The sequence below is a fragment of the Mesorhizobium sp. ZC-5 genome, assembly GCF_025753855.1.
Lineage (GTDB): Bacteria > Pseudomonadota > Alphaproteobacteria > Rhizobiales > Rhizobiaceae > Neomesorhizobium.
Genome location: NZ_JAOWPT010000004.1, coordinates 57051 through 172393, shown reverse-complemented (window position 1 = coordinate 172393; position 115343 = coordinate 57051). Strand labels below are relative to the sequence as shown.

At 63.1% G+C, this 115343-nt stretch carries 107 protein-coding genes (2 of these 107 cut by a window edge); 65 read left to right on the top strand and 42 right to left on the bottom strand.

Going from position 1 to position 115343, the window contains the following annotated elements; genetic code table 11:
- Positions 1-237 carry the 5' portion of a TonB-dependent hemoglobin/transferrin/lactoferrin family receptor gene (locus OHD58_RS13015; protein ID WP_263803782.1) on the bottom strand. It extends 1905 nt beyond the left edge of the window, so the window shows 237 of its 2142 coding nt (coding positions 1-237); it begins with the start codon at positions 235-237; its stop codon lies off the left edge, out of view.
- A 292-nt stretch (positions 238-529) separates the two neighbouring features.
- Here OHD58_RS13015 and hemP point away from each other — a divergent pair, with 292 nt between their 5' ends.
- The 6 genes from hemP to maiA (OHD58_RS12985) all read left to right on the top strand — a co-directional run bounded on the left by hemP (position 530) and on the right by maiA (OHD58_RS12985) (position 5354).
- Positions 530-739 (top strand): hemin uptake protein HemP, encoded by a 210-nt coding sequence (gene hemP, locus OHD58_RS13010; protein WP_412177209.1) that lies wholly within the window; start codon positions 530-532, stop codon positions 737-739.
- Between the two features lie 9 nt (positions 740-748).
- The gene (locus OHD58_RS13005) at positions 749-1810 is read left to right on the top strand and encodes a hemin-degrading factor (protein ID WP_263803781.1); all 1062 of its coding nucleotides are present in this window, start codon (positions 749-751) and stop codon (positions 1808-1810) included.
- A gap of 8 nt (positions 1811-1818) precedes the next feature.
- On the top strand, positions 1819-2715 hold the full coding sequence (locus OHD58_RS13000) for a heme/hemin ABC transporter substrate-binding protein (RefSeq protein ID WP_263803780.1): 897 nt from the start codon (positions 1819-1821) through the stop codon (positions 2713-2715).
- 6 nt (positions 2716-2721) lie between these two features.
- Complete coding sequence (locus OHD58_RS12995; protein WP_263803779.1) at positions 2722-3822, top strand: FecCD family ABC transporter permease; 1101 nt, start codon at positions 2722-2724, stop codon at positions 3820-3822.
- Between the two features lie 10 nt (positions 3823-3832).
- On the top strand, positions 3833-4624 hold the full coding sequence (locus tag OHD58_RS12990) for a heme ABC transporter ATP-binding protein (RefSeq protein WP_263803778.1): 792 nt from the start codon (positions 3833-3835) through the stop codon (positions 4622-4624).
- A 97-nt stretch (positions 4625-4721) separates the two neighbouring features.
- Entirely contained in the window at positions 4722-5354 is a 633-nt protein-coding gene (maiA, locus tag OHD58_RS12985) for a maleylacetoacetate isomerase (protein WP_263803777.1), read from the top strand.
- Between the two features lie 39 nt (positions 5355-5393).
- Here the strand turns inward: maiA (OHD58_RS12985) and rirA are convergent, their stop codons facing one another.
- Positions 5394-5855, bottom strand: a complete 462-nt coding sequence (rirA, locus tag OHD58_RS12980) for an iron-responsive transcriptional regulator RirA (RefSeq protein WP_263803775.1) — start codon at positions 5853-5855, stop codon at positions 5394-5396.
- A gap of 172 nt (positions 5856-6027) precedes the next feature.
- On the bottom strand, positions 6028-6741 hold the full coding sequence (locus tag OHD58_RS12975; RefSeq protein ID WP_263803774.1) for a DNA helicase: 714 nt from the start codon (positions 6739-6741) through the stop codon (positions 6028-6030).
- Between the two features lie 457 nt (positions 6742-7198).
- Here OHD58_RS12975 and OHD58_RS12970 point away from each other — a divergent pair, with 457 nt between their 5' ends.
- The 4 genes from OHD58_RS12970 to OHD58_RS12955 are packed head-to-tail and all read left to right on the top strand — an operon-like array spanning position 7199 to position 9872.
- On the top strand, positions 7199-7606 hold the full coding sequence (locus OHD58_RS12970) for a DUF1254 domain-containing protein (protein WP_263803773.1): 408 nt from the start codon (positions 7199-7201) through the stop codon (positions 7604-7606).
- Between the two features lie 11 nt (positions 7607-7617).
- Positions 7618-7923 (top strand): hypothetical protein, encoded by a 306-nt coding sequence (locus tag OHD58_RS12965; RefSeq protein WP_263803772.1) that lies wholly within the window; start codon positions 7618-7620, stop codon positions 7921-7923.
- The gene (locus tag OHD58_RS12960) at positions 7856-8455 is read left to right on the top strand and encodes a DUF1214 domain-containing protein (RefSeq protein ID WP_263803771.1); all 600 of its coding nucleotides are present in this window, start codon (positions 7856-7858) and stop codon (positions 8453-8455) included. Before OHD58_RS12965 ends, OHD58_RS12960 begins: the two co-directional genes overlap by 68 nt.
- Before the next feature lie 10 nt (positions 8456-8465).
- Entirely contained in the window at positions 8466-9872 is a 1407-nt protein-coding gene (locus OHD58_RS12955; protein ID WP_263803770.1) for a DUF1254 domain-containing protein, read from the top strand.
- A gap of 91 nt (positions 9873-9963) precedes the next feature.
- Here OHD58_RS12955 and OHD58_RS12950 read toward each other — a convergent pair whose 3' ends face one another.
- Complete coding sequence (locus tag OHD58_RS12950) at positions 9964-11268, bottom strand: metal-dependent hydrolase family protein (protein ID WP_263804213.1); 1305 nt, start codon at positions 11266-11268, stop codon at positions 9964-9966.
- Positions 11269-11606: 338 nt separating this feature from the next.
- On the opposite strand from OHD58_RS12950, the gene OHD58_RS12945 reads away from it, so the two are divergent.
- The 3 genes from OHD58_RS12945 (at position 11607) to OHD58_RS12935 (ending at position 13994) form a co-directional block, all read left to right on the top strand.
- Positions 11607-12560 (top strand): phosphoribosylaminoimidazolesuccinocarboxamide synthase, encoded by a 954-nt coding sequence (locus tag OHD58_RS12945; protein ID WP_263803768.1) that lies wholly within the window; start codon positions 11607-11609, stop codon positions 12558-12560.
- A gap of 155 nt (positions 12561-12715) precedes the next feature.
- Positions 12716-13234, top strand: a complete 519-nt coding sequence (locus OHD58_RS12940) for a hypothetical protein (protein ID WP_263803767.1) — start codon at positions 12716-12718, stop codon at positions 13232-13234.
- A 73-nt stretch (positions 13235-13307) separates the two neighbouring features.
- Entirely contained in the window at positions 13308-13994 is a 687-nt protein-coding gene (locus OHD58_RS12935; RefSeq protein ID WP_263804212.1) for a tetratricopeptide repeat protein, read from the top strand.
- Positions 13995-14070: 76 nt separating this feature from the next.
- On the opposite strand, the gene OHD58_RS12930 is transcribed toward OHD58_RS12935, so the two are convergent.
- Complete coding sequence (locus OHD58_RS12930; RefSeq protein WP_263803766.1) at positions 14071-14877, bottom strand: glutaminyl-peptide cyclotransferase; 807 nt, start codon at positions 14875-14877, stop codon at positions 14071-14073.
- A 180-nt stretch (positions 14878-15057) separates the two neighbouring features.
- On the opposite strand from OHD58_RS12930, the gene OHD58_RS12925 reads away from it, so the two are divergent.
- Together OHD58_RS12925 and OHD58_RS12920 are read left to right on the top strand one after the other, a co-directional pair.
- Complete coding sequence (locus OHD58_RS12925) at positions 15058-18279, top strand: bifunctional cytochrome P450/NADPH--P450 reductase (RefSeq protein WP_263803765.1); 3222 nt, start codon at positions 15058-15060, stop codon at positions 18277-18279.
- A gap of 128 nt (positions 18280-18407) precedes the next feature.
- Entirely contained in the window at positions 18408-18959 is a 552-nt protein-coding gene (locus OHD58_RS12920; protein ID WP_263803764.1) for a GNAT family N-acetyltransferase, read from the top strand.
- Positions 18960-19044: 85 nt separating this feature from the next.
- Here the strand turns inward: OHD58_RS12920 and OHD58_RS12915 are convergent, their stop codons facing one another.
- A complete protein-coding gene (locus OHD58_RS12915) occupies positions 19045-19524 on the bottom strand; it encodes a phasin family protein (protein ID WP_263803763.1) in 480 nt (159 codons plus the stop codon).
- A gap of 284 nt (positions 19525-19808) precedes the next feature.
- Between OHD58_RS12915 and OHD58_RS12910 the strand changes: the two genes are divergently transcribed.
- Positions 19809-21113, top strand: coding sequence for a DUF445 domain-containing protein (locus OHD58_RS12910; protein WP_263803762.1), 1305 nt, complete (start codon positions 19809-19811; stop codon positions 21111-21113).
- A gap of 69 nt (positions 21114-21182) precedes the next feature.
- The gene (locus OHD58_RS12905) at positions 21183-21614 is read left to right on the top strand and encodes a phasin family protein (protein WP_263803761.1); all 432 of its coding nucleotides are present in this window, start codon (positions 21183-21185) and stop codon (positions 21612-21614) included.
- 6 nt (positions 21615-21620) lie between these two features.
- Here OHD58_RS12905 and OHD58_RS12900 read toward each other — a convergent pair whose 3' ends face one another.
- Together OHD58_RS12900 and OHD58_RS12895 are read right to left on the bottom strand one after the other, a co-directional pair.
- Complete coding sequence (locus OHD58_RS12900; protein WP_263803760.1) at positions 21621-22391, bottom strand: esterase/lipase family protein; 771 nt, start codon at positions 22389-22391, stop codon at positions 21621-21623.
- A 119-nt stretch (positions 22392-22510) separates the two neighbouring features.
- Positions 22511-23932, bottom strand: coding sequence for a WS/DGAT/MGAT family O-acyltransferase (locus OHD58_RS12895; RefSeq protein WP_263803758.1), 1422 nt, complete (start codon positions 23930-23932; stop codon positions 22511-22513).
- A 287-nt stretch (positions 23933-24219) separates the two neighbouring features.
- Here OHD58_RS12895 and OHD58_RS12890 point away from each other — a divergent pair, with 287 nt between their 5' ends.
- Complete coding sequence (locus tag OHD58_RS12890; RefSeq protein ID WP_263804211.1) at positions 24220-24693, top strand: VOC family protein; 474 nt, start codon at positions 24220-24222, stop codon at positions 24691-24693.
- Positions 24694-24793: 100 nt separating this feature from the next.
- Here the strand turns inward: OHD58_RS12890 and OHD58_RS12885 are convergent, their stop codons facing one another.
- From OHD58_RS12885 to OHD58_RS12875, 3 genes are all read right to left on the bottom strand, one after another.
- On the bottom strand, positions 24794-25000 hold the full coding sequence (locus tag OHD58_RS12885; RefSeq protein WP_263803757.1) for a TOBE domain-containing protein: 207 nt from the start codon (positions 24998-25000) through the stop codon (positions 24794-24796).
- A 38-nt stretch (positions 25001-25038) separates the two neighbouring features.
- The gene (locus OHD58_RS12880; RefSeq protein WP_263803756.1) at positions 25039-25515 is read right to left on the bottom strand and encodes a hypothetical protein; all 477 of its coding nucleotides are present in this window, start codon (positions 25513-25515) and stop codon (positions 25039-25041) included.
- 116 nt (positions 25516-25631) lie between these two features.
- Entirely contained in the window at positions 25632-26087 is a 456-nt protein-coding gene (locus tag OHD58_RS12875) for an SRPBCC family protein (RefSeq protein ID WP_263803755.1), read from the bottom strand.
- Between the two features lie 298 nt (positions 26088-26385).
- Between OHD58_RS12875 and OHD58_RS12870 the strand changes: the two genes are divergently transcribed.
- The 6 genes from OHD58_RS12870 (at position 26386) to OHD58_RS12845 (ending at position 32965) form a co-directional block, all read left to right on the top strand.
- Positions 26386-28086 (top strand): long-chain-fatty-acid--CoA ligase, encoded by a 1701-nt coding sequence (locus OHD58_RS12870; RefSeq protein WP_263803754.1) that lies wholly within the window; start codon positions 26386-26388, stop codon positions 28084-28086.
- Positions 28087-28117: 31 nt separating this feature from the next.
- Positions 28118-28585, top strand: coding sequence for a MaoC family dehydratase (locus OHD58_RS12865; protein WP_263803753.1), 468 nt, complete (start codon positions 28118-28120; stop codon positions 28583-28585).
- 17 nt (positions 28586-28602) lie between these two features.
- Positions 28603-30309, top strand: coding sequence for an alpha/beta fold hydrolase (locus OHD58_RS12860; RefSeq protein ID WP_263803752.1), 1707 nt, complete (start codon positions 28603-28605; stop codon positions 30307-30309).
- A 31-nt stretch (positions 30310-30340) separates the two neighbouring features.
- Positions 30341-31177, top strand: a complete 837-nt coding sequence (phaZ, locus tag OHD58_RS12855; protein WP_263803750.1) for a poly(3-hydroxyalkanoate) depolymerase — start codon at positions 30341-30343, stop codon at positions 31175-31177.
- A gap of 65 nt (positions 31178-31242) precedes the next feature.
- Positions 31243-32676: a sodium:proton antiporter gene (locus OHD58_RS12850; protein WP_263803749.1), complete on the top strand. Its 1434-nt coding sequence runs from the start codon at positions 31243-31245 to the stop codon at positions 32674-32676.
- A gap of 34 nt (positions 32677-32710) precedes the next feature.
- Positions 32711-32965, top strand: a complete 255-nt coding sequence (locus OHD58_RS12845) for an AbrB/MazE/SpoVT family DNA-binding domain-containing protein (protein WP_263803748.1) — start codon at positions 32711-32713, stop codon at positions 32963-32965.
- Here the strand turns inward: OHD58_RS12845 and OHD58_RS12840 are convergent.
- Both OHD58_RS12840 and OHD58_RS12835 read right to left on the bottom strand, forming a co-directional pair.
- On the bottom strand, positions 32962-33738 hold the full coding sequence (locus OHD58_RS12840; protein WP_263803747.1) for an esterase family protein: 777 nt from the start codon (positions 33736-33738) through the stop codon (positions 32962-32964). The two genes, OHD58_RS12845 and OHD58_RS12840, sit on opposite strands and share 4 nt — an antisense overlap.
- Positions 33739-33743: 5 nt before the next feature.
- Positions 33744-34910 carry an ATP-grasp domain-containing protein gene (locus OHD58_RS12835; protein ID WP_263803745.1) on the bottom strand — a complete coding sequence of 389 codons (1167 nt, stop codon included), beginning with the start codon at positions 34908-34910 and terminating at the stop codon, positions 33744-33746.
- 146 nt (positions 34911-35056) lie between these two features.
- Between OHD58_RS12835 and OHD58_RS12830 the strand changes: the two genes are divergently transcribed.
- The gene (locus OHD58_RS12830) at positions 35057-35329 is read left to right on the top strand and encodes a hypothetical protein (protein WP_263803744.1); all 273 of its coding nucleotides are present in this window, start codon (positions 35057-35059) and stop codon (positions 35327-35329) included.
- Positions 35330-35500: 171 nt separating this feature from the next.
- On the opposite strand, the gene maiA (OHD58_RS12825) is transcribed toward OHD58_RS12830, so the two are convergent.
- From maiA (OHD58_RS12825) to OHD58_RS12805, 5 genes are all read right to left on the bottom strand, one after another.
- Positions 35501-36151, bottom strand: a complete 651-nt coding sequence (gene maiA / locus OHD58_RS12825) for a maleylacetoacetate isomerase (protein WP_263803743.1) — start codon at positions 36149-36151, stop codon at positions 35501-35503.
- An 8-nt stretch (positions 36152-36159) separates the two neighbouring features.
- Entirely contained in the window at positions 36160-36600 is a 441-nt protein-coding gene (gene soxR / locus OHD58_RS12820; RefSeq protein ID WP_412177208.1) for a redox-sensitive transcriptional activator SoxR, read from the bottom strand.
- A gap of 197 nt (positions 36601-36797) precedes the next feature.
- The gene (locus tag OHD58_RS12815) at positions 36798-37211 is read right to left on the bottom strand and encodes a cupin domain-containing protein (RefSeq protein ID WP_263803741.1); all 414 of its coding nucleotides are present in this window, start codon (positions 37209-37211) and stop codon (positions 36798-36800) included.
- Between the two features lie 17 nt (positions 37212-37228).
- Entirely contained in the window at positions 37229-38083 is an 855-nt protein-coding gene (locus tag OHD58_RS12810; RefSeq protein WP_263803740.1) for a phosphoenolpyruvate hydrolase family protein, read from the bottom strand.
- Positions 38084-38093: 10 nt separating this feature from the next.
- Entirely contained in the window at positions 38094-39287 is a 1194-nt protein-coding gene (locus tag OHD58_RS12805; protein WP_263803739.1) for a Tm-1-like ATP-binding domain-containing protein, read from the bottom strand.
- 113 nt (positions 39288-39400) lie between these two features.
- On the opposite strand from OHD58_RS12805, the gene OHD58_RS12800 reads away from it, so the two are divergent.
- From OHD58_RS12800 to OHD58_RS12765, 8 genes are all read left to right on the top strand, one after another.
- Positions 39401-40039 (top strand): TetR/AcrR family transcriptional regulator, encoded by a 639-nt coding sequence (locus tag OHD58_RS12800; protein WP_263804210.1) that lies wholly within the window; start codon positions 39401-39403, stop codon positions 40037-40039.
- 375 nt (positions 40040-40414) lie between these two features.
- Positions 40415-41725: an extracellular solute-binding protein gene (locus OHD58_RS12795; RefSeq protein WP_263803738.1), complete on the top strand. Its 1311-nt coding sequence runs from the start codon at positions 40415-40417 to the stop codon at positions 41723-41725.
- 69 nt (positions 41726-41794) lie between these two features.
- Positions 41795-42700: a carbohydrate ABC transporter permease gene (locus OHD58_RS12790; RefSeq protein WP_263803737.1), complete on the top strand. Its 906-nt coding sequence runs from the start codon at positions 41795-41797 to the stop codon at positions 42698-42700.
- Between the two features lies 1 nt (position 42701).
- Positions 42702-43661 carry a carbohydrate ABC transporter permease gene (locus tag OHD58_RS12785; RefSeq protein ID WP_263803736.1) on the top strand — a complete coding sequence of 320 codons (960 nt, stop codon included), beginning with the start codon at positions 42702-42704 and terminating at the stop codon, positions 43659-43661.
- A complete protein-coding gene (locus OHD58_RS12780) occupies positions 43658-43900 on the top strand; it encodes a hypothetical protein (protein WP_263803735.1) in 243 nt (80 codons plus the stop codon). Before OHD58_RS12785 ends, OHD58_RS12780 begins: the two co-directional genes overlap by 4 nt.
- The gene (locus tag OHD58_RS12775) at positions 43897-45006 is read left to right on the top strand and encodes an ABC transporter ATP-binding protein (RefSeq protein ID WP_263803734.1); all 1110 of its coding nucleotides are present in this window, start codon (positions 43897-43899) and stop codon (positions 45004-45006) included. Before OHD58_RS12780 ends, OHD58_RS12775 begins: the two co-directional genes overlap by 4 nt.
- Before the next feature lie 235 nt (positions 45007-45241).
- On the top strand, positions 45242-46318 hold the full coding sequence (locus tag OHD58_RS12770; RefSeq protein ID WP_263803733.1) for an ABC transporter ATP-binding protein: 1077 nt from the start codon (positions 45242-45244) through the stop codon (positions 46316-46318).
- A 254-nt stretch (positions 46319-46572) separates the two neighbouring features.
- Positions 46573-48990, top strand: a complete 2418-nt coding sequence (locus OHD58_RS12765; protein WP_263803732.1) for an EAL domain-containing protein — start codon at positions 46573-46575, stop codon at positions 48988-48990.
- A 35-nt stretch (positions 48991-49025) separates the two neighbouring features.
- On the opposite strand, the gene OHD58_RS12760 is transcribed toward OHD58_RS12765, so the two are convergent.
- Positions 49026-49775 (bottom strand): DUF4336 domain-containing protein, encoded by a 750-nt coding sequence (locus OHD58_RS12760; protein ID WP_263803731.1) that lies wholly within the window; start codon positions 49773-49775, stop codon positions 49026-49028.
- A gap of 71 nt (positions 49776-49846) precedes the next feature.
- Between OHD58_RS12760 and OHD58_RS12755 the strand changes: the two genes are divergently transcribed.
- A complete protein-coding gene (locus OHD58_RS12755; protein WP_263803730.1) occupies positions 49847-51145 on the top strand; it encodes an amidase in 1299 nt (432 codons plus the stop codon).
- Positions 51146-51152: 7 nt separating this feature from the next.
- Here OHD58_RS12755 and OHD58_RS12750 read toward each other — a convergent pair whose 3' ends face one another.
- The 5 genes from OHD58_RS12750 to OHD58_RS12730 form a co-directional block, all read right to left on the bottom strand.
- Complete coding sequence (locus tag OHD58_RS12750; RefSeq protein WP_263803729.1) at positions 51153-51539, bottom strand: hypothetical protein; 387 nt, start codon at positions 51537-51539, stop codon at positions 51153-51155.
- Between the two features lie 42 nt (positions 51540-51581).
- Positions 51582-52571 (bottom strand): hydroxyacid dehydrogenase, encoded by a 990-nt coding sequence (locus OHD58_RS12745; protein WP_263803728.1) that lies wholly within the window; start codon positions 52569-52571, stop codon positions 51582-51584.
- Positions 52564-53277: a FadR/GntR family transcriptional regulator gene (locus OHD58_RS12740; protein WP_263803727.1), complete on the bottom strand. Its 714-nt coding sequence runs from the start codon at positions 53275-53277 to the stop codon at positions 52564-52566. Before OHD58_RS12740 ends, OHD58_RS12745 begins: the two co-directional genes overlap by 8 nt.
- Positions 53274-54446, bottom strand: coding sequence for a mandelate racemase/muconate lactonizing enzyme family protein (locus OHD58_RS12735; RefSeq protein WP_263803726.1), 1173 nt, complete (start codon positions 54444-54446; stop codon positions 53274-53276). The genes OHD58_RS12740 and OHD58_RS12735 overlap by 4 nt, the downstream gene beginning before the upstream one ends.
- Before the next feature lie 68 nt (positions 54447-54514).
- Entirely contained in the window at positions 54515-55402 is an 888-nt protein-coding gene (locus OHD58_RS12730; protein ID WP_263803725.1) for a sugar phosphate isomerase/epimerase family protein, read from the bottom strand.
- Between the two features lie 611 nt (positions 55403-56013).
- On the opposite strand from OHD58_RS12730, the gene OHD58_RS12725 reads away from it, so the two are divergent.
- Positions 56014-56697 carry a response regulator gene (locus tag OHD58_RS12725; RefSeq protein ID WP_263803724.1) on the top strand — a complete coding sequence of 228 codons (684 nt, stop codon included), beginning with the start codon at positions 56014-56016 and terminating at the stop codon, positions 56695-56697.
- Between the two features lie 102 nt (positions 56698-56799).
- Here the strand turns inward: OHD58_RS12725 and OHD58_RS12720 are convergent, their stop codons facing one another.
- Together OHD58_RS12720 and OHD58_RS12715 are read right to left on the bottom strand one after the other, a co-directional pair.
- The gene (locus OHD58_RS12720) at positions 56800-58137 is read right to left on the bottom strand and encodes a hybrid sensor histidine kinase/response regulator (protein WP_263803723.1); all 1338 of its coding nucleotides are present in this window, start codon (positions 58135-58137) and stop codon (positions 56800-56802) included.
- 12 nt (positions 58138-58149) lie between these two features.
- A complete protein-coding gene (locus OHD58_RS12715; protein WP_263803721.1) occupies positions 58150-59337 on the bottom strand; it encodes an FIST signal transduction protein in 1188 nt (395 codons plus the stop codon).
- A 257-nt stretch (positions 59338-59594) separates the two neighbouring features.
- Here OHD58_RS12715 and OHD58_RS12710 point away from each other — a divergent pair, with 257 nt between their 5' ends.
- The 3 genes from OHD58_RS12710 to OHD58_RS12700 all read left to right on the top strand — a co-directional run bounded on the left by OHD58_RS12710 (position 59595) and on the right by OHD58_RS12700 (position 63376).
- Positions 59595-60095: a (2Fe-2S)-binding protein gene (locus tag OHD58_RS12710; protein WP_263803720.1), complete on the top strand. Its 501-nt coding sequence runs from the start codon at positions 59595-59597 to the stop codon at positions 60093-60095.
- A gap of 116 nt (positions 60096-60211) precedes the next feature.
- Positions 60212-62566, top strand: a complete 2355-nt coding sequence (locus tag OHD58_RS12705; RefSeq protein WP_263803719.1) for a xanthine dehydrogenase family protein molybdopterin-binding subunit — start codon at positions 60212-60214, stop codon at positions 62564-62566.
- 12 nt (positions 62567-62578) lie between these two features.
- A complete protein-coding gene (locus OHD58_RS12700) occupies positions 62579-63376 on the top strand; it encodes an FAD binding domain-containing protein (protein WP_263803718.1) in 798 nt (265 codons plus the stop codon).
- Between the two features lie 90 nt (positions 63377-63466).
- Here the strand turns inward: OHD58_RS12700 and OHD58_RS12695 are convergent, their stop codons facing one another.
- The 5 genes from OHD58_RS12695 to OHD58_RS12675 form a co-directional block, all read right to left on the bottom strand.
- Positions 63467-64276 (bottom strand): SDR family NAD(P)-dependent oxidoreductase, encoded by an 810-nt coding sequence (locus OHD58_RS12695; protein ID WP_263803717.1) that lies wholly within the window; start codon positions 64274-64276, stop codon positions 63467-63469.
- A 51-nt stretch (positions 64277-64327) separates the two neighbouring features.
- Positions 64328-65401: a hypothetical protein gene (locus tag OHD58_RS12690; RefSeq protein ID WP_263803716.1), complete on the bottom strand. Its 1074-nt coding sequence runs from the start codon at positions 65399-65401 to the stop codon at positions 64328-64330.
- 11 nt (positions 65402-65412) lie between these two features.
- Positions 65413-65895, bottom strand: a complete 483-nt coding sequence (locus OHD58_RS12685) for an SRPBCC domain-containing protein (protein ID WP_263803715.1) — start codon at positions 65893-65895, stop codon at positions 65413-65415.
- A complete protein-coding gene (locus tag OHD58_RS12680; protein ID WP_263803714.1) occupies positions 65879-66226 on the bottom strand; it encodes an ArsR/SmtB family transcription factor in 348 nt (115 codons plus the stop codon). Before OHD58_RS12680 ends, OHD58_RS12685 begins: the two co-directional genes overlap by 17 nt.
- A 668-nt stretch (positions 66227-66894) precedes the next feature.
- Positions 66895-67665 (bottom strand): copper homeostasis protein CutC, encoded by a 771-nt coding sequence (locus OHD58_RS12675; protein WP_263803713.1) that lies wholly within the window; start codon positions 67663-67665, stop codon positions 66895-66897.
- Positions 67666-67854: 189 nt separating this feature from the next.
- Between OHD58_RS12675 and OHD58_RS12670 the strand changes: the two genes are divergently transcribed.
- Positions 67855-69498, top strand: coding sequence for an MFS transporter (locus tag OHD58_RS12670; protein ID WP_263803712.1), 1644 nt, complete (start codon positions 67855-67857; stop codon positions 69496-69498).
- A gap of 32 nt (positions 69499-69530) precedes the next feature.
- Here OHD58_RS12670 and OHD58_RS12665 read toward each other — a convergent pair whose 3' ends face one another.
- Positions 69531-70436: an alpha/beta hydrolase family protein gene (locus OHD58_RS12665; protein WP_263803710.1), complete on the bottom strand. Its 906-nt coding sequence runs from the start codon at positions 70434-70436 to the stop codon at positions 69531-69533.
- A 180-nt stretch (positions 70437-70616) separates the two neighbouring features.
- On the opposite strand from OHD58_RS12665, the gene OHD58_RS12660 reads away from it, so the two are divergent.
- Positions 70617-71660 carry an ABC transporter ATP-binding protein gene (locus OHD58_RS12660; protein WP_263803708.1) on the top strand — a complete coding sequence of 348 codons (1044 nt, stop codon included), beginning with the start codon at positions 70617-70619 and terminating at the stop codon, positions 71658-71660.
- A gap of 14 nt (positions 71661-71674) precedes the next feature.
- Here the strand turns inward: OHD58_RS12660 and OHD58_RS12655 are convergent, their stop codons facing one another.
- From OHD58_RS12655 to OHD58_RS12620, 8 genes are all read right to left on the bottom strand, one after another.
- On the bottom strand, positions 71675-73384 hold the full coding sequence (locus tag OHD58_RS12655) for an ABC transporter permease (RefSeq protein WP_263803707.1): 1710 nt from the start codon (positions 73382-73384) through the stop codon (positions 71675-71677).
- A 60-nt stretch (positions 73385-73444) separates the two neighbouring features.
- Positions 73445-74419, bottom strand: coding sequence for an ABC transporter substrate-binding protein (locus OHD58_RS12650; RefSeq protein ID WP_263803706.1), 975 nt, complete (start codon positions 74417-74419; stop codon positions 73445-73447).
- A 180-nt stretch (positions 74420-74599) separates the two neighbouring features.
- The gene (locus tag OHD58_RS12645) at positions 74600-75739 is read right to left on the bottom strand and encodes an NADH:flavin oxidoreductase/NADH oxidase (protein ID WP_263803705.1); all 1140 of its coding nucleotides are present in this window, start codon (positions 75737-75739) and stop codon (positions 74600-74602) included.
- A gap of 46 nt (positions 75740-75785) precedes the next feature.
- Positions 75786-76910: a mandelate racemase/muconate lactonizing enzyme family protein gene (locus tag OHD58_RS12640; protein ID WP_263803704.1), complete on the bottom strand. Its 1125-nt coding sequence runs from the start codon at positions 76908-76910 to the stop codon at positions 75786-75788.
- 144 nt (positions 76911-77054) lie between these two features.
- Complete coding sequence (locus OHD58_RS12635) at positions 77055-78269, bottom strand: MFS transporter (RefSeq protein WP_263803703.1); 1215 nt, start codon at positions 78267-78269, stop codon at positions 77055-77057.
- Positions 78270-78284: 15 nt separating this feature from the next.
- A complete protein-coding gene (locus tag OHD58_RS12630; protein ID WP_263803702.1) occupies positions 78285-79634 on the bottom strand; it encodes an MFS transporter in 1350 nt (449 codons plus the stop codon).
- Positions 79635-79741: 107 nt separating this feature from the next.
- Complete coding sequence (locus OHD58_RS12625) at positions 79742-81154, bottom strand: MmgE/PrpD family protein (RefSeq protein WP_263803701.1); 1413 nt, start codon at positions 81152-81154, stop codon at positions 79742-79744.
- A 2-nt stretch (positions 81155-81156) separates the two neighbouring features.
- Positions 81157-82401 carry a methylaspartate ammonia-lyase gene (locus tag OHD58_RS12620; RefSeq protein ID WP_263803700.1) on the bottom strand — a complete coding sequence of 415 codons (1245 nt, stop codon included), beginning with the start codon at positions 82399-82401 and terminating at the stop codon, positions 81157-81159.
- A gap of 231 nt (positions 82402-82632) precedes the next feature.
- Here OHD58_RS12620 and OHD58_RS12615 point away from each other — a divergent pair, with 231 nt between their 5' ends.
- The 12 genes from OHD58_RS12615 to OHD58_RS12560 all read left to right on the top strand — a co-directional run bounded on the left by OHD58_RS12615 (position 82633) and on the right by OHD58_RS12560 (position 97321).
- Complete coding sequence (locus tag OHD58_RS12615) at positions 82633-84330, top strand: thiamine pyrophosphate-requiring protein (RefSeq protein ID WP_263803699.1); 1698 nt, start codon at positions 82633-82635, stop codon at positions 84328-84330.
- 22 nt (positions 84331-84352) lie between these two features.
- Positions 84353-85783, top strand: a complete 1431-nt coding sequence (locus OHD58_RS12610) for an aldehyde dehydrogenase family protein (protein WP_263803698.1) — start codon at positions 84353-84355, stop codon at positions 85781-85783.
- Positions 85784-86055: 272 nt separating this feature from the next.
- Positions 86056-86721: an NADPH-dependent F420 reductase gene (npdG, locus tag OHD58_RS12605; RefSeq protein ID WP_263803697.1), complete on the top strand. Its 666-nt coding sequence runs from the start codon at positions 86056-86058 to the stop codon at positions 86719-86721.
- A 5-nt stretch (positions 86722-86726) separates the two neighbouring features.
- Entirely contained in the window at positions 86727-87503 is a 777-nt protein-coding gene (cofE, locus tag OHD58_RS12600) for a coenzyme F420-0:L-glutamate ligase (RefSeq protein ID WP_263803696.1), read from the top strand.
- Positions 87500-88495, top strand: a complete 996-nt coding sequence (gene cofD, locus OHD58_RS12595) for a 2-phospho-L-lactate transferase (RefSeq protein ID WP_263803695.1) — start codon at positions 87500-87502, stop codon at positions 88493-88495. The genes cofE and cofD overlap by 4 nt, the downstream gene beginning before the upstream one ends.
- Positions 88492-89193: a 2-phospho-L-lactate guanylyltransferase gene (gene cofC, locus OHD58_RS12590; RefSeq protein ID WP_263803694.1), complete on the top strand. Its 702-nt coding sequence runs from the start codon at positions 88492-88494 to the stop codon at positions 89191-89193. The genes cofD and cofC overlap by 4 nt, the downstream gene beginning before the upstream one ends.
- Positions 89190-91613 carry a 5-amino-6-(D-ribitylamino)uracil--L-tyrosine 4-hydroxyphenyl transferase CofH gene (gene cofH, locus OHD58_RS12585; RefSeq protein WP_263803693.1) on the top strand — a complete coding sequence of 808 codons (2424 nt, stop codon included), beginning with the start codon at positions 89190-89192 and terminating at the stop codon, positions 91611-91613. The genes cofC and cofH overlap by 4 nt, the downstream gene beginning before the upstream one ends.
- Positions 91614-91741: 128 nt before the next feature.
- On the top strand, positions 91742-93238 hold the full coding sequence (locus OHD58_RS12580) for a pyridoxal-phosphate dependent enzyme (protein WP_263803692.1): 1497 nt from the start codon (positions 91742-91744) through the stop codon (positions 93236-93238).
- Between the two features lie 36 nt (positions 93239-93274).
- The gene (locus OHD58_RS12575; protein ID WP_263803691.1) at positions 93275-94240 is read left to right on the top strand and encodes a CoA transferase subunit A; all 966 of its coding nucleotides are present in this window, start codon (positions 93275-93277) and stop codon (positions 94238-94240) included.
- Positions 94233-95003, top strand: coding sequence for a CoA-transferase subunit beta (locus OHD58_RS12570; protein ID WP_263803690.1), 771 nt, complete (start codon positions 94233-94235; stop codon positions 95001-95003). The genes OHD58_RS12575 and OHD58_RS12570 overlap by 8 nt, the downstream gene beginning before the upstream one ends.
- A 23-nt stretch (positions 95004-95026) precedes the next feature.
- On the top strand, positions 95027-95986 hold the full coding sequence (locus OHD58_RS12565; protein ID WP_263803689.1) for an LLM class flavin-dependent oxidoreductase: 960 nt from the start codon (positions 95027-95029) through the stop codon (positions 95984-95986).
- Between the two features lie 51 nt (positions 95987-96037).
- The gene (locus tag OHD58_RS12560; protein WP_263803688.1) at positions 96038-97321 is read left to right on the top strand and encodes an ArgE/DapE family deacylase; all 1284 of its coding nucleotides are present in this window, start codon (positions 96038-96040) and stop codon (positions 97319-97321) included.
- 97 nt (positions 97322-97418) lie between these two features.
- Here OHD58_RS12560 and OHD58_RS12555 read toward each other — a convergent pair whose 3' ends face one another.
- The gene (locus tag OHD58_RS12555) at positions 97419-98186 is read right to left on the bottom strand and encodes a GntR family transcriptional regulator (RefSeq protein WP_318528253.1); all 768 of its coding nucleotides are present in this window, start codon (positions 98184-98186) and stop codon (positions 97419-97421) included.
- A 460-nt stretch (positions 98187-98646) separates the two neighbouring features.
- Here OHD58_RS12555 and OHD58_RS12550 point away from each other — a divergent pair, with 460 nt between their 5' ends.
- Genes OHD58_RS12550 through OHD58_RS12540 form a run of 3 tightly spaced genes read left to right on the top strand, consistent with a single transcriptional unit; the run spans position 98647 to position 103051 of the window.
- Entirely contained in the window at positions 98647-101001 is a 2355-nt protein-coding gene (locus tag OHD58_RS12550) for a xanthine dehydrogenase family protein molybdopterin-binding subunit (protein ID WP_263803686.1), read from the top strand.
- Positions 100998-101825, top strand: coding sequence for an FAD binding domain-containing protein (locus OHD58_RS12545; RefSeq protein WP_263803685.1), 828 nt, complete (start codon positions 100998-101000; stop codon positions 101823-101825). The genes OHD58_RS12550 and OHD58_RS12545 overlap by 4 nt, the downstream gene beginning before the upstream one ends.
- A gap of 2 nt (positions 101826-101827) precedes the next feature.
- Positions 101828-103051, top strand: coding sequence for a xanthine dehydrogenase family Fe-S subunit (locus OHD58_RS12540; RefSeq protein ID WP_263803684.1), 1224 nt, complete (start codon positions 101828-101830; stop codon positions 103049-103051).
- Between the two features lie 64 nt (positions 103052-103115).
- Here OHD58_RS12540 and OHD58_RS12535 read toward each other — a convergent pair whose 3' ends face one another.
- Complete coding sequence (locus OHD58_RS12535) at positions 103116-103871, bottom strand: enoyl-CoA hydratase/isomerase family protein (protein WP_263803683.1); 756 nt, start codon at positions 103869-103871, stop codon at positions 103116-103118.
- A gap of 196 nt (positions 103872-104067) precedes the next feature.
- Between OHD58_RS12535 and OHD58_RS12530 the strand changes: the two genes are divergently transcribed.
- The 10 genes from OHD58_RS12530 to OHD58_RS12485 all read left to right on the top strand — a co-directional run.
- Positions 104068-104847 carry an enoyl-CoA hydratase/isomerase family protein gene (locus tag OHD58_RS12530; RefSeq protein ID WP_263803682.1) on the top strand — a complete coding sequence of 260 codons (780 nt, stop codon included), beginning with the start codon at positions 104068-104070 and terminating at the stop codon, positions 104845-104847.
- A 157-nt stretch (positions 104848-105004) separates the two neighbouring features.
- Positions 105005-107152 (top strand): acetate--CoA ligase family protein, encoded by a 2148-nt coding sequence (locus OHD58_RS12525; protein ID WP_263803681.1) that lies wholly within the window; start codon positions 105005-105007, stop codon positions 107150-107152.
- A 125-nt stretch (positions 107153-107277) separates the two neighbouring features.
- On the top strand, positions 107278-108240 hold the full coding sequence (locus OHD58_RS12520; RefSeq protein ID WP_263804209.1) for an ABC transporter ATP-binding protein: 963 nt from the start codon (positions 107278-107280) through the stop codon (positions 108238-108240).
- Entirely contained in the window at positions 108237-109340 is a 1104-nt protein-coding gene (locus tag OHD58_RS12515) for an ABC transporter ATP-binding protein (RefSeq protein WP_263803680.1), read from the top strand. The genes OHD58_RS12520 and OHD58_RS12515 overlap by 4 nt, the downstream gene beginning before the upstream one ends.
- 223 nt (positions 109341-109563) lie before the next feature.
- Positions 109564-111066 (top strand): ABC transporter substrate-binding protein, encoded by a 1503-nt coding sequence (locus OHD58_RS12510; RefSeq protein ID WP_263803679.1) that lies wholly within the window; start codon positions 109564-109566, stop codon positions 111064-111066.
- 63 nt (positions 111067-111129) lie between these two features.
- Positions 111130-112086, top strand: a complete 957-nt coding sequence (locus tag OHD58_RS12505) for an ABC transporter permease (RefSeq protein WP_263803678.1) — start codon at positions 111130-111132, stop codon at positions 112084-112086.
- Entirely contained in the window at positions 112079-112960 is an 882-nt protein-coding gene (locus tag OHD58_RS12500) for an ABC transporter permease (protein WP_263803677.1), read from the top strand. The genes OHD58_RS12505 and OHD58_RS12500 overlap by 8 nt, the downstream gene beginning before the upstream one ends.
- A 72-nt stretch (positions 112961-113032) precedes the next feature.
- Entirely contained in the window at positions 113033-113935 is a 903-nt protein-coding gene (locus tag OHD58_RS12495; protein WP_263803676.1) for an amidohydrolase family protein, read from the top strand.
- Positions 113936-114274: 339 nt separating this feature from the next.
- On the top strand, positions 114275-115159 hold the full coding sequence (locus tag OHD58_RS12490; protein WP_263803675.1) for an AraC family transcriptional regulator: 885 nt from the start codon (positions 114275-114277) through the stop codon (positions 115157-115159).
- Between the two features lie 177 nt (positions 115160-115336).
- Positions 115337-115343, top strand: partial view of a sugar ABC transporter substrate-binding protein gene (locus OHD58_RS12485; protein WP_263803674.1) — the 5' portion only. Its footprint extends 1067 nt past the window's final position; the window shows 7 of its 1074 coding nt (coding positions 1-7); its start codon is at positions 115337-115339; its stop codon lies off the right edge, out of view.

The window sequence follows — 115343 nt, the reverse complement described above, 5'->3', positions numbered from 1 at the left end:
GTCGATCTGTTCCTGGTCGACCTGGCTGGTCGAGGCAAGGCTTTCGATCGAGGTTTCGCCGGTGCGGCTGACTACAAGCACGCGGTCGAGAAGCGTGGTGCCGGCGCTGTCCTGCGCCAGTGTTTCGCCCTGTGCCTGTCCTTCGGCGGGGGGCGCGCCGGCGGCTGGCTGCGTGGTTTCCTGCGCCTGCGCAGGCATGCCGAAAACAGCGAGCGCCGCTACTCCGGCCAAAAGCATGGGCCTTGTTCGAAAGGCAGGCGATTGCCTGCCTTCAGCCCGAGATACACCCCACTCCGTCTGCCTAGAATCGACAGGCCCCATTCCCGTTCTCCACAAAATTGCTGCTGGATGCGGGCTGGCGATCTCGCTGGCTGGCATTTCCGTCGTTCGTTGCCTAAAATCTTGACTCGAATACTCCGGTATTGCACTCCCTATTAAACCTGATAATTAGTGTCAAGAATTCAGTTTGGGATTCACGAAAACCGCCCAGCAAGCTGATGCAAGCCCCGCGCAAAAAGGGACCAGTCACGTGAACAGCCACAACCCATTGTACTTCCCGCACAACACCCGCCGTCCGGCTCCGGCGATCGAAAACAGGACCCCGATGATGCGGGCGCCGATGCGCGTGCTGACCAGCCAGTCCCTGTTCGTCGGCGAGCACGAGATCGGCATCGAGCATCACGGTGCGCTCTACCGGCTGAAGATCACCCGGCAGGGCAAGCTGATACTGAACAAGTAGGGGACTGAAATGACTGCATTGGTGAAACCCGCGCCGAGCGAGATCATAAAGGCGCGCGCCGAAAACCCGAAGATGCGCGAGCGCGACCTGGCCGCGCAACTCGGCATTTCGGAAGCGGAATTCGTTGCCGCTTTCGTCGGCGAAGGCGTCACCTGCATCGAGCCGCGCGTCAACGACGTATTGAACGGGCTGGAGGCGGTCGGCGAAGTGATGGCGCTGACGCGCAACGAAAGCGCCGTGCACGAAAAGATCGGCATCTACGACAAGGTCGTCACCGGCAACCACAACGCGATGGTGCTGGGCGAGCAGATCGACCTGCGCATCTTCCCCAAGATCTGGGCGCATGGCTTCGCGGTCGAAAAGCGCGACGGCGACGGGGTCAGGCACAGCCTGCAGTTCTTCGACGAGACCGGCGAAGCGGTGCACAAGGTGCATCTGAGGCCGGCGTCCAATCTTTACGCCTATCAGAAGCTCGTCGCAGAGCTGGTCTCGGCGGACCAGTCGCAATCGGTACGGACGGTGCCGCTCGCAACGGCCAACGACGACAACGCGCCGGAAGACACCGCCAATATCGACGATTTGCGCGACCGCTGGAGCCGGCTCACCGACGTCCACCAGTTCTTCGGCATGCTGAAGGCGCTGAAGCTCAGCCGCCACGAGGCGATCCGCATGGTCGGCCAGGATTACGCCTGGCCGCTCGACGTCGACGCGCTGACCGCGATGTTCAATCACGCGGTGCAGGACCAGATCCCGATCATGTGCTTCGTCGGCAACCGCGGCTGCATCCAGATCCATTCCGGACCGATCCAGAACGTCAAGCCGATGGGGCCGTGGATCAATATTTTCGACGAGACGTTCCATCTGCATCTCAGGCTCGACCACATCCAGGAACTGTGGGCGGTGCGCAAGCCGACCAAGGACGGCCACGTCACCTCGCTCGAGGCTTACGATGCCGACCGCAAGATGATCATCCAGTTCTTCGGCAAGCGGCACGAAGGCCAGGACGAGCGCGGCGACTGGCGCTTCCTCGCCGAGAACCTGCCGCGCGTTCCCCGCTCTACGGCGGCCTAGGAGTGGAGATGCGTTTGTTTTCGTCGTTCAAGGCGCTTGTCGCCGGTGCCGCCCTGGCTTTCGCCTTCGCTGCTTCTCCTGCCCTTTCGGAAGAAACGACAGCGGCCTTGCCGGATGCCGCACGCGTCGTCGCGATCGGCGGCTCGGTGACCGAGATCGTCTATGCGCTGGGCCTCGAAAAGCGGCTGGTGGCGCGCGATTCGACCAGCGTCTATCCGCAGGCGGTGTTTCAGCTGCCTGACGTCGGCTACATGCGGCAGCTGTCGCCGGAAGGCGTGCTTTCGGTGAACCCCGATGCGATCATCGCGCTCGAAGGCAGCGGCCCGCGCGAGACGGTCGATGTCCTGAAGAAGGCCAGCGTGCCTTTCGTCATGGTGCCGGAAAAGTTCGACCGTGACGGCATTATCGAAAAGATCAAGGTTGTCGGGCATGCGCTGGGCGACGAGGGCAAGGCCGCCGAACTCGCCAGGAGCGTCGAGGCCGATATCGACGCTGCCGAGGCGCTGACCGCCAGGATCACCGAGCGCAAGCGGGTGCTGTTCATTCTCAGCATGCAGGGGGGGAAGATCCTTGCTTCGGGGACCGACACCGCCGCGGACGGCATCATCGCCATGGCGGGCGCGGTGAATGTCGTCAGCGACTATTCCGGCTACAAGCAGCTTTCCGACGAGGCAATCATCGATGCCAAGCCCGACGTCATCCTGATGATGGATCGCGGGGGCGACGACCATGCCGCCACCGGCAACGATCTCTTCGCGCATCCGGCGATCGCGTCGACGCCGGCCGGCCAGGCCAAGAAGCTGATCCGCATGGATGGCGCCTATCTGCTCGGCTTCGGCCCGCGCACCGCCGCCGCGATCCGCGATCTGTCCGCCGCGCTCTACGGCGACGCGGTGCAGAACTGACACATCATGGTCGATCGATCCGCCGACGGCGCGCTGGTCATGGCTGCGCGCCGCAATCCTGATGGTGATCGCAGCGGCAGGGCGCGGCTGGCGATCCTGCTGCTTTGCCTGCTGCTTGCAGCAACTGTGCTGATCAGCCTCGCCTACGGCGCGTCCGACGCGTCGGCCACCGCCGTCCTGTCGGACTGGCTGTTCCAGGCACCCGGCGACGCGCTTTCCGCGCGCGACCGCCTCATCGTCTACGACATCCGCCTGCCGCGCGTCGTGCTCGGTGTGCTGATCGGAGCTGCGCTCGCGGTATCCGGCGCCGTCATGCAGGGCCTGTTCCGCAACCCGCTCGCCGATCCCGGTCTCGTCGGCGTCTCCAGCGGCGCCAGCCTGGGGGCGGTTTCGGTGATCGTGCTCGGCGCCACCTCGCTCGCACCGTTCACCGCGATGCTCGGCATCTACGCACTGCCGGTCGCGGCCTTCGGCGGCGGGCTGGCAGTCACACTGGTTCTCTACCGGGTGTCGACGCGGCGCGGGCAGACCTCGGTCGCGACCATGCTGCTTGCCGGCATCGCGCTCGGCGCGATGGCGATGGCCTTCACCGGCCTGCTGGTCTTCATGGCCGACGACCGCCAGTTGCGCGACCTGACTTTCTGGCAGCTAGGCTCGCTGGCCGGCGCCACCTGGGGCAAGATCGCCACCGCCGGGCCGATCATCATGGCGTCGCTGGCGGCGGCACCGTTCCTGGCGCGCGGCCTCAACGCCCTGGCGCTGGGCGAGGCTTCGGCCAGCCATCTCGGCATTCCGGTGCAGCGCTTCAAATATGTGGCGATCGTTGCCGTTTCGGCGTCGGTCGGCGCGTCGGTGGCGGTCAGCGGCGGCATCGGTTTCGTCGGCATCGTGGTGCCGCATCTGCTGCGCCTGGTGATCGGACCCGACAACCGCTATCTGCTGCCGGCTTCGGCGCTACTCGGCGCCAGCCTGCTCTTGCTCGCCGATGCCGTCAGCCGCACCATCGTGGCGCCGGCGGAACTGCCGATCGGCATCGTCACCGCCGCGGTCGGCGCGCCGTTCTTCCTGTGGATCCTGCTGCGCAAGCGCGGGCTGATCGATCTCTAGGGGCAAGAAAATGATCGAAGCACGCGACGTCTCGGTGTCCATCGGCGGCAAGCGCATCGTCCAGAACGTCGATTTCGAGATGCGGCCGGGCGAACTCGCGGCGATCGTCGGCCCCAACGGTTCCGGCAAGACGACTTTCCTGCGCGCGCTGGCGGGCGACCTGCCGCACAGCGGTTCGATCACGATGAACGGCTGCGGGATTTCGCAGATGAAGCCGTGGGAATCGGCGGCGCTGCGGGCCGTGCTGCCGCAGCAGACGGCGCTGTCGTTTCCGTTCACGGTGCGCGAGATCGTCAAGCTCGGCATGCTCAACGGCCGTTCGGGCGTGCTGGCGGGCGAGACGGAGCGGCTGCCCGACCGCGCACTGGCACGCGTCGACCTCGACGGTTTCGCCGGCCGTTTCTACCAGGAGCTTTCCGGCGGCGAGCAGCAGCGCGTGCAGCTTGCCCGCGTGCTCTGCCAGGTGTGGGCGCCGGTGCTGGAAGGCGCGCCGCGCTATCTCTTCCTCGACGAGCCAGTGTCCAGCCTCGACATCAAGCATCAGCTCATCATCATGAACATCGCCCGCGATTTCGCCAGGCGGGGAGGGTGCGTTGTCGCCATCCTGCACGACCTCAACCTGACCGCCATGTACGCCGATCGCATCCACGTCATGCACCACGGGCGGCTTGCCGCCGCCGGCTCGCCGCAGGAAGTGCTCAGTGACGACCTGATCGCGCGGGTGTTCGAGTGCAAGCTGAAGGTCGGCGTGCTGCCGGCCGCAAACATCCCCTTCGTGCTGCCGCAGTCGGCGGGGATTTAGACGGCGAGTCGCAACCCAGCTTCAGTTTGAACCTGTTGCGGACGCATCCCTTGGCGGGCAATCTGGCGTTTCAGGAGCGGAAGAAGCGAATTGAGTTATGCGTTTGTTGTCGCGATGGCAGAATTCGGCAGGCGAACGTGTCCGGATCGCGCTGCGGCTGAAGAACTTGCAGTTCACCTATGTGCCGGTGAGTTCTCTTGCTCCGGGGGAATATAATAGCCTGAATCCTCAAGGCTTGCTGCCTGCATTGGATGTTGGCGGGCGCATCATCGCCCAGTCGTCCGCCATCCTCGATTATCTCGAAGAGACTTACCCCGAGCCGAGCTTGTTGCCGTCCGAGCCAATCACGCGGGCGCAGGCCCGGGCGTTCGGAGCGCTTATCGCATCCGAGATGCACGCGATAACGGTTCAGCGCGTGAGGCGCTTCCTGCAAGACGAGCTTGCGGTCGACGAGACGGGCGTCACCCGGTGGGTGCGAAACTGGATGGCGCTCGGATTTGAAGCGCTCGAAGCGACGTTGGCCCAACGCACGAGCCAATGGCCGTTCTGTTTTGGCGATGAACCGGGATGGGCGGATTTGCATCTTGTCCCGCAAATGAGCACCGCGCGCCGCCTCGGTTGCGAGCTTGCCGCCTATCCCTTGCTGCTGGCCGTGGAGGATCGCTGCAATCGGCTCGATGCCTTCCGCTTGTCGCAGCCCGAGGCGCAACCGGACTTTCTCGTTCCGTGATATTGGTCCCGGCGTGACCCGTTTCCCGGTCTTGCCCGTTCAACTCGCCAGGGCAGGCCGGTCCAGCAGGTCGATGCCGAGCAGGGCGCGCACGTTGGGCCGCGCCTTGACCAGATCGGCGATCGAATAACGCTCGAGCACGCCGAAAAAGGCGTTGAGCGCTTCGCGCAGCGCCGAGTTCAGCGCGCAGCTGTCGACCAGCGGGCATTCGGTCGCGTCGTTCTCGAAGCACTCCGCCATGGCGAAGTTTTCCTCGGTGACACGCACGACATCGAACAGATTGATGTCCGCTGCGGGCTTGCCGAGCCTGACGCCGCCATTACGGCCGCGCACCGTCTCGACGAGGCCATGCTCGACCAGCGGCTGCAGGATCTTGAACAGGAAGAGTTCGGACACCGTGTAGGCGGCGGCGATTTCAGGGATGCGGCTCAGCCGTCCCTCATTCGCCGCGCAGTACATCAGAATCCGGATCGCATAGTTGGTTTGGCGGGTAAGCCGCATCGCTCGTCCTCGGAGTCGCAGGTTGAAAACGAATATGGACTACAGTTTAGAATTATTCCAGATCGGAAATGCATAAGTTGAAAGAAAAAGTCAACTTAATTGAGGCGCAGGAAGCGGCGCTATCGCTTCCCACGCCGTTTTTGGCGCGTCGGCGCGGATTTTCGCTTGATCGTCAGCCTGCCGCCCGGAACCGCACCTCGCCCTGGTTCAGGAAGCAGGTCTTGTTGAACAGCGTCAGGTCCAGCGGGTTCGGCAACCGGACATCCCTGATATCGGGACATGGTTTCGCCGACGGATCGTAGGACCGATCGATCTGCGAGATGAAGACCATGATCAGCCCGCGTTCACGCGCAAATGATTTCAGCATGCCGATCTGGATTGCCAGTTCCGGGTTCTCCCGCCGCTGGTCGAGCAATTGCAGATAGTCGACGACGACCAGCGTGCCGCGAGGCGCCGATGCCAGCGTCTTGGCGATATATTCCGCGCTGATGACGTCGGAATTGTCGAATTCGAACAGGTGGTCGAATTGCGCCAGATCCACGCAGAGATCGCGGAACCGGTCCCGAAGGTCCTTTTCGGTGTATTCCAGCGTAAAGAACACACTGCAATTGCTGGACTTCATCGCCTCCACGGCAAGTTCGAGGCTCATCAAGGTCTTGCCCTGGCCCGGCCTTGCCCCTACCAGCACGAGGTCGCCGGGAGACAGCCGCGCAAACAGCTTGGCGGCCGGCGCCGCGGCGGATGCCCTGGCCACGAGCGCGCTCCAACCGCTCACGCCCTCCTTGAAGGCAAGGCGGTCAAGCGCTTGATGCAACGGAATATTCTCCTGACGGGACAGGAGCCTGGCTTGGCGCTTCAGATGATAGATCGGCGCGGATAGCTTCATCGAAAAACCTCCTATTGCGAGCAGGTACCGCAGTCCCTCCTTGTGCGTGATGCTCGAACAGTTGGCTCGACGATCAAAACGGCCCTGTATGAAAGATACTTTCCCGGCGGAGGGGGGAGGCATGGGCTGCGCCAGAATCAGATCATACCCCAAACCTCGCCGATGGAAAATTGTCTGGGGCCGGCGCCATCCGACGAAATCTGCCGTCGCCATTTAGGTGGAATGCAGTCATCGCCAGCAGCCTTGCACGAGCGCTTCGCGCCTCGTCTGGATAATCATATGTCCGGAAGCGTCAGATTTTCGGTGCGCTTAATCAATGTCATTACTGCCAGGTGCTTCGTCTCTACCGTTCGTCCGCGTAGTATGCTTAGAATATTCGGCGAGGTGTGCCGTTTGGCGAATTGAAGGCTTTGCGGTTCTACTTGCAGTGGTTTGTCCTGACTCGGAGGCCAGTCCAGTGTCCGCACAGCAACAGCTCAGTGATCAAGACATCAGTGATTCCTATATCTACCTGCTCGGGCGCCTTCTGATCACCAGGCAGCAGCAGCTCGATTTCCAGGAAGGTTTCAAATGGAACGAACTGGTCCATCGCAAACCGGGCGAGGTCGATTGGCCTAACCCCAATCTCGACGTCGCCTACTCCGAGGCATGGGTCGCGGCCGACGAATCGAGTTGCACGATCGTCACCGTGCCCAAGGTCGAGGGCCGCTACTATACGGTCCATTTCCTCAACGGCTGGGGCGAGACCATCGCCAACATCAACGAGCGCCTGTTCCGAAGCGGCCGTTCGGCGACTTCGCAATATGCCTCAGGGGCACGAACGTCGCGGTCCCCACGGGAGCAACCCGCATCGATCTACCCGTGAAATATTCCCGTGTGCTTGCGCGCATCGAGCTCGGCTCCGATCCCGACGCGGCAATAGCCTTGCAACATCAGTTCAAGTTCCGCGCGACGGGCACGCCGAAGCTGCCGGAAATTCCCAAGACACCGATATTCGAACTGGAATCGCTGCCGGGCGTCGAAGCGTTCGACGCCGCCGGGATCGCGCTCGATAGCGAGGTGGATCTCAGCGTCGGGCTGGAGCCGCTGGGTGACAAAGCCCGCGCCATCGCGAATGCCATCAAGGATCCGGCGGAGCGGGGCGCGCGTCGATCAGGTGATCCGCAGCCACGCCTTCGCTGATATCGGTAAGGCCAGCGCGCGCATCGGCCACGGCACCGTGCAGAATGGCTGGGCGCGTCCCGGTGTGGTTGGAGAATATGGCCTCGATTATCTGGCGCGCATGATGGTCAACAACGGCGGCATCTGGGCCAACATCAAGCCGGAAGTCCTCTATTATCGGGGAAGTGTGGATCAGGCCGGCGCGGACCTCTCGAGTGACAACGTCTATACGCTGACGTTCCCCAAGGATGGGCTGCCCGCCCAGTACGCGACGTTCTTCTGGTCGGTGATCGCCGTGGACAGCCATCGCTTTCGCGTGCTGCCCAATCCGCTCAACAAATATCTGATCAACAACCAGTCCGGGGTGCAATACAATCCGGACGGCTCGCTTACGCTTTACTTCGCCGATCAGAAGCCGGCCGACGCGCCCGACGCCAACTGGCTGCCGACGCCGAAAGGGCAGAAGTATCGCCTCACGTTCCGGTTCTACCGGCCGACCGAAGGCGTCGCGAACGGCACCTATTATCCGCCCGCCTTGATCAAGACGAAGTAGGGGAAGCTCGATGGACAATCCGCAACCCCTGCCGCCTTCGCCGAACTGGGCCGCCGCGATGCCCTCCGGGCCGGATGCGCGCGTGAAGATCACCGAGGCTTACGCCGCCCACGTCGCGCGCGACGCCTTCTTCTGGGCTTGGCCGCTGGTAAACATGTACAACCGGCGTCTCGCGTTCTCGAAGATGAAGGAACACAGGTACGTCGGTCCTTTGCTCGAAGCGCCGCTCAACTCGCTCACCATGCTCACGGACTATGTCAATCCGGAGGAGCGCAACGTCGCCTGTCCCAACCAGGATGTCGTCTACGGCCTCGGTCTGCTCGCGCTGGATGTTTCCCCTGTCGTCATTCAGGTGCCGGATTTCGGCGATCGGTTCTGGGTCTACCAGATCGTCGATCTGCGCACCGACAGCTTCGCCCAGCTTGGCAAGATGCACGGCAGCACTCCCGGCTTCTACCTGCTGGCCGGTCCGGATTGGCAGGGCGAGGTGCCAAAGGGAATCACCAGGGTTTTTCGCGCATCGAGCAACACGGGTCTTGCCGCGCCACGCATCGCGCAGGACGACACGCCGGAAGACAAGCAGGCAATTCAGGATGTCCTGACCGGCATCGTGATGTATCCGCTCGCCGACTATGACGGTCAGATGAAACGCATCGACTGGAGCAAGCTGCCCAAGGTCCCCGGCGCTCCGCCCGGCGAAGAGGAAACGCGGTGGGTGTTTCCCGACAAGTTCTTCGACGAGTTGCCGGCGGTGTTGGCCGACGCACCGCCGCTGCCCGGCGAAGAAGCCCGCTACGCGCAGGTGCTCGCGGTGCTCGCCGCCGCCAAGGATAATCCGAAAATGAAGCAGGCGATGGTCGACGCGGCCAAAGATGCGGAAGAGAAGCTCGTGAATCCGCTGTTCCAGTTCCGCAACTATGGCCAGCAGTTGCCCCACCATTGGAGTACGATCTCCAACGAATCCGCGTTTGGGGTCGACTATTTCACGAGGACGGCTGTTGCGAAGTCGAACATCCTGGTCAATTCACCCGACGAGACGAAGTACTTCTACCAGGACCGCGATGCCTCGGGCGCACGGCTGAACAGCGCGAACCGCTACACGGTGACGTTCGCGAAGGATCAGACGCCGCCCGTGAACGGCTTCTGGTCGCTCTCGATCTACAACGAGCACCATTTCTTCATTGCCAACCCGATCAACCGCTTCTCCGTCGGCACGAAGAACAAGGATTTGAAGCTCGCCGATGATGGTTCGCTCACCATCACAGTGCAGGCCGTAGAGCCGACCGATCCGGTCCAGCGCGCCAACTGGCTGCCTGCGCCGAAAGGCGATTTTTCGCTCTACGTCCGTGCCTACTGGCCGAAACCGGCGGTCATGGACGGCTCATGGGTGCCGCCAGCCGTCGAGAGGGCGAACTAGCCTGCGAGCGGGCTCCAACCGCTCGCGCCTTCTTTGAAGGCAAGGCTGTCAAGCGCCCGATGCGGGGGCAGGGGCGTCGACAAGATGTGCGTTACTTCGCCACCGTGTTCTTGTAGATTTTGCCGTCCTTCATGATGATCTTGAAGTTGTTGGCAGGATCGGCGACCAGGTCGAGATTTTCCAGCGGATTGCCTTCGACGAGCAGGAGGTCGGCAAGCGCGCCTTCCTCGACGACGCCGAGCTTTCCCGGATAGGGGTTGCGCTTGCCGGAAAGCGCCAGCAACTCGGCATTGGTCCCGGTCGCCATGGCAAGTGCCTCGGCCGGCGTGTACCAGCGGCTGAGCGAGGCCAGGATCGCCCCTTGTTGGGTGGCCAGCGCACGCGAGAACAGGATATCGGTGCCCCAGGTCGTATTGATCTTGTACTTCTTCGCCAGCCTGTATGTCCTGTCGATACCGGGCCACACCTCGTCCGCCTTGGCCCGCTCGACCGAACCCTCCGGGAGGTTCGTCCTCATCGCTTCGTGAAGCGGCTGCAAGCCAAGCCAGATGCCTTTGTCCGCGATCAGCTTGGCGTCTTCCTCGCTCATCAGGAAGCCGTGCTCGATATTCTTCACACCGGCCTCAATGGCCATTTCGATCGCTTCCGGTGTGAAGGCATGCGCGGCGACGTAGGTGCCCCAGTTCTCGGCGATTTCGACCGCCGCCCGCAACTCGGGCAAGGTGAAGGTGGTGACATCGAGCGGGCTGTGGGGCGACGACACGCCGCCGCCAGCCGTCACCTTCAGCAGCACAGCCCCCTGCATGAACTGCTCGCGGGCGCGCAGACGCACCTCGTCGGGGCTGTCCACGACTATGCTGCCGCCGGTCCTTTCCATGGGGGTGAACAGGCCGCCGACCCTGCGCGGCAGGTCGCTGGGCTCGCGGAAATCCCCATGTCCGCTGGTCACGGTCATCATCGCGCCGGACGGATAGATGCGCGGCCCCTCGATGATGCCCCGGTCGATCGCGCGCTTGAGGCCGAACGCCGGCCCGCCCACGTCGCGAACGGTGGTGAAGCCGCGCATCAGCGTATCGGTCGCCTCGTCGCCTGCCGCGAGATTGGCGAAGCCGATGTCGCTCATCGCCTCTGCCGGGGTGGTAGCAATCAGCATCGCGTGCCAGTGCGCGTCGATCAGCCCCGGCATCAGCGTCCGCCCGTTGCCGGCGATGCGCTCTGCGCCCGCGGCGTCGATGGGGTCTGTCGAGATGCGCTCGATCACATTGCCCTTGACCAGCACGTTCGACGGCGCCGAGAGCGCATCTCCTTTTCCGTCGAAGACGCGGACGTTTTCGAAAAGGATGTCGTCGGCGCTGGCAGTCGCGCAAAATCCGAGCACGAGAGCCGCCGCAAGCAACTGCCTGCCCGAGAGCAGTGTTACGAAAGTTGTGCGGACAAGGGAGAAGGTGGCTGCGGCGTGGGATGCGGCATGCTTGCCCGTCTCCCTCTGTTCGAAACACTTGAGATACACGGGGATTCTCCAGCTTCAGGATTGAGCGGTCGGGAGCGCGGGGAAACTTTAGCGTCCGCGTCCTCCGGGGGTCAAGTCGCGCCCTTACCGCAAGTTTGAAACGCGTGGCTTGCACCCCGATGAAAGCTTTGCGCGGTCTTCAATGGTCCATCCCGCTTGACCCAAAGGTTCCCGCCGCTCTAAGCCGTCGTGGACGACAAGCGCCGGCGAAAGATGAGGCCCATATGAGAACCCCGCGCGTTCTTTCAGACGCCTTCATCCCCGAACTGCCGAACCACTACAAAGGGAAGGTCCGGGAAAATTACGATCTGCCGGACGGCCGCCGCATCATCATCGCCACCGATCGCCTGAGTGCCTTCGACGTCATCTTGACCGCAATCCCCTTCAAGGGAGAGCTTCTGACCCAGACGGCGCGCTACTGGTTCGAAGAGACCGGCGACATCTGCCCGAATCATGTGCTCGACTATCCCGACCCCAATGTCGTCGTCGGCACCCGGCTCGACATTCTGCCGGTCGAAATCGTCGTTCGCGGCTATCTCGCCGGCAGCACCAACACATCGGTCCTGTCGAAATACAGGGCCGGCGAACGCGATATGTACGGCATTCGCCTGCCGGACGGACTTCGCAACAACGAGAAGCTTCCCGAAGCGATCATCACGCCGACCAGCAAGGCTCTCGATGGTGGCCATGACGAGCCGTTGTCCCGAAACGAGATCCTCGCACAGGGGCTGCTGACGGAAGCACAATGGGACATCGTCTCCCGCCATGCGCTGTCGCTCTTCGCCCGCGGCCAGGCGCGCGCCGCCGAACGGGGATTGATCCTCGCCGACACAAAATACGAGTTCGGCACGGATAGAGACGGGACGATTGTCCTTGCCGATGAAATCCATACGCCCGACAGCAGCCGCTACTGGCTCGCGGAAAGCTACGAGGAGCGTTTCAGCAAAGGCGAGCCGCCGCACAGCTTCGACAAGGATTTCATCCGTTCCTGGGTAACGGCGCGCTGCGATCCGTACAAGGAACGGATTCCGGAAATCCCGGACGAGCTCATCGAACAGACGTCGCGGGTCTATACACAAGCCTACGAAACCATCACCGGGAAAACTTTCGTTGCCGATCTTTCCGGCGCTACCGTGCTGGACCGCATCAGGAAGAATCTGGAACCCTATTTCCGGTAACGCTTGTGCGGCTGGCCGGAACAACGCGTGGCGACCGCCATGCTCGGTCCGAGTTCTCCGCCGATCGATGACGCAGGCGCATATGAAGGGACGCTGTGAAAGCTGCCGACGATGGGGTATCTTGTAATGGTCCAACAACTCTGGAGTGCACCACGATGGTCCGACTCCTGTTCTTGCTGGCTGTCTCGGTCCATGCGGCAGGCGCGAATGCGCAGACGCCGGAAGAGGCCGTGGCGCTGGCTGCTTACGGGCTTGAGGACGGCCTCATAACCGGAAGCCTGTGCGGAGAGATTCACGCGCCTACGGTGACACCCGGCTCTCCGGCAAAATACAGATTCGACTGCGGCCACGGAGACTGGTTTGAAACTGCCATCCGCCAGATCGACGGCTGTAAGTTCGAGACATCCACCACCATGAACGGCAAAGAGCCGGACAGGCGCGACATGCTGGACTTTTCAAAGTTCCGCGGGCTGTTGCCGCCACGCGGGGATGCCACGAAGATGGGTCACTTCTTCGATGCCAGCCCTGATTTCTGTACGTCTTCCGACGGGAAGAGCTGCATGATCGAATTCATCTCCATGGGTTCCGGTGAATGCTGTGTCCTGTCAGGCCAGGTCCCCCGCGAGCGTATCGCATCCGCATTGTCACTCATCTCCAACAATTGCGGGCAATAGCCGGCCAGGTCTTGGAGTATTTCATATGGCGTCCCTAGGTCCGTTAGCTGTCGCGGGAATGCTTTTGGCCAGCGTGTCGTGCCCGACTTCGGCGTTCGCTCAAAGTGCTCGCGACGAATGCGCCCGGGAATCCGGCGACAAGGCTATAGCCGCTTGCGACAGTGCCATCGAGGCGAACCCGAACGATGCGGAAGCGTTTTATTATCGCGGCTTCGAGTGGGGAAGAACGGGCAACCCCGACAAAGCGATTGCGGATTTCGACGAAGCCATCAGATTGAACCCGAAAGACGCAAAAACTTACCTTGCCCGCGGTTTCACGCGGGCTGGAAAGGGCGATTACGACGCGGCCATTGCCGATTTCAACGAAGCCGTCAGATTGAACCCGAACGACGCGGAAGCTTACATTGTCCGTGGTTTCGCGTGGGTTGGAATGGGCGACCACGACAAAGCCATTGCAGATTACAGCGAAGCCATCCGGCTGGACGCAAAACACGCCGGCGCTTACCTCAATCGTGGGATCGCGTGGGGAAAAAAGGACGACCACGACCGAGCGATTGCGGATTACAGCGAATCCATCCGATTGGCGCCGGAAGACGCTACGGCCTACTATAATCGCGGGATGGCATCGGAGCAGAAGGGGGACTTTCAGCCGGCCCTGAAAGATTACCAACGCTTTGCCGAACTCAACCCCTCGGATCCCGACGCTCCTGTAGCGATCGCGCGCGTCAAGGCCGCGCTGGAAAAATCCGCACCAAAGTGAAGCTGAGCCCAACCATATCCAATGGCGCTGACTCCCTGAAACAGGAATGAATGCAGCAGGCCGAACTGAGCAAGGCCTACTTCGGCTCGTTGAATCGCCCGACATAGATCATCGGCCAGCGTTTGCCGGTGATGTAGAATTCTCCTGTCGCCGGATCGCGGGCGATGCCGTTCAGCACGTTTTCGTAACTGGCGGCGATGGCGTCCGCTTCGCCGGGCGTGATGATATCGCGCAATGGTGACATGTCGGCGGTAGCCTCGACGCAGCCGCTGTCGGGGTCGACGCGCACGATCCAGTCGGTCGTATAGATGTTGCCGTAAAGCTTGCCGTCGACATATTCGAGTTCGTTGAGGGCGGTCGGCGGCACGCCTCCCGCGCTGCGCAGCGGAACCTCGCGCGTGATCTCGAACGTCTTCGGGTCAGCATAACGCAGCAAACCCTCGCCGTCGGTGAACAGCAGGTTCTTGCCGTCGCTGGCCAGGCCCCAGCCGCCATGCGGGTTTTCCATGCGGCGCAACTCCCTGCCGTCGAGGTCGTAGACGAAAACCACATTTTCGAGCCAGGTCAGCTGGAAAACCTGGTTGTCGAGGACCGTCAGTCCTTCGCCGAACACCGAGGTGCCGAGGTCGGCGAGCACTGTCACCTGGCCGTCGAGGCCGATGGTGTTGAGCCGTGTCTCGCCCTCGGTGCGGCCGGTGCTCTCGTAGAGCTTGCCGTCACGGAACTCGAGGCCCTGCGTATAGCCGGTCGCGCTGCGGGTGATTTTTTTCTCGACGGTGAAGGTGAGCGCTTTCGGCGCCGGGCATTCGGCGGCCAGCGCGTTGGCGACCGGCAAAAGGGCCAGCCCGAACCCCAGGACGATCCGATGGGTGAAAAAAGCCATGCCGTCTCTTGGCACGGGAATGTGGCGCCTTCAACGGCGGGAAGTGCGGACATCCCTCAACTTCCGCAACGTCATTGGCGCGGTCCATCCGAACGACCGCGCTCTGCTTGCCTTTCCGGCAAATCTCGCGATTAATCGGGGAAATACCGGCTTTGACCGGAGAATATGGGGAGCATGCTCATGGCGCCGGCAAACGCGCTTCATCCCATTCCCAACCCGGCCGGCAAGCCGCTGATCGGTAACATGCTCACCGTCGACAGCGACGCGCCGCTGCAGAGCCTGATGCAGCTGACCCGCGAGCACGGGCCGATCTTCTGGCTGAACATGATGGGCACGCCGCTGGTGGTCGTCTCCGGCGCAGACCTCGTCGAGGAAATCTGCGACGAGAGCCGCTTCGACAAGGCGGTGCGCGGCTCGCTGAGGCGCATCCGGGCGCTCGCCGGCGACGGGCTGTTCACCGGCGACACGCAGGAGCCGAACTGGGGCAAGGCGCACAACATCCTTTTGCCGACATTCGCGCAGCGCGCCATGGCCGGCTACCTGCCGCTGATGTACGACATTGCCGAACAGCTCTGCACCAAGTGGGAGCGGCTCAACGCCGACGACGAGGTCGATGTCGTGCATGACATGACGGCACTGGCGCTCGACACGATCGGCATCTGCGGGTTCGACTACCGCTTCAACTCCTTCTACCGGCGCGACTATCATCCCTTCATCGACGCGCTGACCCGCACGCTGGAAACCTGCATGGTGCAGCGCGGGCTGCCGTTCGAGAAGGTGATCCTGACCAGGCGGCTCGCCCAGCTGAAAGAGGACGTCGCCTTCATGAACAAGCTGGTCGACGACATCATCCGCGAACGGCGGCGTGGCGGTGGCGGCCAGAGCCAGAAGGATCTTTTGAACTTCATGCTGGCCGGCGTCGACAAGGTGACCGGCGAAAGCCTGTCCGACGAGAACATCCGCTACCAGATCAACACCTTCCTGATCGCCGGCCACGAGACGACGTCGGGACTACTCTCCTTCACGCTCTACTTCCTGGTCAACAATCCGGACGTGCTGGCCAGGGCTTATGAGGAGGTCGACCGCGTGCTCGGCAATGATCTTGCCGTGCAGCCGACCATCCAGAAGGTCAACCAGCTCACCTATGTCCAACAGATCCTCAACGAGGCGCTCAGGCTCTACCCGACGGCGCCGGCGATCGGCCTCTACCCCTACAAGGACGAGGTGATCGGCGGGCAGTACAAGATCAGGAAGGGAACCTTCGTCACGCTTCTGACGCTGATGCTGCACCGCGACCCGTCGGTATGGGGGCCGGAGCCTGAAAAGTTCAACCCGGACAATTTTTCGCGCGAAGCCGAGGCTTTGCGCCCGCCCAACGCCTTCAAGCCATGGGGCAACGGCCAGCGCGCCTGCATCGGCCGGCAGTTCGCCATGCAGGAAGCGACCATGGTGCTCGGCATGATCCTGCAGCGCTTCCAGATGTTCGACCACAAGAAATACCAGCTCAGGATCAAGGAGACGCTGTCGATCAAGCCGGACGGCTTCACCATCAAGGTCAAGCCACGGCCGGGGCGTACGCGCAGCGCCGTGGTGCCGGGGGCAGGACTCGCCAGCCAGAACGACAACCGGGCCGAGACGGAAGTGACGCGGCGGCCGAGCCACGGCACCAGGGCGACGATCCTCTACGGCTCCAATCTCGGCACCACCGAGGAACTGGCGCGGACCATCGCCAACTCGGCCGAGCTCAACGGTTTCGACACGAAACTGGCCGACCTCGATTCCCATGCCGGCAATCTGCCGACCGAGGGCGCCGTCATCATCGCCAGTGCTTCCTACAACGGCGCGCCGCCTGACAACGCGGCGAAGTTCGTCAAATGGCTGGATGAGGCCAAGCCGGGCGATGCGGCGAACGTCAACTATCTCGTCTTCGGCTGCGGCAACCGCGACTGGGCATCGACCTTCCAGGCGACGCCGCGCTATCTCGACGAGCGCATGGAAGCGCTGGGCGGCCGCCGCATCATGCCGCGCGGCGAGGCCGATGCGCGCGAGGATCTCGACGGCCATTTCCAGGACTGGTTCGACAGACTGTGGCCGCAGGTCGGCGAAGCGCTGAAGCTCGACATCGACTTTTCCGACCAGGCTAAGGCCGAGCCGCTTTATGACGTCGAGATCGTCTCCGGCGCGCCGGTGAACCCCGCCATCGGCCTGTCCGGCGCCAGGCCGATGCAGATCGTCGCCAATCGCGAATTGCAGGATATCGCCGCCTCCGGCCGCTCGACCCGCCATATCGAGGTGGCGCTGCCGGAAGGCCAGACCTACCGGCCGGGCGATCATCTCTGCGTCGTGCCGGTCAACAGCAAGGCGCTGGTCGAGCGCGTCGAAAAACGCTTCGGTTTCGCGCCCGACGCGCAGATCAGGCTGCGCACGACGGGAGGCCGCCATGCGCCGTTCCCGGTCGACGGGCCGCTGTCGGTGCGCCACATCCTGTCCGACTATGTCGAGCTGCAGCATGTGGCGACGCGCAAGCAGATCCAGACGATGGCCGAGCACACCCGCTGCCCGGTAACAAAACCAAAACTGGAAAGGCTGGCCGGCGAGGCGTCGAACGGTGTCGACGCCTACAAGTCGGAGGTTTTCGCCAGGCGCAAATCCGTGCTCGATCTGCTTGAAGAATTCCCGGCCTGCGAACTGCCGTTCGGGCTCTATCTCGAAATGCTGCCGCTGCTCAGCCCCCGCTATTATTCGATCTCGTCGTCGCCGAACGCCGAACCCGGCCGCTGCGCCGTCACCGTCGGCGTCGTCGAGGGCGCGGCGCGCTCCGGAAACGGCGTCTACAAGGGCGTCTGCTCCACCCATCTGGTCGACTGCGGCGAGGGCAGCATCGTGCACGCCTCGATCAAGGAGACCAAGGCCGGTTTCCGGCTGCCGGACGATCCGCAAAAACCGATCGTTATGATCGGCCCCGGCACCGGGCTGGCGCCGTTCCGCGCCTTCCTGCAGGAACGCGCCTTGCTCGCGGCTGCCGGCAAAAAACTCGGGGCCGCGATGCTGTTCTTCGGCTGCCGCCACCCCGACCAGGACTTTTTGTACCGCAAGGAACTGGAAGAGATGGCGGCCAAGGGGCTTGTCGAACTGCATGTCGCCTTTTCGCGCCATGATGGCGAAAAGACCTATGTGCAGGACCTTCTGCGCAGGAACCGTAGCCGCGTGTGGGAACTCATCGAGGCCGGCGCGCATGTCTATGTCTGCGGCGACGGCTCGCGCATGGAGCCCGACGTCAAACGCGCGCTGGCGACGCTCTATGCCGAGGAAAAGGATACCGATCCGGCGTTGGCGGACGCCTGGATCGAGCAGATGAGCCGCGACAATCGTTATGTGCTGGATGTGTGGGCGGGGAATTGAACCCGTCTTATCGCGTCCGCAAGCTTACCTTACGTTGACGTAAAGGTCTTGCAATTGATGTTGCGGCGCACAATATTAGCGCTGTCGAGAGTCGAGCGACTCGGGGAGGAACCCACGAGGAGTGCGACATGCAAAAGATTGCATCCCATGCCATCGCGCCCGCGGGCACGATAAGGCAACTCAGGCCTTCCGATCTGCCGCTGTTTCGCGACCACCTTCTGAGGCTGGACGCGGAAAGCCGTCGTGATCGCTTCAACGGCATCACCGACGACGCGTTCGTCGCCAGCTACGCCAATCGCTGCTTTTCCGACGGCACCACCGTGATCGGTTATGTCGAGGAGGGCAGGGTGCTGGGCGCCGCCGAACTGCATGAGCGGCCCGAAGACCCCATTGCGACCGGCGAGATCGCTTTCAGCGTCGAACGCGGATTGCAGCATCGCGGCATCGGCAGCCGGCTGTTCGAGCGACTTATCGTCAACGCGCTCGGGCTCGGCTACACGCGGCTCCTGGTCACCACTCACCATGAGAACCAGGCGATGAAGGCGCTGGCGCGCAAGTTTGGCGCCGAACTGGTCTTCGAGGCTGGCGAGACGATGGGCGTCATCGATCTGGCGCCGGTCGTCGTATCGCTGTCGCTCGGCCTCGGCCACGCCAGCATTTCCGGCATCGGCGCCGCGTAAGGCGGGCTTCCGATTTCAGTTGATTGCAGAAACGAAAAAGGCCCGCTTGCGCGGGCCTTTGCGTCGTACCGGTTCCAAAGAAAACTCAGGCGGCCTTCTGGCCATAGAGCTTGGAAAACTCAGCCTGGGCGTTCTTCGCGCCTTCGGTTACGACGGACTTGGCAGTGTCGGCCGCGTCGCGGACGCGGTCGAAATTGGCACGGGCGTTCTCGCGAACGAAATCGGCCTGGATCTGGACGGCTTCATTGATCGACTGCGCGCCGGCAACCTTCTCGACGGTCGAGAGGGCGTGCTGGACATTGGCGAGCGTCGCATCGAGCAGGCCGCGGGTGAAGTTGGCGTAGCCGCCGACAAACGAGGTGGCGAACTTCTCGACGGTGCTGGTGGCGTTGGCCGCACCGGTATGAACGGTCTCGGCGCGGTCCTTGGCGCTGGAGGCGGTGCGCTTCACGAAATCGCGAGCGGCGGCCGGAACTTCGAGCTTGCCCTGGACATTTTCAATGGCCTTCTGGACCGAGGCGAAATAGGTCGATTCAGCGGCGGGGGTCTTTGCGGTCTTGGTCATTTTTCCATCCTCATCGGAGCTATGGTTGGCCCCGTTCGTCATCGACCCGGGGAATGGCCGTCATATAGTCAGGTCTATTGTGCAGTGCAATATAGAATTTTGGTGCGACGCAATATTTTTGACAAAGCCTTGAAATTATTGCGTGAAAACTTTCATCCGGCGTAGAAAATCGGACTAGAAAGCACCATTTCCGCGGAGCAGGCCTGTCATCGGCGCTTTCCAAGCGCCGCGCAAAGCCGCTATTTGAGAAGTGCCATCCGCCTCGAACAGGACGTATCCCGTCTATGTCATCAAGCGATCTTCACACATCGTCCGGTCTTGCAGCGGGCCATGCCGCCGACGAGGCCGAAAAACTCGCCGCACTGCGCCGGACCAAGGCCGTTGCAACCTTCATGCTGGTCCTCTGTGTCGCGATCTTCGCGGCGGCCAAGTCGCTGGAACACCGCTGGCCGCTGCTCGGCTTCGTTGCCGCCTTTGCCGAGGCCGCGACCATCGGCGGCATCGCCGACTGGTACGCGGTGGTGGCGCTGTTCAAGCGGCCGCTCGGCCTGCCGATCCCGCATACAGCTATCATCCCGGAAAACCAGAACCGCATCGCCGACAATCTCGGCCGCTTCATCGAAGTCAATTTCCTCGCCGAGCAGCCGATCCGCAAGAAACTCAACGAGGTCGATTTCGCCGCGCTGGTCGCCGACTGGCTCTCCGATCCCGAGCGCGCCGCCGGCTTGTCGCGTTTCGTCGCCCGGCTGGTGCCGCAGACGCTGTCGGCGATCGAAAACTCCGGCCTGCGCGGTTTCATCACCAGCCGCATGCTGGAGCAGGTCGAGAAGATGCCGGTGGCGCCGCTCGCCGCCGAACTTCTCTCCGCCTTTACCGACGACCGCCGTCATCAGAAGCTGTTCGACGAATTCACCAAGGTGGTGGGAAAATTCCTGAGCGACGACGATGCGCTGGCGGCGATGCGCGACAAGATCAGGGATGAACTGCCGTCGCTGTTCAAGCTGTTCCGCGCCGACGCCTATCTGTTGAAGAAGATCGTCGCTTCGGCCGGCTCGCTGCTGGAAGAGGTGCGCAAGGACCCGGAGCACCCGATGCGGGCCGAGTTCGACCGCTTCGTCATGAAATTCATCGACCGGCTGAAGAATTCGCGCGACTACGCCCGCCGTGCCGAGAAGATGAAGCGCGACCTCATCCAGCGCCCGGAAGTGCGCGAACTGGCGCAGGACATGTGGGAAAGCATGCGCAGCTTCCTCGAGCAGGACGCCAAATCGGAAAAGTCGATGATCCGCGAGCATCTTGCCGGCATGTTCGTCGAGGTCGGCCGGCATCTTTCGACCGATCCGCAGATCCGCGCCGACATGAACCAGGGTTTTGTCGTCGCACTGGCCTCCTTCGTCGAAAGCCAGAAGAGCGGCGTGTCGAAGTTCATCGCCGACCAGGTCAAGGGCTGGGACCTCGGCCAGCTGACGCGGCTGATCGAGATCAATGTCGGGCGCGACCTGCAATATATCCGCTTCAACGGCATGATCATCGGTGGGCTGGCAGGTCTCGTGCTTTACACCGCCGAACTGCTTCTGATGACGAATTGAAGGCCGGTTGCATTTCTCTTAAGCTCATCATCCACCCGCGCGCCGGGGTGCAACAACAGGGAGAAGGTCATGGCCAAGAAACCGGAATCCGAGTCTTTCATGGACGTCTTCACCAGGTTCGGCCAGGACCTGAAGATGCCGAACGTCGACATCGAAAAGATCATGGCGCACCACCGCAAGAACCTCGAGGCGCTGGAGAAATCGGCGCGCGCCTCGGCTGCCGGCGCCACGTCGCTGATGGCCAAGCAGCGCGAGATCCTGCAGGACACGCTGCACGAGATCACCGAGATGGCGCAGAATTTCCGCACCCCCGGCGGTCCGCAGGACATGGTGGCGAAGCAGGCGGATTTTGCCCGCAAGAGCTTTGAGGCGGCGGTCAAGAACGCCGGCGAGGTGGCCGAGATCGTCAAGAAATCGGGCACGGAATCGATCGATATCCTGCGCGAGCGCATCCGCGAGACGATGGACGAGATCCGCGAAGGCTACGAGAACCGCAAATAGGCGTGGTCAAGCCCGCTTCGGGTCGGGGTAAAACAGCGCCTTGAAACCACTGCGGTCGAATTTTTTCCACTGGCCTTCCGGCTGCGCCAGGCGGTCGGCGACGGCGTAGACCACGGCGGGGTGATGGCCAAGCCCGCAATGGCTCGCCTCCACCTCGATGCTCTCGGTGTGGGGCAGGTCGTTCTCCACGCAGTTCTGCCAGGCACAGATGCCGTCGCTGCGGCTGAAGATCGCCGTGGTCGGCACCGGCGGCGAATCCGAGATGGCGCCGCCCATATGGCGCTCGCGGTCGTCGACCTTGTGGCCGGAAGTGAATTCGTAGAGCTTCCAGGCATTGGTGGCGCGCGGGTCGCCGTTGAACGGGCTGCCCAGCGTGATCACGCCGCGCACCTCGTCCGGCAGCATCTTCGCCAACTGCCGCGCATAGATGCCGCCGAGGCTCCAGCCGACGAGGCTCACCTTGCGGCCGTGCTTGTCGGCGAGTTTTTTCACCCGGTCGAGCATCTTCTGCTCGAAGCCCGGCAGCGGGCCGTAGTTGCGGCCGAGCGCCCAGCCATAGGTGGCGTAGCCGCGGCCCTTGAGGAAGCTGCGCAGCGGCACCGTCGAGCGGTCGCTGGTCACCAGCCCGGGCAGCACCAGCACCGGGTGGCCGTCGCCGCGCGGGGCAAGGGCGGTCAGCAGCGGCAGCGAGGCGACGAAGCCGCCGAGTTCCGGGAAAGCCCTGAGTTCCAGCGCGAAAAGCAGCCGGGAAGGGGGCTTCATGGCATGGGCGTTCATTGCGCCTCCTGACGGTGACCGATCAATCGAGTCCCTGATGACAATATAGGGGCACGGCTAACGAAATATGCAAGTGCCGCTGGGGAAGCACTTCTCTTTTGGAAGAAGGTGAACCCGCGTCACCCCGCCGGCGCCGGTTTCGCCAGCGCCTGCTTCAAATCCTCCAGTGCCGGTTCGAACAGGTCGGCGAGCGCTTGCGGGTCGGGTACGGCGCGGCGGTCGGCGGTGATGGCGAAGTTTAGCTTGTCCTGGTAGCTCTGCACGGTGATGTTGAGCGCGATGCCGTGCACCGGGATCGACACCGGATACATCGCAAGAATCTTCGCGCCGGCGCAGTAGAGCGGGAAGGGCGGTCCCGGCACGTTGGAGATGGTCAGGTTGGTGGTCGACGGCATCAGGTCGGCAAGCCCCGTGCGGCCATAGAACTGCGCCAGTCCCGGCAAAAGAATCGGCGCGCCGAGCAGCGAAAAATCCTTCGGCGACACGTCCTTCACCGTTCCGGCCAGCGATTTCGAATCGTTGGCCGTCTTCTGGATCGACTTCAGCCGCTCCAGCGGGTCCTCGATCTGCGTGGCGATCGGGCAGAGCATACCGAACACCTGGTTGGAAGCATCTGCATTGCCCGGCTCGCGCAGCGAGATCGGCACGAAGGCGATCAGCGGGTTCTTCGGCAGCGCCTTGCGCTCCTGCAGGTAGGGCCGCAGCGCGCCGGCGCAGATCGCCATCACCACGTCGTTGATCTTCGTGCCGGTCGCCTTGCTCACCAGCTTGGCATCGGTCAGCGACAGAGCGCGCGCCGCGTAGGAACGCTGGCTGGTGATGGTGACGTTGAACGGGGTTTTCGGCGCCAGCACATCGGGAATTCCGGGGATGTCCGGGCCGCCTTTCGGCGGCGCCAGCATGTCGGTCAGCGTGCCCAGCACCTGCGGTATCGCCTGCATGACGTTGAGTTGCTGGCGGATGACGTTCTGCACCGCGTCGTTGATGCCGAGGATGGCGCGCTCCTCGATCGACGGTTTGCGTGCCTTCTTCTTCGGCTCCGGCGGCTTCACTGTCCGCGGAACCGGCGACATGTCGTAGAGCGCCGCCGCGATCGCCATGCCGGCGCCACCGTCGACAGCTGCGTGATGCACCTTCGAATAGATCGCGACATTGCCGTCGTCGAGCCCGTCGATGACGGTGAACTGCCACAGCGGCCGGGTGCGGTCGAGCGGCACCGAATGCAGGTCGCCGACCAGGTCCTCGAGCTGCCGCCATGTGCCCCGACCGGGCAGCGTGGCGCGGCGCAGGTGATAGTCGAAGTCGAGTTCGCCGGCGTCGACCCACAGCGGGTGATCGAGTTCCAGCACGGTCCGCGCCAGCTTCTTTTCGAAGATCGGCGCCAGGTGCATGCGGGTGAGGAAGAATTCCTTGAAGTGCTCGAAGAAGGAACCGGAAAAATCCGCCGGCGGCTCGTAGAGCGTCAACCCGGCGACATGCATCGGCGTTTCCGGCGTCTCCATGTAGAGGAACGTCGCGTCGATGCCGCCGAGCTGTTTCATGGCGTTCCTCCCTGACCGCACCGGTCGCGGGCTTGGCTGGGGCCGCCCGTCTTTTCCGCGATCATTCGCCGAATTGTCGGCAAAGGCAAGGCGGTCGAACGGGATCGGGCGTCAGCTTTCGACCTTGAGCGGAGAATGACATTGAGGTTAGCTGCGCCAGGCAATCGCCGGGGCGGAATGCTTGAGGGGTGGCGAAAAGCGGCTGGCGACCTAGTTCGGAAAGGTGCGGGCCGGGCTAACACCGAAATCTGGCTTCAAGCGAAAAGGAAGACGCGATGGCGAAGAATATTGCAAAGAACACGATTTGCCTCTGGTACGACAAGGACGCCGAGGCTGCCGCCCGCTTCTACGCCGAGACATTTCCCGACAGCGCGGTCAGCGCCGTCCACCATGCGCCCAGTGACAACCCTTCCGGCAAGAAGGGCGACGTCTTGACGGTCGACTTCACGGTTGTGGGCATTCCTTGTCTCGGCCTCAACGGCGGGCCTGTGTTCAAGCACAACGAAGCCTTCTCGTTCCAGATTGCCACCGACGATCAGGAGGAGACCGACCGCTACTGGAACGCCATCGTCGGCAACGGCGGCAAGGAGAGCGACTGCGGCTGGTGCAAGGACAGATGGGGCGTCTCCTGGCAGATCACGCCGCGCGCACTGACTGACGCAATGGCGGCCGGCGGCGCCGAAGCCAAGCGCGCCTTCGATGCCATGATGAAAATGCAGAAGATCGACGTTGCCGCGATCGAGGCGGCGCGGCGCGGCTGACGCGGCCAAATAGCCGCTGAGCGTCCATTCGCCATTCCCTGGCGGTCATCCTGGCCGCCAGGCCGAAGCTTGCTCTCCCGAACCGCTGGGAGACAGGCCGTCAGTCGATAGCCACCATCACGTCCGAAGCCTTGATGATGGCATAGGCTGGCTGGCCCTTGGCGAGGTTGAGATCGGCGACCGCTTCATTGGTGATGGACGCCGTCACGACGGTACCGCCAATATCGATCTTCACATGCGACGTGGTGGCGCCCTTCACCACCTCGACGACGGTGCCCTTGAGCTGGTTGCGTGCACTGATTTTCATGTCATTTCCCGCTTGATTGCCGACCGGCTTGCTCCGGCCTAGCGTAGTTCGATCTTCGTGATGTCGTGGATCGCGCGTGCGCCGCGCTTGTCGCCAGGCACGACTATGCGCCAACCGCCCTCCAGCGGTTTTCCGTCGACCTCGGTCGCCAGGATCAGAGGCGTGTTACCGAACTCGGGATGGATCTCTCCGATGGAAAAGGCGATCTGATACCCGTCCTTTGCGCTGACGAGAAAGGTTTTCTCGAGCTCGCCATTGTGCTCGAGGCCGTCAAACGCCTTGTTCGCCTGCAGGACATCCCAGAACAGAACGCCCTTGTAGTGGCCACTGGATGGCCCTTTCGACGTCTGGAAGGTGACGTCGCGTTCCGCCACCGGCAGCCCGGACAGGGATTGCGGCGAGAGATGGATCGCCTGTGTGCCAATTCCAACGATTTCGATCGTTGTCTCTTCTGCGCGGGCAATCGTGGCTGTTGCCAGCATGACAACGACGATCAGCAGGTAGCGTAGCAACATAGACGGCCTCCGTTATATTTCATCTGATATTACGGAGTGCCGCTCACAAATCAACGGTCATACGACGTCCAATGCGAACATCGGGTGTTCGGCGCCGGTGCTTCCGATCGTTCGGCCTAACCACTCGTCTCGCTGACGCGTGCGTCCGGTGCATGATCCAGGACCAGATTGGGCTCGATGCCGTGTTCAAGGTAGAATTTCATGGCTGCCAGGAGGTTTGTGAAGCCCTCCGTGGAGTTTATCGCTTCGTCGACCCCACCGGAAAAGCCCCAGTTTCTGACCGTGACGAAGGTTTGGCCGTCGCCTTTGGTCTCAAACGTCCACTCGACGAGACTTGGGTTTTCAGGTCCGTTCCACTCGATCAGGATTCGCTTGTTCTGTTCGATGTTCTTTACGACGGCGATTGTGTGTACGCCGTACATCTCCCAGTCCCATCGAATCTTTTTGCCTGCCTCCAGTGGCGCGGCACCCTTGGAGAACCAGAAATGGGAGGTGATCGCAGGATCGATCAGCGATTGGAAGACTTCCGTGACGGGCTTGCGGATCATCATTTGTGCCTTGGCGACTGGCATCCGAATTCCTTTCCTTCACGATTTGCGGCCTGCGTGTTGAATACATATCGATGAGGAATGTTCCGTTGCGCTGCGGGACTGCATCTGCCGGACCTGGCCGAGTCACCGTCCAGCTGGGGCGGACGTTCCTGCTCCCATCTTCGGCGCATCTGCCAAGCGCAATCGAATTCTCCTGCTTCCGCAGCGTCACCGCGTCCGCCGCTCATTAAGCCCCTTCGCCGGCTTCTCTCCGCTTCCCAAGCCTTCGGCGCGCGTCTAGATTGAAAAGAAACGTCGTGGCCAATGGGAGAGAGACGCTATGCAGCGTTCATGGCTTGCGCAGTATCCGGCCGGTGTTCCGGCGGAGGTCAACGTCGACCAGTATCCATCCGTGGTCGCGCTGATCGAGGAAAGTTTCCAGAAATACAGAAACAACAAGGCTTATGTCCTGATGGACAAGGCCCTGACCTATGGCGACATCGACCGGCTGTCGCGCGATCTTGCCGCCTACCTGCAAGGGCTCGGCCTGAAGAAAGGCGACCGGGTCGCCATCATGATGCCGAACGTGCTGCAGTATCCGGTGGCTGTCGCCGCGGTGATGCGGGCCGGCTTCATCGTCGTCAACGTCAATCCGCTCTACACGCCGCGCGAACTCGAGCACCAGCTCAAGGATTCCGGCACGCAGGCGATCATCATCCTGGAGAATTTCGCCACCACGCTGGAACAGGTGATCAAGGAAACGCCGGTCAAGCATGTCATCGTCGCCAGTGTCGGCGACCTGCTCGGTTTTCCGAAGGGCGCCATCGTCAATATGGTCATCCGAAAGGTCAAGAAGGCGGTGCCGGCCTACCAGCTGCCCGGTGCGGTGAAGTTCAACGCGGCGGTTGCCGCCGGCCGCGGCAAGCCGCTCGACAAGCCGGAAATCACGCCCGACGACGTGGCGGTGCTGCAATACACCGGAGGCACCACCGGCGTCTCCAAGGGCGCGACGCTGCTCCACCGCACCATCATCGCCAATCTGCTCGCCTCCGAGGCGTGGACGCTGCCGGGACTGAAGCGCAAAGCCATTTCCGGCCAGCTCACCTTCATCTGCGCGCTGCCGCTCTATCACGTCTATGCCTTCATCAGCTGCGGGCTGCTCGCCATGCGCACCGGCGGCGTCAACATCCTGATACCCAATCCGCGCGACATTCCCGGCACCGTCAAGGAAATCGCCAAGTACAAGTTCCACGTCATGCCGGGCGTCAACACGCTGTTCAACGCGCTCGCCAACAATCCCGAATTCGCCAAGCTCGACTTCTCGCAACTGCGCATCGCCAATGGCGGCGGCATGGCGGTGCAGGAGGCGGTGGCGAAGAAGTGGCTCGCCGTCACCGGCTGCCCGATCGTCGAGGGCTACGGCCTGTCGGAAACCTCCTCCGGCATCACCTGCAACCCGACCGACAACGACGCCTACACCGGCACGATCGGCCTGCCGCTTCCCAATGTCGATATCCGTCTGCTGGATGACGACGGCAACGACGTGCCGCTCGGCGAACGCGGCGAGATCGCCATCAAGGGACCGCAGGTCATGTCCGGCTACTGGCAGCGCCCCGACGAGACCGAAAAGGCGATGACGCCCGACGGCTATTTCAAGTCCGGCGACATTGGAGTTATGGACGAGCGCGGCTACATCAGGATCGTCGACCGCAAGAAGGACATGATCCTGGTCTCGGGCTTCAATGTCTATCCCAACGAGATCGAAGGCGTCGCCGCCATGCATCCCGGTGTCATGGAATGCGCCGTCGTCGGCGTGCCCGACAAGAATTCCGGCGAGGCGGTGATGATGTTCATCGTCAGGAAAGACCCGACGCTGACCAGGGACGAGCTTTCCGAATTCTGCATGGAAAACCTGACCGGCTACAAGAAGCCGAAATACATCGAGTTCCGCGACGATCTTCCGCGCACCAATGTCGGAAAGATCCTGCGCCGCGAGTTGCGCGACGAGGCGGTGAGGAACATGACGAAACCCGCCGCCTGACGGCCGCCCGCAAACCGACAAGGAACCCTGAATGAGCGAAACACTGACTTACGAAGCGCTGGCCGGCATGGCGGGCAAGGAACTCGGCGTTTCGTCCTGGGTGACCGTCGACCAGCCGATGATCGACCAGTTCGCCGAATGCACCCGCGACAGGCAGTGGATCCATATCGACGTCGAGCGGGCCAAGCGCGAGAGCCCGTTCCGCGCACCGGTGGCGCATGGCTACCTGACGCTCTCGCTGATCGCCGCGATGAGCTATGAGGTTGGCGCGCTGCCGCAGGGCACCGCCGCCGCCTTTAACTACGGTCTCGAGAAGGTGCGCTTCATCGCGCCGGTGCGCGTCGGTTCGAAGGTCAGGCTGCGCTCGACGCTGGTGTCGTTCGACGACAAGGGCGGCGGCCAATACCTGATGAAGTCCAGCAATGTCGTCGAGATCGACGGCGAGGAAAAGCCGGCGCTGATCGCCGAGACGCTGGCGATGCTGGTCAAGGCCAGGTAGGCGGAAGCGAGGACCGGATGGCAAAGAAGCCCGGAGCGGAAAAGACGCTGGCCGACGAGATCGCCGAGGATGCCAGCCAGAACACGCTGGCGCTCAATCCGCTGGTCGGCCTGCGCACCGAAGACCTGATGAAGGCCGCCGGCACGGTGATGAAGGCGATGGCCAGCCAGCCGCAGGCGCTCGCCCAGCAGTGGATGGGGTTTGCCACCGAGTTCGGCAAGATCGTCACTGGCCAGTCGGAGATCGAGGCGGATCCCAAGGACCGCCGCTTCGCCGACCCGGCCTGGAAGACCAGCGGCCTGCACAAGGGCCTCATGCAATCCTACGTCGCCTGGGGCAAGGCGGTGACCGAACTCGTCGCCCGGACCGATCTGCCGGAGCCGGATGCTGCGCGGGCAAGGCTCGTCACCTCGATCTTCGTCGACGCGATGGCGCCGTCCAACAATCCGCTGCTCAACCCGACCGCGCTGAAGACGATGGTCGACAGCGGCGGCAAGAGTTCGGTGGCGGGACTGAAGAATTTCTTCGACGACATGACGAAGAACGGCGGCCTGCCGTCATCGGTCGACGTGTCGAAATTCAAGGTCGGCGAAAACCTCGCCAACACGCCGGGCACGGTGGTTTTCCGCAACGAGGTGCTGGAACTGATCCACTACACCGCCAGCACCGACAAGGTTTTCCAGCGGCCGCTGCTCATCGTGCCGCCGCAGATCAACAAGTACTATTCGGTCGACTTGGCGCCCGAGAAGAGCATGATCCGCTTCCTGCTCGCCAACGGCATCCAGCCTTACTGCGTCTCGTGGCGCAACCCGACGCCGGAGCAGCGCGACTGGGGCCTCGACACCTACATTGCGGCCCTCGACGAAGCCTGCGACGCGGCGCGCGACATCACCGGCGCCGACACCGTCAACATCATGGGCTCGTGCTCGGGCGGCATCACGCTGTCGACCTACGTCGCCTGGCTTGCCGGCCAGAACCTGAAGAAGATCAACGCCGTCATCCTCGCCGTCTGCGTCCTCGACACGATGGCTGCGACCGACAACGATTTCGCCGCCCTGGTGACGCCGGAATCGATCATGGCGGCCAAGCAGATGTCCAAGGCGCGCGGCATCCTCGACGGCCACGAGATGGCGAAGATGTTCGCCTGGATGCGGCCCAACGATTTGATCTGGAACTACTGGGTCAACAACTACCTGCTCGGCAACAAGCCGCCGGCCTTCGACGTGCTCTACTGGAACGCCGACACCACGCGGCTGCCGGCGCGGCTGCACGGCGATTTCCTCGACCTGATCTTCACCAATCCGTTCATGAATGCGGGCAAGATGTCGATCCACGGCGTGCCGATCGACATGAAGAAGGTGAAACACGAAACCTATGTGATCGCCGGCACCACCGACCACATCACGCCCTGGAAGGCGGTCTACCAGACGGCTCGCATCTATGGCGACAAGACCACCTTCATCCTCTCGAATTCCGGTCATCTGCAGAGCCTCTTGAACCCGCCCGGCAATCCCAAGGCCTGGTACGTGAAGGGCACGACCAAGGTAAAGGACGCCGACGCGTGGACGCAGACCGCCGAGAAGAAGGAAGGCAGCTGGTGGCTCGACTGGGCCGACTTCCTGAAAAAGCATTCGGGCGACGAGATCGACGCGCCGAAGGCGCCGGGCAACAAGAAATACAAGGCGCTGGGTGCGGCGCCGGGTACCTATATATTCGAGGCGTGAGTCGATCAGGATCAGCAGGCGGGGTGGGATAGTGGCGACAGCAGCGAAGAAGAAGCCTGCCGGCGGCTCCATGGAGATCAAGGTCTTCGACGTCGACGGGCAGCTGTTGCGCGTCGGCATCAAGCATGGGTCGCCCAAAAATCCGCCGCTGATGATGTTCAACGGCATCGGGGCCAATCTGGAGCTCGCCGAGCCGTTCATGGCCGAGCTGAAAGAAACCGGCGGCATCATCTTCGACGTGCCGGGCGTCGGCGGCTCTCCAGCTCCTGCCTTCCCCTATCGTCCGTCGACGCTGGCGCGGCTGGCCAAGCGGCTCGCCGAAATTCTCGGCCACGACACCGTCGACATCTCAGGCGTTTCCTGGGGCGGCGGGCTGGCGCAGCAATTCGCGTTTCAGTACCCGGCGGTGTGCCGCAAGCTGATCCTCGCCGCGACGTCGCCCGGCGCCATCATGGTGCCTGGAGCCCCGAATGTGCTGGCCAAGATGGCGAGCCCGCGCCGCTACACCGATCCCGGCTACATGCGCTCGATCGCCGCCGAGATTTACGGCGGCGAATTCCGCAAGGACCCGACGCTGATCGGCCGGCATGCCGCGGCGATGAAGGGGGCGACGCAATTCGGCTACATGCTGCAGCTGTTCGCGATGACCGGCTGGACGAGCCTGCCGTGGCTCTGGCTCTTACGCCAGCCGACGCTCATCATGGCCGGCACCGACGACCCGCTGGTGCCGCTTGCCAACGCGAAGATGCTGAAGGCGTTGATCCCCAACTCCCGCCTCGAACTGATCGACGACGGCCACATGTTTTTGGTCACCAAGCCGAAACTTTGCGCCGAGATGATCGAAGGGTTTTTGCGGGAAGGAGAGTAGCACCGACCCTCGACACATCGGTCCTCCTGTGCCAGTTGGCTATGGAAACAGCACGTGGGGGACTCATGCTCTTTCCAAGCAGCGCGGCGAAGGCTGCCGCCATCACCCTTCTGGCAATCCTGACCGCATCGCCGGCCTTCGCCGCCGAGGCGCACGACCTGCCGGGCGCTGCCATGTCGTTGTGGTGGGCGCTGCCGTTCGCCGGCCTTTTGCTGTCGATCGCCACGGGGCCGCTGCTCTACGCTCATTTCTGGGAACATCACTACGGCAAGATTGCCGCCGTGTGGGCGGCACTGGTCGTCGTGCCGATGGCGCTTTCCTTCGGGTTCGGCACGGCGCTGACGTCGGTGCTGCACACGGTGCTGCTCGAATACCTCTCCTTCATCATCCTCCTGTTCGCGCTGTTCACCATTTCGGGCGGCATTCTCGTCGCCGGCAACATCCACGGCACGCCGGCGGTGAACGCGCTCCTGCTGCTCATCGGCGCTTGCCTTGCCTCGGTGGTCGGCACCACCGGCGCCTCGATGATCATGATCCGGCCGGTGATCCGCGCCAACGACAACCGGCCGTTCAATGCACATGTGGTCGTCTTCTTCATCTTCCTGGTGTCCAACATCGGCGGCGCGCTCACCCCACTGGGCGACCCGCCGCTGTTCGTCGGCTTCCTGCGCGGCGTCGATTTTTTCTGGACGACGCAGCACCTTCTCACCGAGACGCTGTTCGTCGGCGCCGTCGTGCTTGCCGTCTTCTTCGCGCTCGACCTCTGGTTCCACAACCGCGAAGGCGGCCAGCCGAAGATCAAGGACCCGACGCCGGATTCGAAGATACGCATTCGCGGCCTGCCCAACCTGCCGCTGCTTGGCGGTGTCATCGGCGCCATCCTGCTGTCGGCGACGTGGAAGCCGGGCGTCGTCTTTGACGTCCATGGCGTGCATGTCGAATTGCAGAACGTCGTGCGCGACGTCATCATCGTGGCGCTGGCGCTGGTTTCGCTCGCCATCTCGCGCAAGGAATACCGGCGCGCCAACGGCTTTAACTGGGGGCCGATCCTCGAAGTGGCGAAGCTGTTCGCAGCGATCTTCATCTGCATCATCCCGGTGATCGCCATCCTGAAGGCCGGCATGGACGGCGCGCTGTCGCCGCTGGTGGCGCTGGTCACCGGGGCGGATGGCGCCCCCAATAATCTCGCCTATTTCTGGATGACGGGCGCTCTGTCGTCGTTCCTCGACAATGCGCCGACCTATCTGGTCTTCTTCGAACTCGCCGGCGGCGACCCGCAGCACCTGATGACCACGCTTGCCACGACACTGGCGGCGATCTCGACAGGTGCCGTGTTCATGGGCGCCAACACCTATATCGGCAACGCGCCCAACTTCATGGTCTACGCGATCGCCCGCGAAAGCGGCGTCGCGATGCCGAGCTTCTTCGGTTACATGCTCTGGTCCGGCGCGGTGCTGATCCCGACTTTCGTCGTCGCGGGGTGGCTGTTCTTCGGTTAGAGTCTCTCGAATGGGGAGATCGCGCTCGAAAACGATGAACAGACTGAGGGTCGACGCAAAAGGACAGATCATTCTGCCAGAGGATTTGCTGCGGCACCTTGGTATCAAGCCAGGCCAGCAAATCGACGTCGACATGCTGCCCGACGGGCGGATCGGCATTCAAGCGGCACCGTCCGGAACGATCGACGGCTTCATCGGATTGCTCGCAGGTAAGACGGAAGCAGCAGCCACGATCGAAGAAATCCAGGATGCGATTTCCGATTCCTGGGCTGGCAGGATTGATGTCTAAGCCACGCGGTTCTGCAAATCATCGTCAATCCAGCGCGTCATGAAATAGACGAGCTGCTTGTGCCACCACGGCCAGTCGTGGTCGACATCGCCGCCCCAGTAATCCACCCAGGCGGGAATCTTCTTGTCACGCAGGATTTCTTCCAGCGCGCGGGTATCCTCCAGCATGCGCTCTTCCCAGCGCCCCTGGCCGCAGCAGAAGATCAGCCGCTGCGCCTTGAGTTCGGCAAGCGCCTTCTTGTCGGTCAGCCCCGGCAGGTAGTCGAGCGGCGAGTTGAAGAAGATCTGGCCGTCGAGGGCTTGTCCGAAAAAATCCCTGGTCGAATAGACACCGGACAGGGCTATGACCCCGGCGGTCAGTTGCGGATTGCGGAAGACGAAGTTCGAGGCATGAAACGCGCCCATCGAGCAGCCGGCGAACAGCGGCTTCAGCTTGCGGCGGTTGTTGGATTTTTCGGAAACGCGCAACAGTTCCGGCAGGGCTTCGTCGCGCACGTAGCGGAAAAAGGCCTCGTGACGCTCGATGCGTGCTTCGAGGCTGTCACCCTTGGCGAAGAATGTCTCGCTGTCGATGCCGTCGAGCGTCCAGACCTGGATGCGGCCGGTGTCGATGAATTCCCCCAAAGCCGCCACCGCGCCGGAATCCTCGAACTGGTAAAACCGTCCCTGCGAGGTGGGAAACACCACGACAGGGCGGCCGGCATAGCCGTAGCGCTTGAATTCCATGTCGCGGCCGAGGTGGCTGCTTGGCTCCTTGTGGTAGGAAATCTCCATCGCGCTCACGCCTCCTCGGCGTGAATGAAGTCGACCGCCGCCCGCAACGCCTTCGGGTCGGTCGAGCGCATCTGGTAAGCGTAGTTTCCCATGGCCTTGCTGAACACGTCCTCGATTGGCTGATGGCGCACGATCTTGTCGCCGTGCGCGGCTAGCACGGCCTCGTGGTCGTGGGAATAGCGGATATGGCGCTTGCGGCTGGCATAGGCGGTGAAATATTTCCCGTCATAAGGCCCGCCATCGGCGTCTTTGACCACCATGTTCGCCCATTCGGCATAGATGTCGATGTCGTAGGTATAGTTGATGGCGTCGGTCATCCAGGCGCCGGGCGGCCGCATGTTCACCTCCAGCGCGATGATGCGGTCGTCGCTGGTCTGGAACAGCTCGATGTGGAAGAACCGCTCGCGCACGTCGAAGGCCTTCAGGATCTTGCGCCCGGCTTCCTCGATCGCTGGCTCCACCGTTGGTCGGCAGACATAGCTCATGTGATGGTCGCGGTTGACGACGTCCATGACGCTCTGGTCGTAGCGGTGGCTGGCGGCGAAGATGACCTTGCCGTCGCGGTTGACGAGCCCGTCATAGGTTACCACCAGCCCATCGACGAACCGCTCCATGACGAAGGTGACGTCGGGCTCCCGCTCCTTGAGATATGTGTCCAGTTCCTTGCGGTTCTCGATCTTGTAGGTGTTGCTGGCGCCGGAGCCGCTGTCCGGCTTGACGACGACCGGAAAGCCAACACGCCGGATAAAGGTCAGCGCGCCGGCGCGGTCGGAGCATTTGCGCTGCGGGATCGTCTCGACGCCACTCTTGCGGAAGAAAGCGCGCATGCGCGACTTGCGCTTCAGGTTCTTCACGAAATCGAGCTTGGTGCCATAAATATTGAAGTCGGTGCGGATGTTGGCCTCGAGCTCCAGCCAGTGCTCGTTGAGCGATTCGAAACGATCGATGCGGCCCCATTTGTGGATGAAATGGCCTATCGCGCGGTAGACCGGCTCGTACTCCTCCATGTCGGCGACGCGGTAATATTCCGACAGCGCGTTCTTCAGCCTGGGTTCCAGCGCCTCGTAGGGCACGTCGCCGATGCCGAGGACGGTGGCGCCGGCCTTTTTCAGCCGGTCGCAGAAATCGGCGCCGTAGGCTGGAAAATGCGGGGAGAAGAACACGAAATTCATCGCAGGCACCCCTCGGAGCCGATGTGGCTTGCCCGGAGTTTGGCGCATTTGCAAAGAGCAGGGAAGGGGAGGCCGGCATCCGGCATCGGAACCTTGCCGCCTCCTGCGCCGTTACTCTTCCGACACTTTCATTCGAGGACATGACAATGTTCGAGCTGCTCAACGCATTGCTCGGCCAAAGGTCCGGGCACGACTGGGAACGTTCCGCCACCGGAGAACTGGTGCGCGTGACCGACAACAAGCGACTGATCGTCTACAAGCATAGGTTCGACGGCGGTTATCGTTATTGCATCCAGGACAATCGTTATGACTTTCGCGATTCCGTCTATTCCGAGCGCGGCTTCGTCAGCGAGGACATGGCGAAGGAGGCCTGCGAACGCGCGTTTTATGGCGCCCGTTCCGAACGCTTCGCCGCCTGATCGATGCTTGAACCGTTGGGAAGCGAAATGAGCGATCCGACCGAGCCAAATCCAGTCCCGCCGAAACCGCAACCGTTCCCGCGGCCGACCCCGACGCCAGTGCCGGATCAGGCGCCGCCGGTGCCACCCGGGCCGAATCCCAATCCCAGGCCGGTCATTTGAGGCAAGCGCCTACTCCGCGTCGGGCTGGTTGGCCGGAGCGGCCCTCCGGAACGCGGGCAGTTCCAGGCAGGCGGCATTGATGCGCGAAATCACCGGATAGGGCGTCATGTCGAGGTTGAAGCGCTGGTTGTTGGCCACTTGCGCGACCAGGCAGATGTCGGCGATCCCTGGTCTGTCGCCATGGCAGAACATACCGGTGTCGGGACTGGAAGCGAGAATCTTCTCAAGCGGTTCGAAGGTTTCGTTGACCCAATGGCGGAACCAGTTGGCGATGTCCTCGTCGCCGGCGCCGTAGAGCGTACGCAGCGAGGTGAGGACCCTCAGGTTGTTCACCGGGTGGATGTCGCAGGCGATCATCTGCGCCAGCATCCGCACGCGGGCGCGGCCCAGCGCGTCGGCCGGCAGCAGCGGCGGCTCCGGCACCGTCTCGTCGAGGAATTCCATGATCGCCAGCGACTGCAGGAGCAGCGTGCCGTCGCTCCACACCAGCGCCGGCACCAGCCCTTGCGGATTGACGGCGAGATAAGGCGCATCGCGATGTTCGCCGTGGCGCAAATGATGCGCGACATAGGTGTATTCCAGCCCTTTCATCTCAAGCGCGATGCGCACCCGGTAGGATGTCGAGGAACGGAAGTAGTTGTGGAGGACGATTTCGCTCATCGTGTTCATCAATCCTGCGGCAGGTCGCCGATCCAGTAGCGCGGCCCGGCGCCTTTGCGGGCGGCGCGGTCCAGCGGGTTCGTGAGCTTGCAGCGGTCGAGCGAGAGGCATCCGCAACCGATGCATTCGGTCAGCCCGGCTTTCAGCCGCTGCAGTTCGGCGATGCGCTCGTCGATGCGGCTCGACCATGTCGCCGACAGCTTTTCCCAGTCGCGGCCGGTCGGCGCGCGGTCGGGCGGCAGCTTTGCCAGTTCGACGCCGATCTCGTCGAGCGACAGGCCGATCTTCTGCGCGAACACGATGAAGGCGACGCGCCGCAGGGCCGCGCGCGGAAAGCGGCGGTGGCCGGAGCCGGCGCGTTCGGAGGTGATCAGGCCGCGCTCTTCATAGAAGCGCAACGCGGAAGCCGCGATGCCGCTGCGCCGTGCGACATCACCAATCGTGAACATGGACGTCATGCGGGCGAGAAAATCAGATTTTGCCCTTGACTTCAAGTTAACTTCAACTTGTACAAGCAGAACCGCAACCGGACGCACCGGCGGTCCTCTTCAACGCTCCCAAAGCATGGACCCGCTGGCTCGGCCGAAAAGCTTCGCGGCGGCAACTCTCCACGCCGCTGCGAGGCCGTTGCATTGTTTTTCGTGGCTCAGCCGGCGGGCGGCACCAGCCTGAAGTCCGGCAGTTCGCGCAGCGCCAGTTCCGGCCCGGCCGGCGAATAGACGACAAAAAGCTGCATCGGCCCGTCGCCTGTGTTCAGCGTCGAGTGGAAACGGCTTTCCGGCACGTAGACGGTGCAGCCCGGCCCGACTTTTTTCGTCACCGGCGTGCCGTTCTCGTCCTCGACCATCTGCTCGCCATTGCCGGAGATGACGAAGATGATCTCTTCGGCGCCCGGATGGTTGTGGCGCGTATGGCCCTGGCCGGCGCCCAGATCGACGACGCCGCCGGAAAAGCGCGACGCACCGTTGACTTCCGGCGCCACCGTCAATGCCAGCCTGCCCCAGTCGAAAGCAAAGGTGTCGACCTCTTTCGGGTAGACGAAATTGCGCTCCTTGCTCATGGCGTCAAAAAACCTCCTCAGTTCTGGTTGGCGGCCGGCGCCCTCAGCGCCAGGCTTTTGAATGTCGCGGTCTGGTCGCGGATCGCCGCTTCCGCCGGCAGCCGCTCCATGCTCGAGGCGCCATAGAAACCGTGGATGCCGTCGGCATGGTCGAGGATGTAGCGGGCGTCGTCGGGCATGGAGATCGGACCGCCGTGGCAAAGCACGATGACGTCCTTGCGCACCTGCCGGGCTGCCAGCGCTATGGCGTCGATCTCGTTCACGCAATCGTCGAGCGACTTCGCCGACGTGGCGCCGATCGACCCGCCGGTGGTAACGCCCATATGCGCGACGATGATGTCGGCGCCGGCCGCGGTCATCGCCTCGGCCTCGTCCGGGTTGAACACATAGGGTGTCGTCAGCAGGTCTAGCCCGTGGGCGGCGGCGATCATGTCGACTTCGAGCCCGTAGCCCATGCCCGTCTCCTCGAAGCTCTGCCGCATCTGGCCGTCGAACAGGCCGATGGTGGGGAAATTCTGGACGCCGGAAAAGCCCATGTCCTTCAGCTCGGCGAGAAAGCGGGGCATGAGCACGAAGGGATCGGTGCCGTTGACGCCGGCCAGCACCGGCGTCTTCTTCACCACCGGCAGAACCTCGACCGCCATTTCCCTGACGATCTCGTTGGCGTTGCCGTAGGCCAGCAGCCCGGCCGCCGAGCCGCGCCCCGCCATGCGGTAGCGGCCGGAATTGTAGATGATGATGAGGTCGATGCCGCCGGCTTCCTCGGCCTTGGCTGAAAGCCCGGTGCCGGCGCCGCCGCCGACGATCGGCACGCCCTGGGCGATCATGGCGCGGAATTTTTCCAGTATGTCCTTGCGCGGAATGGCGGGCATTTTTGGTCCTTCAGCTTGCGATCTCGCGAAACGCCGCCACCGCGGCGCGGGCGAATTCGGGGTCGTTGATGTGCAGCGGCAGCCGCTGAATACGGCGGTTCGGCGCCGGTTTCAGCGTCGCCTCGATGGCTTCGAACAGCGCCCGGTTGGCCTCCGGGTCGAAAAAGGCGCCGCCCTCGATGTCGAGTGCCGAGACGCCTTTTTCCGGGATCAGGAAACGCAGCAGGCCCTCGCAGGCGTTGAGCCTGCCGCCTATCCATTCGCCGATGGCGCGGCATTCCTCGGCCGTCGTGCGCATCAGCGTGACGTTCGGATTGTGCCGGTAGAACAGGCGGTCCCTGTATTTTTCCGGAATGGTTTCGGGCGCCCAGAAATTCACCATGTCGAGCGCGCCGACCGAGCCGACATAGGGAAGCTTTGTCCGCGCAATCGCCCCGAAGCGATCCTCGGTGGCTGCGAGCACGCCGCCGAACAACAGGTCGCAGACCTCCGTGGTGGTGATGTCGATGACGCCCGAAATAAGGCCGCTGTCGGCGAGCTTTTCCATCGAGCGTCCGCCGGTGCCGGTGGCGTGGAAGACCATGCAGTCATAATCGGCCCGCAATTCCTCGGCGATCGCCGTCACGCAGGTTGTGGTGACGCCGAACATGGTGAGCCCGAGCGCCGGCTTGCCGCTCGCCGCCGGGGCAGGGGTCCTGGCCATTCCGGCGATGGCCTGCGCCGCATTGTGCAGGACGACGCGCGACAGCCGGTTCAGCCCGGCCATGTCGGTCACCGACGGCATCATGATGATGTCAGATACGTCGACATACGGCGCCACATCGCCGGAGGCGAGCGTCGAGACCATGATCTTGGGCACGCCGAGCGACAGCCGACGCATGCCGCTGGTGATGATCGACGTGCCGCCGCCGCCGCCGATGCCGATGATGCCGGCAACGTCGTCGCGGCTCTCGATGAAGCGGGCGAAAGCCTCGCCCATGGCCGCGACCGCCGTGCCGCGATCGTTGGTGACAAGTACCGCCGACGTGCCTTGAGGATGGTGGCTTGCGACTTCCTTGGCGGCGATGTCCACCGGTACCAGGGCGCCGCGCGTGCCGACATCGACCCTGGCGACGGCCGCACCCGCGGCAGTGACCGCATCAGCCAGGAAAGCCAATTCCTCGCCCTTGGTGTCGGCGGTGCCGACCACGTAGATCCGTTTCAAGGCGTTCCTCCCGCCGCAATCTCTTCGCCGTCCGCAAAGGCGGCGCGCTCATGCCCGAAAAATTGATGCTGAATGGGCATTGCAGATTTTTGAGACGCGCGTATCATATTGATATGGCCGTCTCAAATCAAGAGCCAACCGTGACCGAAGCCGACGAGCGCGGTGCCCGCGCCCGCACGGCGCGGCTCATGCTCGACACCGCCGTGCAACTCATGCAGGGCGGCATCGTGCCGTCGGTCAGCGACGTTGCCGAGGCGGCCGAGGTGTCCCGCGCCACGGCCTACCGCTACTTTCCCAGTCAGGCCGCGCTCGTCCAGGCCGTCGTCGACGAAGCGCTCGGCCCGATCCTCGACTGGAGTTCCACAACCCCGGATGCCGGGGAACGCACCCGCGATCTTTTCCGCAGTTCGATGCCGCGCATCGATGCGTTCGAGGCGACGTTCCGGGCCGCGCTCAAGCTTTCGCTCGACCAGTGGGCGCAGCGCCAGGCCGGCACTCTCGGCAACGAACCGCCGTTCAAGCGCGGTCACCGCGTCGATCTGGTGAGCGACGCGGTCGCGCCCTTGCGCGGACGAATTCCGCAGGCTGGCTTCGACCGTCTCGTCAAGGCACTGTCGTTGATGTTCGGCATCGAGACACTCATTGTCGTGAAGGACATATGGGGAGGCACCGCCGAAGAGGCGCAAGAGGTTGTGCTGTGGGCGGCGGAGACATTGGTTGCGTCGGTCCAGGCCGAGGCAGGCAAAAGCTGACGCAATCTGCGTCGGCAAACTGGTAGGACCAAACTTTGCCGTTCAATCAGGCGGCGGCTGTATGAAATGAGGCTTGCAAACGATTACAAACGAGTCAATTCTGCGGTTGTGTTCGTGGCCGGGCGGCGAGGGGTGCTTCGCCAGCAAGTTTGAGCTTGACCCGAATTGCGGATTGGTACTACCAGATTGAGAGGCTTTGAATTGCGGCCAGGACTGGCGACATAGACGCCCGGTTCATGAAAAATCGCCCCGGATTGCAGGGAGGAGACCAGCACCCGGGACGATCGGAAGACCTGCGCAAGCAGGGTGTCATCAGGCGGAAAGCTTGGTCCGTGTGATGAACGGAAATGACGCGCAAACAGGGAGGAACTGATAATGCGCAAGAAACTTACCGGCTGGCTTGCCGGCATAGGCCTGTCGCTTGCTTATTCGACATCGGCTTTCGCGCAGGAACTCACCATATTCTGGGCGGAATGGGATCCGGCCAATTATCTGCAGGAACTCGTCAACGAGTACGAGAAGGAAACCGGCGTCAAGGTGACGGTCGAGACGACGCCCTGGTCGGATTTCCAGACCAAGGCGTTCACCGAATTCAACGCCAAGGGCAGCGCCTATGACATGGTCGTCGGCGATAGCCAATGGATCGGCGCGGCGTCCGAAGCCGGCCACTATGTCGACCTGACCGAGTTCTTCAACAAGCACAAACTCAACGAAGTCATGGCGCCGGCGACGGTCAAGTACTACGCCGAGTACCCATCCGCTTCGGGCAAGTACTGGTCGATCCCGGCCGAAGGCGATGCGGTCGGCTGGTCCTATCGCAAGGACTGGTTCGAAGACCCCAAGGAGATGGAAGCGTTCAAGGCCAAGTATGGTTACGATCTGGCGCCTCCGAAGGACTGGAAGGCGCTTCGCGACATCGCGGAATTCTTCCACCGCCCGGACGAGAAGCGTTACGGCATCGCCATCTACACCGACAACTCCTACGACGCGCTGGTGATGGGCGTCGAGAATGCCATCTTCTCATTCGGCGGCGAACTCGGCGACTACGCGACCTACAAGGTCGACGGCATCATCAATTCGGACAAGAACGTCGCCGCGCTGGAAGCCTACAAGGAACTCTACAAGTTCACGCCTCCGGGCTGGGCAAAGACGTTCTTTGCCGAAGACAATCAGGCCATCACCGAAGGCCTGGCTGCGATGAGCATGAACTACTTTGCCTTCTTCCCGGCTCTGGTGAACGAAGCGTCCAACCCGCACGCCAAGAACACGGGCTTCTTCGCCAACCCTCCAGGTCCTGGCGGCGAACAGTTCGCGGCGCTCGGCGGGCAGGGCATTTCCGTGGTCTCCTATTCGGAAAACCAGGAAGAAGCGATGAAGTTCCTGGAATGGTTCATCAAGGACGAGACCCAGAAGCGTTGGGCCGAACTCGGTGGCTATACGGCAAGCGCCAAGGTGCTTGAATCGCCGGAATTCCAGAATGCAACGCCCTACAACAAGGCCTTCTACGAGACCATGTTCAAGGTGAAGGACTTCTGGGCAACGCCGGAATATGCCGAACTGCTGATCCAGATGAACCAGCGCGTGTACCCTTACATCACGGGTGACCAGGGCACCGCAAAGGAAGTGCTCGACGCACTCGCCGCGGACTGGAACGCCACGTTCAAGAAGTACAACCGGGTTAAATAAATCCGGAAGTTACGGAGGGGGCGGCTCGCCCCCTCCGTTTTCATTTCCGCTTTTCGCGAGGACGACGTTTTGGCGACCGCAGTCATGACCCGGCTTGATCCGAAATCGCGCTCCGCGGCCCGCGGCATGAGCGATCTCACGATCCGCAACCTCTTCATCATCCCGACGATCGTGTTCCTGATCGTCTTCAACATTTTTCCGCTGATCTACTCGCTGGGCTACTCGTTCACCGATTTCCGCGCGTCGACCAACGCGCCGGCCAATTTCGTCGGCCTCGCCAACTACCGGTCGTTGCTCAACGACCCGTTCATATGGTCGAATTTCGCCATCACCGCCAAATACGTCATCGTTTCGGTGTCCGGCCAGGTTCTGGTCGGCTTCGGCGTCGCGATGCTCTTGAACCGCGACATCCCCTTCAAGGGCTTGATCACGACACTCCTGCTTTTGCCGATGATGCTGTCGATGGCGGTGGTCGGCCTGTTCTGGAAGCTTCTCTACGACCCGTCCTTCGGCATCATCAACTACGCGCTCGGCCTCGGCAATTTCGAGTGGCTCTCCAATGCCAACATGGCGCTTTATGCGGTGGCGATCACCGACATCTGGATGTGGTCGCCATTCGTCATGCTGCTCTCTCTGGCTGGTCTTTCAGCGGTGCCGAAGCATCTCTACGAGGCGGCCGCCATCGACCGTGCCGGCCCGTTCTACACCTTCTTCCGCATCACGCTGCCGCTAGTCGCGCCGATCCTGATGATCGCGATCATCTTCCGCACCATGGAAGCCTTCAAGACCTTCGACCTCGCCTATATCCTGACCAGCCAGCCGACCACCGAGGTCATCTCGATCCGGCTTTACAAGATGGCGTTCCAGGAATGGCAGACCGGCATGTCCTGCGCGCTTGCCTACATCGTCCTGATCATGGTGCTCGCCATCACCAACATATACGTCAAATACCTGAACAAGGTGAAGGAGCGCTAGAATGGCCGCTGTCACCACCACCGCCGAACGATCGCTCAACAAGTTCGCCATCGTCGGCGTGCTGATCGTCACGATGATCTTCCTGGCGCCGATCTACTGGATCGCCTCGACGGCGTTCAAGCCGCGCAATCTCGCCACCACCATCCCGCCGACGGTGATGTTCACGCCGGAAATCTCGCCCTTCGTGAAGCTGTTCACCAAGCGCTCGCAGTTGCGCACGGCGCCGACGCCGGAAGAATACGCCGCCGCCCCGTGGTGGGAACGGCTGGTGTTCGACGGCGGCGAGAAGGTCGTGCGCTCGGGCAGGGGCGAGGTGCAGTGGTCGGGCTATCCGAACCGCTTCATGAATTCGCTGATCGTGGCGATCACCTCGACGATCCTCGCCGTCGGCATGGGCACCTTCACCGCCTACGGATTTTCGCGCTTCAAGATGAAGGGGGAGCAGGACCTGCTCTTCTTCATCCTGTCGACGCGCATGCTGCCGCCCGTGGTGGTGGCGATCCCGATGTTCCTGATGTACCGCGCCGTCGGCCTCAATGACACGCATTGGGGCCTGATCATCCTCTACACCGCCTTCAATCTCAGCTTCTCCGTGTGGCTGATGAAGGGCTTCATGGACGAGATACCGAAGGAATACGAGGAGGCGGCGCTCGTCGACGGCTATACCCGCATGCAGGCCTTCTTCAAGGTGGTGCTGCCGGAAGCCGCCACCGGCATCGCCGCGACGGCGGTGTTCTGCTTCATCACGGCGTGGAACGAGTATGCGTTCGCGTTGATCATGACCAACCGCCGCGCCCAGACCGCGCCGCCATTCATCCCGAGCCAGGTCGGTTCGGGCCTGCCCGACTGGACCGTCATCGCCGCCGGAACCTTCCTGTTCCTGCTGCCGGTCGCCATCTTCACCTTCCTGTTGCGCAACCATCTCCTGCGCGGCATGTCGTTCGGAGCGATCCGCAAATGATCAGCAGCGCAAGACTACAGCGTATTGCGGAGGTCGTGATGGTGCTCGGCATCGTCGCGCTCTGCCAGCCGTGGAACTTCTTCCTGCACCGCTACGGGGTGACCATCATCATCGTCGGGCTTTTGACCTTCATGTTCACCGGCTGGTTCGGCAAGCCGGATGGAAAGAAGGACGAAAACGACGGCGTCTTCGACGTCTCCGACCACCATGATGGCCGCCGGCATGGGGGACATTCGTGACCCAGATCGAGCTTCGTGGCGTTCAGAAGTTCTTCGGCGCCGTCCAGGTCATCAAGGACCTCAATCTCACCATCGCCGACAACGAGTTCATCGTGCTGCTCGGCCAGTCCGGCTGCGGCAAGACGACGACGTTGCGCGCCATCGCCGGGCTGGAGACCATCGACGAAGGCGACATCCTGATCGACGGCGAGCCGGTCCAGCACCTGAAGGCGGCCCACCGCGACATCGCCATGGTGTTCCAGTCCTTCTCGCTTTATCCGCATATGAGCGTCTACGAGAACATCGCCTTTCCGCTGCGCGCCACGCGCAAGAGCAAGGCCGAGATCGACGGCGAGGTGCGTTCCGTCGCCAAGGTGCTGCAGATCGGCAACCTGCTCGACAAGAAACCGTCGGCGCTGTCGGGCGGCGACATGCAGCGCGTGGCGATCGGCCGGGCGCTGGTGCGGCGGCCGAAGGCGATGCTTATGGACGAGCCGATCGGCGCGCTCGACGCCAAGCTGCGCGAGGAGATGCGCGCCGAGATCAAGCGGCTGCACGTCAAGCAGGGCTCGACCACCATCTACGTCACCCACGACCAGATCGAGGCGATGAGCCTCGCCGACCGCATCGTCATCATGCACGAGGGCGTGCTTCAGCAGGTCGGCAGCCCGTCGGATGTCTACACCCGCCCGGCCAACCTGTTTGTCGCGCAATTCGTCGGTTCGCCGGTGATGAACGTCGCCAACGCGGCGGTTGCCATGAACGGCTCCGGCGCCAGGGTCACCGTCGACGGGGCGGCGGAAGGGTTCCGTTTCCCGGCCGAACTGGTTGGCCAACTCGACGCCGCCAAGGCGCAGCAGGGCCGCCTGGCGCTTGGCATCCGTCCGGAGGGGGTGCTTGTCTCCAAGGCGGCGGCGGACGGCTACCTGCCGGTCGAGGCCCATATCATCGAGCCGCTGGGCTCCTACGACATCGTCGACCTGAAGGTCGGCGGGCAAATGCTGCGCGCTCGCACCCGTTCCGGCTTCGTCGGAAAGCCGGGCGACCAGGTCTTTGCCAGGCTCGACCCTGCGCAGGCGCATTTCTTCGACACGGCAAGCGGCAATTCGCTGGGGGTACGACTGTGATCTTTCAGCGTTTGCGCTCCGTCCAGCACCCCTCATCCGCCTTCACTTCGTTCAGGCACCTTCTCCCACAAGGGGAGAAGGTGGGCTCTCGCGATCCCGATCCTGCCAATCACTTGGGTCGGCGATTGGCAGTGGCGTTCATGCCAGACTTTACCTTCTCCCCTTGTGGGAGAAGGTGGCCGAGCGAAGCGAGGTCGGATGAGGGGTGTTCCAGCTTGGCGCCGAGGATCGGATAATGGCCCACATCCAGCTGAAAAACATCACCAAGAAGTTCGGCGCCCACACGGCGCTGAGGAACCTCGATCTCGACATCGCCGACGGCGAGTTCTTCGTCCTTTTGGGCGAAACCGGCGCCGGCAAGACGACGACGCTGCGCCTCATCGCCGGTCTCGAAAAGCCGGACGAGGGGCAGATCTTCATCGACGGCGCCGACGTTGCCGACTGGGGTGCTGCCGAGCGCGACGTGGCGCTGGTCTTGCAGCAATACTCGCTCTATCCGCGCTATACGGTGCGCGAAAACCTGGAATTCCCGCTGAAGCCGAAGATCCGCCGCATCGAGCCGGACGAGATCAAGGCGCGCGTCGACCGGGTGGCGAAGACCCTGCGCATCGAGCACCTGCTCGACCGCAAGACCGACAAGCTCTCCGGCGGCGAGATGCAGCGCGTCTCGATCGGCCGGGCGATCGTCAGGAAACCGCGCGTCTTCCTGATGGACGAGCCGCTGTCGGCGCTCGACGCCAAGCTGCGCGAGGCGCTGCGCACCGAGCTCAAGAACATCCAGATGAATCTCGGCCAGACCTTCCTGTTCGTCACCCACGACCAGATCGAGGCGATGTCGATGGGCGACAAGGTCGGCGTGCTCAACCACGGCCGCCTGATACAGACCGGCACGCCGCACGAGATCTACAACAATCCACGCGACACGTTCGTGGCAAGCTTCGTCGGCTCGCCGCCGATGAACCTGCTCGAAGGCAAGCTCGTCTCCGGCCGCGCGGTGATGGCGCCGCTCAATTTCGAACTGCCCTACAAGGCAGGCGCCGCCGGCACCGACGGACGCGCGCTGACCTTCGGCATCCGCCCGGAGGATGTGGTCATCGAGCAGGGCGCGCCGGTCGAGGCGCGCGTCCACGACGTGGAGAACCACGGCGTCGAGAAGATCCTGACGCTGCGGGTCGGCGACGCGACGCTGCGCGCCACCGTGCCTGCGCAGACGTCCGTCGCCATTGAGGACGCCGTGCGTTTCGCCTGGAACGAAAGCAAGGTCGTGCTGTTCGACCAGGGCACCGGCGTCAGCCTGCGGCACGCCGGCTGATTTTCCGGTCGGAGCAAACGTCGCGGTCATCTCCGTTAGTTGTGAGCGATACGGGGCTTTTCCGGTCGCGCCTGCACATTTTCAGCGCCTGAGGCTCGCCCTTGGTAGCTGCACGTCGCTACACGTTTTCCGTGTTATGCCTTAGCTAATACAATTTTGTTTTCATTGCTTTAGTGCGTCACTCTTAAAGTATTTTTCAAATTTTGAGCGTATATTTTCCCCGGGTGGATGTCGTGTCGGCATAGGGGAGTTGCATGCTCAAGGTTTACACCTGCATCGTGGCCGAGCATGATTTGCGCTTGGTCGCGCTGGCGGCGCTGATCTGCGCCATGGCTTCCTTCGCCGCCGTCAATCTCCTCCACCACGTCAACCTCAGCGGACATGCGATGCGGCGGATCTGGCTTGCGGTTGCCGCGGTCGCGACGGGCTTCGGCATATGGGCCACCCACTTCATCGCCATGCTGGCGTTTCAGCCGGCCCTGCCGAGCGGCTACAACATCGCCCTGACGACCGTGTCGCTGCTCGCCGCGATTGTGTTGACCGGGGTTGGCCTGGCCATCGGCGCTTCGTCGCGTATGCGGTACGGACGCTGGGTCGGCGGCATGATCATCGGAGGCGGTATTGCCGTCATGCATTACACGGGCATGGCCGCGTTCGAGATTGCGGGCCGCATCGTCTGGGACCTGCCTCTGGTCGCCGCCTCGATCGCTCTTGGCGGGCTGTTCGGTGCTGCCGCGCTGCCGGTCGCACTTCATGCCAACACGTTCAAATGGAAGGCGTACGGCGCCCTCATTCTGACGATTGCGATCTGCAGCCACCATTTCACCGCTATGGGAGCCGCCGCCATCGTGCCGGATCCGCGCGTCGTCGTTTCCGCGGCGGCGCTGCCGAAGGAATGGATGGCGATCGGCGTGGCGCTCGTCTCGACGGCGATCATCCTGCTGGCCGGGATCGGCCTAGTGCTGGACCTGCGCGATCTTCGCCGCGCCGGGGAGACGGCACGGATGCAGGACATGGCCGATGCGGCGGTCGAGGGACTGGTCGTCTACAACAAGACCGAAATCGTGGCAGCCAATCACAGCTTCGTCGCGCTTGCCTGTGTCGACGGCTCGCAGCCGGTCGGCCATTCACTCGCCTTCTTCTTTCCCGCAGCGCTCGAAGATCAGCTCATGGATGCCGCGCTGCGGCCGCTGGAGGTCGAGCTTCGCGCGACCGATGGCAGCATGATCCCGGTGGAGTTGATCCGGCACGACATCATGTATGCTGGTAAGCCGCATCAGGTCATTGCCGTGCGCGATATAAGGGGCCGCAAGCAGGCCGAGGAGGAGATTCATTTCCTCGCCCATCACGACCCCCTGACCAAACTGCCGAACCGCACGAGTTTCAACAAAAGGCTGGAGGTCGAATTCGCGGCACATCGCAACAGCGACCGCTGCGTGGCGGTGCTCTTCCTCGACCTTGACCGTTTCAAGGAGACCAACGACCTCTTCGGGCATCTCGTCGGAGATGCTGTGCTCCAGTGTGTCGCCGAGAAGATCAGGGGCGTCCTCAAGCCCGATCAGATGGTGGCCCGGCTGGGTGGCGACGAGTTCGCCGTCATCGTTCCCGGCCTGCCGAGCCCGGCCTACGCGACGCGCGCCACCGATGCCATTCTGGAAGCTTTCGGCGAGACCGGCGTGAACCTGCCTGCCGGCGTCACCATCGGGACCAGCATCGGCATCGCGGTATTCCCGAACGACGCACTGGACCGTGCGACCTTGCTCAGCCACGCGGACGCTGCGCTGTACGAGGCCAAGATCGAAGGCCGTGGCGGCTACCGTTTCTTCGAACCTTCGATGGGCGACCACCTGCGTGACCGGCGCCAGTTCGAGCACGACATCCGCCATGCGATCTCACGCAACGAGTTGCGGCTGGTCTATCAGCCGCAGGCCGACATTCAATCCAACGAGATTTTCGGCTTCGAGGCGCTGCTTCGTTGGGATCACGCGACCCGCGGCGCCATCCCGCCGTCTGTTTTCATTCCGATCGCCGAAGAGTGCGGCGCCATACTGAAGATCGGGGAGTGGGTGTTGCGGGCCGCCTGCGCGGAGGCGGCGACCTGGAAAAAACAGCTAGGGGTCAGCATCAATGTTTCGGCGGTACAGCTTCATGGTGGGAATCTGCCGGAACTGGTCGAGGAAGTGCTGAAGGAAACCGGACTCGATCCGTCCCGGCTTGAGCTGGAGATTACGGAATCGTCGCTCATCAAGGATATCGGACGCGCCCTCATGGTGCTGCGCAAGCTCAAGGACCTCGGTGTCCAGATCGCAATGGACGATTTCGGCACCGGCTATTCGTCGCTATCGAACCTGCGCGCATTTCCCTTCGACAAGATCAAGGTCGACCAGTCGCTCGTCCGCGCGGTCGATACCAGCAGCGAGGCGGCCGCCATCATGCGCGCCGTTGTCGGGCTGGCCCGGGGGCTGAACCTTCCGGTGCTTGCGGAAGGTGTCGAAACGGATGCGGAACTCAGTTTCCTGCGCGCGGAAGCCTGTGACGCCATGCAGGGTTATCTGCTCGGCAAGCCTTTGCCGATAGCCGATTTCGCACAGCATACGCGCGGTGGCACGACAGCCACGCCCAAACGAACAGGCAAGCGCGAGTTGCGCATGGTCAAGACCAACGCGGCCTGACGGCAATCGCGGCAATTCCAACGCGGCGCCGGATTTCAGTCCAGCAGCCAGCGAAATGCCCTGCGTAGTTCCCGCGCACCGTCCTTCGCATACCAGCGGCCGTGAGCGATGATGATGCGATCGGGATTCCAGGCGATCATCTTTTCCACCGCAGCCCGCAACTCAGACCTTTGTTTTGCGAACGTGTAGCGCATGTCGCGCGGCATCTGGCCGTTCGGATCCTGCACGCCGCCCAGCCTGGTCAGCCAGAGAAGCCAGATCGAGCCAAGTTTGCGCGGTTCGAAATTCTCGATGAAATCGGTGAGAACGAGCGTGCGGCTGGCGCGGTGCAGGAATTCGACCTCCGTCATATAGCTGCCGACGACTGGAAGCGTGGCGATCTCAGCGTCCCAGGGGTAGCCATTGTCGCGGTCGAGGATGAGCGTGTTGAAGTCGATGTGATCTCCCGCCTGTTCCCGTATGCGGGGAGCGAGATAGACCTCGGCGCCGGGGTAGGCCTTGTGCCATTCCGGTATCCACCAGTAATGGATGCGATTCGGGCCGACGATCCAGCGCGGGGTGCCTATCCTGCCGATCTCCGCTTGGAGATCGGAGGTGAGCGGGGTCGGCGAATGGATGAAAAGATCATCGCCGCCGAGGCGGATGATCGTCATCCGCGTTGAAAAGGGCATTTTCGGCCAGGGCATTCCGAAGCGGGTGACCGGACCGTCGACGATCCAGAGGTTTTCCGTCACCGGTTTCAGTGTGTTGATCGGTGGATAGATGAGGTTTGTTTCGGATGACATGACACGGCCGGTCGTTGTTGGGTTATGTCTTGCCAGACAAATCTCGCTTGGAAACAAAAGACAAGGTTGTCATGACATCCATCCGCGACCGCCTCGAAGACATCCTCGTGCGCCTCGAAGCCGATACCGGAGAGGGGCGCGTCTTCACCAGACTCTACCCGCAGGCCGCAAGGGCCGCCGCCGATGCCGCGGATGCACGCGCCAGGGCCGGACTGTCGCTCGGGCCGCTCGACGGAAAGGTCGTCTCGATCAAGGATCTGTTCGACGTCGCCGGCGAGCCGACGCTCGCCGGTTCGATCATCCGCCGCGATGCGCCGCCGGCGGCTGAAGACGCCGTGATCGTGCGGCGGCTGCGCCAGGCCGGCGCCATCATCCCCGGCAAGACGGCGATGACCGAATTCGCCTTCTCGGCGGTCGGCACCAATCCGCATTACGGCACGCCGCCCAACGCCGCCGATCCGGCGCGCATTCCAGGCGGCTCGTCGTCCGGGGCAGGGGTGTCTGCGGCAGACGGCACTTGCGACATCGCTATCGGCTCCGACACCGGCGGTTCGATCCGCATCCCCGCCGCCCTCAACGGTGTCGTCGGTTTCAAGCCGACCGCACGGCGCGTGCCGCTGACCGGCTGTTTCCCGCTCTCATCGTCACTCGATTCGGTCGGCCCGCTGGCCCGTTCGGTCGCCGATTGCGCCGCCACTGATGCGGTGATGGCGGCGGAGGCGTTTTCGCCGTTGCTGCCGCTGCCGCTCGCCGGGTTGCGGATCGGCATCCCGCGAGGCCGGTCGCTGGAAGAACTCGAACCGGCCGTTGCGGAGGTATTCGACCGGAGCCTGAAGGCGCTTGAGGCCGCCGGCGCGCGGCTCGCCGACCACGCAATCGACGATCTGGTCGCCGAAATGAACGCGGCGACCAAGGCAGGTTCGCTCGCCGGCATTGAGGCTGCCGAAATCCATGCCGGCTGGCTGGCCGACGCGGAAAAGGTCGCCGCCGTCGACCCGCATGTCTCGGTGCCGCTGACACGCCGGCTCGCCGTTACCGCCGCGCATTACATCCGGCTGATCCGTACGCGCCGCGAACTTGCTGTCCGCATGGACGAAAGGCTGCTGCCGGTCGACGTACTGGCGCTGCCGACAGTGCCGATGCTGGCGCCGTTGATCGCGCCGCATCTTACCGACGAAGCGCTGTGGACCCGCACCGACGGCATGCTCTTACGCAACCCGCAGGTCGCCAACCAGTTCGACCTGACGTCGATCTCGTTGCCGATGCCTGGAGCGTCGTTGCCGGCCGGCCTGATGCTGTTTGCCAGAAACGGCGAAGACCGCCGTCTGCTGCGCATTGCGGCGGCGGTGGAGGCGGTTCTCAGGCGGTGAACGCGGATCAGCGCGCGAAGCAGTGCTTCCGCTCGCTTTCCCTGGCGTCGCGCTCGATGCCGGCAGCGACGAGATAGGGCAGTTTGTACTCCTTGCCGGTGATCGTCCTGGTTCGGACTTCCATGCTGCCTCGGACCACCACGCGTCCCGAATAAAGCGCCTCGGCAAGATCCGGCGCATCCCGGTCGCCGGGAGGCAGCCGCTCCGCATCGATCGTCACGCCCTTGATGACCTCGCCGGTCGAAACGTCCAGCGCGCTGTTCGACGGGCAGGGCGCCTTCACGCAGCGCAGGCCGTTGTCGCAGTAGACGTAGCTGCTGCTGGCGGCGCTGGCCGCAGCGGGACTGGCCAAAAGCACCAGGACAACAAGGAAACAACGTTGCAGGCGGGACATGAGTGCAACCTTGCCGTCAATTGGGGCGAAGCTGCGGCGTGGTCAGGCGGCCGGCGCAAACCTTTGCCGGTACCGCTCCACGACTTCCGGATTGCGCAAATTGACCGGCAACTCGCCGGCGAGCACCCGCAGCGTTTCCTCCACCGCGCCGACGCCCATGCGCATCATGCTTTCCTCGGTGATGCCAGCCATGTGCGGCGTCACCACGACGTTGTCGAAGCCGAAATAGGGATGCTCCAGCGGCAGCGGCTGGGTGGCGAAAACGTCGAGCGCGGCGCCGCCGATCCTGTTGTCGCGCAGTGCTGCGATCAGCGCATCGTCGTCGATGATTGGGCCGCGTGCGACATTGACGATCACCGCCGCCGGCTTCATCAGCGCGATGCGGCGCGCATCGATCATGCCGCGCGTTTCGGGTGTCAGGGGGCAGCAGATGGCGACGATGTCGCTCTCGGCCATCAATTCGTCGAGCGTGCGGAACGCAATTCCGGCCAGCAGGCTGCCGGCGTTGCGGCTGGTGGCGACGACGGTCAGGCCAAAACCGTCCCGGGCGATCGTCGCGACGTTGCGGCCGATGTTGCCCATGCCGATGACGCCGATGGTCTTGCCGGAAAGTTCGCTGGTGTGGACGGAGTGCTCGCGGCCGGCCAGCCAGCCGCGCTGCCTGAGATCGCGGTCGATGACACGAAAACGGCGCAGCACGGCCATCGCGCCGAACAGCACATGCTCGGCCACGGTGCGGGCGTTGACGCCCGGCACGTTGGCGACCAGCACGCCGGCCTCGGTCGCCGCCTCCATCGGAATCCAGTCGAGCCCGGCGCCGTGCCGCACGGCCATCTTCAGCCGGCGCTGCGCGGCGAAAACCTCCGGCGGCATTGGCGCGCGCACGATGACGACATCGGCGTCGCGGCATTCCCTGGTCAGGGTGTCGGTATCGAGCGCCGAGGCGACCACCAGGTCGCCGACGCCGTCCAGCATGGCGCGCGCACGCGGATGCAGCACGTGCGTCGAAACAATCCTCGTGCGTTCAGGCATTCTGCAGGTCCGCCTCAGCGCTGCCGGTCTCGCCGCTGATGAGGCCCTTCCAGTAGCTTTCGGCGCCCTGCAAATGGGCGCTCATCAGTGCCTGGGCGAGGTTGCCGTCGCGGCGCAGCAGCGCATCGAAGATCTGAAGGTGTTCCATGTGTGATCTCCGGCCGCGCTCCGGGTCGGAGAAATAGACGGGCAGGCGGCCTTCGCCAAGCACATAATATGCCGTGCATATCTGGTGGAACATGGTGTTCTTGGTGGCGCGGACGATCTCCAGGTGGAAATCGCGATCCTCCTGGGAGATGGGCTGGCCGGTGGCGATCTTTTCTTCCGATTGCGTCAGGATCTCGCGCAGCCGCTCGTAATTCTCTTCCGTCGCCCGGCCGCAGGCGAGTTCGGCGGCCTTGATCTCGTGGATCTTGCGGATCTCGACGATCTCGTAGATGCGCACCGGGTCGAGCGGCAGCCCCGCCCTGGCAAACAGCGCCAGCGCCTCGACGCTTGCCTCGCGGGTGGTCAGGTAGATGCCGGATTTCGCCCGCCGCTCGACGATGCGCATGGCTTCGAGGATCGCCAGCGCCTCGCGGATCTGGCCGCGGCTTACCGCGAAACGCTCGGCCAGTTCGCGCTCCGAGGGCGTGCGCCCGGTCTCGGTATCCGAGAACGAGAACAGGTAGGATGCCAGCTCGGCCAGCAGGTTCTTCTCAGTCATTGGTCGGTCAGCGCATGAGCCTCGAGGAATCTTTCCGAGACGGTGATGCCAAGACCAGGTCCGTCGGGAATCGCAATCATACCGTCTTTCAGGTCGATCGTCTCTTCGATGAGGTCATGCAGCATCGGATTTGCGCCGAGCGAATATTCGATGATGAAACTCGAGGCGGACGCCGCCGCGACATGCAGGCCGGCGAAGAACGCCGGCGCGCCCGCCCAGAGATGCGGCGCGAGCCTCAGGTTGAAGGCGGAGGCGATAGCTGCGATCTTCGTCGCTTCGCTGATGCCGCCGCAGAAACCGAGGTCGGGCTGGAAGATGTCGGCCGCGCGCATCACCGCGAGATCGCGGAAGGCAAAGCGCGTCGCCTCGCTCTCGCCGGCGGCGATCGGGATGTTGCAGGCGGCGCGCAGTTCGGCCATGCCGGCCTTGTCGTCGGCAATCACCGGCTCCTCGAACCAGGCGAGGTCGCAATCGGCGACGAGATGGGCGAAACGCTTCGCGTCGGCCACCGTGTAGGTGCCGTGCGCATCCACCATCAGGCCGATTTCGGGTCCGAGTGCTTCGCGCGCGGCCTTGACGCGCACCGCCGAGGCCTGCGGCGTGCCGTCCATGGCGCCGACCCGCATCTTGACCGCCTTGAAGCCGCCCTCGGCGATATAGGATTGCAGCTGGTCGCCTATCTTGTCGGCCGGTGCCCAGCCGCCCGAGGCGTAGGCCGGCATGCGTTTGGCCTTGCGGCCGCCAAGCAGCTGCCAGACCGGAACCCCGAGCGATTTGCCCAGAATATCCCAAAGCGCAATGTCGACGGCGCTGATCGCGGCCACCGTCAGGCCGCGGCGGGCAAGCTGCGGCATCGCATGGCCGGAGGCGGCAGCGCTTTGATGCCGCACGCCGTTGTAGAGCATTTCCCAGATCGCGTTGATGTCGCGCGCATCGCGGCCGATCAGCAGCGGCGCGATCTCGCGGTTGATGAGGTGCACCAGCGCGCCATAGGTGCCGGCGCTGCCCGCCGCGTTCTTTCCCTCGCCCCAGCCGACGATGCCGTCGGACGTCTCGATGCGCAGGATCGCCGCGTCGAACGTCGACACCTGGCCGAAGTCGCTCCTGTGCTGTCGGCCGGTCTCGATCGGCACGCGCACCCACCAGGCCTGCACCCGGCTGATGCGCATCGCCTCTCCGGGCCGTTCCGCCACCGCAGCAGTGAGGGAATGATCGTCGGAAAGCAGCAATGGCGCACCTACTTGATGAGCGGCAGGATGGTTTCGGCCGTGATGCGCATCTGGTCGGCGTAAAACGCCTCGGTGAGCAGGCTGGAGCCGTGATCCTGGATGAATTTCAGCTGTTCCGGCGGAATGTCGACCGGATTGCGCTCGACCATGGTGGGGTACTTGTTGGCCGGGGTGCGGTCGACGGGTGCCACGAATTCGTTGGTCACGGCGCCGTCGTAGCCGATCTCCTTCAGCGTGCCGATGATCTTCGGCCAGTCGAGCTGGCCGAGGCCCGCGGCAAAGCGGTTGTTGTCGGCGACGTGGAAGTCGAACAGGCGTTTTCCCGCCAGCCGGATCGCCTCGTACATGTCCTCCTCCTCGATGTTGAGGTGGAAGGCGTCGAGGCAGACGCCGCATTCGGGGCTGACCGCATCGGCCAGCGCCAGCGCCTGCGCGGCGCGGTTGAAGAAATAGGTTTCGAAGCGGTTCAGCGGTTCGACGGCAATGCGCACGCCGACCTTCTTGGCGTGGGTGAAGCATTCCCTGGTCGCGTCGACCACCCACTTCCACTCTTCCTCTTCGGTGCCGTCCGGCACCACCTTGCCAACGGTCGCCGGCACCAGCGTGATGATCTCGCCGTCGAGTTCGCTCACCATGGTGAGCACGCTCTTGACGTAGTCGACGGAGCGGGCGCGCTGCCCTTCGTCCTTGGCGGCGAGGTTGCGTTCGCCAAGCGTCAGCGTCACCGCACCCCAGCAGCGGATGCCATGCTCCTTCAGGAGCGCGCGGGTGTCCTTGATGTTGTACTGCGTCGGCTCGCCCGAAATCTCGATCGATTCGTAGCCGTATTTCTTGATCCGGGCCAGGGTGGTGGCCAGCGGTTCAGCGCGCATCCAGTTGTGCGTCGAAAGGTGCATGTGCTTGCTCTCCAGAATTCACCTGCCATGCGCGTGCCGGTACGGTGCGGCACGCACGCTCCTCCCTAAAGGCGTTCCAGCTGTTCGACCATCTGGTTCTACCAATTAGGTTTGTTTCGGGTTCTAACGTATTTCAATCATGGCGGCAAGGAGCCGGTGGCTGTGCTGAGAAAACAAACCTACTTCATTGTTTTTGTTGCATTTAACAAAGGAAAACGGCCGGCGCGGGTTGTCTCTGCCATCTAAGATTGTACTTGACCAGATTGCAGGATTTGGTAATACCAGACGAGAACCTGATTTCTGCCGAAGCGGAATCTGGCATCTGCCGCCTGGGGGGCACGGCGGCGCAACGGCGGGTCGATGGCGTCGGGGGGCGTCATCGACCTTGCTGTCTCCGGCGCAAGGGTGTGTCTGGAAGCTCAATCTCCTGGTAACATTGTCAGATGATGCTGGTCTGAGCCGTCAGCCGGTGTACTATTTGCCAATAATGGATGTCGGGATGCTCCGGTAATCTGCGCCGACCGGCTAAAGCCGGTCTCGACGCAGGCAGGCGTCGCGAAATCAGCAGGCGGCGACAGAACCGCCCGGGAGAAGAAACGGCAGGTCACAGGATGAGCGCAGCTAATGAGGCCGCCCGCTTTCTGATCATCGACGATCATCCGCTGTTCCGCGAGGCGTTGCACAGCGCCGTTCAGATGACCTATCCGGATGCCGATACGGTCGAGGCGCGCACCGTCACCGAGGCGCTGGAACTGCTCGAAGGCCCGACGCCGTTCGATCTCGCGCTGCTCGATCTCAACATTCCCGGTGTCCAGGGGTTCGAGGGCTTGCTGCAACTGCGCACCCGCTACCCGCGGCTGCCGATCGTGGTGGTTTCCGGGCATGAGGAGCCGAAGATCATTTCGGAGGCGTTGTCGTACGGTGCAGCCGGTTTCATTCCGAAATCGGTGCGCAAGGCCGATCTCGCCGACGCGATCCGCTCGGTGATGGAAGGCGCCATCCATGTGCCTGTCAACTACGGCGGGCAGGCCCCGGATGCCGAGAGCGCCGACCGTGCCGAAATGGTTCGCCGCCTGGCGACGCTGACGCCGCAGCAGTTGCGCGTCCTGCAGATGCTGCGTCAGGGCCTGCTCAACAAGCAGATCGCCTACGAGTTGCAGGTCGGCGAGACCACCGTCAAGGCGCACGTCTCGGAGATATTGCGCAAGCTCAACGTCTACAGCCGCACCCAGGCCGTCATCGAGGTGTCGAAGCTGGATAATGCGGAACTGTTTCGGGAGCAGGCGGGATTTTGAAGAAGCGAATAGTGAATAGTGAATAGTGAGTAGTGAGTAGTGAAAATGGGGGCAGACCCTTCCTATTCACTACTCACTACTCACTATTCACTATTCCCTCTTTCACGCCAACAAATGCGCCAGCAGCGCGCGCAGCTGCGCCGGCTTCACCGGTTTGCGCATCAGTTCGATGCCGCCGCTGCGCGCCGTGCGCGACAATGTTTCGGATGCGTCGGCGGTGATCAGCAGCGCCGGCACCTGCCGCTGCAGGTAGTCGCGCGCCTCGACGATCGTCGTGGTGCCGAGATCGCCATGATCGAGGTGCTGGTCGGCGATGATGACGTCCGGCACCCAGCCGGTGTCGCCAAGCGCGTCGATGGCATCGTCCGTCGAAGTCGCAGCCCTGACGTCGCAGCGCCAGCGTTCGAGCAGGAGCTTCATGGCCTCCAGGACGGCATCGTCGTTCTCGATCAGCAGCACCTTGGTGCCGAACAGGCCATAGCCGCGAGGTTTCTCGGGCTCGTTCGACGCGGCGACAAGCTCGGCATGGGCGCCGAAAGCCAGCGGCACGTCGATGTGGAAGACCGTGCCGCGGCCAAGCACGGAGGAGAAGTCGACACGGTGGCCGAGCGCGTCGACCATGCGGCGCACGATCGCAAGGCCGAGGCCCAGCCCGCCGGCAAGATCGCTGTCGGCGGTAACGGTGCCGCGGTGGAATTCCTCGAACACGGCCAGGCGCTGGTCGTTGGGGATGCCGCTGCCGGTATCGACGACGTCGATCCTGAGTACCGTCCCGCGATAACGCATGCCGACAAGCACGCCGCCGGTCTTGGTATAGCGGATGGCGTTGGAGATGATGTTCTGCAGGATGCGCCGCAACAGGGTGCGGTCGGATCGGACGACCGCATGGGTCGGCCGGAACCGCAGTTTCAGTCCCTTGTTTGCGGCCCATGGCTGGAAGTCGGATTTCAGCGATGAAAACAGCGGCTCGAGCGGCACGTCGCCGACTTCCGGCTGCACCACGCCGGCGTCCAGCTTGGAAATGTCGAGCAAGGTGCGCAGCAGGTCTTCCATCGTCTCCAGCGAGCGCTCGACCTGGCGGACCAGTTTTCGGCCTTCCTCGCCGGTCTGCAGTTCGGCAAGCGCCGAGATCGACAGGTGCGCGGCGTTGAGCGGCTGCAGCACGTCGTGGCTGGCCGCCGCCAGGAACCTGGTCTTGGAAAGGTTCGCCTGTTCGGCATTCTCCTTGGCGGCAACGAGCTCGAGGTTCGACTGTTCGAGATGGCGCAGCGTGGCGCGCAGTTCCTCGGTGCGGGTGCGAACGCGGGTTTCCAGGTTGATCGCCGTCTGGAACAGCGAAAAGGCGTTGCCCTGCTGTTCCATCGAGCGTTCGACGCGCGACACCAGCGCCTCGTTGATGCGGCGCAGCTTGTCGATGTCTTCGATCGGGCGAATGGGCATTCGGGCGCGTGCTTATTCGGCTGCCGCGGGCAGGACCGATTCCTTCGGCCGGCGGCCGAAGGCGATGCCGGTAAGTGTCTGGTTGAGATGCATCGACTGGTATTGTTCGCCGAACGTGCCGAAGCCGATGACGTGGTGCTGCTGGTAGAGTTCCGACATCTTGCGGATCACCTGGCGGTTTTCCGCGTCGACCCGCCTGTAGGCGCAGTCGAAGCCGAACACCATGTCGATGCCGCCCAGCCGCTCCTCGATTTCCTCGAATTTCGTGCGCGTGGTTTCGACCATGCCGCGCGCTTCGGCGAGCGTCAGCACGACGCCATCGTCGATGGCGCAGGCAAACACCAGCGAGCCGTCGTCGAGAATGCCGCGCACCGCCCGGCAATAGAATTCGCCGCCGACCTTGACCACCACCGGATGCGAGGCAAAGCCGTTCTGGGTCAGTTCGGCGATGTTCTTGCCTACGGCGGAGGCATATTCCAGCGCCGCCGCACTGGCATTGAGTTCCGACACCGTGCGCTTATCGGGGTCGGATGCGGTGACCACGAACTTCGCGTCGGTCGGAATGAAGTTGTCGGTCTTGAAGATGCTGAACGGCACATCGGTCGAGACCAGCATGATGATGGCGGTGCCGTCGGAAACCTTGCCGTCCGATATCAGCACGGTGTGCTCGAATTTGAGATCGTCGCCGGCCGAGCCGCCGATCAGCGGGATGTCGTCCAGCGCCCAATGCAGCGCGGCGGTGATCTTTTCCTCGGCGAACGACATGCCGTCGATCAGGCACATGGCGAATCGTTCCTGGCCGGTCTTGCCGCGTGTATTCTCGGCCAGTTGCCGGCGCAACCGGTCGACCTCCTCAACGATGGTGTCCATGCCCGCGGCGGTGATGTTCTCGATCGTCGCCGCGGCCACGGTGAAGTTCTTGGCCGGCAGCAGTATGGCCATCGCATGGCCTTCGCCGATGCCTTCCGGCGTGATTTCCCCCGATGTCGAGCAGCCGACCACTTCGAGGCCGGGCGCATGCTTCAGCATTGCCGCGTTGAGCAGATGCGCGTCGAATGTCTGCATGGAGAAGAAAAGATAGGCGAAACCCGCACCGGCGCGGCGGGCCTCGTCGGCGATTTTGACGGCAAACGCCTCCGCGTCCGCCTCCGACGACGTCAGCACGGTTATACCGCAGGCATATTCGGCACGCGAATACACGGGCTTTCGGCGCTCCTTGATGCTTCATCCGTCCAGCGCTCTGCGTCGCCGGTTCGGTGCATCATCTTCGTCAAATTCGCTTTTTGCAATCTTGATGTCTGACGGCGTTCGGTCGAAAGTACAATATACCGGGAAATGGGGCGGCAGCATTCTGCCGGTCATTCTCGGGAGGCGTCTCGCGGAGGCTTGTCATGGCCGCCCGGACCGAGCAGAAAAACCAGCCGGCAGCGCTCCGGCACGTGGTGGGAGGAGGGATCATGTCCGATGTATCTTTGACGGTGAACGGGCGGAAGGTGAAGGGCTCGGTCGAGGACCGCACGCTTCTGGTGCACTTCCTGCGCGAGCATGTCGGCCTGACCGGTACGCATGTCGGCTGTGACACCTCGCAATGCGGTGCCTGCGTCGTGCATGTCGACGGCAAGGCGGTGAAATCCTGCTCCATGCTCGCCGCCCAGGCCTCCGGCTCGACCGTGGTGACCATCGAAGGCCTCGCCAACGGTGCCGAGCTGCATCCGGTGCAGGCCGCGTTCAAGGAACATCACGGGCTCCAGTGCGGCTTCTGCACGCCGGGCATGATCATGTCGGCCACCGATATGATCCGGCGCCATCCGGAAGGCCTCGACGAGGCGACCGTGCGCGCCGAGCTCGAAGGCAACATCTGCCGCTGCACCGGTTATCACAACATCGTCAAGGCGATCCTTGCCGCATCGCAGACGATGTCGAAGAGTTCAAAGGGCAAGGCGAAGAAAGCCGCCTAACGGCAGTAGGCAATCGGGAATTGGGAGCAGCGGCACTGTAGTCGGATTGTCACGTTTCACTATCAACGACTGCCGACTGCCTACTGCCTACTGCCCTGCAAGGGAGGAAATAACCCATGGGAATCGAAGGCATCGGCGCCCGCGTGGCGCGCAAGGAGGACAAGCGCTTCATCACCGGCGGCGGCCGCTATGTCGACGACATGGTGGTGCCCGGCATGAAGCATGCGGCTTTCGTCAGGAGCCCGCACGCCCACGCCGACATCAAGAAGATCGACGTCAAAAAGGCTGAGGGTATGCCGGGCGTCATCGGCGTCTTGACCGGCAAGCAGCTCAAGGCCGATGGCATCGGCAATCTCATCTGCGGCTGGATGATCCATTCCAAGGACGGCACCCCGATGAAGATGGGCGCCTGGTCGCCGCTGGCGGTCGACCGCGTCCGTTACGTCGGCGACGCCGTCGTCATCGTGGTCGCCGACACCAAGGGCGAGGCGCGCGATGCCGCCGAGGCCGTGGAGATCACCTACAAGGAACGCAAGGCGGTCATCGACGCGGTCGAGGCGTTGAAGGGCAGTGCCCCGCAGCTGCATCCCGAAGCCGAGGGCAACCTGATCTTCGACTGGGACATCGGCAACCCGCCGGAGACCGAAGCCGCCTTCAAGGCCGCCGCCCATGTCGTCAAGATGGACATCGTCAACAACCGGCTGGTGCCCAACGCGATGGAGCCGCGCGCAGCGCTCGGCCATTACGACAAGGCGGAAGACCACTACACCTGCTGGACCACCTCGCAGAACCCGCATGTCGCGCGCCTCGTGATGAGCGCCTTCTACAATGTCGCGCCGGAAAACAAGCTGCGCGTCATCGCGCCGGATGTCGGCGGCGGCTTCGGCTCCAAGATCTTCATCTATCCGGAAGAGATCATCTGCCTGTGGGCGTCCAAGCGGACCGGCGTGCCGGTCAAATGGGTGGGCGACCGGACCGAGAGCTTCCTCACCGACGCGCACGGCCGCGATCACCATACGCATGCCGAAATGGCTTTCGACAAGGATCACAGGATCCTCGGCCTCAAGGTCGAGACCAAGGCCAATCTCGGCGCCTACATGTCGCTGTTCTCGTCGTCGGTGCCGACCTATCTCTACGCGACGCTGCTGTCGGGCCAATACAACATCCCGGCGATCCACGCCAATGTGAAGGCGATCTACACCAACACGGCACCCGTCGACGCCTATCGCGGGGCAGGGCGCCCGGAAGCCACCTTCGTCATGGAACGCATGATGGAGACGTCGGCGCGCCAGCTCGGCGTCTCGCCGGCGGAGCTTCGCCGCAAGAACTTCGTCACCCAGTTCCCGCACCAGACGCCGGTCATCATGTGCTACGACGCCGGCGACTACGCGGCGTCGCTCGATGCTGCGATGAAGGAGGCCGACTATGCCGGCTTCGCCAAGCGCAAGGCGGCGGCCGCCAAGAAGGGCCTGCTGCGCGGCATCGGCATGAGCTGCTACATCGAGGCCTGCGGCATCGCGCCGTCGGCGGCGGTGGGCAGCCTCGGAGCGGGTGTCGGCCTGTGGGAATCGGCCGAGGTGCGGGTCAACGCCGTCGGCACCGTTGAGGTGCTGACCGGCTCGCACAGCCACGGCCAGGGCCACGAGACCACCTTCGCGCAGCTGGTCAACGAACGCTTCGGCCTGCCGCTCGACCAGATATCGATCGTCCATGGCGACACCGACAAGGTGCAGATGGGCATGGGCACCTACGGGTCGCGCTCCGGCGCGGTCGGCATGTCGGCCATCGTCAAGGCGCTCGACAAGGTCGAGGCCAAGGCCAAGAAGATCGCCGCGCACCTGCTCGAGGCCGACGAAGGCGACATCGTCATAGAGAACGGCGCGCTGAAGGTTGCCGGCACCGACAAGAACGTGCCGTGGTTCCAGATGGCGCTTGCCTCCTACACCGCGCACAACCTGCCGGCCGGCATGGAGCCGGGATTGAAGGAGACCGCCTTCTACGACCCGACCAACTTCACCTTCCCGGCCGGCTGCTACATCTGCGAGGTCGAGATCGATCCCGACACCGGCAAGACCGAGATCGTGCAGTTCGTCGCCGCCGACGATTTCGGCAACATCATCAACCCGATGATCGTCGAGGGCCAGGTGCATGGCGGTATTGCCCAAGGGGTCGGGCAGGCGCTTTTGGAAGGCGCCCACTACGACGCCGAAAGCGGGCAACTGCTGACCGCGAGCTTCATGGACTACACGATGCCGCGCGCCGACGACCTGCCGTCGTTCCAGGTATCGACCTCGAACACGCCGTGCCCGGGCAATCCGCTCGGCATGAAGGGCTGCGGCGAGGCCGGCGCCATCGGCTCGCCGCCGGCGGTCATCAACGCCATCACCGACGCCATCGGCAACAATGACCTTGCCATGCCGGCGACACCGCAGACTGTGTGGGCTGCGATCCGCGCGGCAACGAAGCACTGAAGGGGACAACAAATGTATTCCGTCAACTATCATCGCGCTTCGTCGATCGCCGACGCGGCCAAGCTGCTGAAAACCGGCGACGCCAAGCTCCTGTCCGGCGGCATGACGCTGATCCCGGCGATGAAGACCCGGCTTGCCGCGCCGTCGGACCTGGTCGACATCAGCCGCATTGCCGCGCTCGCCGGCATTACGGTCAGCGGCAAGACCGTCACCATCGGCGGTGCCACCACGCACCACGACGTGGCGACCAACGCCAAGCTGGCGAAGGCCTGCCCGGCGCTCACCCATCTCGCCGGCCACATCGGCGACCCGCATGTGCGCCACAAGGGCACGATCGGCGGCTCGATCGCCAACAACGATCCGGCGGCGGATTATCCGGCGGCAATGCTGGCGCTCGACGCCACCATCATCACCAACAAGCGCAAGGTCCAGGCGGCGAAATTCTTCACCGGCCTGTTCGAGACGGCGCTGAAGGACGGCGAGATCGTCACCGGCGTTTCCTTCACCGCGCCGGCCAAGGCGGGCTACGCAAAATTCCCCAACCCTGCCTCGCGCTATGCGATGACCGGCGTCTTCGTCGCCAAGGGCAAGGACGGGGTTCGCGTCGCAGTCACCGGCGCCGGCGAAGACGGCGTCTTCCGCTCGACGGAGATCGAGGCGGCACTCGCCAAGAAGTTCGAGCCCGCGGCCGTCGAGGGCATCAAGCTGTCGGCAGGCAATATGATGGGCGACCTGCATGCCTCGCCGGAATATCGCGCCAATCTGGTGGTGGTGATGGCCAAGCGCGCCGTGACTGCCGCAAACGCCTGAACACGCACTTCAGATTTGAGATGAAGAAGGGCCCGCAACGGCCCTTTTTCTTTGTTTATTAGCCGGTTCGGCTCCAATGTAGCCGGGCGGCTAGTTCGAATCCATGATCGATCCGCAGGTCAGGTTGGCGATAGCACCGGTCATGGCGCTGGCGCGGTCGGAAGCGACCAGCACCGCCACGTCGGCAATCTCCCGCAACTGGGGCAACCGTCCCAACGCCGTGCCCTTTTCCATGTACACCTTGGTTTCGGCGACATGGTCGTAGATTTTGGTCTCGACCGCATGGTCTGGAAATTCGGGCGGCCATGTTTCGGGAAGGGCGTCGGACCGCAGACAGACGACGCGGATGCCGTGCGCGCCGAGTTCGCCGGCGAGCGTGCGCGATAGTGCCTCGATAGCCGTGCAGGCCGTGGCGAAGCCGCCGGTGCGGTGGAACACGCGGTCGCGGCCGGAGAGGCCGGCGGCCGTCGAGGATAGGGTCAGGATGACGCCCGGACCCTTTTTCATCATGTGGCGCGCCGCCGCCGTTGCGGTCAGGAAATGCGTCTTGATGCCGATCTCGACCGGCAGCGCGAAATCCTCCAGCGTCATTTCGGTGAGCGGCGTGCCTTGCAGGTCGCCACGGATGCCGATGGCGTTGAAGGTGATGTCGACGCCGCCGGCCTTTTCGACCACCGCCGCGAGGTGGTCCTCGATCGCCTGCCTGTCGAGGGCGTCGACTTCCGCCGTCTCGGCCTTGCCGCCGGCCTCGTTGATCGCGTCGGCGACGCGCCGCACCTTTTCAAATGTGCGGCCGGCCAGATATACAGTCGCTCCATCCGCGGCGAAGGCGCGCGCCACCGCACCGCCGATATGGCCGCCCGCGCCGTAGACGATGGCAATCTTTCCTTCGAGCAGCATTTTCCTCTCTTCTCGGATATTTGCGGGGCTTTCTCTATTGGATGGCCGCGTCTACGGCTTGGCGATGCGGGCGATACGGTCGCCGCGCGATGTGCCGATCCAGTATTCGTCGCCGACCTCCATCGCCGTGGTGCCGGAGCCGAATTCCTTTGGCTCCGCCGCGGTCACGATCGTCTCGCTCGCCAGCGTGGCGGGGTCGACCCGCACTACCTTGTAGGGAAAGGCGCACACGGGCGCGTCGCTCATGTGGCATGAGCCGTAGCCCGCCGGGTCGTCGAAGAACTGCCCCGCGACCAGCAGCTTGCCTTCCGCGTCCCATCGCAGATTGTCGGGCCGCATGCCGGTGTCGACCGATTGCCGTTCGCCCGTCTTGCGCGACACCTTGTGAAGCTTGCTTTCGCCCCATGCGGCGATGAAATAGCTTTCCCCGTCGGGAGATATCGCGATGCCGTTGGGGCCGGACATCTTCGTGCCCGCGACCGTCTTCCAGCCGCCTTTCGGCGACCATTCGAGCACCTCGCCGGTATCCTTGCCGGCGAACAGGTCCTCGCCCCACGTCTTGCTCGCCATGTCGAAGAATTTGGTCGCCGCGAAGCCACCGTCGGGCAGGGGGACGACGCTGTTCAACTGGGCGCCTTGCGGCGCCACCACGCAACCCTGCCAGGTCAATGACGGTTCGGCACTTCCGGTTGCCGTCACGCCGAAAATCTCGACCGACTCGCGGCCGCCATGGTTGATGGCGAGCAGCTTCAGGGTGCCGCCTTGTTCATCGAGCGCAATGCCGTGGCCGCGCAGCGAGGCCGATGTCGGCCTTCCCGGGCAGTCCGGAAAAAGTGCCTTGTCTTGCGCCGCCGGGATTTCGTCGACGGAAAGCTTGCGCCAGGAATGGTCCCCGGCGTCGAGCAGGTAGAACATGCCTTCCCTGTCGGCCGGGTTGGCCATGCGGCTGGCAAGCACCCAGTCGGTGCCGGGCACGCGCACGATATCCTCGGCATTGGCCGGACCGCAGATGAAGCTCTTGTCCGCTTGGCCTCCGCAATGCCCGTCCTGCATATCCGCGCTCTCCGCGCCTGATGCCGCAAGCAGCAGGATGAGCGGCGCAAGTGCTGTTCTTCCGGCGGTCATGATTCTCCCGGTCATGTGGCGCGTGCCAGGTCTTCGGCATAGGCCTGTTCGCGGTTGAAGCAGGAATCCCAGCCATCGACATGGCTGTCGCGCGACTCGACCGAAATGAACGGTGTCTGGTGGAAACTCTGGATGGTCCTGCCGTCGCGTTCCTCGAAGGTGACGGTGATCAGCGTCTCCATGCCGGGGCGACCATTGTCGTCATCCCAGGCGAAGGTGGTGACGATGCGCCTGTCGCGCTCGATTTCCCTGTACCGCCCGCCCATCCAGCTTTCGCCATAGGCTTCCGAGACAATGCAGCCGCGCCATAAGCCGCCTGGCCGGAAATCCTGCTCGAGCGCGGTGCAGGAGAAATTTTCAGGCCCGAGCCAACGGCTCATATGTTCCGGCAGTTCCCAGATGCGAAAGACCAGCGCAACCGGAGCGTCGAACGTGCGAACAATCAGCAGTTCGTCATCGGCCAGTTCCGGCCGGGCTTCAGCTTGGGCGTTCATTGTCTTTTCCTTTCGTGATTTCGGCGAGGTAGGCATCCATCTTGTCGAAGCTCTGCTCCCAGAGCTTTCGATAGCGCTGCAGCCAGCCATCGACGTCCTTCAGCGGCTGCGCTTCCAGCCGGCAGGGCCGCCACTGCGCTTCGCGGCCGCGCGAGATCAGCCCGGCCGCTTCCAGCACCTTCAGATGCCGCGACACGGCCTGGAGGGTGATGTCGAACGGTTCCGCCAGTTCCCCGACCGAGGCCTCGCCCAGCGACAGGCGTGCCAGGATCGCCCGGCGGGTCGGGTCGGCGAGTGCCGAGAAAGTGGCGGTGAGCGGATCGGGTATCATTTGTATTCAATCATCTTGTTAATCAACAATTATGTTAAATACAGATGCCGGCGGGCGCTGTCAACGGCGCACAATGCGGAAACGTGAGGCCTTCACCTCCCCCTTGAGGGGAGGTCGGCGGCCAAAGGCCGCCGGGTGGGGGTGCTTCGGCACTCACCTACGAGAACTGCCCCGCAAGACGTGAACAGATTCACCCCGTTTCAGGTCTTTTCCCGCCTCCACTGAAGATTCTTCGCAGCAATTTCAATGACTTGTACGATTTCTGCAGAAATCGTCCATCCACACCCTTCGCCGCCTCCCGCATAATGACCGTGTTGTTCTCTGTGGGGGTCTGGGTGGCCACCGGGTTGACCAGGGAGAACAGCGGCGTCGGGACTGGCCTCGCTCCGGGTGCGAGGCTGGGGGCGGTAATGCCTCCAAGGTTCCGGCCCTCGACGTACGGTGAGCCTACGGCCCTCTGGCACAGGGCGAGCCGGGCGGGGCAGCAACGCCGGCGGTGCGCGTCTTTCGGGCATCGTTACTGAAAACAGCGCTGTCGGTCCGTCCGGCAGGCGCGCACCGCCTCCCCCACACTTTTACACGGGAGGCACCACAGCCTCCCAATGGCCAGGCCGGCAAAAACCGGAGCGTGGCAACGGAGAAGCTCGCCTTATAGCCGCCTGGAATGCCTATGCGCGCACCGCCCGGATCGTCGCTGCAACGGCATCGCGATCGGTGACGGTGTTGCGGTATTCGCGGTCGAGGTCGGTGCCGCCCATGCCGACGCGCGGATTGCGGTACGACATGCCGCTCGGCAGGTTCTTCAGCGCCGCGAAGTGCATCTCCGACAGCCCGGTCCGCTGGCGCACGCCGCCGATGTTCTGCGCATCGAGTTCGCCGCAGCCCATGATGACGATGCGATCTCCCGCCAGTTTCACCAGCCGGGCAAGCAGTTCGACGCCTTCGACCGCGGTATCGCGCTGGCCGCTGGTCAGCACGCGCCCGACCTTGCAGCGGACCAGCGCCTCCAGTGCCTCAGTCGGGTCGCGCGTCATGTCGAAGGCGCGGTGGCAGGTCACGTTGAGCGGGCCGGCGCCGCGCACCAGTTCGGCCATGCGCGTCTCGTCGATGGTGCCGTCGGCATTCAGGCAGCCGACGACGACACCTGCCACGCCAAGCTCCCTCAGCGCTTCGACGTCGGCAAGCATCGACCGGTACTCGGCCTCGCTGTAGAGGAAATCACCGCCCCGCGGCCGCACGATCACATGGAACGGGATGCTCGCCAGTTCCAGCGCCAGCTTCACGGTACCGAGGCTCGGCGTGATGCCGCCCTCGACGAGGCTGGCGCAAAGTTCGACACGGTCGGCGCCTGCCTCCTGGGCGGCGATCAACCCGTCGATGCCTTCGACGCAGATCTCGATCAGGGGCAGGGTGGAATTTTTCGCTGTGCTGGCGGTCATTGGCGGCTCGCATCGTCTGGAGAAATGGTTGCCGGTCGGTGTAGCACCGGCGGACGGTGGAGCAACAGGGTGTCGGTTCCCGTTGGAATCGCTTCCGGCATCACCAAGACCGCTTTCGCTGTCCGGCCGAGCTTATTAAGGTGGCACGGGCGACTCGACCCCATGGTTGCGTGTTGCCGCCTCGAGGTCATGATCGACAATCCAGAACAAGCAGCGGCATCTTCTCTTGCACCGTTCCGGCACCCGACGTTTCGCGCGATCTGGATAGCGAGCCTCGCCTCGAGTTTCGGCGGCCTCATCCAGTCCGTCGGCGCCGCCTGGATGATGACCTCGATCACCGATTCCGCCGGCATGGTGGCGCTGGTGCAGGCCTCCACCTCGTTGCCGATCATGCTGTTTTCGCTGACGTCCGGTGCGATCGCCGACAATTTCAACCGCCGCAAGGTAATGATCATCGCCCAGTGCTTCATGCTGCTGGCCTCGGTCGGGTTGACGGTCTGCACCTATCTCGAACTGATCACGCCGTGGCTCCTCTTGAGCTTCACCTTCCTGATCGGCTGCGGGGTGGCGCTCAACAACCCGTCCTGGCAGGCGTCGGTCGGCGACATCGTGCCGCGCGCCGACCTGCCGGCCGCCGTCGCGTTGAACAGCGTCGGCTTCAACCTGACCCGCAGCGTCGGTCCGGCGATCGGCGGCGCCATTGTCGCTGCGGCGGGTGCGGCGGCTGCTTTCGCCATCAACACGCTCAGCTATTTCGCGCTGATCTTCGTGCTCGCGCGATGGAAGCCGGTGATGCAGGCGAGCGCTCTGCCGCGCGAGACGATCGGAACCGCGATGGCGGCGGGGCTGCGTTATGTCGCGATGTCGCCCAACATCGAAAAGGTGCTGCTGCGCAGCTTCGTCTTCGGCTTCACGGCGATTTCCATCCTGGCCTTGCTGCCGCTCGTCGCCCGCGACCTGTTGAGCGGCGGGCCGCTGCTTTACGGCGTGCTGCTCGGCTGCTTCGGCATCGGCGCCATCGGCGGCGCGTTCCTCAACAGCCTGCTGCGCCGCCGCTTCACGGTCGAGTGGATCGTCCGGCTGGCATTCGTCGGATTTGCGCTTTGCGCGCTCAGCCTGGCGGTGGCGTCGAGCCCGTGGCAGGCCGGTCCGTCGCTGATGGTCGGCGGCGCCTGCTGGGTGCTGGCGCTGTCGCTGTTCAACGTGACCGTCCAGCTTTCCACGCCGCGCTGGGTGGTCGGCCGCGCGCTCTCCATCTACCAGACTGCGACCTTCGGCGGCATGGCGCTGGGCAGCTGGCTGTGGGGCGTCGCGGCCGAGGATTACGGGGCCGACAAGGCGCTGCTGATCTCCTGCGTGCTGATGCTGGTCGGCGCCTTGCTGGGCCTCAAATTCGCGCTGCCGGAGGAGACGTCGCTCAACCTCGATCCGATCAATCGCTGGGAGGAGCCGCCGCTGGCGCTCGAACTCAAGCAGCGCAGCGGTCCGATCGTCATCATGATCGAATACATCATCAAGGAAGCGGACACGCATGCGTTCCTTGATGCGATGGCCGAGCGGCGGCGCGTGCGCGGCCGCAACGGCGCCCGCAACTGGACGCTCAGCCGCGACCTGGAAACCCCTCAGTCATGGATGGAAACCTATCACGTGGCGACCTGGATCGAGTACCGTCGCCACAATCTGCGGACCACCCATGCCGACGCGGTGGTCGGCGAAAAGATCAGGTCGCTGCACAGCGGCACCGAGCCGCCGCGCGTTCACCGCATGATCGAGCGGCCGACGACCTGGTCCGACACGCTGTTTGCGACGAAAAGCATCTTCGACATGCCCTGACGGCGTCTGCCGTCAGCTTTCGGCGAAATGCATCACATGTCACTCAGGAACGCCATCACCGCCTCGCGCATCCTCGGCGTTTCCTGGTGGCCGACGCCCGGCTCCGTGAGCAGCCGAAGCGCCTTTTCGGCCCCGGCCGCGCGGTAGGCGGAAAGCGTCCCGCGGTAGGCCCGTGCCACCGCATCAGGCGGCGTCAGCGGATCGGCTTCTCCGATGCAGATCAGTTGCGGGCGAGGCGCGATCAGCCCGGCGATCTCGCCGATCGAGGTTTTCGCCAGAAGTCCGGGCACGGTCATGTAGTGGCCGTGCAGGTCATGCGCGCCGGTCTCCACCAGCGTTGCCCAGTCGGCATAACAGCAAAGGTGCGCGATGCGCGCCAGGCGCGGCTCGACGGCACCCAGAAAGAAGGCATGCGTCGCGCCCATCGACAGGCCGAGCGCTGCAATTCTCGTCGGGTCGACATCGCTGCGGGCTGCAAGCCAGTCGAAGGCGGCCAGCAGATCGCCAAGCATCTTTCCCATCAGCGTTTTGCCTTGCCACAGCATCGCCTTCGACAGCGAATTCTCGTTTGGCACCTGCCTGTCGCCGAAAGTCGGCATGTCGATCGACAAGGTCACGAAACCGGCTTCGGCAAGCACCGGCCCGTAGGGGCCGATCAGGCTCGGCCTGCCGTCGACAAGTTCCGAAGCGCCGATCTCGTACTTCGCGCCATGGGCATGGCAGTAGAGCACGGCGGGCCGACGGCTGGCGGGCCTGGAAGGCCGCGTCAGCAGGCCTCGCACCGGTTCGCCGAGATCGAACCGCAGATGCTCGACGACGAAGCCCGGCTTCTCGACCCGCCCGGCGACGATCGCCTCGACCGGGCGTCGGACCGGCAGCGCCAGAAGTTCCAGCAATTCACCCGCATCCATGGTGATCGATTCCTTCGAAGTCGGCACGCACTATACCCGCAATTCCTGGCTGGCGGACGACGTCACAGGACAGTCACTTCCGCCGCGGCCTGATTGACCGGCCCTCATCGGCGGTCCGGTTGGACGGCGCTGTCAATAAATCGTAATGAGCCGGCGTCATAGCTGATGCCGGCTTTTGTTACGGCGCAACCGGGCGGGATCGAAAATTTGACGGCAATTCATCTTGAAGGCGTGACGCGGCGTTTCGGCGATGTCGCGGCGGTCGATGGCATCTCGCTAGATTTCCCGGCCGGATCGTTCACCGCGCTGCTGGGTCCCTCTGGCTGCGGCAAGACAACCCTGTTGCGGCTCATCGCCGGCTTCGAAACGCCGAGCGAGGGACGTGTCCTCTTTGGCGAACAACTGATGGCGGACGCAACGTGGCAGGTGCCGCCGGAGAAGCGCGGCATCGGCGTCGTCTTCCAGTCCTACGCATTGTGGCCGCATATGGACGTCGCCGGGAACGTTGCCTATCCGCTGAAAACCCGGGGCGCTGAGCGATTGCAGATCGAAACGCGTGTCGACACGGTTCTCGATATCGTGGGATTGACAGGTTTCCGGCAACGCCGGATCGAGGAACTGTCAGGCGGCCAGCGCCAGCGCGTCGCGCTCGCCCGCTGCCTGGTCGCCGACACGGGCGTCATCCTGTTCGACGAGCCGCTGGCCAATCTGGACGTCCATCTGCGGGCTTCGATGGTGGAGGTCTTCCGTGACATCCACCATCGCACAGGCGCCACCATCGTCTACGTGACGCATGACCAGGTCGAGGCGCTGGCGCTCGCCGACCGCATCGCGGTGATGGATCGTGGCCGGGTGCTCCAGATTGGTGCGCCGTCGGATATTTACCGCGCGCCGGCCGACGAAAAAGTCTCAGGTTTTGTCGGCCGTGGCTCGATCGTCTCGGGCATCGCGAAGGCAGTTGAAAACGCAACCGCGACGGTGGAGATCGCCGGGCTGGATTTCCCGGCCCGTTGTCGCGGTGCGGCAAAGGGGCCGGTCAAGGTGCTGTTGCGGCCGGAAGGCCTCAGTCTCGCCGAGCCGGGGATTGCCGCGACAGTCTGTTCGACAACCTATCGCGGCCCCGTTCACGAGGTCAGGCTGAAGCTTGTCTCCAGCGGCGAGGATTTGCTGGTGGACTGCCGCGAGGCGCCCGTCCTCGGCGAAACGGTGTCCGTTGCCGTCTCCGATGCCTGGATCGTGCCTGGAAGCTGAGCTGCCGCAGCCGCTCAGCGCCAGGGCAGGACGCCGGCAGGCAGCCGTCGCGAGAAGCGATCGAGGACGGCAAGCAGGGCTATCACGACCACGATCGTGGAGACGGCGACCGCCGCCGCCTGCGTCCCAAGGCCGGCCTCCTCGAGGCTGAACAGCACGACGCCCAGCGTCTCGTTGCCGCTCGACCACAGCAATGCCGACACGGTCAGTTCGTTGAAGGCGCTCATGAAGACCAGCAGGGCGCCGGCCACCGCCGACGGTGCCGCAAGCGGCGCTGTGATGGTGGCAAGCCGGCGCAACGGGCTGGCTCCGGCGGCGGCAGCGGCTTCGTCGAGGTCGCGCGAGATCTGGCCGACAGCCGTTGCCACCGGCTTCATGGCAAGCGTGAAGAAACGCATGAGATAGGCAACGAGGATGATCGCGGCCGTCGCGTAAAGGCTGCCGATCAGCGGCAGCGGGCGCAGGAAAAGCAGGATGCAGGCGATCGCCAGCACGATCCCCGGCACGGCATAGGGCAGTTCCACGACGCTGCCGACTAGGCGCCGGAAGGGTGGGTTGAATCGTTCCATGACGACGGCGACCGGGATGACGCCCACGGCGAGGATAAGAGCTGCTCCGGTCGCCAGCATGGCGGAATTCTGGAACGCGCGCATGGTCGAGGCCTGCCGGGTGAGAACTTCGGCATAGTTGGACAAGGTTGCCGTTTCCCAGTTGAGCTGCACTCCGAAGGTGGGGATCAGCGATGTGGTGAGCAGCCCGAAGGTCGGCAGCACCAGCATGACGCAGATCGCCAGCCATGCCGCTAAGGAACAAGGCAGGCGCCACACACCGAGCTGGAACTGGGCGGGCCTGCCCGCCGTGAACCGATGTTCGGCGTTTCTCAGCGCGAGGGATTGCAAGGCGACACCGGCAAGCGCCAGCACGCCGATGAGTACCGAAAGCGCGGCGACCTGCGGCAGGACGTTTGGCCCGAAGCTTGCCAACTGTTCGTAGATCAGGGTGGGCAAGGTGAGGTAGTTGACCGGCATGCCGAGCAGCGCCGGAATGCCGAAATTGCCGACACCCGACACGAAGGCGAGGGCGCCTGCGGCAACCAGATAGGGGCGCATCAGCGGCAGGATGATGGTGACGAGTGTTCGCAACGGGCGAGAACCCGAGGCGCGCGCGGCCTCGGCGAGATCGCCGGGAATGCGCGACAGGCCGGCTCTCAGCGTGACGAAGACGATCGGTGCGTGCTGGATCCCGTAAAGCAGGATTATGCCGTTGCGGCCAAGCATCGGGTTGGGCGTTCCGGGCTCCGGCGCGAGGCCGAGCATGCCGAGAAGCGCGCTCGATGGTCCAAGAAGATGCAGCCACGACAACGCCGTGACCTGCGGTGCGATCATCAGCGGCAGCAGCAGCAGGAAGCCGAGGGATTTGCGGCCGGGCAGATCGGTCATGGCGACCAGGATGGCGAAAGGACCGCCGATGAACATTGCCAGCAGAGCGCCGAAGAAAGCGGTATCGAGCGTATGCCACATCGCCCGCAAGGCGGCGGGGCGCGCGAGGCGATCAAGAAAGGCGCCGAAATCGATCTCGCCGCCGGGCGCGACCGCCGCGATGACGAGACGTGCCATCGGCAACAGGCTGAGCAGGCCAATAAGGACGAGGACCGCAAATGTCGAAAGACGGAAGCCGGGCGAAGCGGCGTCGCCGATGGCCATGCGCCCAAGCCAGGAAGGCATGAGCGCATGGCGTCCTGGGAGGGACCTCTGGACGGATGACACCGTTTGAACCGGCGCGGGCTACTGGCCCATCATCTCGCTGAACTTTTCCTTGTTCGCCGTCTCGTTGGCGAGTGCGGCGGCGGCATCGAAGCCTAGGACCTTGATTGCCGAACGGTCCGGGTAGCCGGCCGGCAGGCCGGCGTCGGCGCGGGCTGGGATATAGCCCTGGCTTACGGCGAGCTCCTGTCCTTCCTTGGACAGCAGGAAGTCGACGAACGCTTTGGCGGCATCCGGGTTCTTCGCCGTGGAGAGGATGGCGACCGGCTCGGTGACGGCGGATACGCCTTCGGTCGGGAAGACGAACTCGACCGGCGCGCCCTTGGCCTTCTCGCGGATCGGCATGTAGTCGACGATCATGCCGAACAGCTTGTCGCCGCCGCTGACGGCTTTCAGCACGTCGCCGTTGCCGCCGGCAGCCTGCGCACCGTTGGCGGCGAGCGAGGCATAATAGTCCCAGCCGCCGGCCAGGTTCTCGGTCAGCGTGACGGTGTGGATGAGCGCGGCACCCGAGGTCAACGGGCTCGGCATGGCGATCAGCCCCTTGGCCTCCGGCTTGGCCAGGTCCTGCCAGCTGGCCGGAACGAACGGCGCCTTGGTGTTGTAGACGATGCCGGTGGTGATCAGCTTGGTCGGGAAATAGGCGCCGTCCTTGTCCATCAGCCCGGCGTCGAACGCCGATACGTCGGCTTCCGGATAGGCGAGGAGGCGGCCTTCCTTCTTCAGGCCCTCCATCGTCACCACGTCGGCGATCAACAGCAGGTCGGGCTGTGGCTGGCCGGCCTCGATCTCGGCGCGCAGCTTGGCCATGATCTTCGGGGTTCCGTCGCGTACCCACTCGACCGTGATGCCCGGATTCTTTGCCATGAAGGCGTCTGCGGTCTGCTGCGCGTCGGTGTTCGGCTGGCTCGTATAGAGCACGAGCTTGCCATCGGCCGCAAAGGATTGGCCGATCGCAGCGGCCATGAGGAGCGAGGCGAGGATGATCTTGCGCATGGAAAACCCTTGTTGGTGAGCAATACGGGGCCTGATCTTGCGGATGCAGGCAACCAGAAATTCGCTGCCTATACCAGATAGATAACGGCTCCATGACAACCCTAGGCGTGCGACGGACCGCTTCAGTTGGATCAGGGCGGGCGGTATCTGTGGAAGAAGAGGTCCGTCCGCACAGACGGTTTACTGGTTTACCGCCATCGCTCGTTGCTCGGCCCGGGTTTTCAGTCTGGAAGCGAAGTCGCCGGGAAACAGTTCGAGGTAGTTCGGTGCACCCAGTTCGCGTGCGGCATGCACGGGCCAGTCCGCCGAATACATCAGTTCCCGCGCCATGCCGATGAGGTCGACGGATCCTTCCCGGAGAATCGCTTCCGCCTGTCCCGGTTCGGTTATCAGCCCGGGCGCCATGGTCATCATGCCGGTCTCAGCCTTGACCTTCCGGGCAAAGGGCAAGTGATAGCCGGGGACGCGCGGGACGAGCGGCATGTCCGAACTGCCGATGAGGCCGCCGGAGGAACAGTCGATCACGTCGACGCCGCAAAGTTTCAGTTCGTCGGCAAGTGCCACGGTGTCTTCAAGCGTCCACAGGCCGCCCTTTCCATCGACACCGGAAACGCGGAAAAACAGCGGCCTGTCGTCTGGCCAGACTTTTCGGACCGCGCGGGTGACTTCAAGCGCAAACCGCATCCTGTTGGACCGGCTCCCGCCATACCGGTCGGACCTGCGATTGATGAGCGGAGAAAGAAACTGCTGGATGAGGTAGCCGTGCGCGCCATGGATTTCGAGGATTTCGAAGCCGGCCTCGAGTGTTCGTTCCGCGGCCCGCACCCAGGCCGCGATGACATCGGCAATGTCCCGCTCGTCCATCTCATGCGGTGCGGGATAGTCCGGTTCGGCCGGCACGGCGCTTGCGGAGATCGTCTGCCAGGGAGCGAGACCGCGTCGTGCATCCTGTGCGGTCAGCGACGCCCGGCCGGTGCCCGGTCCGTGCGCGGAGCCTTTGCCGCCGGCGTGGCCAAGCTGCATTGCCGGGACGGCGCCGAGACTTTTCAACATCGCCGTAATCCGGCGGTATTCGGGGATCTGGTCATCGCGGTAGAAGCCGGCGCAATCATGCGTCTTGCGGCCGCGGTCCTCGATCGCCGTTTCCTCATAGAAGACAATGCCGGCGCCGCCGATTGCATAGCGACCGAGGCTGACCAGATGCCAGTCGGTGGGGCTGCCTTCGGCTGATTTATACTGGCACATCGGCGAAACCACGATCCGGTTTCGCGCCGTGACGCCTTTGAGGGAGATAGGCTCGAACAGCATCGGCGACGTCATGAACTTGCTTTCAAGCGGGGCGGCCGGGATGTTGTTCGGCGCAGTTTCAGATCGTCGAAAGACGCTTCAGATCATCTTCGTTCACCGTAACGCCCATGCCCGGAGCGGTGGGCAGCTCGATGTAGTCCGGGCCGTAGCTCAGATCGTGCTCGACGAACGGATCGGGAAGAAACGGCACGAACCGTTCGAGCATGGTGAAGTTGCGGATGCTTGCGCAAAGGTGGACTGCGGCAGCAGTCGCGATCGACCCCGTCGGGTTGTGCGGAGCGACGCTGATTCCGTAGGTGTCGGCCATCGCGGCGATCTTGCGCGCTTCGGTGATGCCGCCGACACGGGGCACGTCGGGCTGCACGATGCCCACCGCCTGGGTCTCGATCAGGGAGCGGAACTCCCAGCGGCTGAGGAGACGCTCGCCGGTGGAGAGGCGCACGTTGACCGACTTCGACAGCTGGATCATGACGTCGATGTTTTCGGCGAACACCGCTTCCTCGACGAACACCAGCCCCGCACTTTCGATCGCGTTGCAGAACCGGATCGCCGAATTCAGGTCGAGCCGGCGCCAGACATCGATCATCAGTTCGATGTCCTTGCCGACGGCTTCCCGCATGGCCAGAACCTCCTGGACTGCACGATCCATCTGCGCGTTCGTCAGATGGTAATTGTCCTGGAGCTGCGGCAGGAACTCGAAGGGATACCATTTCAGCCGGGTCGCGCCGGTGGCGATGGTCGCATGCGCCTTGGCTATGACCTCTTCGGTAAACTCCGCGCCTCGCCACCAGCCATTGTGGTAAAGGGGGATACGCTCGTGATAGGCGCCGCCTAGCAGCTTGTAGACCGGCATGTTTGCCGCCTGTCCGGCAATATCCCAGAGCGCCTGGTCGATGGCGCCGAGGGCGGTCAATTCCGCCGGCCCGCCACGCCAGAAATAGCGATCGTAGAGATCTGCCCAGATGCGCGAAATTCGGCTCGGGTCCTGTCCGATCAGAAATTCGCGGCAACCCATCACCGCGGCGATGACTTGGGCGGAAAGGCAGATGGGGAAGCGCAGGGTCGCCTCCCCGACACCGGTCAGGTCGTCGTCGGTCTTGACGAGGACGATGACAAAGCGCGACTGCGAAAATCGGGCGCCCTTGCCGGGAGGTGCATAGCAAATGACGTCACGGATTTTCATGTCTGCCCTTCAGTCATTTCAAAATGAGCATCGCCGTTTCATGACGCAGCCGACAGCAAATTTAAATATCCTATTGATAGAATGTTAGCAACATCAAATCATTCCTGAGAGCGGAGTTCCGGGCGGCTGCAAACCGACCACCGCTTAGGGGGACTGCCTGAGATACTCCTGGATAAAGGTCAGGACCACGGTGAGCAGGATGAACACCGTCACGAATACGAAAACGAGCCGGGGCTCGCCCTGATCGAGCAGTCCGCCAAACAATATCGGCCCGACAACGCCGCCGAAGTTGAATCCCGTCGACACGATGCCGAAAACCCGGCCTTCCGCGCCCGCGGGAGCGGCAGCGCGCACCAGCATGTCGCGCGATGGCGTGATCACGCCAAACAGGAAACCGGCGACGAGCATGATCGCGCAGATTAAGAGTACGGAAAGCGACGTTGAGGCTATCAGTGCCGTCAGCAGGCCGGTGGTCAGGAAGGCGCCGCTCGCAATGTAACCGTGGCGCTCGGTGCGGTCGGCGAGAAATCCGCCAGCCAGCACTCCGAATGCGCTGGTGAACAGAAAGCCCGTCAACGCCAGGTTTGCACTGGCGAGGCTGAGACCATAGCCGTTGATGAATGCAGTCACGGAGAAGTTGATCATACCGATGGAACTCAACGACAGAAGCATGAACAGTACGGTCAGGATGCCGACGGCCGGCGTGAAGATACCTTGCGCTACTTTTTGAGGGCGGTGCTGTGACTCCGGCTGGCTGGCCCCTCCAGATGGTTCGCCGGCGGGTTTGGTCGCAAGCAGGAAGATCGCGACTGCGATGCCGATGAGGCCCGTCACCATGAAGGCAAGTTCGATCCCGCCGACCACCACGATGCCATAGAGGATCGCCGGTGTTACCGCGGTGCCGAGAAAGCCGGAAAACGTGTAGATCGAAAAGGCGCGTCCGATCCGTTTCGCATCGATGCCGGACGACAGCAGTGCGTAGCCGGCCGGGTGATAGACGCCGTTTGCCAAGCCGGCGGCGGCCATCACCAGCAACAGCCATGCATAACTCTGGAACCAGGCCAGCGAGGCAAAACTGACGCCTCCCAGCAAGAGCCCCGCTATCAGCATGATGCGTGCTCCCAGACGGTCGGTCAGGATGCCCAGCGGAATATGCACGATCAGCGAGACAAGGCTGAACACCGTGATCGCGAAACCAACCTGCACGAAGCTCATGTCGAACCGTTCGGTCATCACGGGAATGAGCGCCGGTATCGTCATGAGATAAAAATGGCTGACGGCGTGCGCAGTCGAAACCTGCGCCAGCAACATGACAAAGCGGTTGTCCGGATTTGGGGAACGTGACGCTGGGGCTGTCATGCTTTCCCGCGACCCCTAAACGATCTGCCGCAACAGACTGAGCGACAGGGCCAGCAGCGTCAGCCCCATCGCGATCGATATCGCTGCGATGGCGCCCTGTGCCGGCCAATAACTGAAGGCGATTGCCGCGACCGTCGCGCCCAACGCCTGGCCGGCCAGCCGCGCCGTTGCCAGCAGCGCGCCGCTTGCGCTCGCCCTTTCGAGTGGTGCGTTGAGCATGGCGGTGCGGTTGTTGGGCGTGGTGAAAAGTCCAAAGCCGATGCCGCAGATCAGCATCCGCCACGAAACGTCCCACGGTCCGGGGCTGTCAGGCAGCAGGAAGAGCAGCAGCAACCCCAAAAACAGTATCGCCGCTGCCAGTGCGCACAGTATCCGCGCGGAATACCTGTCGGAAAGCCGACCCGCGATCGTCGCAATGGCGGCGACGCCGACCGGCCAGGGCGTAATCAGCAGGCCGATCACTGCCGGCGACATGTCGGTGACGTGGCTGAGATGGAAGGGCAGGGATATCAGCGTCAGCCCTTGCGAGGCGAACACGCATACCGATGCCGCCAGCGAAAACGAGATCACCTTGACCGAGAGCAGGTCGACGGGAAGCACCGGATTGGGAACACCGCGTTGACGGCGGACCAGCACGGCGAACAGGATAAGCGCAGCGGCGAGATATCCACCAAGCACGACGACGTTTGTGCCGGCTCGCATTTCGTTCAGGGCCATAAATAGAGACACGGTGGCTAGCGTGGCGATGGCGCCGGAAACGAGGTCGACACGCAGATGCGGTCGCCCAAGCCGCGGCAGGGCTCCCAAGCCGGCGATCAAGGAAAATGCCGCCACCGGGAACGTGACCAGGAACAGGCCGCGCCAGTCGGTGAAATGCAGGATCAGCGCCCCGACGCTCGGCCCCGCCGCCATCGAAAGGCCGACCACCGACGAGTTGAAGCCGGCTGCCCGGCCAAACAGCGATCGCGGATAGGAGTGACGCAACAGCGCCATCGTCATGCTGTGCACACCGGCGGCGCCGATTCCCTGCAGGACCCGGCCGAAGATCAGGCCGGAGAGCGAAGTCGAGAAGGCGCAGACCAATGAAGCGCAGGCAAAGAGTGCCAGGCCGCTGCAGTAAACACGCCACTGGCCGTATTTTTCGCCGATGGCGGCCGACTGCAGCAGCAGGCAGGTCATGGTGAGCTGATAGGCGGTCATCACCCAGATCGCCCGTGATGGCTCGACCGAGAAGGTCTCGGCAACAACCGGCAGCATGACGATGACCATCGAGCCGTCGAGGATGGTCACCACGAGACCGGTGGCGATGGAGATCGCAGCCCAGCGGCGTTTTGGCAGGGGAAGCGCGGAATCGGGCTCGTTCATCTGTCGCGCCGGACCATTTCCATGGACGACGAAGACCACTCCCACCCCACCCGAGGCTCAAGGTTTCGCATCATTGCCGGAACTTCAGTCCTGGATGTCATAGCCGGTTACGGTCGCCCGTCTGCCGTTGGAACCAGCAATGCGGAAAGCTGGCGGATATCGGGAATGCTATCCAGCCGCGACACAAGCTCGACGATCCTTGCCGTGGCGTCTTCGCCCAGCGTCGAAGCCATAAGGGAGCGTGCCTTGGCTTCGACCTCTGCGTCGGAAAGCGGATTGTCCGCATGTCCCTTGGCGAACTTGACCTGCCGTTCCGAATGGCTGCCGTTCTTCAGCACCAGTTCCACGGCTGGATAGTCGGTGGGCTCGAGTTTGCGATCCGGTACGATGCTGGTGGCCGCCATCAGGCGCGCGATCTCCGGATCGTCGGTCTGCCGTGGCATAAACTGGTTCAGGTCCAGATTTCGGCGGACGGCAGCGACGGCAAGGCAGTAGGGCATGCTGAATTGGGCGTCGAGGAGACTGTGCAACTGCGTGCGGTCGAACTGGCGGACTGTCTGCTCGTTGCCGTGGACGATGATGCGGGCAATATCGCCGGCGGTGGCGCCGGCATCGTCCATGAGTTCGAGAAGGCTGTCGACTGGCGCGTGGATGGTCCGGCAGCAGGCATACGGCTTGATGCCGGAGCGCACGATGCGGAATTCCTCGCCGAGTTTCGACAGCGTCAGCGCCGGCTCCGATATTCCAGGGGCGTAGGTCGAGAAGAAGCCACCCCATTGCGCGTCGAGGACATGGCGCGAGCCGGTCATGCCGGCCCGCGCCAGATAGGCGGCGGACACGCCTGTCTCGGCGGCCTTTCCGGGGTGGAACCGTTTGGTCATCGCGCCATCGGAGAGAAACGCCCAGGTGCCGCCGGTGAAGGTTCCTGCGATGCCCAGCGCGGAGGCGAAGCGGTCGGCGTCCATGCCCAGCAATCTGGCGACGCCGGCGGCCGCGCCGAAGCTGCCGCAGGTGGCACAGGAATGCCAGCCCGCATCGTTGTGGCGCCGGTAGCCACCGGCTCCCTCGAGTATACGGGCAGCAACATCGTATCCGGCAACCACGGCCAGAATGACGTCGCGTCCCGATGCGCCTGTCTGTTCTGCGGCCGCGAATACCGATGGTATGACGACCGCACCGGAATGGCCGCAGCCGCCGAAATCGTCCAGTTCCAGCGCATGCGCGGCGGTGGCATTTGCCAGTGCCGCGCGATCGACCGGCAGTGAACCGCCGCGTCCCCAAAGATGCGCGGGTCCCTGCAAGGGCTGGCCGGTCGCCTCGAGTGCCGCCAGCACCGCATCGACGGCATCCGTGCGGGCGCCAATGACGCAGCAGGCGAGCGTATCGAGGATGAAGCGCTTGGCCGCGATGACGACCTCGGCGGGCAGTTCTTCGGCAGATACGCCGCTCCAGTATTCGGCGAGCTGCCCGCTGATGCTGGCTGTCCCGGCGGACGATATCGCCGTGTCGGCTTCCTGCATTGTCAGTTCACCTTGCGCCGTTCGATGAGCGCGAGGGTGCGTGCCATCTCGTTCGTCTGGATCATCACCGCTTCGTCGCCGCCGAGCCCGGGTTTTGAAAGCATGAAGTTCGGTTGGGTGGCGAGCGCGATGCTGGTGGTGATGCGCGCGGATTTGTCGGTTTCATTGGCGGTCCCGCCAAGGCAGCAGCCCATGCCGTGGGCGCGGCAGTAGAGCACGGCCTCGATGGAATTGTTGACGCCGCCGAGATCGGGCGTCTTGATCTGGACGAAGTCCGAGACGCCCTCCTTGGCGAAGCGCTTGATGTCTTCGAGCGTGTTGCACCATTCGTCCGCGATGACGCCGACGTCGATGCCCTTGCGCCTCAACTGGGCGCGGATCTCCAGGAATGCCTCGATATGGACGTCCTGCGTCTTGCCGATCACCGGCGATTCCAGCAGGACCTTGAAGGGAGATGCGGCTTCGGCCACCTTGCCCATGTAGTCCGTCATTGCTTCGATGTCGCTGCCGAACAGTTCACCCAGCGTGCCGTAAAGATCGAGATGGATGCGCGGGAAGTAATCCTCGTCGCGGATCTCCGAGATGCGCTCGGCAAGGTTGCGTGCGTAGTCGATGAGCTTCTCGCCGGATCGCCCCAGATCGCGTTCGACAAGCTGGAAGGAGCCGTGCGGGAGAAGCGCGATCCGCTTGAGCACCATGCGGTCGAGCTGCCCGAGGTCGCCATTGTGGATCGATGCAAGAATGTCGATCGGCTGCTCGGAGACGGGGCAGCCATATTCTTTCGCCACCACTTCGGCCATGGTCACGCGGGAGGCGACGGCGACGCCGTTGAGTATCGCCTGGGTGACACCGTAGCGTACCGCAGTGTGAAGCCGCTTGCCGTCGCGCGTCATCGCGTCGACCGCCTCGGCCAGCGGCCTGAATGCGGTGAGTTCCTTGCCGACGAGGAAGTCGCGCATCTTGCCGCGCAGGAAATCGATATGGTCTTCTTCACGAAACAGCGGATCGCGGCCGGCATATCCGGTGAGGATGACATCGGCGCAGTCGCCGAAGGCGACCGAGCCGTCCTCCAGCACCAGCATCACGGAGATGATGATGCCCGGCTGCATGATGCGCTTGAACCCGGGGAGCACCGGATCGCCTTCGTAGATCGATCCATTCTGCTTGGCGCCCGCCTTGATGGCAGCGAGGTCCTTGTTCATGAAAGCCGATCGGCCGACCGCGTAGACAACGTCCTGGATCTTCATTGGTGCTCCCTCAAGGACACGCAAACCGTCCTCGAAATTCCATAGGATGGCGATACGGTTCCGGCAACGCACGCCACAGGCGGGCGACGTTTGCTTCCACCGTCGGCAGGCTGGTTGCCGCCACCTCCAAGGTTGACATAAGATACTAAAAATAGGAAGTCAGTAAGATAGAAATTATCTGCGGGAGTTGCCGATGGTGCGACCCTGCCTTTCATGTTCGAGGACAAAGCCATGACCGCCGTTGCCAGCACCGCGGAACGCTACTTGCGCCAGTTGGGCGCGCGCGGCGTTGACTATCTTTTCGGCAATGCCGGCACCGATGCGGCACCGCTTATCGAGGCCTATGCCAAGTGCGATGCGCAGGGCATCGCGGTCCCGACGCCGATCCTGGCGACCCATGAAAACCTCGCGCTGTCGATGGCGCATGGCTACGCCATGGTGTCGGGCAAGCTGCCGTCGGCCTTCGTCCATGTCAGCGTCGGCACCGCAAACGCGGCGTGCGCCGTCATGAACGCCGCCCGCGAAAACGTGCCGATCCTGTTCACTGCCGGCCGCACGCCGATTTACGAGGACGATACAGTCGGTTCCCGCGATTCCTTCATCCACTGGGGCCAGGAGATGTTCGACCAGGCCTCGCTGGTGCGCGAATTCGTCAAGTGGGACTACGAGCTTCGCGGCGGCGCACAGGTCGACACCGTTGTCGACCGCGCCGTCAGCATCGCCATGTCGGAACCCAGGGGGCCGGTGTATCTGTCGCTGCCGCGTGAGGTGTTGGCCGAACCGTACAATGGCAAGGCCGATGCGCCGCCGCCGCTCGCCTCCGCGCTGCCGCCGCGTCCAAACGCAGCGGGTATTGCCGAAGCCGCCCGCATTCTGGCCGCGGCGGAGCGTCCCTTGATCGTGACCGGCAATTGCGGCCGCGACACCGATGCCTTCGAGAGGTTGGCGGCGTTTGCCGAGCAGTTCGCCATCCCGGTCGTCCAGCATCGCTCACGCTATCTGCCGTTGCCGTCCGATCACCCGATGCATCTCGGTTTCGAGCCGGCAGGCATCATCGAAGAAGCAGACGCCGTTCTAGTGCTGGAATCCGACATACCGTGGGTGCCGAAACTGTCGCCATTGAAGGCCGGCTGCAAGGCGATCCATGTCGGCCATGATCCGCTCCATGGACGTATTCCCATCCGCGGCTTCCAATGCGATCTGGCGCTGACCTGCGGCACCTCGGCGATGCTCGACGAGCTGTCGCCGGCGATGCAGGAGATCTGTTCCGAAGATCAAATCGCCGCCCGCCATCAATGGGTTGCGGCGGAGAGGCAAAAGCTGCATGAGAAGCGCGCCAGGTTTCTCAAGGGCGTCAGCAAGTCGCATCCGATCCATCCGGCCTGGGTCAGCCACTGCATTGACCAGGTCAAGGGCGACGACGCGATCGGCATCAATGAATACACGCTGATGACCGACTATTGCGAGTTCCGCCAGGCTGGCACCTATTTCGGTTCGAGCTCGGCGTCGGGTCTGGGTTGGGGCATGGGCGCCGCGCTGGGCGCCAAGCTGGCGGACCCGGAACGCCTGGTTTTCTGCGTCCAGGGCGACGGTGCCTATTTATTCTCCAATCCGGTCGCCGGACATTATGCGTCGAGCCAGCACAAGCTGCCGGTGCTGTTCGTGGTCGTCAACAACGGCATGTGGAATGCCGTGCGGGCCGCGACCCTGAAGGTTTATCCCGATGGCGTCGCATCATCGGCCAACCAGAATGCTCTGACGATGCTCGACGGGCTTCCAGCCTTCGAAGAGGTGTGTCGTGCCGCTGGCGGCTACGGCGAACGCGTGGAAGATCCCGACGAACTTCCGGCAGCACTGCATCGCGCCCTCAAGGCCGTGCGGGAAGAGGGCAGGCAGGCGCTTCTCAACGTCATTTGCCAGCCACGTTGATATCAGTTCGAGGCATCCTTCCATGAAAGATTACACGCAGTTCTACATTGACGGCCGCTGGGTTGACCCGATCGTGCTGAATACGATGGATGTGATCGACCCGTCGACCGAAACGCCGTTCGCACGGATCGCCATGGGAAGCGCCGCTGACGTCGATCTCGCGGTCGCCGCCGCGCGCCGGGCATTCGACAGCTACGGGCAATTTTCGCGCAGCCAGAGGCTCGACCTGTTGACGGGCTTGCTCGACCAGTTCAAGCGGCGCAAGGACGATTTCGCGCATGCCATCTCGGCGGAAATGGGAGCGCCGATCACCTTGGCGAAGCAGCCGCAGACGGTGCCCTGCATCGAGATGCTGCAAAGCATGATCGACATCCTGCGTGAATATCCTTTCGAGGAAAAGCTCGACGATTCAATCATCCTCAAGGAGCCGATCGGTGTTGTCGGCGTCATCACGCCATGGAACTGGCCGTTGCAGCAGATCGTGCGCAAGGTGGGTGCGGCGCTGGCGGCAGGCTGCACGTCGGTGCTCAAGCCCAGCGAGATCTCACCGTTGAGTGCGCTGGTTTTCGCCGAAGCGGTGCACGACGCGGGCGTGCCCGCCGGCGTGGTCAACGTGATCAACGGCGACGGGCCAACGGTCGGGCAGGCGATCACCGCACATCCCGGGATCGACATGGTCACCTTCACCGGTTCGACACGCGCTGGCATCCAGGTTGCGAAGTCCGCCGCGGATACCGTCAAGCGTGTCCATCAGGAACTCGGCGGCAAGTCGGCGAACATCATTTTCGACGATGTCGACCTTGAGCAGGTGGTGACCCGAGACGTTCTCACGCTGATGCGTAATTCCGGCCAGACCTGCAACGCGCCGACCCGCCTTCTGGTGCATGCGAGCCAGCACGATCAGGCAGCCCGCATCGCCGGTGCAGCCGCCGACGGCGTGGTCGTCGGCAACCCGCGTGATGCCGCGACGGACATGGGTCCCTTGTCGAACCGCAATCAGTTCGACAAGGTGCAGCGAATGATCGCCGGAGGTATCCAGGAAGGCGCGAGGCTCGTGGCCGGCGGGCCGGGTCGCCCGGATCACCTCGACAAGGGTTTCTACGCGCGGCCGACCATCTTTGCCGACGTCACCGAGACGATGACGATTGCCCGGGAAGAGATTTTCGGGCCTGTGCTTTGCATTCTTCCCTACAAGGACGAGGACGACGCGGTCCGCATCGCCAACAACAGCGAGTACGGACTGGCGGCGTATCTTTCCAGCACAGACCCGGTGCGCGCGCGCCGGGTCGCTGCGCGGCTTCGCGCCGGCAATGTTCACATCAACGGCGGGCGTGCCGGTCCGGGGACACCTTTCGGCGGTTACAAGCAATCGGGGAATGGCCGCGAAAAAGGCGTCTACGGATTGGAGGAATTCCTCGAAATAAAGGCACTGATCGGCGGGGAGGCGTCCTGAGGCAAGTCGACCGGATGCTTTAACCGGCAGCGGCAAGCTGCCGCAAAATTTGAGAATCCGTTCAGAAAACAGGGCGGGCGGTCATCGCCGCTCTTTCAATGCGTGCTGCTTTCGATCCCGCATTTGCCGGTCGAAGAGGTGCAGCCGAGTTGATGCGGTATCTTGTATTATCTTTCTATTGATAGTAACTATCTGAGAAGACCCACGAGCGATGAAGGCTTCGGCCACCGTCCGCTATCACCGGGCATAACTCGATTTGACGCAAGGGGCACATGTCTGAAAGCCAAAAGCCTGTAATCGGCATTATCGGAGGAACCGGCGATCTCGGTTCAGGCCTCGCCAAGGGTTGGGCGAAGGCGGGGTATCCGGTCGTGATCGGTTCGCGATCGCGTGAAAAGGCCGAAGCGCTGGCGGCGGATCTCGGCCACGGCGTGCGCGGCGACGACAATGTCGGGGCGGCGCGCGCGGCAGACATCATCGTGCTCGCCGTGCCCTTTGCCAGTCACGATACAACGATTGCCGAGATAAAGGCCGAGGCGCAGGGCAAGATCCTGGTCGACGCAGCCGTCCCGCTCGTGCCGCCAAAAGTGTCGACGGTCCAGTTGCCGCAGGATGGCTCCGCAGCCAAGATCGCGCAGGCGCTGCTGGGTGAGGGGGTCCGTGTCGTGTCGGCCTTTCACAATGTCGGCGCAGCCAAGCTTCACAAGGGCGGCAAGGCCGATTGCGACGTGTTGGTCTTTTCCGATGACAAGGAAGCGCGAGATCAGGTCATTGTGCTGGCCGGAGTGGTGGCCACGCGTGGTGTCGGCGGCGGTGTGCTTGCCAATTCCGCCGCTGCCGAGGCGCTCACCTCGGTGCTCATCTGGATCAACCGCCAGTACAAGGTGCCGGGCGCGGGCGTGCGGATCACGGGGCTGGACGATACCGTCCAGGTCTGACCGAGATGCCGTCAACCGCCACGCCCGTAATGCTCTACCCTATCGCCGGACTGCCGCTGTTCGAGCCGGGAGACGATGTGGCCGCGATTATCGCGGAAGCATTGCGCGTGGGCGGCATCGGTCTCGTCGATGGTGATATCCTCGTCGTCGCGCAGAAAATTATCTCCAAATCCGAAGGCCTCTACGTCGAACTCGACGACGTGGTTCCGTCGGCTGAAGCGGTGGAATTGGCTGCCCGCACCGGCAAAGATCCGCGTCATGCCGAAGTGGTGCTCTCGGAAGCGGAGGAGGTGGTCAAGGTGGGGCCGCATGTGGTCGTCGTTGCCCATCGACTGGGTTTCGTGATGGCCAATGCCGGTGTCGATGAATCCAATATCGTGCATGGCGAGCGTAGCGGTCGTTTGCTGCTCCTGCCGCGCGATCCGGACGGCTCGGCTGCGCTTCTGAAGCGCGAGCTCGATGCCAGTTTCGGCGTTTCGTGCGGCGTCGTCATCAACGACAGTTTTGGCCGGCCGTGGCGCAACGGCGTGGTTGGCGTGGCGATCGGCGCCGCGGGCGTACCGTCGCTGGTCAATCGTGTCGGCGAAGCCGATCTCTTCGGCCGCAAGCTCCATGTCACGGAAATCGCAGCCGCTGACGAAATCGCCTCGGCGGCGTCCATGCTGATGGGGCAGGCGGCCGAAGGCATACCCGTTGTGCTGCTGCGTGGCCTTAAGATCGATGCGCCGGCTGCGCCCGCCTCGGCACTTATCCGCCCGCGCGAACGGGACATGTTCCGATGAGCGCAGCCGCACATGATAGCCTCAAGGGGAAGCGGGTCGTTGCGCTCTGTGGGGGCGTCGGCGGGGCCAAGCTGGCGTTCGGGCTCGCACGGAAGCTCGGCTCCGACCTCACCGTGGTCGTCAACACCGGTGACGATTTCGAACATCTCGGCCTCCAGATATGCCCCGACATCGACACCGTGCTCTACACGTTGAGCGGGCTTGCCAATCGCGTTCTTGGCTGGGGACGTGCCGACGAAAGCTGGAATTTCATGGAAGCGTTGGCCGATCTCGGCGGCGAGAAATGGTTCAATCTCGGCGATCGCGATCTGGCGCTACATGTCGAGCGCACGCATCTGCTGCGGGCGGGCATGACGCTCACCGAGTTCACTGCCAGGGCGGCACAGCGCTTCGGTATAAAAAGCCGCATCCTGCCGATGTGCGATGATGCGGTCCGTACCGTCCTGGAAACTTCGATCGGCGTGCTGCCGTTCCAGCGCTATTTCGTCGAGTACCGCTGTGGTCCCAGGGTCGAGAAGATCTTCTTCTATGGTGCGGACAGTGCGGCGGCGTCACCAGCGGTCCTTTCCGAACTGCAGAACACTGAGCTTGCGGCAATCGTGATCTGTCCGTCGAACCCCTACCTCAGCGTCGATCCGATCCTGGCGACGCCGGGCATCCGTCAGGCGCTGGAGAATACGCCGGTGCCGGTGGTTGCGGTTTCGCCGATCATCGGCGGCAAGGCCGTCAAGGGCCCGACCGCGAAGATCATGGAAGAACTGGGCATCGAGGTCACATCGTCGGCAATCGCAGATCATTACAGCGGATTGATCGACGGCCTCGTCGTCGACGCTGCCGATGCAGGAGATGCTAATTCCATCGACATACCGGTCCACGCGGTGCCAACGTTGATGTCGAGCGACGAGGACCGCGAGCGCCTCGCCGGCGATGTGCTCGACTTCGCCATGCGGCTCGTTGCCTCCGGCTCTCAGCGGCAGGCGAGGGCGTCATGACCGGCTCCGCGCTAGCGACAGGTATCTGGGCCCTCGTGCCGGCGAAAAGTTTCCATCGCGCCAAGGCACGGCTGGCGCCGGTGCTCGGTCAGGATGCGCGGGCTGAACTTGCGCAGGCGATGCTGGACGACGTGCTGAGCGTCCTGAAACATGCGGACGGGCTCGCCGGTGTGCTGGTCGTCACAGGCGACGCGCATGTCGCCGCGGTTGCCGCCGGTCACGGCGCCGACACGCTCGCCGACCCCGCCGAACAGGGGACCAATGCGGCGGTCAAGCGTGGTCTCGACCATCTGAAATCCCTCAATGCGGCCAATTGCGTCGTCGTGCAGGGGGACATCCCGTTCCTGTCGCCGGATGAATTTTCCGCGGTCCTTTCGGCGCTGCGACGCCACCAACTCGTGGTGGCTCCGGCCAAGCGCGATGGCGGCACCAACATCCTGGCATTGGGGCGTCCCGACTTGATCGTTCCTGCCTTCGGACCCGACAGTTTTGCACGGCATTTGCGGGCTGCCGCAAGCGTTAGCATCCCCCCGAAGATCCTCAATCTGCGCGGGGCAGGGCACGATATCGACGTGCCGTCCGATCTCGAAAACTATCCCGAAATCGGAACGGGGCCACGCACCAGCGTTTTGCTGGCTTGCAGAGCGCGGGCGCTGCCGGCTTATGGCCGCTCGTTCGAGGAGGTTCTCCTGCCATGAATTCCGCGAGCATCCTGGAGCATTTCGGGCCTGAGAGAAGGCTGACCCGAAGCGAGGCGCTGGGCCTCGCCGAAATCTCCGGCATCGAGCCATTGCTCGCTGCAGCTGCCGCGAGGCGCGACGCGGCGCATGGCAACATGGTTTCCTATTCGCGCAAAGTGTTCATTCCGCTGACCCAGCTCTGCCGCGACGTCTGCCATTACTGTACCTTCGCCCATCCGCCGCGAAAGGGCGAACGCGCCTTTCTGACGCCGGAAGAGGTGCTGGTGATTGCCGAGGCCGGCAGGGTGGCCGGCTGCAAGGAGGCACTGTTCACGCTCGGCGACAAGCCGGAATTGCGCTACCGCGTCGCGCGCGAGGAACTGGCCGCGCTCGGCTACGAAACCACGATCTCCTACCTCGCGGAGATGGCGGGCATGGTGTTCGAGAAGACCGGCCTGTTTCCGCATGTGAATCCGGGCCTGTTGGACCACGCCGATCTCGCAGCACTTCGCGGTGTGTCGCTGTCGCAGGGCATCATGCTTGAAAGCATTTCCGAACGGCTGTGTGCCAAAGGCGGTCCGCATTATGGCTCGCCCGACAAATTGCCGTCGGCAAGGCTCGACACGATCAGGCGCGCCGGCGAACAGGCCGTGCCTTTTACATCCGGCATTCTGATCGGTATCGGTGAGACACGCGAGGATCGGATCGACTCGCTGTTGGCCCTGCGCGACCTCAACGACCGCCATGGCCACATCCAGGAGATCATCGTCCAGAATTTCCGGCCGAAGCCCGGTACGCGCATGGCCGACGCGCCGGTCCCGTCGCTGGACGATCATTTATGGACCATCGCGGTGGCGCGGCTGATCTTCGAGCCGGAGATGAACATCCAGGCCCCGCCCAATCTCACGCCGCGCGATCTGACGCAGCTTGTCGGCGCCGGTATCAACGACTGGGGTGGTATCTCGCCGGTGACGCCGGACCACGTCAACCCCGAGGCACCGTGGCCGCATCTGGAAAAGCTCGCCGCTGCCACCCGCCGCGCTGGCAAGGATTTGACGGAACGCCTCGCGCTGTACCCGGCCTTTGCCCGTCATACGACCAAGTGGGTCGACCCGAAATTGCGCAAAGCGCTCTACGATCATGTCGACGCCGATGGATGGCCGCGTTCCGAGGGCTGGTGCCCAGGCCGTGCCGATGCTCCTCCGTCCGCCGACGTCGAACTACTCAAGCGGCGGCCGCGCCCGAAAGCCGGCAGCGAACTCGCTTCGATCCTCGACAGGGCGGCGGACGCGCAGCCGCTTCGCGAGGCCGAGATCGTGCGCCTGTTCCGGGCGCGCGGCGCCGAGTTTTCGGCGGTCTGCGCCGCGGCCGACGACCTGCGGCGCCGGGTCAACGGCGATGTCGTCAGCTATGTCGTCACCCGCAACATCAACTACACCAACATCTGCTACTTCAAATGCCAGTTCTGCGCTTTCTCCAAGGGCAAGATGAGTGAGAACCTGCGCGGTCGCCCCTATGACCTGGAAATGGCGGAGGTGGCTGGACGGGTCGTCGAAGCCTGGGATCGCGGGGCTTCCGAAGTCTGCATGCAGGGCGGCATCCATCCGTCCTACACCGGGCGGAAATACATCGAGATCTGCGAGGCGGTGAAGGCGGCGGTGTCGCAAATGCACATTCACGCCTTCTCACCGCTGGAAGTCTGGCAGGGCGCCAGGACGCTCGATATCTCGCTCGAGGAATTCCTGTCTGACTTGAAGCAGGCCGGCCTCAGCACATTGCCCGGCACGGCGGCGGAAATCCTTGACGACGAAGTGCGCGATGTCCTCTGCGCCGACAAGATCAGGACCGACGAGTGGCTTGAGGTCATGCGCGTCGCACACGGTCTCGGTTTCCGTTCGACCGCCACCATCATGTTCGGCCATGTCGACCGCTACGAGCATTGGGCGCGGCATCTGATGCGGGTGCGCGACCTGCAGATCGAAACCGGCGGCTTCACGGAGTTCGTTCCGCTGCCGTTCGTGCACATGGAAGCGCCGATCTATCTGAAGGGCAGATCGCGTCCGGGGCCGACCTTCCGCGAATCGATCCTGATGCATGCGGTCGCGCGCCTGACGCTGCATCCGCACATAACCAACATCCAGGCATCGTGGGTGAAGCTGGGGCCTGATGGGGTCGGCCATTGCCTCGACGCAGGCGTGAACGATCTCGGCGGCACGCTGATGGATGAGAGCATCTCGCGTTCGGCGGGAGCAAGCCATGGCCAGGAAATGACGCCGCAGCGGATGGAGGCGCTGATTGTCGCTTCGGGTCGGCTGCCGCGCCAGCGTACCACCCTCTACGCCAATCCGCCGGCACATCTGCGCGACCGCTCTTTCTCGGCAGCGGTCCGCGACAAGCCGGATACGCCCGTCATGCCGCACGCGGTGTCAGCCGGCTGAACCGGCGATCTTCCAACAATCCACGAAAGAGAAATGTTCGCCGTGTAGCCTAGTCTTACTAACGTTAGTATGATAGTTTGATAATACTGGTGCGACGCGTGTCCGCCAAGTAGCGGAGATGCCGAAAAATGCCTGAAGTGGGCTTGATCCCCAGTCCCGAGATTGTTGACCGCAAGATTCGTGATTCCGCGCTTGCGCGTTCGCGCTTGCGCGGCATCCGCCTGCCGACATTCGCGCAACTGGCAGGCGAGGCGCCGATGCCCGAGGGGACGAGCGAGAGGCTGACCTCCGTCGATCCGAATTCACCCGATGCTGCCAACCTCTCTCGCGTGCATTGGTTCAATGCCGCCGACCGACGCGGCCGCGTCGAAGTTCCCGCTCATATCATTCTTCCCAAGGCGCTGACCGGCGTCGAGGCGCCGATCGTGGTCATGCTGGGTTCGCCTTTCCCCATGATCGGCGCCCACAAGGTGCTTCCGGCCTATGCGGCGCTGGTTACCCGCCTCGTCACCGGCACCTTCGATCCGGACCATCATCGCGCGGTGTGGCCGTCGACCGGTAACTATTGCCGCGGCGGTGTCGCTATCTCGCGTATCCTTGGTTGCGACGGCATTGCCGTCCTGCCCGAGGGGATGAGCCGCGAGCGTTATGAATGGCTGGAGCGCTGGGTCGCCGATCCGTCGCACATCATCCGCACCTACGGCACCGAGAGCAATGTCAAGGAGATCTACGACAAGTGCCATGAACTCGCGGCAAGCGAGGAAAATGTCATCCTGAACCAGTTCTCGGCATTCTCGAATTACATGGCGCACTATGCCTGCACGGGAGCGGCGGCCGAAAAGATCTTCGAGGACTATCGCAGCCGCAACGGCCACGCCCGGCTTGCCGCCTTCGTTTCGGCCACCGGCTCCGCCGGCACCATCGCCGCCGGCGACCGGCTGAAGAAGAATTTCGGCACGAGGATCGCTGCCGTCGAGGCGCTGGAGTGCCCGACCATGCTGGAGAACGGCTATGGCGAGCACAACATCCAGGGCATCGGCGACAAGCACATCCCGCTGATCCACAATGTCATGAACACCGACGTCGTCATCGCTGTGTCGGACAGCTTTCCTGATCGGCTGAACCTGCTTTTCAATTCGGATGCCGGAAAGGCCTATCTCGCAACACGCGACGATCTCGACCCGCAGCTGTTAGCTGCCTTTTCCGAAGTTGGCATCTCGGGTCTCGCCAACATCGTCGCGGCCATCAAGCTGGCCAAGCGCATGAACTACGGCGCCGACGACGTCGTGCTGACCGTCGCCACCGACAGTGCCCGTCTCTACACGACGGAGATGGAATCGGCGGGCACAAAGTTCTTCCCGGGCGGTTTCGGCAGCGTCGACGCCGACAAGGTTTTCGATGCCTGCCTGGCGGACATCAACGACAACAACGTGCTTGAGCTCGACCAGCGCGAGCGGCGGCGCATCTTCAACCTCGGCTATTACACATGGGTCGAGCAGCAGGGCATTTCAGTCGAGGATTTCGACCGGCGGGCCGACCAATCCTTCTGGCAGGACATCGCGGCATCGGTTCCTGGCTGGGACGGGATGATCGAGGAATTCAACAACGAAGCGGGCTTGAACTAGATGAGGACTGCATCCGCCCCCACAAAGGAGGACTTTGTGCTTGATGCGCAGTTGGAGCCGTATTCGCGGCTCAGGGAAAACCTGGCGAAGCGGGACCGGAGCCTGCGCGAGAAGGTGATGTCGCTCGAAGAAGCGGCTTCCTTCGTGCAGAACGGCATGAAGGTCGGCATCGGTGGCTCGACCATGTCGCGCACCCCGATGGCGATGATCTGGGAACTGGTGCGCCAGCGTCGCGAGCACTTGTCCTGTTCGCGTTGCATCACCTCGACCGACGGCGACATCCTGTTCGGCTCGGGCATCTCCGATCACATCATCACCAGCTGGTTTGCCCAAGGCATCCTGTGGGGCCTGTCCAAGGTCATGCGTCATCACATCGAGACGCAGGGCAAGCGTTATGACGAATGGAGTCACATGGCGGTCGGCATGCGCTTCCGCGCCGGCGGCATGGGCGTTCCGTTCCTGCCCATCCGCTCGATGCTGGGCTCCGACGTGATGGCACAGCGTCCCGAGGCGAAGGCGATCGACTGCCCTTTCACCGGCGAGAAGCTGCTGCTCGTGCCGGCGCTGAACCCCGACGTGGCGCTGATCCATGTGCAGCGCTGCGATGCCTATGGCAATGCGCAGATCGACGGCCTCCAGTTCATGGACATCGACCTCGCGATGGCGGCCAACAGCGTCATCCTAACTACCGAGCGCATCGTCTCCAACGACCAGATACGCCGCGCGCCGGACCAGACCAAGATCCCGTTCTTCTGCGTCGATGCGGTTGTCGAAGTGCCCTACGGATCGGCTCCGCATGAGTGCTACGGGCTTTACGAGCCGATGATGAAGCATATGAGCGCCTATGTCGCGCAGGTGAATTCGGATCCCATCGAAGGCATGCAGGCCTATCTCGACAAGTATTTCCATGCGCCGAAATCCTGGAACGAATACCTCGCGCTGATCGGCATGGAGGAGCTTCTGGATGCAAGCCAGAAGGGCCGGAGCATCTACAATGACTGAGCCGGTCCGTCATACAGCATCCGAAATCCTGGCGATCCTGGCATCGCGCCAGCTCACCGACGGGCAGGTGGTCTTCGCCGGCATCGGCACGCCGCTGCTTGCCGCAACCCTGGCTCAGCGCCTGCGTGCACCCGGCCTCACCATCCTGTTCGAGGGCGGCGTCGTCGGTGCCTTCGTGGAGCCCGGCAAACTGCCTCCGTCCACCAACGACCAGCGGTGCACCAAGCGCGCCAACATGGTGCTGGGCAGCGCCGACGTGCTGCTCCTGCTGCAACGGGGCTATGTCGATGTCGGTTTCATGGGTGGCGCCCAGATCGACCAGTTCGGCAATCTGAACTCCTCCTATATCGGCGACCCGGCGGCCCCGAAGACCCGGTTGCCCGGCACCGGCGGCGGCAACGACATCTCGAGCCTCACCAACATGATCGTGGCGATGAAGCACGAGAAGCGCCGGTTCGTGGAAAAGGTCGATTTCATCACCAGCCCGGGCTTTCTGCGCGGCGGCACCAGCCGCGCCGAGAGCGGGCTGCCTTCCGGCGGCATGTTCCGGGTCATCACCGAGCTCGCAGTCTTCGGCTTTGACGGGGAAAGCCGCCGCATGAAGGTGCTGGCGCTCAATCCCGGCGTGTCGCGCGAAGAGGTCCAGGACAATACCGGCTTCAAGCTCGTGTTTGACGAAAAGATCGCCGTCACCGAACCACCGACCGAACATGAGCTGACCACCTTGCGCATGCTCGACCCCGAACGCCTTTTCACGGCCTGACCGATTTTATCCGGAGGACATCCATGACCATTCTTTCCAACACGTTCGGCATCGCCGCGCGCAATTTCGTTGCCTATCCGGACATGCCCGACGCCAGGGGGCTGGTCGATTATGGCGTCAAGGTCGAAGAACTTGGCTACGATTCCGTCTGGGTCTGGGATCATATGCTTCTGGGCGTCGAGCCCAATTTCCCGATTATCGATTCCCTCACAGTGCTCACCGGCATTGCCGCGCGCACCACGCGCATCAAGATGGGCACCGGCATCCTGGTGCTGCCGCTGCGCAACCCAGTGGCGCTGGCCAAGCAGCTCGCCAGCATGGACCAGCTGTCGCAGGGGCGCCTGGTCATGGGCATGGCCGCCGGCTGGTACAAGCGCGAGTTCGACGCGGCCGGCATTCCGTTCGAGAAACGCGGCAAGCTGATGGACGAGAATCTCGAGATCATGACCCGTCTCTGGACCGAGCATTCGGTCGACGGCGAATACATGAACCACAAGATATCCAAGGCGGTCATGTACCCCAAGCCGGTCCAGCAGCCGCGCATGCCGCTGCTCATCGGCGGCTATGTCGATGTGGTGCTGAAGCGTGCCGCCGTCAGTGGCGACGGTTGGCTCACCTATTTCTACAAGCCGGAAGACTTCAAGCGTTCGTGGGACAAGCTGCGAAACTTCGCCTCGGAAGCCGGCAAGGATCCCGATGCGCTGATGAATGCCTCGCAGCTTCCGATCTATGTCGGCAAGTCGAAGGCGGTGGTGCAGGACGACATGCTCGACTGGCTGAACAAGGAATGGGACTTCCCCTCGCACAGCGACTGCTCGCGCGAGAGCGCCGTCATGGGCACCGTCGACGAATGCGTCGAACAGCTCCGCGAACACATCAAGATGGGTGCCCAGAAGATCATCTTCGTCCCCTACAAGTACCAGATGGACCAGGTCGAGATCATCGCCAAGGAGATCATCCCCCGTTTGCGCCAGCTCGCCTGAGCGGCGACTGCCTGACAGAAACCGGCAAGAACAGAAAATACGGAGGCTCCCATGCCCGACCCCAACCGCAAGAAGATCATCGACAAGATCGATGCCTCGCAAGACGAGGCGATCGACCTGCTGCGCAAGATGGTGGCGATCCCAAGCGTCACCGGCGACGAGGCGGCGATCCAGGAATTCGTCTCCAGCTACATGAAGAAGGTCGGGCTGGAGGTGGACATGTGGGACACCGACTGGGACGAGTTGAAGAAACATCCCGGCTACCGCCCGGTCGATCGCGGCTATCAAGGCCGGCCCAACATCGTTGGAACCCTCAAGGGCACCGGGGGAGGCCGCTCGCTGCTTCTCAACGGCCATACGGACGTGATCCCGGTCGGCAACGGCGAGGGCTGGAGCGACAATCCCTGGTCGGCCAAGATCGAGAACGGCCGCATCTATGGCCGAGGCTCCTGCGACATGAAAAGCGGCGTGGCGAGCCACATCCTCGCTGTGCAGTATCTCAGGGAGCTTGGCCTCACGCCGAAGGGCGACGTGATGATCAACGTGGTCATCGACGAGGAGGTCAGCGGCCACGGCACGCTCGACACCGTCATCCGCGGCTACAAGGCAGACGCCGGTATTTCCGGCGAGACCAGCGACCTCTCCGTGCAGCCAGCCTGCATCGGCCGCATCTGGTTCGAGATCGAGATCCAGGGCAAGCCGGCCGGCATCCAGCAGCGCTACCTCGGGGTGAGCGCCATCGAGCTCGGCTACAAGATCGTCAAGGCGGTGCAGGAACTGGAAGACCACCGTGTCGCCACGGTCAAGCATCCGCTCTATCCGAGCGCCATCGATTCCTTGCCCTGCATTATCGGCAGCTTCCAGGCCGGCAATTATCCAAGTGCATTCCCGGCCTCGGCGCTGCTCAAGGGTTCCATCGGCACCGTGCCGAGCGAAGACCATGAAGGCGTCAAACAGAGCCTTGTCGTCAAGATTGCGGAAGTGGCATCCAAGGACGAATGGATGAAGGACCACCCGCCGGTCGTTCGTTTCGTCGGGTACGATGCAGAGGCTTCGGAAATCCCGCGTGACCACGCCATCGTCAACACCGTGTCGAGCGCCTATACCGAGATCACCGGCAAGCAGCCGCAGATCAGCGGTCGCCAGGGCGCGGCCGATACGCGTTTCCTCAACAGCTATGGCAATACGCCGACCGTGATCTTCGGTCCTGGGTCGACCGCCGTCATGCACGCCAATGACGAATACGTTTCGATCGACGATTACATGACGTCCATCAAGGTGATGGCGCTCAGTATCTATGACTGGTGCAACGGCGAACCGATCACCAAGAGCTGACACAAACAACAAACAAAAATGGCGGAGATCGACTGAATCTCCGCCATTTTTTTGTCGATCGCGGGTCGGATGCTCCGTACCCGCCTTTAACTGATCTTTACGCGCTCTTCTTCTGCAGCAGGATCGGGCGTCCGGTGCGCGGGCCGGCGTTCTGCAGCAGATCCATGCGGAGCGCGAAGCAGCTTTTGTGGTAGTGGATGTTGGCGACGTAGATCGCGACATCGTTCTGGTCGGCCAGGATCAGACGACAATCGGCTGTGGGCTCACCCAGCCCAAGTTTCAGCAGTTCGGCAGTCTCGGGGTCCGCCACGCCGATCGTAAGCGTCTGGTGGGCGTGCGTGATCGTCACATCCTCGAGTTCGGAGATCATCGCGATCGCCGCCGAGTGCGTGAACCGCTCCGGGTCGCGTTCGTAGATGTGCCGGGCGAGGTGGACATTGACGACCGAGAACGGCTCGCTCTTGTTGTACTGGACACTGCGAATGAAGACGTAGTTGTCGGCAAGCTTGCCTTCGCCCTGGCCGATCTCGGGAGGGGACGAGTTTTCCTCGACATGCGCGCGCCGAACCACGTTCTCGCGGATTGAGGAAACCATCGTTTCGAAATCGGTCGCGATGTTCAGCCATCGGTCGTGCTTGGGGCGGCCGGAAACGAAAGTCCCGCGGCCCTGCTGTGCTTCGAGGAGGCCTTCCTCGCGCAACATCTCGATGCCTTGCCGAATGGTGACCCGGGCGACGCCGAATTCCTTTTCGAGTTCCTCGAGCGTGGAGATCTTGTCGCCGACGGACCAGAAACCGCTCTCGATCCGCTGGCGCATCACCGATGCGACCTGGGCATAGATCGGCACGCGGCTGCGATCGTACATGGCTGCTATTTTTCTCATCATTGGAATGTACGATAAATAGGCTGAATATGCTAGGAGGATGAGCACTCCTGCCACCTTTTTGGTAAAGGGGTTTCAGCTTCCGGATTTCCGATCTTCTCTCGCTGCCGACAAACCTTAAGCTATTTCATGTAGTTAGGCGAGTGCAATCAGATTTGACTTCAGACTTTTCTTGTTTCACCCTGTATACGCAAGCATACACAGGTGGAGATTAATGCTCTCAGGCGGCATAGCCTTCGGTGACCGAACCCCGAATCACTTGCATCTGGTCGCGTTCATTTGCCTAAAATGGCATCATGCGCAGACCTGAATTCCACGCCGAGTTCGGCGGATTGAGAGTGGGCATCTTTGCCGCATGCAAATTCGGAAACATGTCTTGTTATCATCCTAAAAATAAGATGATATCGCGATATGAACGTGCACCGGCAGTGACGGGAGCAGTATGAAAGAACAAGGCGTAGGCGCATCCCTGCCGCGCAAGGAAGACGACCGGTTTCTGCGCGGGCGAGGCGAATATGTCGCCGACATTCGCATGGCCGGCATGAAGGACGTCGCCTTCCTGCGCTCGCCGTTGGCGCACGCAAGGGTGCGCGGCGTCCATGTTCCCGATGCCGTTCGCGGCCAGGTCTTTAGCGCCCAGGATCTCAAAGGGGTGCGGCCGATCGTGGCGGTCTCCGGCCTTGCCGGCTTCAAACCCTCCGAGCAACCTGTGCTCGCCCATGACAAGGTGCGCCAGGTCGGCGAACTGATCGCCATGTGCCTGGCCGATACGCGTGCCCAGGCCGAGGACGTAGCGGCCCAGGTCGAGGCCGACCTCGAGGAACTGCCGGCCGTCCACGACATGCTGGCCGCGCGCAGGCCGGATTCAGCGCTGCTGCACGAGCAGTGGGGCGACAATGTTTTTCTCGAAACCTTTGTCGACAAGAATTTCGAGGCAGCGCTCGACGCGCCGATCAAGGTGACGCGCGTCATCTCGACCGCCCGCCAGAGCATGGCGCCGCTGGAGGGCCGCGGTACCGTCGCTTTCTGGGACAAGCGGAAGGAACAGCTCGTCCTCCATACAGGCAGCCAGATGCCGCACATCGTGCGCACCGGGCTTGCCGAATGCCTGGGGCTGGAACATGGCCAGGTGCGCATCGTCTCGCCCGATGTCGGTGGCGGCTTCGGCTACAAGGGCATACTACTTCCCGAAGACGTCTGCCTCGGCTGGCTCGCCATGCGTTGCGGCCACGCGGTGCGCTGGATAGAGGACCGCCGCGAGCATCTGACGGCAGGCGCCAACTGTCGCGAACACCACTACGTCATCACCGGATATGCCGACCGGGATGGCAGGCTGCGCGGCATCGATTGCGAGGCAACCGTCGATTCCGGAGCCTATTCATCCTATCCGTTCTCGGCTTGCCTTGAGGCTGCGCAGGTGGCGAGCATCCTGCCCGGTCCCTATGATTTTCCTTCGTATCGCTGCCGCACCTGGTCGGTCGCAACCAACAAGTGTCCGATCCTGCCTTACAGGGGAGTGGCTCGCACCGGCGTCTGCTTCGCGCTCGAACTCGTGCTCGACGCCATTGCGCGCGAAGCCGGGATCGAACCGCACGAAGTGCGCATGAAGAATCTGGTGCGGCCGGAGCAGATGCCGTTCGACAACATCACCAACAAGCACTTCGACAGTGGCGATTATCCGGACGCACTGAAGCGCGCCATGGCGGCAATCGATCTCGATGCGATCCGCGCGCGGCAGCAGCGGCCGGAGCCCGGCGGCAGGTTGATCGGTATCGGCCAGGCGATCTATTGCGAGCAGGGCGCCCACGGCACCTCTGTCTATGCCGGCTGGGGCATCCCGATGGTGCCCGGCCACGAGCAGGCCACCGCCCGCATGACGCCGGACGGCGGCCTGGAATTGCGGATCGGCGCACATTCGCACGGTCAGAGCATGGAAACCACGATGGCTCAGATCGCTCATGAGATCCTCGGCATCGACACCGGCAGCATCAAGGTGGTGCACGGCGACACCGAATATACCCCTTACTCGACTGGGACCTGGGGTTCGCGCAGCGCCGTCATGTCGGGCGGCGCGGTTGCGACCGCCTCCCGGGAACTTGGCGAACTGGCCAAGGGCATCGGGGCGCACCTGCTGCAGGCGAAGCGCGAGGATGTGAAGCTCGAGGCCGGTTTTGTTGTCGGTCCGGCCGGCCGTGTCAGCCTGAAGGAGGTCGCACGCACCTGGTATCTTCGCCCTCAGGATCTTCCCGCCGGTGTCGACCCGCGCGGATTGGACACCACGATCGGCTACAAGCCGGTGCGTGACAGCGGCACTTTTAGCTACGCTGCTCACATCGCGGTCGTCGCAGTCGATCCCGAAATCGGCGACATCGAGATTCTCGATTATGTGATCGTTGAAGACGGCGGCAAGCTTATCAACCCGATGGTCGTGGATGGTCAGATCTATGGCGGGCTTGCGCAGGGAATCGGTACGGCGCTTTACGAGGAGATGAATTTCGATACGTCGGGTCAGCCGCTTGCCTCGACATTTGCCGACTATCTGCTGCCTGGCCCGACCGAGGTGCCGGCGCCTCGTCTCGAACATATGGAGACGCTTGCTCCCTACACCGAGTTCGGCGTGAAGGGCATAGGCGAGGGCGGTGCGATCGCGCCGCCGGCCGCGATAGGAAACGCCGTCAACGACGCGCTCAAGGGCCTCGGTGCCGAACTGCTGCATTCGCCGATCACACCGCGCCGCGTGCTCGAAGCGATCGCGAATGCCGCGACCGATCCTGCCAAGGTCGGAGAAGCGGCTTGAAACCGGTCAATTTCGACTATGCGCGGCCGAGCGAAGTCGCGTCCGCCATCCGGTACTTGGCGCAGGACGGCGTTTCGGCCAAGATCATCGCCGGCGGGCAGTCGCTGGGTCCGATGCTCAATATGCGGCTGGTCCAGCCCGATCTCATCGTCGACATTACGGCGATCGAGGAACTCCGTAGTGTGCAGGATCGGTCCGACGCGATCGTCATCGGCGCCTGCGTTTCCCATTCCGATATCGAGGACCGCCGGGTGCCCGACGTGACGCGCGGCGCGATGGCAAGTGTGGCAAGCGGTATCGCCTACCGCGCGGTGCGCAACCGCGGCACGATCGGCGGCAGCCTGACCCATGCCGACCCGTCGGCCGACTGGATATCGATCCTCGCCGCCCTTGGTGCCGACGTGACGTTGAACGGCAGCGGCGGCAGCCGCACCATCGCCGTGGAGAATTACATGGTCGGCGCCCTTGAAGCCGATATCGCGCAGAGCGAACTTCTGGTCTCTATAACCGTGCCGAAGCTGTCAGCCTCGGCACGCTGGGGTTACTACAAGAGCTGCCGCAAGACGGGCGAATTCGCTCATGCGATCGGCGCCTTTCTCACCGATCCCGACCGTGGCGTCAGCCGTGCGGTGATCGGCGCCACCGAGACACGGCCCTTCGTGATGACGGATGCCGCCGCGCTGATCGGCGACGGCCGCAACCCCGAGCGCGTCTTCGATCAGGACGCCGTCGGCAGGCTCTGTGAAAGCCTTGGCATGACAGACCCCATCGACCGCCAGACCCACGTTGTCGCCCTGCGCCGTGCAATCGAACGAGCCCATTGAGAATGAATACCGTTTCCCTCATCGCCAATGGCAGGAAGGTTAGCGCCGACGTTGAGCCGCGCACGCACCTTGCCGACTTCCTGCGCGACACGCAGAACCTGACGGGCACGCATCTGGGCTGCGAGCACGGCGTCTGCGGCGCCTGCACTCTGCTGATCGACGGGGCGCCGGCGCGCTCCTGCATCACCTTCGCCGTCGCTTGCGAGAACGCCGAGATCATCACCATCGAGGGGCTGGACGACGACGAGATCGCCGCGGAATTGCGCGCCGCATTCACGCGCGAGCACGGGCTTCAATGTGGCTACTGCACGCCCGGCATGATCGTTTCCGCGCGTGATGTCGTGATGCGTCTGCAGGAGCCCAGCGAACACGACATCCGGGTCGCGATGAGTGGCAACCTTTGCCGCTGCACGGGTTATGTCGGCATAATTCGCGCCATCCAGGGCGTGATCGAGGATCGCCGCGCCAGGGGCATCGCAGCCATTCCGGGCGGCGGCAGGACGTCGCTTGGCCCGGCCGGCGCGGGCAGGGCAGGTGCCGTCGCCAGGGCAAGTGCGGCGGCCCGTATCGCGCTGAAGACAGACGCTTCTGAAACGACCCCCGCGCCGTCACATTCGGCATCGCTTTCGGCCGATTGGAAGCCGCAGATGAGCTTCAATCAAAGTTTCGTCGTGTCGCATCCCGTCGATGACGTCTGGAGGTTTTTCGGGCGGATCGAGGATGTCGCGTCCTGCCTGCCGGGTGCATCCCTGGCGGGGGCTCCTGTGAGCGGGCACGTACAAGGCCGGATCCGGGTCAAGGTCGGTCCCATTTCCGCCGAGTTCCAGGGGGCTGCCGAGATCGATCGAGACGACGCCACGCGGACCGGGCGGATTTCCGGATCGGGCAAGGACAAGCGCAGCGGCTCGGCCACGCGCGGCCTTGTCGGCTACGCGGTGAAGCCAGGAGAAAATCCCGGCGAGACGCGCGTCGATGTCAGCATTGGCTACACGCTGACTGGCATGCTGGCGCAGTTCGGACGCTCCGGACTGGTCGAGGATGTGGCCAGTCGCCTCATCAAGGCCTTCGTCGCCAATCTCGAAGCGCGGCTTGCGCACGAGGCGCGCGGGGGGCGCAGCGAGACGCTGTCGCTTCCGGTCAGGGAACTGGATGCGGGATCCTTGATTTCATCAGTGGTTTTCGGCCGATTTCGCCGCCTCTTCGCCAGGCTATTCGGCCGGAACTGATCCGTCCGGGCTTTGCCCCCCAGCGGCGGGCCGGCGATGAAGGCAGCGACCGCGCGTATGTCCCTCAGCGCCCCTTGAACTCAGCGGCACGCTTTTCCAGGAATGCGGTCTTGCCCTCCCGGTGATCGTCGGAAAGCAGCAGCATCGGCTGATATTCGCGCTCGACATCAAGGCTGAGGTCGATGCCGCGCGCGAAGAAATCCTTCGAGAGCGCGATCGGCAGGGCCGCCGCCGTGGCAAGCTGCTCGGCCGCCGTCATCGCGTCGTCGAATGCCTTGCCGGGTTCGGAGATGCGGTCGACGAGGCCGATGCGCTCGGCTTCGTCGGCTGGCATCGGGTTGCCGTAAAGAACCATCTGCCTGGCTCGGCCGATGCCTATGCGCGCGGGCAGCGTGTGCAGCAGGCCGAGATCGCCCATGAGGCCGACCTTGCCGAAGCTTGCCATGAAACGCGAATCGCTTGCAGCAACGATGGTGTCGCAGCACAGCGCGAGCGAGAGCCCGGCGCCGACGCACCAGCCTTCGACAGCGGCGACTATCGGTTTCGAGGACTTCACCAGTCCGCGCACCATCTTGTGGCTGATCCGGAAGCGTTCCCGTGCGCCGGTGGCGGTCGTGACGTTCATTCCGGTAATGTCGGCTCCAGCCGAAAAATGCGCGCCGGCCCCTTTGATGACGACCGCGCGAATGTCCGCCTCGGCTTCGATTCGTTCGAATATCTGCTGCAGGGCAATGCGCATTTCCATTCCGAGCGCGTTGCGCCTCTCGGCGTTGTCGAGTGTCAGAACGAGCACGTGACCCTTGCGGTCTTCAATAATCATGAGGCGATTTCCATTCGAGGCTGGGAGTTTCCGGTGCTGCTTTATGAGGCGGTTTGCCATGGTTTTGGACGGCGCGAAGCCCCGCAAACTCCCAGCGTGCACAGTCATTGAACAGCAGTCATCATAAAATACTATCTTTAGTAACTTGGCAAGATAACTGGCCTCGTGTTAGGCTTCGCTAAATGGGAGCCTGCGAATGAGTTATCAGAATATCAAAGTGCATCATGACGGTGGCATTTCTCGCGTGGTGATCGACCGTCCGCCCATGAATGCTGTCTCCATGGACCTCCTTATCGAGCTTATCGACGCGTTCGACGCGCTCGCCACCCGTGACGAGACGCGGTGCATTGTGCTTACCGCCGCGGGCGAAAAAGCGTTCTGCGCGGGCGCGGATCTGAAGTCGTCGAGCACCGAGCCTGGCGCCGCTGGGAAGTTCCGCGACCTCGGTAGAAGCATCCTCGATAAGATCGAAACCCATCCGAAGCCGGTTGTTGCCGCCATTCGTGGCTGGTGCATCGGTGGCGGTTTCGCCATGGCGATGGCCTGCGATGTGCGGATCGCGTCGTCGACAGCCAAGTTCCGCACCGCCGACGCCTATCTCGGTGTCGTGCCGTCCTGGGGGATGAGCCTGGTGCGCCTCGCGCACTTCATCGGCCGCAACCGTTGCATGGACATGCTGATGCTTGGCGAGGACATCAAGGCCGATGCAGCCCGCGATCTCGGCCTGTTGACGAGCGTCACTGCGGACGAGGCTTTCGACTCGGAGATCGAGCGTGTCGCGCAGCGTCTGGCGTCCGGCGCGCCGATCGTTTTCAAGGCGATCAAGGATGCGGTGAAGGCGCAGTACTGCGATTCACCCGCGGCGGCGCGGGTGGTGGAGCTTCGCTGGTCGGAAATCAGTGCCGCTTCCCAGGACTACAAGGAAGGTCGCCTCGCTTTCGCAGAGAAACGTCCTCCCGTCTTCACCGGCAACTGACGCGGTTACGCGACCGTCGGACGCACCGGAGAAGCGGTGCGGGCGGAGCGGCAAAGTGCATTAAATGGCCTGCATGACGGCGTCGCTTTCCGGCGGGCCGTCCGGAAGGGTTTCGGTTCGGCGTCCTACGCTGTCACTGGTTTGAGTGGGAAATGGAATGAACAAGATTTTCGTCAGCGAACGCGCAGCCTCGCGAATCTCGGTCGATCGGATTTTGCATCCGCAAAGTGTTGCCGTGCTGGGCGCGTCGGACAGCCTCGACAAGTTCGGCGGCCGCATCATGCACTTCCTGACACGGCATGGATTTGCCGGCGACATCTACCCGATCAACATGCGTCGCGACCAGGTTGGCGGCCGCAAGGCATATCCCGCCATCGGCGCCGTGCCGAAGGCGCCGGATGTCGCGATCATGGCGGTACCGAGCGAAACGCTGCTCGATTCGCTGCGCGAGGTTGCGGACGCCGGCGTTGGCTGCAGCGTCATCATTTCGAACGGTTTCGCTGAATCCGGTGAAGCCGAGGGTGTCGAGAGACAGCAGGAACTCATCCGCATATCGCGGCGGTCCGGTATGCGCGTCATCGGCCCCAATTGCATGGGTCTCATCGTGCCGCACCATCATATGGCGCTGTGCTCGTCGGTGGTGCTCAACACCGACACGCTGGGCGATGGCTCGATCGGCCTCATCAGCCAGAGCGGCGCCCTGATGGTGTCGATCTTCGACCGCGCCAAGACCGACGGCATAGGTCTTCGTCACGGCGTCTCCGTCGGTAACCAGAGCGATCTGGAGATCTGCGATTTCCTCGAATACATGGTCGAGGATGACAAGACGAAAGCGATCTGCCTCTACATCGAGGGCCTGATCGACGGCGTGCGTTTCAAGAACGCGGCCGCCGCCTGCCGGAAGGCAGGCAAACCGCTCTTTGTCGTCAAGACCGGGCGCACCGAGGCCGGCGTGATCGCGGCGCAGTCGCATACCGCTAGCCTTGCCGGATCGCACGAAGCATTCTCCGCGGTTTGCCGCGAAGAAGGCGTGATCGAGGCGAAGGCTCCCGAGGATATGATGCGGGCGGCGCACTATCTCACGATGCATCGCGGCGGCACCGGCAAGGGCGTGGCCGTCGTCTCGTCCTCGGGCGGCAGTGCCGGCATCGCCAGCGACCGCCTCTCGGAGGAAGGGCTGGAGATCGCCCGGCCGACGCCGGAAACGATCGCCAAGCTCGAGGAAGTCCTGCTGCCGGCCCAGGCGCGCAATCCGATCGATCTGGGCGGCCGCATCGTTCCGGACACCGTAGAGATAACCGAAACGACGACGCAGACATTGATGGCGGATCCGAATGTGGATTACGGCATCGCCGTGCTGACCTCCATGCCGGACTACGCCAACAAGTCGCGGATGATAGCCAAGACCGGAAGCGAGAGCGGAAAGCCTTTCGTAGTCGCCTTCGCCGCAGGTGCTGCGGCCGAAAAACCGCGTGAAGAGGTCCGCAAGGAAGGCGTCGTCTTCCTCGACAGCTTCGAGGATGGGGTACGCGTGCTTTCCTTGATGACCAAGCACGACAAGGCGAAAGCACTGTTCACTGAGCCGGCCTCCCGCCCGCGCGATCTTCCGGCCGCGTCCGCCGCGCTGGCTGGGATCGGGACCGGCTATCAGACCGAAAGCGAGGTGAAGCAGTTGCTCGCTTCCTACGGCGTGAAAGTCGCCCGGGAAGCCGTCGTAGGCTCGCAAGACGCAGTTGCGGTCGCCGCGGCCGGGTTCGATTTTCCGGTGGTGCTCAAGGTTGTTTCCCCCGACATCGTTCACAAGAGCGACGTCGGCGGGGTTCGCGTCGGGCTCGGTTCCGCCGACGAGGTGGCAGCTGCTGCCGGCGCCATGGTGAAGCGGATCAGCAAGGAATTGCCGGACGCGAAAATCGAAGGCTATTCCGTCCAGGAGATGGTCAAGGGCGAGGTGGAAGTTTTCATCGGCGTGCGGCGCGATCCGCAGTTCGGGCCTATCGTCCTGCTCGGCATGGGTGGTGTGGCGGTGGAAATCTTGAAGGATGTTGCCGTAGCCACCGCGCCGGTAAGCCGCGGTCGAGCCTTGCAGATGGTGGACGAGCTTCGCATGTCGCCGTTGCTGAAGGGCGCACGCGGGCGTCCGCTGGTGGATATCGATGCGATCGTCGATGCCGTTGAAAGGATAAGCTGGCTGGCTCACGACCTGGATACCCGGCTTGTCGATCTCGAAATCAATCCGCTGATCGTGAGGACTCAGGGAGGAGGAGCGGTCGCCGTGGATGGTCGTGCGACTTTGGCCGCAGGCTGATCCGCACACTTCGTGGAGATGACCGTATGCACAATGGGACACAAACATTACGGAGCAGCGCCGCCGGCGTGTCCCCGTCGGAAACTTTCGCGGAAGTTTCCACGGTGAGCGCGGCCGCTCCCCTGATGTCGGTCCGCGATCTGCGGGTCTCATTTCCCTCGGAAGACGGGCTTGTCCCCGCCGTCCGTGGCGTGAGTTTCAATGTCCTGCCGGGCCAGTGTTTCGGGATCGTCGGGGAGTCGGGCTCTGGCAAGAGCGTCACCTCGCTGGCGCTCATGGGACTTCTGCCGCCAGGTCCTGGCTCGATCATCGAGGGTGAGGTGAATTTCGGCGGCCGCGATCTGCGGAGGCTTCGTCCCGAACAGATGCGCAAGCTCTGCGGCAGCGAGATTGCCATGGTCTTCCAGGAGCCGATGACGTCTCTCAATCCGGCTTTCACCGTCGGCGACCAGATCGCGGAAGTGGTGGTGACGCATGAACACGTGTCGGTCCGCGCCGCCCGCGCACGCGCGCTGGAACTCCTGAAGGAAGTCCGGATCGCGGCTCCCGAGCGCCGTCTCGATGAATATCCGCACCGGCTGTCCGGCGGAATGCGTCAGCGCGTGATGATTGCCATCGCACTCGCCTGCCGTCCGAAAATGCTGATCGCCGACGAACCGACGACCGCCCTCGATGTGACCGTGCAGGCCCAGATCATGGAACTGTTGCGGGTACTGCAGGGTGAATACGGGATGTCGATCATCCTGATATCGCACAACCTCGGCGTCATGTCCGAAATCGCCGACGAAATCGCCGTGATGTATGCCGGGCGCATCGTCGAGCAGGCAAAGTCGGCACAACTCTTCGAGAACCCCGAACATCCCTATACGATCGGGCTTCTGGGAGCGATCCCGATGCCCGGCAGGAAACGTCTGGCGTCCATACGAGGCAGAGTGCCGGACCTTCATGCACTGCCGTCCGGCTGCACGTTTGCCCCGCGCTGTCCGTTTGTCGAGGAGGCGTGCCGGCAGATCGAGCCGACACTGCATCCCACCGACCTTCAACACCTGACGGCGTGTCGCCGCGCTCCGCTGGATCGGGTCCTATGAGCACTCCCGGAAAACCGCTCCTGCGGGTGGAAAACCTGGTCAAGCACTTCAACATCGGCGGGCCGTTTTCGGCTTCCAAGCAGGTGATTCACGCGGTCGATGGCGTTTCGCTTCATGTGGACGAACGTGAGACGCTGGCGATCGTCGGCGAAAGCGGGTGTGGAAAGTCCACGCTCGGCCGAGTGATCATGCGGCTGATCGAGCCGACCAGTGGCAGCATCAATCTTTCCGGCGAGGAACTCACGACGGTGAAGGGCCGCGCGCTGCTGCCTTACCGCAGAAAATTGCAGATGGTCTTCCAGGACCCGTTCGGATCGCTCAACCCCCGCATGACGGTGCAGGAGACGCTGGGCGACCTGCTGCGTATCCACGGTCTGGCGTCGGGAAAATCGGTCAAGCTCCGCGTCGGCGAACTGCTCGAAACCGTCGGGCTGCCGGCTTCGAGCGCGAAGCGCTACCCGCACGAATTTTCGGGCGGCCAGCGCCAGCGTGTCGGCATTGCACGTGCCTTGGCCGTCAATCCGTCGATCATCGTATGCGACGAAGCGGTTTCGGCCCTCGACGTCTCCGTGCAGGCGCAGATCGTCAACCTGCTCCGCGATATCCAGGTCGAATTCGGGCTGAGCTATCTGTTCATCTCGCACGACCTCATGGTCGTCCGGCACATGGCCGACCGCGTGGCCGTCATGTATCTCGGGCGTATCATCGAGACCGGCGACACCGAGAACATCTTCTCGCGTCCGCGCCATCCCTACACGCGCGCGCTTCTCGATGTCGTTCCGATACCGGGCGCGCTGCGCAAAGACGATCGCATGGTGCTCAAGGGCGATGTCCCCAATCCGCTGACGCCTCCCGCCGGCTGCCATTTCAATCCGCGCTGTCCGTTCGCGATCAACCGTTGCCGTGTCGAGGCACCAACGCTGCAGTCGACCGGCGAGGGTCTCGTGGCCTGCCATCGCTGGAACGAGATCCCTGCCTGGGTCGACCCGTCGCCGCCTCCGAAGGATTCGGACGGACGCCTGGAGCGTCTTCAGGCGCGATTTGTTGGCAATGACCCGTCACCGGCGAAACAGCCGGCCGAGGCGGGTACGACCGCTTGATCCGGAGCCGCGTCAGCGGCGCCAGGAAGGAAGAAGGAACGCCCGCGACGTGCGGGAACAGTGGAATCTCTGCCCGGTGGAGGGCCATCGCCATCACGGATGGATGCCTCGAAGTTGCCGAAACCATAACCGGGCAGGTGTTCGAACAGGGGCAATCGCCGCATTCGGACAGCAGTCGTGGTGACATGGGCGTAACAGAAAAGAAAAAACTCCGGAGATGGACATGCGATACAAATTAGCAGGTGTGCTTGCAGCGGCATCTTTGCTGCTGAGCGGGGGCCTTGCCTCGGCTCAAACGGTGATGCGGATTGGCCTCAACGACGATCCGGACTCGATCGACCCGGCGCTCAGCCAGGCCTTCGTCACGCGAATTGTCCTCACGACCTTCTGCGACAAATTGTTTGATATCGATGCGAAGCTCGGCTTCGTTCCCCGCCTCGCGGAATCGTACGAGTGGTCCGAGGACGGCAAGGCGCTCACCTTCAAGCTGCGCCCGAACGTGGTTTTCCATGACGGGGAACCGCTAAACGCCGAAGCGGTGAAGTACAACATTCAACGCAACCAGACGATCGAAGGCACGTTTCGCAAACCTGAACTCGCGCCGATCAAATCGGTCGATGTCGTCGATGAACTGACGGTGCGCCTCAATCTCGACGCGCCTTCCGCTCCCCTGGTTTCCATTTTCGCAGACCGGGCCGGCATGATGGTTTCGCCGAAGGCGGCGGAAGCGTTGGGCGTGAATTTCGGTTCGGCGCCGGTTTGCGCGGGGCCGTTCAAGTTTGTGAGCCGTGTTCCGCAGGGCCGCATCATCTTCGAAAAATTCAAGGATTATTGGGACGTCGATAACATCCATATCGATCGGGTTGAGATGCTTGCGGTCAACGATCCGACCGTGCGCCTGTCCAACCTTCAATCGGGCCAGTTCGATCTCATCGAACGTCTGTCGCCAACCGATGTGAAGCAGGTTGAAGCGGATGCCAACCTGAAACTCGCCCGCGCTCCCGACATTGGATACGGCTATGTCCAGTTCAATGTCGGAAACGGTGCGCGGGCCGAGAAGATGAAAGACCAGCGCGTCCGCGAGGCGATCGACCTCTCGATCGATCGCGAGGCCCTGGTCAACGTGGCTTTCGAAGGCCTCTATGCCGGCGGCGATCAGGTCATTGCACCCGGCAGCTTCTATCATGACGAAAGGCCGGTTCAGAAGCGCGACGTGGAGCGCGCCAAGCAACTGCTGAAGGAAGCCGGCCAGGAGAACTTCACATTCGAGATGATGGTTCGGCCGGATCGCGATTTCCAGGTGCCGGCTCAGGTCATGCAGTCAATGCTGGCGGAATCCGGCATCAACATGGTGATCAACACGACCGAGAACGTAACCCAGCTCGAAGCGGCCCGTCAGGGTAATTTCGAATCGTACATGTCGTTCTGGAGCGGACGCGTCGATCCCGACGGCAACACCTTCGCCTTCTACACCTGCAAGTCGGCCAACAATCGCATGGGCTACTGCAATCCGAAGGTTGAGGAACTGCTGACGAAAGCCCGCCAGACCATCGATCCCGAAGCCCGCAAGGCAATCTACAAGGAAGCGCTGGATCTGAAATACCATGACCGTCCAGACCTCTCGCTCTGGTATCGCCAGCTCTTCATGGCGATGAGCAGCAAGGTCGAGAACTATCATCTGTTCCCCGATGGCCTGATCCGCCTGCAGGGCGTCAAGATAAACTAGCCACGCAATGGTTGGCGGGCGTCGGCGCCCGTCAGCCGCCCTTGGGAGAAATGGAGCAACGCGATGACACTCGGCGGTTTTATGTTGCGGCGGCTTGCTTCAATCATTCCGACCCTGATCTTCGTCTCGATAATCGTCTTTTCGCTGCAGCAGCTCATTCCGGGCGACCCGGCGATAGCGATGGCCGGTGACGAACTGAACGACGAGGCGGTCCAGGAGATAAGGGTAAAATACGGTTTCGATCAGCCGTTTTACGTCCAGTATTTCAAGTGGATCGGAAACGTCGTCGTCGGCGATTTTGGTGCGTCCTATCGCAACAAGATGGAGGTGCTGGATCTCATTCTGACGAAACTGCCGGTGACACTGCAGCTTGCGGTATTCTCCATGATCGTCGCGCTAATCATCGGAATACCGACGGGCATCATCGCGGCTACCCACAAGGACAGCTTCATAGGCACTGCCGCGAATCTGTTCGCCCTGACCGGCGTCTCGATTCCCCATTTCTGGCTGGGCATCATGCTCATTCTGCTGTTCTCGGTGAATCTGGGCCTGCTGCCGTCCTCCGGCTACGTTCCGCCGTGGGAGGATCTGCGCCAGAACCTGCTTTCGCTGATCATGCCCTCCATCGTACTTGGAACGGGCGTGGCGGGGGTCATCACGAGGCACACCCGCGGGGCCATGCTGCAGGTCCTCTCGTCCGACTATGTCCGCACCGCGCGGGCAAAGGGGGTTGCGGAGCGCATTGTCGTGTCCAAGCACGCGCTTCGAAACGCGCTCATCCCGGTCATCACGCTCAGCACCATCGAATTCGGCCAGCTGCTTTCCGGGGCGATTCTTACCGAGCAGATCTTCTCCATTCCCGGCTTCGGCAAGCTGATCGTCGACGCCGTCTTCTTCCGCGAATACGCGGTGGTTCAGGGCGTGGTCATGGTGACCGCGACACTGTTTATCCTGCTCAATTTTGTGGCCGACATCCTCTACTTCGTCGTGAATCCCCGCATGAGGTCCGCCAATGGCTGATGCCGTCGTCACATCGCCGCTGGCGCCGGCGACGAGCCGCATTCGCAACCGTACCATCCGTCGTTTCCTGACGCACCGGCCGGCGGTGGTGGGATTGTGCATCCTCGTTTTCGTTGCGCTGGTCGCCATCTTTGCGCCGATCGTGGCGCCCTACGATCCGATCAAGTCGGATTTCTCAGCCATACGCCAGGGTCCCTCGGCATTGCATTGGATGGGTACCGACGAACTCGGCCGTGATTTGCTGTCGAGACTTATCTACGGTGCGCGGACGTCGCTGATGGCGGGGGTTCTGCCAGTTTCACTGGCATTGATAATCAGTATCCCGCTCGGCCTGCTCTCCGGCTATGTCGGCGGCTTTCTGGACACCGTGCTGATGCGCATCACCGACGCGCTGCTGGCCATCCCGTTCCTCGTGCTGGCGATCGCCCTGACGGCTGTTCTCGGGCCTGGGCTATACAACGCCATGCTGGCGATCGGTGTCGCCGCGATCCCGGTGTTCCTGCGGCTGTCGCGGGGTTCCGCGCTTGCGGTGTCGAAGGAGGACTATATCGAAGCGGCGCGCGCCGGCGGTAATTCCTCGCTTCGCATCGCGTTCAAGCACGTGCTTCCGAACATGATACCGCCGCTCTTCGTGCAAGCGACTCTGACCGTGGCAACCGCGATCATTGTCGAAGCCAGTCTCTCGTTCCTCGGTCTTGGGCAGCGCCCGCCGGCGCCCTCCTGGGGCAGCATGCTGAATGAATCGCAACGCTTCCTCACGACGATGCCGCTGATGTCCCTGTGGCCAGGCCTGGCAATTTTCATGGTGGTGATGTCGATCAACATCGTCGGCGATGGCATTCGCGACGCGATGGACCCGCGCCACAAGAGCTGACACCTGCCTCCTTACTGGAGATGGCGCGGATGGCTTCCAGCTGCCCGCGAGAATATCAAGAAGGAACCGAAAATGCCCGTCATAGACCTCGAGATGCACATCCCGCACAGCGAGAGCGATCCCTCCATCGAGGCGATGACCAAGGGGCGACCGGGCACGCCCTTTCCGCAGTCCTTGCCGCGTCCCGAAGGCTACGGCTTTGCCAATTACGGCAAGGTTTTCCGCAAGTCCGGTGGCGGGGCGACGAAGGAGGAAGCACCGCACGATGACGGTGGCCTGCCGAAACTGGTCGCCGACATGGACAAGGGCGGGATCGAGACTGCATTTCTGCTGGGTGCCGATCACGACAAAATCGGCCAGATTCGTCGCACTTATCCCGGACGCTTCATCATGCCGGTCTTGCTCAACCCGATGGACGGCATGCGCGCCGTGCGGGAACTGGAGCGCCTGGTAAAAGAAGAGGGCGCAGGCGCGCTCCGCGTCTCGGCGCTGTACAATTCGCTCCCCGCCAATGATCGCCGCTACTATCCGCTCTACGCGAAATGCGTCGAACTCGACATCCCGGTGCGCATCTACACGGCGATGAGTTATGCCAACGACCGGCCTTACGATCTCGGCCATCCGCGTTATCTGGACGACATCGCCGTCGACTTTCCGGAACTCAGGATTGTCGCCGGTCTCGCGGGCTGGCCCTGGGTGGCCGACATGGTGGCTTTGCTGCGGCGCCACCCCAACCTCTACTGCGATACCGCCGGCCACCATCCACGCTATTTCGCGCAGCCCGGATCAGGCTGGGAGCAGTTCCTGCAATTCGGCAACACGCTGGCGCAGGACAAGGTCATGGTGGGTCTGTCGCAATATCTCTTCAAGGCTCCCTTCGAGGATCTTGTCGCGGATTACCGGAAAATGCCGCTCAAGGAATCGGTGCTGGAAAAGTGGCTGTATAAGAACGCCAAGGAATTCTTCCGCCTTTAGCGTTTTCCACGCCGCCCTTCTCGAAACGCAGCTGGCCGGCGGCAAGCCGGACATTACGATTTGAGCCGTTGCTTCCAGCCCGATCGTGATCTCCTTCGGTCCATGACGGCTTTGCGCAAAGCAGGCGAATGTTCCGTGCCGTGGATGCTGGTCACGTGTCAGGAATACCCGATTGAGCTGCTCGGTGGATCAAAAAAGTATCAGTGTTGCGGTTGAATTGCGGTGGCACGGGCCAAAATGAGGGGCTAGCATCGATCCAAGTTGAGAGCTGCATGCAATGCGGCCGACTGGGGAGACGGCCGGATGCAGCGGAAATGTTGCCTCAGCCCGGAGGAAAGCATGGAGCCCGACCTGGAGGTGGTCCAGATACGACGCGGTGAATCCTTCACCGCATGGTCGCACGGATACCCTTTCCATACGGTCCGCTGGCACTTTCATCCAGAGTACGAACTGCATCTCGTCGTTTCGACGACCGGCCGCTATTTCGTCGGCGATTTCATCGGCGAGTTCGAACCCGGCAATCTGGTGCTGACCGGGCCGAACCTTCCGCACAACTGGGTCAGCGACCTGCCCGAAGGCGCCAGCATCCCGCTGCGGGGGCGGGTCATCCAGTTCAGCGAACGCTTCATCGACGAGACCATGAAGGTCCTGCCGGAACTCGCCACGCTCGCCCCGCTGCTTGAAACGTCGCGCCGCGGCGTTCTCTTTCCGCCGGAGGTCGCCGGTCAGATTTCGCCGCTCATGAGCGAACTCATGGAGGCGCAAGGGGTGCGCCGCATCGAGTTGTTCATGGCGATCGCCGGTGCGTTGAGCCGCGCCAAGGGCGTCGATATGCTGGCCAGCCCCAGCTATCTTCCGGACCCGTCCGGCTACATGTCCGTCGGGATCAACAAGGCTCTTGCCTATATCCGGGAGAACCTGACGCAACAGTTCGACGAAACGGACCTTGCATCGATCGCCGGCCAGTCGACCGGTGCCTTCTCCCGCACCTTCCGCAAGCATACCGGAATGTCGCTGGTCCAGTACGTCAAGCGGCTGCGCATCAATCTCGCCTGCCAGATACTGATGAGCGACGAGCAGGCGTCGATTACCGATATCTGCTTCGAAGTCGGCTTCAATAATCTTTCGAATTTTAATCGCCAGTTCCTGGCGGAGAAGGGAATGCCGCCGTCGCGTTTTCGGCGGCTGCTCGCAGACAACATCGACGCGATGAGGGCCGCCTAGGAAAGGAGTACGGGAGGAGCACCAGACCAGTTCGGGAACGGGGAACGCGGATGCGCAACTGCCTATCCGCGACAGGAGATGTTTGTCTCGAAACTGCCGGAGATTTGAGGTTTATCCGCGGGCAGGTCCGGCGCGGCAGCAATACCAGAGAATTGCACCAACAAGGGAGAAGACCAGATGACGA

Coding starts and splice junctions, on each gene's coding strand:
- OHD58_RS12955 (WP_263803770.1), top strand. CDS start 8,466: ATGGACAATCCGCAACCCCTGCCGCCTTCGCCGAACTGGGCCGCCGCG.
- OHD58_RS12655 (WP_263803707.1), bottom strand. CDS start 73,384: ATGCCTTCCTGGCTTGGGCGCATGGCCATCGGCGACGCCGCTTCGCCC.
- OHD58_RS12640 (WP_263803704.1), bottom strand. CDS start 76,910: ATGAAAATCCGTGACGTCATTTGCTATGCACCTCCCGGCAAGGGCGCC.
- OHD58_RS12900 (WP_263803760.1), bottom strand. CDS start 22,391: ATGAACGCCCATGCCATGAAGCCCCCTTCCCGGCTGCTTTTCGCGCTG.
- OHD58_RS12990 (WP_263803778.1), top strand. CDS start 3,833: ATGATCGAAGCACGCGACGTCTCGGTGTCCATCGGCGGCAAGCGCATC.
- OHD58_RS12835 (WP_263803745.1), bottom strand. CDS start 34,910: ATGAATTTCGTGTTCTTCTCCCCGCATTTTCCAGCCTACGGCGCCGAT.
- OHD58_RS12610 (WP_263803698.1), top strand. CDS start 84,353: ATGAAAGATTACACGCAGTTCTACATTGACGGCCGCTGGGTTGACCCG.
- OHD58_RS12810 (WP_263803740.1), bottom strand. CDS start 38,083: ATGCCCGCCATTCCGCGCAAGGACATACTGGAAAAATTCCGCGCCATG.
- OHD58_RS12580 (WP_263803692.1), top strand. CDS start 91,742: ATGCCTGAAGTGGGCTTGATCCCCAGTCCCGAGATTGTTGACCGCAAG.
- OHD58_RS12925 (WP_263803765.1), top strand. CDS start 15,058: ATGGCGCCGGCAAACGCGCTTCATCCCATTCCCAACCCGGCCGGCAAG.
- OHD58_RS12760 (WP_263803731.1), bottom strand. CDS start 49,775: ATGTCATCCGAAACAAACCTCATCTATCCACCGATCAACACACTGAAA.
- OHD58_RS12840 (WP_263803747.1), bottom strand. CDS start 33,738: ATGGAGATTTCCTACCACAAGGAGCCAAGCAGCCACCTCGGCCGCGAC.
- OHD58_RS12895 (WP_263803758.1), bottom strand. CDS start 23,932: ATGAAACAGCTCGGCGGCATCGACGCGACGTTCCTCTACATGGAGACG.
- OHD58_RS12865 (WP_263803753.1), top strand. CDS start 28,118: ATGAGCGAAACACTGACTTACGAAGCGCTGGCCGGCATGGCGGGCAAG.
- OHD58_RS12700 (WP_263803718.1), top strand. CDS start 62,579: ATGTATTCCGTCAACTATCATCGCGCTTCGTCGATCGCCGACGCGGCC.
- OHD58_RS12880 (WP_263803756.1), bottom strand. CDS start 25,515: ATGTTGCTACGCTACCTGCTGATCGTCGTTGTCATGCTGGCAACAGCC.
- OHD58_RS12650 (WP_263803706.1), bottom strand. CDS start 74,419: ATGCGCAAGATCATCCTCGCCTCGCTCCTCATGGCCGCTGCGATCGGC.
- OHD58_RS12740 (WP_263803727.1), bottom strand. CDS start 53,277: ATGACTGAGAAGAACCTGCTGGCCGAGCTGGCATCCTACCTGTTCTCG.
- OHD58_RS12695 (WP_263803717.1), bottom strand. CDS start 64,276: ATGCTGCTCGAAGGAAAGATTGCCATCGTCTACGGCGCGGGCGGCCAT.
- OHD58_RS12615 (WP_263803699.1), top strand. CDS start 82,633: ATGACCGCCGTTGCCAGCACCGCGGAACGCTACTTGCGCCAGTTGGGC.
- cofC (WP_263803694.1), top strand. CDS start 88,492: ATGACCGGCTCCGCGCTAGCGACAGGTATCTGGGCCCTCGTGCCGGCG.
- OHD58_RS12815 (WP_263803741.1), bottom strand. CDS start 37,211: ATGAGCAAGGAGCGCAATTTCGTCTACCCGAAAGAGGTCGACACCTTT.
- OHD58_RS12630 (WP_263803702.1), bottom strand. CDS start 79,634: ATGAACGAGCCCGATTCCGCGCTTCCCCTGCCAAAACGCCGCTGGGCT.
- OHD58_RS12830 (WP_263803744.1), top strand. CDS start 35,057: ATGTTCGAGCTGCTCAACGCATTGCTCGGCCAAAGGTCCGGGCACGAC.
- OHD58_RS12510 (WP_263803679.1), top strand. CDS start 109,564: ATGCGATACAAATTAGCAGGTGTGCTTGCAGCGGCATCTTTGCTGCTG.
- OHD58_RS12785 (WP_263803736.1), top strand. CDS start 42,702: ATGGCCGCTGTCACCACCACCGCCGAACGATCGCTCAACAAGTTCGCC.
- OHD58_RS12735 (WP_263803726.1), bottom strand. CDS start 54,446: ATGCGCATCAGCCGGGTGCAGGCCTGGTGGGTGCGCGTGCCGATCGAG.
- OHD58_RS12725 (WP_263803724.1), top strand. CDS start 56,014: ATGAGCGCAGCTAATGAGGCCGCCCGCTTTCTGATCATCGACGATCAT.
- cofH (WP_263803693.1), top strand. CDS start 89,190: ATGAATTCCGCGAGCATCCTGGAGCATTTCGGGCCTGAGAGAAGGCTG.
- OHD58_RS12530 (WP_263803682.1), top strand. CDS start 104,068: ATGAGTTATCAGAATATCAAAGTGCATCATGACGGTGGCATTTCTCGC.
- OHD58_RS12885 (WP_263803757.1), bottom strand. CDS start 25,000: ATGAAAATCAGTGCACGCAACCAGCTCAAGGGCACCGTCGTCGAGGTG.
- OHD58_RS12720 (WP_263803723.1), bottom strand. CDS start 58,137: ATGCCCATTCGCCCGATCGAAGACATCGACAAGCTGCGCCGCATCAAC.
- OHD58_RS12535 (WP_263803683.1), bottom strand. CDS start 103,871: ATGATTATTGAAGACCGCAAGGGTCACGTGCTCGTTCTGACACTCGAC.
- OHD58_RS12685 (WP_263803715.1), bottom strand. CDS start 65,895: ATGAACGCCCAAGCTGAAGCCCGGCCGGAACTGGCCGATGACGAACTG.
- OHD58_RS12680 (WP_263803714.1), bottom strand. CDS start 66,226: ATGATACCCGATCCGCTCACCGCCACTTTCTCGGCACTCGCCGACCCG.
- maiA (WP_263803743.1), bottom strand. CDS start 36,151: ATGAGCGAAATCGTCCTCCACAACTACTTCCGTTCCTCGACATCCTAC.
- OHD58_RS12675 (WP_263803713.1), bottom strand. CDS start 67,665: ATGACCGCCAGCACAGCGAAAAATTCCACCCTGCCCCTGATCGAGATC.
- OHD58_RS12870 (WP_263803754.1), top strand. CDS start 26,386: ATGCAGCGTTCATGGCTTGCGCAGTATCCGGCCGGTGTTCCGGCGGAG.
- OHD58_RS12495 (WP_263803676.1), top strand. CDS start 113,033: ATGCCCGTCATAGACCTCGAGATGCACATCCCGCACAGCGAGAGCGAT.
- OHD58_RS12910 (WP_263803762.1), top strand. CDS start 19,809: ATGTCATCAAGCGATCTTCACACATCGTCCGGTCTTGCAGCGGGCCAT.
- OHD58_RS12750 (WP_263803729.1), bottom strand. CDS start 51,539: ATGTCCCGCCTGCAACGTTGTTTCCTTGTTGTCCTGGTGCTTTTGGCC.
- OHD58_RS12845 (WP_263803748.1), top strand. CDS start 32,711: ATGAACAGACTGAGGGTCGACGCAAAAGGACAGATCATTCTGCCAGAG.
- OHD58_RS12635 (WP_263803703.1), bottom strand. CDS start 78,269: ATGACAGCCCCAGCGTCACGTTCCCCAAATCCGGACAACCGCTTTGTC.
- OHD58_RS12940 (WP_263803767.1), top strand. CDS start 12,716: ATGGTCCGACTCCTGTTCTTGCTGGCTGTCTCGGTCCATGCGGCAGGC.
- OHD58_RS12995 (WP_263803779.1), top strand. CDS start 2,722: ATGGTCGATCGATCCGCCGACGGCGCGCTGGTCATGGCTGCGCGCCGC.
- OHD58_RS12560 (WP_263803688.1), top strand. CDS start 96,038: ATGCCCGACCCCAACCGCAAGAAGATCATCGACAAGATCGATGCCTCG.
- cofE (WP_263803696.1), top strand. CDS start 86,727: ATGCCGTCAACCGCCACGCCCGTAATGCTCTACCCTATCGCCGGACTG.
- OHD58_RS12780 (WP_263803735.1), top strand. CDS start 43,658: ATGATCAGCAGCGCAAGACTACAGCGTATTGCGGAGGTCGTGATGGTG.
- OHD58_RS13000 (WP_263803780.1), top strand. CDS start 1,819: ATGCGTTTGTTTTCGTCGTTCAAGGCGCTTGTCGCCGGTGCCGCCCTG.
- OHD58_RS12490 (WP_263803675.1), top strand. CDS start 114,275: ATGGAGCCCGACCTGGAGGTGGTCCAGATACGACGCGGTGAATCCTTC.
- OHD58_RS12625 (WP_263803701.1), bottom strand. CDS start 81,154: ATGCAGGAAGCCGACACGGCGATATCGTCCGCCGGGACAGCCAGCATC.
- OHD58_RS12745 (WP_263803728.1), bottom strand. CDS start 52,571: ATGCCTGAACGCACGAGGATTGTTTCGACGCACGTGCTGCATCCGCGT.
- cofD (WP_263803695.1), top strand. CDS start 87,500: ATGAGCGCAGCCGCACATGATAGCCTCAAGGGGAAGCGGGTCGTTGCG.
- OHD58_RS12540 (WP_263803684.1), top strand. CDS start 101,828: ATGAATACCGTTTCCCTCATCGCCAATGGCAGGAAGGTTAGCGCCGAC.
- OHD58_RS12860 (WP_263803752.1), top strand. CDS start 28,603: ATGGCAAAGAAGCCCGGAGCGGAAAAGACGCTGGCCGACGAGATCGCC.
- OHD58_RS12550 (WP_263803686.1), top strand. CDS start 98,647: ATGAAAGAACAAGGCGTAGGCGCATCCCTGCCGCGCAAGGAAGACGAC.
- OHD58_RS12525 (WP_263803681.1), top strand. CDS start 105,005: ATGAACAAGATTTTCGTCAGCGAACGCGCAGCCTCGCGAATCTCGGTC.
- OHD58_RS12920 (WP_263803764.1), top strand. CDS start 18,408: ATGCAAAAGATTGCATCCCATGCCATCGCGCCCGCGGGCACGATAAGG.
- OHD58_RS12960 (WP_263803771.1), top strand. CDS start 7,856: ATGCCATCAAGGATCCGGCGGAGCGGGGCGCGCGTCGATCAGGTGATC.
- OHD58_RS12765 (WP_263803732.1), top strand. CDS start 46,573: ATGCTCAAGGTTTACACCTGCATCGTGGCCGAGCATGATTTGCGCTTG.
- OHD58_RS12975 (WP_263803774.1), bottom strand. CDS start 6,741: ATGAAGCTATCCGCGCCGATCTATCATCTGAAGCGCCAAGCCAGGCTC.
- OHD58_RS12800 (WP_263804210.1), top strand. CDS start 39,401: ATGGCCGTCTCAAATCAAGAGCCAACCGTGACCGAAGCCGACGAGCGC.
- OHD58_RS12515 (WP_263803680.1), top strand. CDS start 108,237: ATGAGCACTCCCGGAAAACCGCTCCTGCGGGTGGAAAACCTGGTCAAG.
- OHD58_RS12755 (WP_263803730.1), top strand. CDS start 49,847: ATGACATCCATCCGCGACCGCCTCGAAGACATCCTCGTGCGCCTCGAA.
- OHD58_RS12730 (WP_263803725.1), bottom strand. CDS start 55,402: ATGCACCTTTCGACGCACAACTGGATGCGCGCTGAACCGCTGGCCACC.
- npdG (WP_263803697.1), top strand. CDS start 86,056: ATGTCTGAAAGCCAAAAGCCTGTAATCGGCATTATCGGAGGAACCGGC.
- OHD58_RS12565 (WP_263803689.1), top strand. CDS start 95,027: ATGACCATTCTTTCCAACACGTTCGGCATCGCCGCGCGCAATTTCGTT.
- rirA (WP_263803775.1), bottom strand. CDS start 5,855: ATGCGGCTTACCCGCCAAACCAACTATGCGATCCGGATTCTGATGTAC.
- OHD58_RS12945 (WP_263803768.1), top strand. CDS start 11,607: ATGAGAACCCCGCGCGTTCTTTCAGACGCCTTCATCCCCGAACTGCCG.
- OHD58_RS12555 (WP_318528253.1), bottom strand. CDS start 98,186: ATGTACGATCGCAGCCGCGTGCCGATCTATGCCCAGGTCGCATCGGTG.
- maiA (WP_263803777.1), top strand. CDS start 4,722: ATGCGTTTGTTGTCGCGATGGCAGAATTCGGCAGGCGAACGTGTCCGG.
- soxR (WP_412177208.1), bottom strand. CDS start 36,600: ATGTTCACGATTGGTGATGTCGCACGGCGCAGCGGCATCGCGGCTTCC.
- OHD58_RS12850 (WP_263803749.1), top strand. CDS start 31,243: ATGCTCTTTCCAAGCAGCGCGGCGAAGGCTGCCGCCATCACCCTTCTG.
- OHD58_RS12795 (WP_263803738.1), top strand. CDS start 40,415: ATGCGCAAGAAACTTACCGGCTGGCTTGCCGGCATAGGCCTGTCGCTT.
- OHD58_RS12875 (WP_263803755.1), bottom strand. CDS start 26,087: ATGCCAGTCGCCAAGGCACAAATGATGATCCGCAAGCCCGTCACGGAA.
- OHD58_RS12915 (WP_263803763.1), bottom strand. CDS start 19,524: ATGACCAAGACCGCAAAGACCCCCGCCGCTGAATCGACCTATTTCGCC.
- OHD58_RS12645 (WP_263803705.1), bottom strand. CDS start 75,739: ATGACGTCGCCGATGCTGTTCGAGCCTATCTCCCTCAAAGGCGTCACG.
- OHD58_RS12505 (WP_263803678.1), top strand. CDS start 111,130: ATGACACTCGGCGGTTTTATGTTGCGGCGGCTTGCTTCAATCATTCCG.
- OHD58_RS12770 (WP_263803733.1), top strand. CDS start 45,242: ATGGCCCACATCCAGCTGAAAAACATCACCAAGAAGTTCGGCGCCCAC.
- OHD58_RS12905 (WP_263803761.1), top strand. CDS start 21,183: ATGGCCAAGAAACCGGAATCCGAGTCTTTCATGGACGTCTTCACCAGG.
- OHD58_RS12620 (WP_263803700.1), bottom strand. CDS start 82,401: ATGAAGATCCAGGACGTTGTCTACGCGGTCGGCCGATCGGCTTTCATG.
- OHD58_RS12710 (WP_263803720.1), top strand. CDS start 59,595: ATGTCCGATGTATCTTTGACGGTGAACGGGCGGAAGGTGAAGGGCTCG.
- OHD58_RS12520 (WP_263804209.1), top strand. CDS start 107,278: ATGTCGGTCCGCGATCTGCGGGTCTCATTTCCCTCGGAAGACGGGCTT.
- OHD58_RS12670 (WP_263803712.1), top strand. CDS start 67,855: ATGATCGACAATCCAGAACAAGCAGCGGCATCTTCTCTTGCACCGTTC.
- OHD58_RS12570 (WP_263803690.1), top strand. CDS start 94,233: ATGACTGAGCCGGTCCGTCATACAGCATCCGAAATCCTGGCGATCCTG.
- OHD58_RS12705 (WP_263803719.1), top strand. CDS start 60,212: ATGGGAATCGAAGGCATCGGCGCCCGCGTGGCGCGCAAGGAGGACAAG.
- OHD58_RS12500 (WP_263803677.1), top strand. CDS start 112,079: ATGGCTGATGCCGTCGTCACATCGCCGCTGGCGCCGGCGACGAGCCGC.
- OHD58_RS13005 (WP_263803781.1), top strand. CDS start 749: ATGACTGCATTGGTGAAACCCGCGCCGAGCGAGATCATAAAGGCGCGC.
- OHD58_RS12690 (WP_263803716.1), bottom strand. CDS start 65,401: ATGACCGCCGGAAGAACAGCACTTGCGCCGCTCATCCTGCTGCTTGCG.
- OHD58_RS12930 (WP_263803766.1), bottom strand. CDS start 14,877: ATGGCTTTTTTCACCCATCGGATCGTCCTGGGGTTCGGGCTGGCCCTT.